We start from the raw sequence: 111,002 nt of genomic DNA, 5'->3' as shown, positions 1-111,002 counted from the left end.
GCGTCCTCGCGCCCGGCGCGCCCGAGAACCCGCTCAGCCTGATCGACGCCCGCGACTTCGCCGCGTTCGGCCTCGACCTCGCCGAACGGCGCGCGACCGGACGGTTCGTCACCACCGCGTCCGTCCGCTCGGCGACCATGGGCGAGTTCCTCGACGCGTGCCGCGCCGCGACCGGCTCCGACGCCGAGTTCGTCTGGACCTCCGACGAGACCCTGCTCGCCGCCGAGGTCGCCCCGTGGGTCGAACTGCCGCTCTGGGCCCCGGTCGCCGACGGCTGGCACGGCACCTGGAACGCCGACCCCGCGACCGCGCTCGCCGCCGGCCTGCACATCCGCCCCCTCGCCGAGACCGTCTCCGACACCTGGGCCTGGCTCGAGTCCGGCGGCCGCGAGGAGGTCGCCTACCGGCAGCTCGACACCCCGCTGGGCATCGACCCGGAGAAGGAGAAGGCCCTGCTGAACGGGTGACCGGGCCGGGGCGGCTCCGTCAGTGGTTCCGCCGGGTGACCAGTTCCGCCAGCGCGAGCAGCTCGTCGGTGCGCTCCGGGTCGGGAACGGCCACCGCCAGGTGGCTGATCGCGGTGGCCATCCGCTCGCAGCTCTCGCCCTGCGCCCAGGCGCGGCCGCCCGCGCGGTCGACGGCGTCGGCGGCGGCGGCCAGCTCCGCGGGGCTGAGCGGGCGGCCGGAGGCGTACAGCGCGGCGAGTTCCGCCCCGGCCGCGCCGCCGGCGGTGAGCGCGCGGACCACCGGGAGGGACTTCTTGCGGGCGGCGAGGTCCGCGCCGACCGGCTTGCCGGTGATCGCGGGGTCGCCCCAGATGCCGATCAGGTCGTCGATCAGCTGGAAGGCGAGCCCGATCTCGCGGCCGAAGGCGTCCATCGCGTCGGCGGTGGCGGCGTCCGCGCCGGCGTACAGCGCACCGAGCGCGCACGCGCAGCCGAGCAGGGCGCCGGTCTTGCTCCCGGCCATGGCGAGGCATTCGGCGAGGGTGACCTCGTCGCGCTGCTCGAAGGAGCAGTCGGCCTGCTGTCCGGCGCAGAGCTCGACCACGCAGTCGGCGAGGCGTCGGACGGCGGCCGGGGCGGCGGGGTGCGGGTCCTCGGCGAGCACCCGGAGGGCGAGCGAGTGCATGGCGTCGCCGGCCAGGATGGCGCCGGTGGTGCCGAACACCCGCCAGGCGGTGGGCCGGTGGCGGCGGGTGTGGTCGCGGTCGAGGACGTCGTCGTGCAGCAGGGTGAAGTTGTGGACGAGTTCGACCGCGGCGGCGGCGCGGACGGCGTCCTGCGGGCGGCCGCCGACGGCCTGGGTGGCGGCGAACACCAGGGCGGGGCGGATCGCCTTGCCGGAGCCGGCGGCGCTGGGGGCGCCGTCGGCCTCCAGCCAGCCGAGGTGGTAGCCGGCGATCTGCCGCATCGAGTCCGGCAGGGAGTCCACGGCGGCCCGCAGCGCGGGGTCGACCACGGCGCGGGCCCGGCCGAGCAGGGCGAGGGCCTCCGCGGTGTCGCGGGCGCCCTCGACGACGACGGTGTCCTCGTCGTGGTGCTCGCGTTCGGACACGGTGATGGCCATGGTGAGTCCTCCCCCTCTGGCCCGCCCCCGGTGCGGGGCGGGGGTGATCTCCGCGCGGGCCGAGTGCCGGCGCGGCGGACGGGCGGGCCCGGGACGGCGGGCCCGCCCGGCGGTCAGTCGTGCCAGTTCGCGACGTCCACGTTCTCCAGCACGCCGATGGCGTCCGGGACGAGGATCGCGGCCGAGTAGTACGCGCTGACCAGGTAGGAGATGACCGCCTTCTCGTCGATGCCCATGAAGCGGACGTTCAGCCCGGGCTCGACCTCGTCGGGCAGCTTGCCGGGCCGCAGGCCGATCACGCCCTGGTTGTCCTCGCCGACGCGCATCGCCAGGATCGAGGTGGAGCCGTTCACCACCGGGATCTTGTTGCAGGTGAAGATCGGGACGCCGCGCCAGCTCTGCACCGTCTTCCCGTCGACCTGCACGGTCTCCGGGTACAGGCCGCGGCGGTTGCACTCGCGGCCGAACGCGGCGATCGCCTGCGGGTGGGCGAGGTAGAACTTGGTGCTGCGGCGGCGGCAGAGCAGCTCGTCCATGTCGTCGGGGGTGGGCGGCCCGGAGTGGGTCTGGATCCGCTGGCCGTACTCGGCGTTGGTCAGCAGACCGAACTCCGGGTTGTTGACCAGCTCGTGCTCCTGGCGCTCGCGCAGCGCCTCCACGGTCAGCCGCAGCTGGTGCTCGGTCTGGTCCATCGGCTTGTTGTAGAGGTCGGCGACCCGGCTGTGCACCCGCAGGACGGTCTGCGCGACGCTCAATTCGTATTCGCGGGGCTTGAGTTCGTAGTCGACGAAAGCGCCGGGCAGTTCGTGTTCGCCCTCGTGGCCGGCCGACATTCCGATCTCCGCCTCGCCCTTGCGGTTCTGCGGCAGCCGGGAGCCCGCGATGTGGGCGAGGATCTGGTCGCGCAGTGCCTCGGAGCGGTCGGCGAGCTCCTGGAAGGCCGGCCAGGACAGCACCATGACCGTGCCGGCGGTGGCGGCCTTGACGCTGTAGGGCCAACGGCGGTCCGCGACGGTGAGCGCCTCGTCGCCGATGTGGTCGCCGTCGGCGAAGGTGCCGAGCACGGTCGCGTCGCCGTACCGGCCGGTGCCGATCTTGTCGACCTTGCCGTGCGCGACCAAGTAGACCTCGTCGATCTCGCGGCCCTGCTCGATCAGCAACTCGCCTGCCGCGAAGTCCCGTTGGACGAAGCGGCCGGCGAGTTCGGTGAGCAGCTCGTCGTCCTCGAAGCCGCGCAGCACCGGCACCTCGCGCAGCGTGGGCGGCACCACGGCCACCTCGCGCCCGGTCTGCACGAAGGCCACCCGGCCGCGGCCGACGGCGTACGACAGCCGCCGGTTGACCCGGTAGGTGCCGCCGGAGACCTCCACCCAGGGCAGGGCGCGCAGCAGCCAGCGGTTGCTGATCTCCTGCATCTGCGGGGCGGACTTGGTGGTCGACGCGAGGTTCTTGGCGGCCGCCACCGAGAGGCTGCTCTGCGGCCTCGACTGGGGAATTCCGGCGGTGGTTTCGGTCGTCATTTCCGAGGGACCTCGTGATCACGTCGACGGCGGTGGGCGGCAACCATGCTGACGGTCGGTCAGGTACCGCGGCAATCACTCGTGCGGGTGATTCAGGTGTGCGAGCTGAATAGTGCGACCAGTGCGCTGGATCGATCATCGTTCGAACCCCGAGGGGCTCCCGACACCCTTCCGCACGCCCCCGCGAACGCCCCCCGAACGCCCCGTCCGGCCCCGGTTCGAGGGGTCCGCGCAGTTCACCGGCCCGTTGTTCGAATCGCCTCGGAACAGCGCTAAGGTGGCCCCCTCACCGCGTGGTGACCGCCGCCACAGCGCAGGCGAACCGGTCGGTGACCTCCCATCGGCACGCCCTTCTCCAGGGAGACCTTCCGTGACCGCGCCCGTCCGCGTCTGGCTCAACCGCACCTACGCCGAGAACGTCTTCTTCATCGAGCTGCTGCGGGCCGCGCCGCGCCCGGTGCACGTCCTGGCGACCCACGTCGACGCCGACTCGCCGGTGCTCGCCGCCGCCGACCTCGGGCTGCTGGAACCGGACCGGCTCTCCGCCGAGAGCTACGTCGAGTTCGCGCTGGAGTTCTGCGCCCGCCACGACGTGGACGTGTTCCTGCCCCGCCTGCACCAGCTGGCGATCTCGCTGCGCCGCCGCGACTTCGAGGCCCTCGGCACCGCGCTGATCTGCCCGCCGGCGGCCGCGACGGCGCTGTTCGACAGCAAGGCCGAGGGCTACCGCGCCCTCGACGCGGCCGGCCTGCCCACCCCGCTGTGGCGGCACGCCGACACCGCCGCCCAACTGCTGGCCGCCGTCGAGGAGATCGAGGCCACCGGCGCGCAGGCATGCCTGAAGCCCGCGAGCGGCGCCGGCGGCGAGGGCTTCCGGATCCTCACCCGCGAGCCGTTCAGCCTCCGTCGGCTCGCCGGGTACGTCGACGCCCGGGTCCAACTCGACCAGGTGCTGGCCGCGTTGCGCACCTCCACCGCCCCCGCCGACCTGCTGGTGATGCCGTACCTGAACGGCCCCGAGGTGTCCGTGGACTGCCTCGCCGACCAGGACGGGCAGCTGCTGGCCGCCGTCGGCCGCACCAAGCAGGGGCGCCGCCGCAGCTTCACCGTCGACCCCCGCTACCTGGAGCCGGCCCGCCGCCTGGTCGAGCAGTTCGGCGTCGGCCACCTCTCCAACGTCCAGTTCCGGCACGAGCCGGACGGCCGCCCCGTGGTCCTCGACATCAACACCCGCCCGTCCGGCGGCCTGCACCAGCTCCGGCTCTGCGGGCTCAACCTGCCCGCCGCCGCGCTCGAACTCGCGCTCGGCGGGCGGCCGTCGCTGCCCGCCGTGGACGAACTCGCGCTCGGCGAGTACACCTTGGTGTCCGGCATCCAGGCGGTCCTGCCGCGACAGGCCGCGGCGCCGGCGCTGGAGCGGACCGGCGGCCTGCTCCCGCCCGCCCTCGCCCGGTAGCGACCGCCCGCCCGCTCAGTCCGCCGGCCCGGACCAGTCCAGGGTCGGCGGCAGCACCCCCTCCAGGGTGAGCAGCCAGCGCTTCACCTCCACCCCGTGCCACGACCCGCCGAACCCGCCCAGGCCGTCCGCGGCCACCACCCGGTGGCACGGCACCAGCAGCGGCAGCGGGTTGGCCCCCATCATCTGCCCGACCGTCCGGGCCGGCACCCCCGGCTCGTTCACACCCTCGAACACCCCGCTGCGGGCGGCGAGTTCGCCGTAGGTCACGGTGCGTCCGTAGCCCACCTCCGCCCACAGGCAGCGCAGCACGGTCAGCTGCGGCCCGGACGCGAACCGCCAGTCGATCGGCAGCTCCAACTCCCGCCGCCGCCCGGCGAAGTACTCCCCCACCCGGGCTTCCACCAGCGCCCGCTTCCGCTCGTCGCGGCACTCCGGCACCCCCACCGGCCGCCCCGCGAACACCTCCCCGGCGTACGTCACCGCCGCCACCCCGTCCGCCGTCACCCCGAACCGCATCGGCCCACTCGGCAACGGCGTCCGCACGGTCACCCACGACAGCTCCATCCCCCCAACCTATCCGCGCGCCCCGGTCCGCCGCAGGCCCCCGGACACGCCTCGCGCCGCGGGCGGCCGCCCGTCGGCGGCGGCGTTCGCGGCGCGGGGCGTGAGCGGGTCAGAGGTGGTCGCGCAGGTAGGCGGCGAGCTGGCGGGACCAGGTGGCGAGTTCGGCGCGGTCCGGGGCGTCGCCGCCGGAGAGGGTGGCGAGTTCGGTGGCGGGGAGCCGGCCGGTGGCGGCGAGGTCGGAGAGGCCGGACAGCACGGCGGTGAGCCGCTCGGCGTCGTCGTGGCTGAGCATCACGAGCGCGTCGGTGTGGCCGATGGTCATGGAACCGGGCATCGCGTTCTCCTCGGATCGGGCCCCCCGGTGTCCCCCTCCGTCCACCGTACGACCGGCGGGCCGGGCCCGCGCGGGTGCGCCGCTCGCCCGTTCGGCGCGCCCGGATGGCCCGGCCCGGCGGGGCGGCGGACGGTCGGAGCAGGTGTGTCCGGGCGAGGCAGGGAGCGCAGATGGCAGAGCAGGCCGCCGGCCCGTCGGGGACGCCCGGGATCCGGGCGCTGCTGCGCAGCCCGGGGTACGGGCGGCTGCTGCTGGTCTCGGCGCTGGTGGGTGTGCCGGTCTCGCTGGCGGCGTTCGGTTTCGTCGGCCTGGAGCACGAGTTGCAGCACTGGGTGTGGCAGTCGGCGCCGGAGGCACTGGGGTACGGGCGGGCGCCGTGGTGGTGGGCGCTGCCCGCGCTGGCGTTGGCGGGTCTGCTGCTGGCGCCGATCGTCACCCGGCTGCCGGGCCGGGGCGGGCACACGCCGGTGCACGGCCTGGGCGGGCCGCCGACGCTGCCGGTGGAGGTGCCGTCGGTGGTGCTGGCGGCGCTGGCGGCGCTGCCGCTGGGCGTGGTGCTGGGTCCGGAGGCGCCGTTGATGGCGCTGGGCAGCGGTCTGGCGCTGCTGGCGGTGGGGCGGGCGCGGCCGACGGCGAGCCCGCTGCTGGCGCCGATGCTGGGCGCGGCGGGGTCGACGGCGGCGATCTCGACGATCTTCGGGAGTCCGCTGGTGGCGGCGGTGCTGATGCTGGAGGCGGCGAGTCTGGGCGGGGCCCAGCTGACCTTGCTGCTGCTGCCGTGCCTGCTGGCGTCGGGGGTCGGAGCGCTGGTGTTCACCGGGTTCGGCCACTGGACGGGCCTGACGATCGGGGCGTTGAGCCTTCCGACGGTGCCGAAGGCGTCGCTGCCGGACGCGGGGGACTTCCTGTGGGGCGTGCCGCTGGCGGTGGCGGTCGCGGTGGTGGTGGTCGCCGGCCAGACGGTGGGCCACCGGTTCGCGGAGTTCACGGCGCAGCGCACGGGGGTGCGGACGGTGATCTGCGCGGTGCTGGTGGGCCTGTGCGTGACGGGGTACGCGGTGGCGACGGGCCGGTCGCCGGAGGAGGCGGCGCTGTCGGGGCAGGCGACGCTGGCGCAGGTGGCGGCGGATCCGCGGGCGTGGCCGGTGGGGGCGCTGCTGGCGCTGGTGGTGTTCAAGGGGCTGGGCTGGGGGGTGGCGCTGGGGTCGATGCGGGGCGGTCCGATCTTTCCGGCGCTGCTGCTGGGTGCGGCGCTGGGGGTGGCGGCGGGGGGTCTGCCGGGGCTGGGCGTGGAGGCGGGCCTGGCGGCGGGGATGGCGGCCAGCGGTGCGGCGGCGACCCGGCTGCCGGTGACGAGTTCGGTGCTGGCGGCGCTGCTGCTGGGCGATCAGGCGGCGGATTCGCTGCCGCTGCTGATCGTGAGCGCGGTGGTGGCGTTCCTCACCGCGACGCTGGTGCACCGGGCGGCGGGGGACCAGGCGCAGGGCCGGCCGGCCCCGGCCGGCACGGCGGACTGAGCCGGCACGGCGGACTGAGCCGGCCGGCCGCGGTCGGGCGGCAGAGTTTGCGTCAAAACCGTGAACGTCGGCCGAACCGGTCGTGGACTCCTGTCGCACGGGCCCCACGACTGCTGCCCCGCCGCCCGGGACCAGTAGCGTTCATCGTTTTCACTGCTGAAACCTGGGGGGCTCCGGCCCGACCCGAAATGGACACGGTGCGCACCCGCCCGACCCGCCCGGCACACCGTCCGTCGGGGCCCGAACCGCAGGTCGGGCGGGCCGCGGGAGCCGGCGGCGGGCATATGCCGACAGGTTGGCCAGGACGGCACTCACCACATCGTGGGAAGCCGGGAAAAAGTTGGCCTCGGCGCCGACAGCGGACCCTCGTCCGCGGCCGGCGACGGTCGGGACGCCGTTCCGGCCGGACCGACGAGCCCTCAGGAGGGGAAAATGCGCACCGAGATCCTCGTGCAGCAGGACACCGACCTCGACCTCGACCTCCGCATCGCGGAGGTCTCGGAGCAGACCCAGGAGTTCGGCCAGGGCACCTACACCTCGCCGAGCAGCTACGCCATCGGCACCCGCTGCCCGGTCTGCTGCTGACGACACGTCGGTAGACCACGTGCGCGGGGCGGGCTGCGGCCCGCCCCGCGTTCTTCGTTCTCCCCACCGTCTGCGACCCCGAGGGACACCACGAACGTGCGAGCAGAGCAGGACCTGTTCGAGGTCCGCGAGCCGGTGCTGGTGCGGATGGCCAGCACGCCCCGGACCGGCGCCGAGGCCCGGATCGACCCCGACGACCCCGTGCCGGGGGTGCGCCGGCTGGCCGCCGACCCGCTGCTGCGGCAGGCCGTCGAGGTCGCCAGCGGCAGCCTCTCGCTCAGCCTGCAGCGCCTGGGCGAGCCGGACGGCGCGGCCGCGCTGGGCCGCAAGCGGACCGTCAGCGCGGCCCGCACACTGACCCGTTACGCCCGCCGCTCCGGCGGCCGGCCCACCCCGTTCGGACTGTTCGCGGGCGTCGGGCGGGCCCGCTTCGGGGCGGCCGCGAAGTCCTCGCCGGCCGGGCCCGGCCAGGTGCGGGTGCGGCTGGACGGCGGCTGGCTGCACCGCCGCGTGCTGGACTGGCTGGCCGTGCCGGAGGTCCGCCGCCGGATCGAGGTGGTACTGGACGACCTGTCGGTGCTGCGCGACGGCCGGCTGCTGCGGCACACCGGCGAGCGCGAGGTCTCGGTGCGCGACAACGCACTGGTCGCCCGGGTGCGCGAACTGGCGGCCCGACCGGTCGGCTACGCCGCGCTGCTGGCCGACCTGGCGGAGCGCTTCCCGCAGCTGCCGGCCGAGCGGATCGACGCCGTGCTGGCCGGACTCGTCCAGCACGGCTTCCTGCTGACCTCGCTGACCCCGCACCGGATCGACGACGCGCTGCTGGCACGGATCGAGTCCGCCGTCGACGGGGCGGTGCCCGGCGCCGCCGAGGGGCTGCGGGCCGTCCGGGCCGCGGCGGCCGTCCACGAGCGCGACCGGCCCGGCGAGGGGCTGGCGTCCTGGCGGGCGCTGCTCGACGAAGTGCGGGCGCTGGACCCGGCCGACCGGGCCGGCGAGCGGCCGCCCGTCCAGGTCGACCTGCGGATGCCCGCGGACCTGGTGCTGCCGGAGGCGATCGGCGAGGAGGTGCGCCGGTACGCCGCCGCGATCTGGGCGATCACGCCCGAGTGGACCACGCTGGAGCACCTGCGGGACTACCGGGAGCGGTTCGTCGAGCGCTACGGCACGGCCAGCGCCGTCCCGCTGGGCGACCTGGCGGACCCGCACCGCGGCCTCGGCCTGCCGCCCGAGTACGGCGGCGCGCTGCCCGCGCACTCTCGCTCCGGGCCCGGCGACGACGCCGACCGGCCGCGCCGCAACGCCGTCGCCGAACTCGTCCAGCAGGCCGTGCTGTCGGGCCGGGACGTGGTGCTGGACGACGCCGACGTCGCCCGCCTCGCGGACGCCGCCGGCCACCGGCCGGGCAGCACCCGCCCGCCGCGCACCCTGGAGCTCTGCTTCCAGGTGCTCGCCGACTCCACCGCCGCGCTCGACCGCGGCGAGTTCCTGCTGCTCGGCAGCCCGCACATCGGCTCCTGGACGGCCGGCGCCACCGCCGGCCGGTTCGCCGACCTGGCCGGCCTGACCGACGGCCTCGCCGCCCTGGCCGCCGGACCCGCCGACGACGAGGTGCTGCCCGTCCAGGTCGAGCTGGCCCCGCGCGACCCGCGGTCGCTGAACATCGTCCAGGTGCCGCCGCTGCTGCCGCACCGCCTGCCGATCGGAGTGGCCGCCGACCGCGACGACCCGCACTGCCTGGACTGGCGCACCCTGCTGGTCGCCGCCGGCGAGGACGGGCTGCGCCTGCTGCACCCGGCGACCGGCCGTCAGGTCGTCCCGGTGTTCCCGCACATGCTCGCCCTGGACGCGCAGGCCCCGCCGGTCGCCCGGTTCCTGTCCGACCTGGCCGCGGCCCGCCCCCGGGTGTGGTCCGGCTGGGACTGGGCGGGCCTGGACACCCTGCCGTACCTGCCCGCCGTCCGCTACGGCCGGGTCCTGACCACGCCGCGCCGCTGGCTGCCCGGCCGCCGCCTGCGCGACGCCGCCCGCACCGCCGGTCCGGCCGCCTGGGCGCAGGGCCTGCGCGAGTGGCGCGAGCGCTACCGGGTGCCCGACCGGCTGCAGATCGCCAGCAACGACCGGATGTTCCCGATCGACCTGCGGGAGAGCTGGGACGCCGAACTGCTGCGCGCCGAACTCACCGCCCCCGAACCGCGGTTCCAGCTCTTCCAGGACCTCACCGCGGACGGCGCCGGCCTCGGCTGGAACCACGGGCACAGCACCGAGATCGTCGTCCCGCTGTTCCGCGCCCCGGCGCCGAAGGCCGCCGACGACCGCCCGCCGCTCGCCAGGTCCGCGCTGCGCGTCGCCCCGACCGCCGTCCACCTGCCGGGCGAGGACTGGCTGTTCGCCAAGCTGTACGCCGACCCGTCGACCCACGAGACGCTGCTCGCCGAGCACCTGCCCGCCCTGCTCGGCGACCTCGGGGACGACATCGACCGCTGGTTCTTCCTGCGCTACCGCGACCCCGAACCGCACCTGCGGCTGCGCCTGCACGGCTCCCCGGACGTCCTGGCCGGCCGCGTCCTGCCCGCCCTGTCCCGGCACGTCCGCACCCTGATCGAGCGCGGCGCGCTGCGCACCATGGCGCTGGACGTGTACCGGCCGGAGACCGACCGGTACCTCGGACCGGGCGCCCAGCAGGCCGCCGAGGAGCTGTTCCTGACGGACAGTCAGTCCGCGGTGGTGCAGCTGCAGGCCCGCCGGGCCGGGGCCGCCGCGGTGCCGGACGAGGTGCTGGCCGCCGTCGGCCACGCCGTGCTGCTGGACTCGCTCGGCGACTGGGACTGGTGCGGCTGGGCCGACCACCTGTTCGACAAGAGCCCCGACCACCAGGTCTACCAGCGCCACCGCGCCCTCACCGACCGGCTGATCCGCCCCGGCGACGCCGCCCGGCACGCCGCCGGCCTGCTCGGCGTCCCCGCGCTGGCCACGCTCTGGACGGACTCCCCCGCCCCGCGCGAGTTCGGCCGGCTGCTGCTGGCCGCACCGGAGGCCGACCGCGACGAGGCCCTGATGTCGCTGCTGCACATGCGCCACAACCGCCTGTTCGGCATCGACCCGGCCGCCGAGGCCCGCGGCTACGCCGTCCTGCGCGGCGCCGCCCGCGCCCTGCTGGGCCGCCGCGCCCACACCGGGAACGGTTCATGACGGACCGTCGCACCCCCGCCCCCTCGACCCCGGAGCAGCCGATGACCGTCACCGAACCGACCGCGACGGCCTCCCACCGGGCCGGGCTGCGCGAGGCGGCCGGAACGGTGTCCGACCGGATCCTCGACCGGCTCGCCGACCCGGCCGCCACCATCGCCGCCACCCGGATCCCGGCGGAGGCCGCCGACGACGGCCTGCCCGAAGGGGTCTGGGCCGAACTGACGCTCGGCAGCGGCAGCCCCGGCCTGTCCCTGGCGTTCAGCGGCGGCGCCCGCCCGGGCACCGACCGGGCGGCCCGGGCCCACGGCTGGCTCGCGGTCGCCACCCGGGCCGCCGCCGACGGCGACACCACGCCCAGCGGGATCTTCAAGGGCCCCGGGGCGCTGGCCTTCGCCGTCCTGGCCGCCAACCGGGCCACCGGCGGCTACACCACCGCCCTGCACCGGCTCGACGCCTACCAGCGGCAGCTCGTGCGCACCGCGCTGCCCGCCGTCCCGGACGGCCCGCTGACCACCATCGGCCACTACGAGGTGGTGCGCGGCATGACCGGCGTCGGCCGGTACCTGCTGGCCCGCGCCGAGACCTGCGGGGAGGAACTGGAACGCGTCCTCGGCTACCTGATCGAACTGGCCCGCGGCGACACCGCCCACCGCGGCGTGCGGGTGCCCCGCTGGTGGTCGCTGGACGCGCCCCGCACCGGCTCCGAGCACCTGCTCCCCGACGGCCACCTCAACCTCGGCCTGTCGCACGGCGTCGCGGGCCCGCTCATGCTGCTCGCCCTGGCCTGGCGCGACGGCGTCCGGCTGCCCGGCCACCAGGAGGCGCTGGAGAGCGCCGCCGGACTGCTCACCCACTGGGCGGTCCGCGACGAGCACGGCCCCTACTGGCCGGGCTACCTCGACCTCACCGAGTACCTGGCCGGCCCGGACGCCTACGACAAGCCCCCGAGCTGGCCGTCCTGGTGCTACGGGGCACCGGGCGTCTCCCGCGCCCTGCAGGTCGCCGGGACGGTCCTCGACCGCCCGGACTGGACGGCGACGGCCCGCGCCTCGGTGGAACGGCTGCTGACCGTCCCGCTCGACGACTGGGGCATCACCGACCACGCCCTGTGCCACGGCTGGGCCGGCGCCCTGCACCAACTGGGCCGCCTGAACGAGCACTTCGCCGATCCCCGGATCGAGCGGCGGCGGGACCTGATCGCCGCCCGGCTGGTCGACGCGTTCGACCCGGACGCGCCGTTCGGCCTGCGCTTCACCATGACCGCCAAGCCGTTCGCCTCGGACGTCTCCGGCTACCTGGACGGCGCCGCCGGCGCCGCGCTCGCCCTGGACTCGTACGCGGCCGGCGGCACCCCGCACGACTGGGACATGCCGCTGCTGCTGTCCTGACCGCGCAGACGCGTCGGAGCGGCACCCGTCCCCCCACGGGTGCCGCTCCGAGGGCGCTCGGCACGGCGCTGTCCCCCCGCCGCCGCACCGACGCTTCGCCGCCCCGGGCCGTGCGCGGAGCAGCGCGGGCACAGCCGGGGCCGACGGGTCGCGGGCCGGCCGCCGGCGAGTGACCGGCCCACGGAACCGGGCCGCCGCCGGTGTCCCACTTCCGGTCGCGTCCCGATGAACACAGCCTGGGGTGGGCCGATAACCGGCAGCTAACATCTCCCTCACGTGCACCGGCGGGAGTCGGAGGGGACCTGCACGCGTCACGGAGGGACACCGGTGAGGTTCGGCCTGCTCGGCAGTCTGCTGGCGCACGACGGCGAGAAGGACTGCCCGGTGCGCGGCCCCAAGGCCCGTGCCCTGCTCGCCGTCCTGCTGCTGCACGCCAACCGGCCGGTCTCGCTCGACCGCCTGACCGACACCCTGTGGGGCGCCCGCGGCCCCGCCACGGCGGAGGCCTCGCTGCGCAACCTGGTCGCCCGGCTGCGCCGCGCCCTCGGCGACGAATCCGGACACCGCCTGCGGGCCGTCCCCGGCGGCTACCGGCTGGACGTCGCCGACGACGAACTGGACACCCTCCGGTTCGACCGGGCCGTGCGCCGGGCCCGCGCCGCCCACCAGGCCGGAGACCTCCCGCAGGTGCTCGCCGAGACCACCGCCGCCCTGGAGCTGTGGCGCGGCGAACCGCTCGCCGACGTCCCGGAACCGGCCGCCGAGCACGCCGCCCAGCTCGAACAGTGGCGGGAGAACCGGCTGCAGGCCCTGGAATGGCGCTTCGACGCCGAACTGCGCCAGGACCGCCCGCACGGAGTGATCGCCGAACTCACCGCCCTGACCGGAGAGTTCCCGCTGCACGAGGGCTTCCACGGCCAGCTGATGCAGGCCCTCGACCGGACCGGGCAGCGGGCCCGCGCCCTCGACGCGTACCAGCGGCTGCGCCGCACCCTGGTCGACGAACTGGGCATCGAACCCGGCCCGGCCGTCCGGGAGGTGCACCGGCGGATCCTCGCCGACCCGGCCCCCGCCGACCCGCCCGCCCCCGCCGCCTCGCCCGCCTCGCCCGCCGAACCCCGCGCCGCCCGCCCCGCGCCCGCCCAACTCCCCTCCCCGCCCGCACACTTCCTCGGCCGCCGGGAGCAGCTCGCCACCCTGCGCGCCGCCCTGCTGGCCCGCACCGACCGGCCCGCCGTGGCCGTGGTCAGCGGCATGGCCGGCGTCGGCAAGTCCGCCCTCGCGCTGGCCTGCGCCCACGCGCTGCGCACCGAGTTCCCGGACGGCCAGCTCTTCCTCAACCTCCGCGGCGCCACCCCCGGCCTGACCCCGCTGGGCGCACTGCCCGCCCTCACCACCCTGCTGCGCGGCCTCGGCATCGAACCGTCCGGGCTGCCCGACGACCCCGACACCGCCGCCGCACTGCTGCGCACCACCCTGACCGGCACCCGCACCCTGCTGCTGCTCGACGACGCCGCCGACCTCGCCCAGGTCCGGCCGCTGCTGCCGGCCGGCCCGGGCTGCGCCGTGCTGATCACCGGCCGCACCCCGATGCTCGCCCTGGACGGCGCACTCCACCTGCGACTGGACACCCTCTCCGAACGCGAGAGCATCGCCCTGGTCGAACGCACCGCGGGCCGCGCCACCGCCGACCGCGCCGTGGTCGCCTTCGAACAGGCCGACCTGGCCCGCCTGGCCGAGCTGTGCGGACGCCTCCCGCTCGCCCTGCGGATCGTCGGCGCCCGGCTCGCCGCCCGCCGCACCCTCCCGGTCCGCGGCCTGGTCGGCCGGCTGGAGGACCGCGAGGACCGCCTCGACGAACTCGAACTCGACGACCTGAGCATCCGTCAGTCACTCGCCCTGACGTACGACTCGCTGCGCGCCTCCGCCCGGCGGCCCGACCGGCGGGCCGCCGACGCCCTGCTCGCCGTCGGCGCCCTCGACCTGCCCGAGTACAGCGCCCCGCTGCTGGCCGGCGTCCTCGGCCTCACCCCCGCCCAGGCCGGCACCGCCCTCGACCGGCTCACCGAGGTCGCGCTCCTCGACGAGCCGCGCCTCGACCGGTACGTGCCGCACGACCTGGTCCGCGACTTCGCCCGCGAACTCACCGCCGACCCCGAGCAGCGCCTGCGGCTCACCCGCGCCGCGCTGGACTGGTACCGGGCCACCGCATCCGCCGCCGCCCTGGCCCTCGAACCGGACAAGCACCCCGACCGCCGACTCCCGGCCGTCCCCCCGGACCGGGAACTCGACCAGCCCGCCGCCCTGGCCTTCGGCGACACCGAGTACGGCAACCTGCTGGTCCTCGCCGACCGCCTCGCCGAGCAGCCGTGGGCCGCCGAACCCCTGCTCCTGACCGTCCGGGCGCTCTTCCCCTACCTCCGCAACCGCGGCCGCACCCAGGAACTCGCCCAGCTCAACCACGCCGCCCTGCGCGCGGCCCGGCAGGCGGGCGACGCCTTCGCCGAGGCGTACGCCCTCAGCGACCTCGCCTGCGCGCACTTCGACGTCGGCCGCTACCTGTCCGCCCTCGAACTCGTCGAACGGGGCGAGGCGCTGTGGCACGGACTCGGCGAGACGCACCACGAACGGATCGCGGCCACCAACCGCGGCGTGCTGCTGCACTCGCTCGACCGCGACGAAGAAGCCCTGGCCGTCCTCGAAACCGCCGCCGAACTCGCCCGCCGGCACGGCAACATCTCCAACGAGGCCACCATCTACGGCAACCTCGGCAACATCGCCGAGGCCACCGACCCGCACCTCGCCATCAGCTACCACCGGCGCAGCATCGAACTCGGCCGCCGGGTCGGCATGACCGCCGCCGAGGTCGCCGGCCTCCTCAACATCGGCTTCGCCTACCTCCGCCTCGGCGCCCACGACGACGCCATCCGCCACTTCGACGCGTCCCTCGCCTTCCCGCCCGGCAGCGCCCCCTGGGACTTCCGCGTCGAAGCGCAGAAGGGCCGCATCGACGCCCTCCGCCAACAGGGCCGCCTCACCGAGGCCCTGACCGCCAGCCAGGACCTCCTCACCCACGCCTCCGCCCTCCCCGAGGGCTACGCCACCGGCCTCGTCGAACACGTCCGCGGCCTCGTCCTCCGCGACCTCGGCCGCCCCACCGAAGCCCTCGCCGCCTGGCGCAACGCCCTGACCCGCCTCGCCAACGCCGACGTCCGCGAAGTCGCCGAAATCCGCCACCTCATCGCCACCACCGAAACCGCCTGACGTGACCGCAGAAGCATCGACCGCATGATGCACCCATTTGATATGACGATGCGTCAATTGAGGCATATGGGCTAACGTTGGCCCCGCGTCGCATCCCCTTCCTGGCGGTCAGCCACACTCCCGAGCGCGACGCAGAAGGGGCAGAGCCATGCCCAGCAAGAAGTACTCGTACGAACTGCGGGAACACGTGGTCGAGCACGGTGTCCCGATCCCCGTCGACGAGCTCAAGATCGACGAGAAGGCCCAGCGGACTCTCAACGAGCCGCGCGCGATGGGCATAGCCAACAACCTGGTCCCCGAGGCACTCGGCACGATCGTGGTCTCCCAGCGAGCCAACGGCGATCGCTACATCGTCGACGGAATGCACCGCTGGCACGTGTGCAAGCTTCGCAGCATTCCCACGCTGATGGCCGAGGTGCACCATGGTCTCGACCAGCAGGAAGAGGCCGTACTGTTCTTGATCAAGAACAGGGAGTCGAGCAAGCCCACGCCCCTCGACGAATACAAGATCGGCCTCACTGCCGGCCTCCCGCTGTTCGTCGACACCGATGCCGCGCTGCGCAAGCGCAACCTCGCGATGGGCTCGACCGGAACCAACACCGTCGGCGCGGTCTCCGGCGTGCTCCGGATCACCGACCTCTACGGGCCGGAAACCCTGGAGCGGACGCTCAAGGTAGCCGAGGATGCCTGGGGACGGACGAAGGAGACCTGGGACGGCATGCTCCTCGGGGGCATCGGCATGTTCCTGGGCCGCCACGGCGACGACATCGACGACAAGGCCCTCGCCGAGAAGATCGGCAAGAAGGATCCCGCCTTCCGGTGGCGCGCCAACATCACGGCGCTCGCCTCCGCCGGCGGTACGCGCCACAGCGGAACGGGATCGAGGGTGAGCACCTGCTACCAGCTCATCGTCGGCGAGTGGAACAAGGGCAGGCGCGAGGGCAACCGCATCAACATCTGACCATCCGTCGCACAACGCCAAGGGCCCGGTCCGCCGGGCCCTTGGCGCATCCCCCACCCGCCCGCCAGACGCCCCAACGCCAAAGGGCCGGCCCGGGATCCCTCCCGACGACCGGCCCTCCGTCAGCCCTCGTACACGGAGCCCCCTGTCGGGTTCGAACCGACGACCCCCGCTTTACAAGAGCGGTGCTCTGGCCAGCTGAGCTAAGGAGGCGTGGTGGCCGGGCGGGTGATCCGCGGTGGCACCAGAGGGCAGTGTACCGGGCGGGGGCGTGGGGATGCGGGTGGTTGTGGGCGGGGTGTGGGCAGGGTGTGGGGGCGGGCGGCCGGGGTCGTGACCGGATTGATGCGGAAGTCTGGGGCGACCGACTGCTGACAAAAGGATGAACTGCCAGGTAGCGTCACGGGGAGTCGCGCCGGAGAGCCTGTGGTCCAGACCACTCGGGGCGGCCGAGACAACCCAACCTTTACTCGGATCGTCCGGCACGTTCCTGCCGGTGAAGGAGCGAAGCAGCATGGCTTCTGTGACGTACGACAAGGCCACCCGTGTCTACCCGGGTGCCGACAAGCCGTCGGTCGACGCGCTCGACCTGGAGATCGGCGACGGCGAGTTCCTCGTCCTGGTCGGCCCCTCCGGCTGTGGCAAGTCCACCTCCCTGCGCATGCTGGCCGGCCTGGAGGACGTGAACGACGGCGCCATCCGGATCGGCGACCGCGACGTGACCCACCTGCCGCCGAAGGACCGGGACATCGCGATGGTGTTCCAGAACTACGCGCTCTACCCGCACATGACCGTCGCCGAGAACATGGGCTTCGCCCTGAAGATCGCCGGCGTGAACAAGGCGGACATCCGCACCAAGGTCGAAGAGGCCGCCAAGATCCTCGACCTGACCGAGTACCTGGACCGCAAGCCGAAGGCGCTCTCCGGCGGTCAGCGCCAGCGTGTCGCGATGGGCCGCGCGATCGTCCGCCAGCCGCAGGTCTTCCTCATGGACGAGCCGCTGTCGAACCTGGACGCCAAGCTCCGCGTCTCGACCCGTACCCAGATCGCCTCGCTGCAGCGCCGCCTGGGCATCACCACGGTCTACGTCACCCACGACCAGACCGAGGCCATGACCATGGGCGACCGCGTCGCGGTGCTCGACAAGGGCGTGCTCCAGCAGGTCGACGCCCCGCGCGCGATGTACGACAAGCCCGCCAACCTGTTCGTGGCCGGCTTCATCGGCTCCCCCGCGATGAACCTCGTCGAGGTCCCGCTGGTCGACGGCGGCGTCAAGTTCGGCGGCTCGGTCATCAACATCGACCGCGCGGACCTGGCCAAGGCCGGCGACGCCAAGAACGTCGTGGTGGGCATCCGCCCCGAGCACTTCCAGGTGGTCCCGGCCGGCGGCCTGGAGGGCGTCGCGGTCACCGTCAACGTGGTCGAGGAGCTCGGCGCCGACGGCTTCGTGTACGGCACCACCCAGGTGTCGGGCCAGGACAAGGACATCGTGGTCCGCGTGCACAGCCGGGAGATCCCGCAGCGCGGCGAGACCATCCACGTCGTCCCGGTCGGCAACGAGACCCACGTCTTCGCCACCACCGGCGAGCGCCTCAGCCGCTGACGGCGCCCTGAGGCCGCAGACGGCCCCAGCCGCAAGACGGCCCCCAGCCGCCGACGGCCTCAGCCGCCGACGCCCCGGCCCGCGCCGGCGAACGCAACCGGAACCCCCTGCCCACGGCGGTCGGCAGGGGGTTCCGCCGTTCCCCCGTTCCGGGCCCCGCCGTCAACCCGATGGCGGCACAAACCAGGACACCCGTCACTCATTGGTGTAACGCAGCGCGCCCGACGCGCCACACACCGCTACTCTCCTGTGCGTGAAACAGCTCGTTCGCCGTATCGGCCAGACCGTTGCCCTCACCCTGCCGGTGATCCTGGTGACCACCGGCACGCTCGCCGTCACCCGTGTCCCGTGGGCCCCGCCCACCGCGCTGGACCAGCAGGTCGTCGCGGCGTCCAGCGGGGACGGCTCCATCGGCCGGACCACCGGCTCCCCCAACACCCAGGGCCTCGCCGCGCAGGACGCGCTCCGGGTCGACCTCCTGGAGGAGCTGAAGAACCACAACCCGGGTTCCGCGCTCGACCTGCTGGAGCGCACCATGCGGGAGAAGCCCTCGCTCACCCCGTACTGCAGCGCGCTCGCCGGCGAGCTCGGCCGCGCCGCGGTGAAGAAGTACCAGGGCGACGTCCAGCGCGCCCGCTCCTTCGCCCGCCCGGTCTGCGACGGCTCCTTCGCCGCGGGCGTCGTCGGCTAGCCGCTCCCGCTCCGTCGCAGAGCCCGCCCCCGGACTGACCGGAGGCGGGCTCTTCCGTTGGTGGCAGCACGGCATCGGCGGGTGGGCGCACGGGGCCACCCTCAGAAGCGCGCAGGGCAGAAGCGCGCAGGGCAGAAGCGCACGCAAGGGGACGCCCGCCGCCGGGGCCGCGACCCGAGCGATGACGTGCTCGTGGTCGCGGCCCCGCCGACGGGCGTCCCGCGCCCCTGCCGTGCGCCTCCTGTCCGGGCCCTCAGGCCCCCGCGGCCGCCGGCCGCATGCCGAGCTCCAGCAGCGGCGGCCCGCTGCCGAGCAGGCCGCCGATCACGCCGTGCGACGGCTGGGAGCGGGGGGTGCTGGGGGCGCCGGTGCCCGTGCCGCCGCCGGAGCCGCCCGTGCTGCCGCCGGAGCTGCTTCCGCTGCTGGTGCCGCCGGTGCCGTTGGCGTGCGGGGACGGCGTCGGGCTGGGCGTGGCACCGGACTTGGGCTTGCTGCTGCCGCTGCGGCTGGGCGAGGGCGACGGCGTCGTCCTGCTCGGCGCGGGCGACGGCGTGGGCGTGGGCGAGGGTGCGGCCGGGGAGGGGCCGCTGCTCGGCCACACCGGGGTGCCGTAGTCCGTCTGCGGGCGCATCGGCGCCTCGCGTCCGGTGCGGACGGCCGCGCCCAGCAGGGAGCCGGACAGCAGGGTGAGGCCGACCACGACGGCGGTGACGACGGCGCGGCGGCGGAGCATCCGTCGCCGCACCGCGCCGGGCTCGGCGGGCCCGTGCCGGCGGAAGGCCTCCAGCGCGATCCGGCCGTCCAGCGAGGCGAACGGCGCGCCGGCCATCAACAGCGGGCTCCAGGCCGCGAGGAAGATCAGGTCGGGGGTGTCGTAGACCGGCACCGCCTTCCAGCTGACCGTGAACAGCAGGGCCGCGGACAGCGCCATCGCGCTGCCGGCGGCGAGCCGCTGCCACAGGCCGAGGATGGACAGCACGCCGATCACGATCTCCGCGAAGGCGACGGCGAGGCCGGAGCCGACCGGGTGGGCCATCGCGAAGTCCAGCAGCGGCTGGGCGACCTTCCACGGGTGCAGCGAGGACAGCCAGCGCATCATCGAGCCGCGCTCGCCGCCGTCGAAGTACACCGGGTCGCACAGCTTGCTGAAGCCGGCGTAGACCGACAGCGAGCCGAGCAGCACGCGCAGCGGCAGCAGCACCAGGCCGAGGTCGACCCGGCGGCCGGGGTACCAGGCGTGCTTGGAGCCGTCGGCGAGCGAGGGCATCTCGGGCAGGTCGCCCTCGGGCTGCCAGCTGCGGCCGCCGACCCGCACCGAGTCGTCCAGCAGGTCGGGCACCCCGGCGTGCGGGGTCTCGTCGGAGTCCGAGCCGAGGCCCGAGCCCGAACCGGACCCGAAGGCGGAGCCCGAGCCGGAGCCGAGGCCCGAGCCGGCATCGGGCCCGTACTGCCGGGGCACGGCCTGGAGCTGCTGGGTGTCCTGGTCGGCGAAGGCCTGGTCGGTGAAGGACTTCGCCGGCGCGGGCACGGTGTTCAGCCGGACGGCGTCGAGCAGCCGGGTGGCGGCGGTGTCGCCGGGCGCGGCCTGGCCGCTCCAGGTGACCACCCGGGTCTTGCGGCGGGGCGCGGTGCCGGTGACCGAGGCGGCGGTGATCCCGGCGAGTGCGGGCATCGACGCCGCGGGCACCACGACCTGCGGGGTGACCAGCGGACGGGCGCCGACCGGGTGGCCGTACGGGTCGCCGAAGGCGGCCCCGGCCGGCGGATCGATCAGCGCGGTCACCGGGCCGGAGAGCCTGACCCGGAAACTGGCCTGGGTGCTGCTGAGCTTCGCCGGGTCGGACGGGACCCGGACCGTGTTGAGGCCCGGACCGTCGTCTATCGCCGCGGGGCGCTGCCCGAAACGCCGAGGTGTTCTGGTGTCCACACCCCTCTAACCGGGTGACGGGCCCTGAGGACACTCTCCCGGGTGCATTCCGGACGAGGATTTGAAGTGATCATGAGCGATCCGATCGGGCCCGACCGGACCCGACCGGTTGACTCACGAAATTGACGCACTGTCATGCGCCGTGACGGAACGTCAGCGCCTGGCGCGCAGGCGGGACGCCTCGTACAGCACGACACCGGCGGCGACGCCGGCGTTCAGCGACTCGGTCTGGCCGGGCATCGGGATCCGGACCAGCAGGTCGCAGGTCTCCGACACCAGGCGGGACAGGCCCTTGCCCTCGGAGCCGGCCACGATCACCACGGGGCCGGTGAGCGCGTCCAGGTCGCCGATCTCGGCCTCGCCGTCGGCGGCCAGGCCGACCACCATCAGACCGGCCTTCTGGTAGGCCTCCAGCGCGCGGGTCAGGTTGGTGGCGCGCGCCACGGGCAGTCGCGCCGCCGCACCGGACGAGGTCTTCCAGGCGCCCGCGGTCATGCCGGCCGCGCGGCGCTCGGGGATCACCACGCCGTGCGCGCCGAACGCGGCGGCGGAGCGGACCACGGCGCCCAGGTTGCGGGAGTCGGTGACGCCGTCCAGCGCCATGATCAGCGCGTCCTGGCCGGCGTCGGCGGCGGCGTCCAGCAGGTCCTCGGGGTGCGCGTACTCGTACGGCGGGACCTGCAGCACCAGGCCCTGGTGGTTCAGGCCGCCGGTCATCTGGTCCAGCTGCGGGCGGGGGGCCTCCATCAGCGGGATGCCGCGCTCGTTGGCGGCCTGGAAGGCCTCCCGGACGCGGTCGTCGGTGTCGATGAACTGCTGGACGTAGAGCGCGTTCGCGGGCACTCCGCCCTGCAGCGCCTCGACCACCGAGTTGCGGCCCACCACCAGCTCGGCCGCGCCCGCGCCGCCGCGGCCGCTGCGCGAGCCGGCGCCGGCCCGGCGCATGCCGGCCCGGGACTTGGCGTCGCGCTCGCGCTTGAGCGCCGCGTTGGCGGCGCGCTGCTTGGGGTGCCCCTTGCGGGCCTCGCCGGGCGGCGTCGGGCCCTTGCCCTGCAGTGCCTTCCGGCTGTGGCCGCCGGTACCGACACTCGCGCCCTTCTTCGACCCGGGGTTGCGGCGGTTCCTGCGCTGGCTGTTGCCGGCCATGGCTGTACTTCCTGTCTCTGCGTCTGCTTCGTGCGTGGGGGCCGCACCCATACAAAGGTACGGCCCCCACGCGCCCCGAGGGGCTACTGGTTGATCGTCCAGCGCGGGCCGGACGGGGTGTCCTCGATCGCCAGCCCGGCCTGGCCGAGCTGGTCGCGGATGGCGTCCGCGGTGGCGAAGTCCTTGCGGGCGCGGGCCGCCTGGCGCTGTTCCAGCACCAGTTTGACCAGCGAGTCGACCACGCCGGTGAGCTCCTCGCCCTGGGTGGCGCCGCCGGCCCACATCTCGTCCAGCGGGTCCAGGCCGAGGACGCCGAGCATCGCCCGGACCTCGGCGAGGCGGGCCGCGGTGGACTCCTTGTCGTCCGCGCCGAGCGCGCTGTTGCCCTGCCGGACGGCGGTGTGCACGACGGCGAGGGCCTGCGGGACGCCCAGGTCGTCGTCCATCGCCTCGGCGAACGCCAGCGGGACCTCGGGCGCGGGGTCGACGGTGCCGCAGCGCTCGACGGCGCGCTCGATGAAGCCCTCGATCCGGGCGAACGCGGTCTCGGCGTCGCGCAGCGACTCCTCGCTGTACTCGATCATCGAGCGGTAGTGCGGGCCGGCCAGGTAGTAGCGCAGCACGATCGGCCGCCAGCGCTGCACCATCTCGGAGACCAGCACCGAGTTGCCCAGCGACTTGGACATCTTCTCGCCGCTCATGGTGACCCAGGCGTTGTGCACCCAGAAGTTGGCGAACTCGTCGCCGTACGCCCTGGACTGGGCGATCTCGTTCTCGTGGTGCGGGAAGATCAGGTCCAGCCCGCCGCCGTGGATGTCGAAGGAGCTGCCGAGGTACTTGTGCACCATCGCGGAGCACTCCAGGTGCCAGCCGGGACGGCCGCGGCCCCACGGGGTGTCCCAGCTCGGCTCGCCCGGCTTGGCGGCCTTCCACATGGCGAAGTCGCGCTGGTCGCGCTTGCCGGTCTCGCCCTCCCCGGCGGGCTGCCGGAGGTTCTCCAACTCCTGGTTGGAGAGCGCCAGGTAGTCCGGGTAGGTGGTGACCGCGAAGTACACGTTGCCGTCGGCCTCGTACGCGTGGCCGCGCTCGATCAGGCCCTGCATCATCTCGATCATCTCCGGCACGTGGCCGGTGGCGCGCGGCTCCGCACTGGGCGGCAGGCAGCCGAGGGCGTCGTAACCCTCGTTGAAGGCGCGCTCGTTGGCGTGCGCGATCTTCCACCACTCGGTGGACTGCTCGCGCCCCTTGGCGATCACCTTGTCGTCGATGTCGGTGACGTTGCGGACGAAGGTGACCTCGTAGCCGCGGTAGCGGAACCACCGCTGCATCACGTCGAAGTTGAGTCCCGACCGGATGTGCCCGATGTGCGGGGGCGCCTGGACGGTGGCGCCGCACAGGTAGATCGAGACACAGCCCGGCACCAGCGGGACGAAGTCGCGTACCTGGCGGGTCATGGTGTCGTACAGGCGAAGGCTCACAGCGTCCAGGGTAGTGGGCGGCGGGGGGTGCCCCGCCACCTTCCGCCCACTCGGCCGGATTCGGTGTCAGACGTGGTTGACGACCTTGCGCGGGCTGAGCCGCACCACCACCCGCACCGCGTCCGGCTCGTCCCACGCGTAGTCCTGGCCGCGGTACTTGTTCGACAGTTCGTCGATCAGCTCGCGGCCGCCCTCGGTGGTCAGGGTGACCTCGCCGCGGGCCTCGAAGTACTGGTAGGGGCTGTCGGCCGGGTTGACCAGCAGACTCACCCGCGGGTCGCGCACCAGGTTGAGGTGCTTGCGGCGGCCCTGCACGGTGGAGAACAGGATGTCGTCGCCGTCCCGCTTCACCCACACCACCGAGGACTGCGGGCTGCCGTCCGGCTGGATCGTCGAGACCACCGCGAAGCTCTTCGCGTCCAGCAGCGCCTTCACGTTGTCGGCGAGCACCTCACCCATGGGTTCCTCCTGTGACCTGATGACGACGGATCGTCAGGCCAGGCTAGAGGGAGGGGCGTTGGTAGACCAGCGCCGTGGCGATCGCGGCGAGTCCCTCGGCCCGGCCGGTCAGGCCCAGGCCGTCGGTGGTGGTCCCGGAGACCGACACCGGGGCGCCGACCGCGGCGGACAGCGCCGCCTGCGCCTCGTCGCGGCGCTTGCCGATCTTGGGGCGGACGCCGATCACCTGGATCGCCACGTTGCCGATCTCGAACCCGGCCTCCCGCACCAGCCGGGCGGCCTCGCCGAGCAGCGCCACGCCGGCCGCGCCGGCCCACTCGGGGCGGTCGGTGCCGAAGTGCGCGCCGAGGTCGCCGATCCCGGCGGCGGAGAACAGCGCGTCGCAGGCGGCGTGCGCGGCCACGTCGGCGTCCGAGTGCCCGGCCAGGCCGGTCTCGCCCGGCCAGTCCAGTCCGGCCACCCGCAGCGGCCGGCCGGCCTCGAAGGCGTGCACGTCGGTGCCGACGCCGATCCGCGGCAGGACCGGCACGGCGGGGTTCTCAGTAGGCATCGGTGGCCCTCCGGCGGGCGAGTACGGCCTCGGCGAGCACGAGGTCCAGCGGGCGGGTGACCTTGAAGGCCTCCTCGTGGCCGGGCACCACGACGACCCGGCCGCCGAACCGCTCGATCAGCCCGGCGTCGTCGGTGACCTCGACGCCCTCGGCGGCGGCCTTCTCGTGCGCGGCGACCAGGCCGGCCAGGTCGAAGCCCTGCGGGGTCTGGACGGCGCGCAGCGTGGAGCGGTCGGGGGTGTCCAGCACCGGCTCCGGGCCGGCCGGCTGCGGCTCGACCCGCTTGACGGTGTCGGCCAGCGGCACCGCGGGCACCACCGCGTCGGCGCCGGCCCGGACGGCGGCGGCCACCGCGTCCACCACCTCGACGGGCACCAGCGGGCGGGCCGCGTCGTGCACCAGCACCACCGGGGTGCCGGCCGGGACGGCGGCCAGGCCGAGCCGCACCGACTCCTGCCGGCTGGCGCCGCCGGGCACCACCCGGACGTCCTTGCCGTCCAGGCCGTGGCTGTCCAGCAGCGCGACGACCTCCGCCACGCCGTCCGGCGGGGCGCACACCACCACCAGGCCGACCGCCCGGCTGCGGGCCAGCGCCCGGACCGCGTGCACCAGCAGCGGGACGCCGCCGAGTTCGCGCAGCGCCTTGGGGGCGCCGGGGCCGAGTCGCTCGCCGCGCCCGGCGGCCGGAACGACCGCTGCCGCGAGCTGTGCTGAGGCGTTCAGGTTTGGCTCCTTGGTCGCGATGGGTATGGCCGTGCCGAACGCGGATTCGCGAGCGGGCAGGCCCCCTTCCTGACTGCACGTTAGTGGAACTGCGCCGACCCGTTCGCCACCGTTTCGCCGTGCCGTCCCCTTCCGGGTACGACGAAGCGCCCGAGGCGCCCTTTCGGGCACCGTCGGGCGCGTCGGTCGTCAGGGCTCGGAGCTGTGCTCAGGGCCTGCGTCGGCCTGCGCTCAGGAGGCGAGAACCTCGTCGAGCAGCGTCTCGGCCTTGTCCTCGTTGGTGTTCTCGGCGAGTGCGAGCTCGCTCACCAGGATCTGGCGTGCCTTGGCGAGCATCCGCTTCTCGCCGGCCGACAGGCCCCGCTCGCGCTCGCGGCGCCACAGGTCGCGGACCACCTCGGCGACCTTGATCACGTCGCCGGACGCGAGCTTCTCCAGGTTCGCCTTGTAGCGGCGCGACCAGTTGGTGGGTTCTTCGGTGTAGGGCGCGCGAAGCACCTCGAAAACGCGGTCCAGGCCTTCCTGGCCCACCACGTCGCGGACACCGACGAACTCGGCGTTCTCCGCGGGGACGCGGAGCGTCAGATCTCCCTGCTGCACCTTCAGCACCAGGTAGGTCTTGTCCACACCCTTGATCTGGCGAGTTTCGATGGCCTCGATCAGCGCAGCCCCGTGATGGGGGTAGACCACCGTGTCGCCAACCTTGAACGTCATGTGACAGGACCCCTTCCGTGGCTTTCCAGAATAACACGCTTTTCGGCTGACCCGAAGGGCGTTTTCGCAGGTCAGGGCCGGTACCAGGGCTTGACAACCACCCCCGTCGCATGCTGCGACCGGTGTTCGAGGAGGGCTTCTCGCAGGTCGGAGGCGGTCTGACCTGGGCAACGAAACCTCTGGTCACACTCCCGAAACCATGGTTGGATCTTGAGTTTTTACCTCCGACTCGCCGAGCGCCCGGGATCGTGATCGGACCGCGACACGGGGCCACCCCGTGATAGCCGGATATGTGTGGTCGGTAGTGTGGCCCTCGACCACCGACCGTGATCCCGCTTCCGTGGATCGTCCCCTCCAAGGAGAAGTCGCCGCCGTGAGCCGGAGCCTTCGACGCGGCGCTGCCGCCGCCCTCGTCCTCGCCGCGATCGTGCCGCTGTCCGCCTGTGCGGCTGGCAACGATGCCGACACGCTGCAGATCAAGCCGGACAACGCGGCGACGTCGATCGGCAACGAGGTCAAGCTCAACAACATCGTCGTGGTCGCCCCCGCGGGGTCGGCCGGCGAGTACTCGGGTCCGGTGGCCGTCACCGCGAACATCGCCAACACCGCGCCGAAGGACGACCTGGTGCTGACCTCGGTCAAGGTCGGCGGCACCGCCGCCACGCTGACCGACGAGCACGGCGCGCAGGTCTCCCAGATCACCATCAAGGCCGGCCAGTCGGTGCTGCTGGGCGGCAAGGACGGCGCGGCCGGCGCCCAGGTGTCCGGCGCGAAGCTGTCGGTCGGCGGCTACGCCGACACCACCTTCACCTTCAAGACCGCCGGCGAGGTCTCCGCCCCCGCCAACGTGCAGCCGGCCTCCGGCCTGTACCAGGGCTTCGGCCCGCAGGGGAAGTCCACCTCCTCGCCGAGCGCCGGCGCCACCTCCTCGCCGTCGCCGGGCGCGACCGCGAGCGGCTCGCCGAGCGCCCCGGCCACCGGCAGCCCGTCGGCCTCCGCCCACTGACCTCGGTCGGACACGCGAAGGGGCCCCGCCGCGGCGGGGCCCCTTCGCGGTGTTCCGCGGGTCGCGGTGCGGCCTACGGCTCGAACTTGTAGCCCAGGCCGCGGACGGTGACCAGGTAGCGCGGCGCGCCCGGGTCCGGCTCGATCTTCGCCCGCAGGCGCTTGACGTGGACGTCCAGGGTCTTGGTGTCGCCGACGTAGTCGGCGCCCCACACCCGGTCGATCAGCTGCATCCGGGTGAGCACCCGGCCGGCGTTGCGCAGCAGCATCTCCAGCAGGTCGAACTCCTTGAGCGGCAGGTCGACCTTGGCGCCGTCCACCGTCACCACGTGCCGGTCGACGTCCATCCGGACCGGGCCGGCCTCCAGCGCGCCGGGGGCGGCGGCGCCGTCGCCGTTCGCGTCCTCGCCGCGGCGGCGGAGCACCGCGCGGATCCGGGCGACCAGCTCGCGGGTGGAGTACGGCTTGGTGACGTAGTCGTCGGCTCCTATCTCCAGCCCGACGACCTTGTCGATCTCGCTGTCCTTCGCGGTGACCATGATCACCGGGACGTTGGAGCGGACTCGCAGCTGGCGGCAGACCTCGGTGCCGGGCAGGCCGGGCAGCATCAGGTCGAGCAGGACGAGGTCGGCTCCGTTGCGCTCGAACTGCTCCAGCGCGTCGGGCCCGGTGGCGGCGACGGCCACCTCGAAGCCCTCCTTGCGGAGCATGTACGACAGGGCGTCGCTGAACGACTCCTCGTCCTCGACCACCAGTACACGGGTCACGATCGGGCCTCCGGGGCAGGAAGTGTGGGTGCTGCTGAGGATGCGCGGTCCTCGACCGGGGCCTGCCCGGCGGGGAGCCGCAGTGTGAAGGTGGAGCCCTGGCCCTCGACGCTCCACACCGACACGGTGCCGCGGTGCGAGGCGGCGACGTGCTTGACGATGGACAGGCCGAGGCCGGTGCCACCGGTGAGGCGGGAGCGGGCGGGGTCCACCCGGTAGAAGCGTTCGAAGATCCGCTCGCGGTCCTTCTCCGAGATGCCGATGCCCTGGTCGGTCACCGAGATCTCGATCAGTTCGCCGTCCGCCTCGCCGAGCGCCGCGGCGCTGGAGATCCGGCGGGTGGCGATGGCCACCCTGGTGCGCGGCGGGCTGTAGTTCACCGCGTTCTCCACCAGGTTGCCGAGGGCGGCGGCCAGTTGGCCGCGGTTGCCGACCAGGTACAGGCCGGTGGTGCCGCCCGCCGCGATGACGATCTGCTTGGCGGCGGCGGTCTGCCGGCAGCGGTCGATCGCCTCGGCGATCAGCTCGTCCACCGCGACCGGCTCCGGATCGACCTTCAACTGGTCGTCCTGGACCCGGGAGAGGTCGATGATCTCCTGGACCAGGCTGGCCAGCCGGGTGGCCTCGACCTGCATCCGGCCGGCGAAGCGCTGCACCGCCTCCGGGTCGTCGGAGGCGTCGGCGACCGCCTCGGACAGCAGCGAGAGCGCGCCGACCGGGGTCTTCAGCTCGTGCGAGACGTTGGCCACGAAGTCGCGGCGGATCGCCTCGATCCGGCGGCGCTCGGTGCGGTCCTCGACCAGGACCAGCACCAGCCGGGAGCCGAGCGGGGCGACCCGGACCGAGACCGCCAGCGGTTCGGCGGCCCGGGCGGACGCCCCGGGGCGGGTGAGCTCCAGTTCGATCTGCCGGATCTCGCCGTCCCGCCGGGTGGAGCGGGCCAGCGCGAGCATCTGGTCCACGGCCACCTTGCCGCCGCGGACCAGGCCCATCGCGTAGGCGGCGGAGGAGGCCTTGACCACCTCGTCGCCGTCGCCGAGCACGATCGCGCAGGAGCGCAGCACCGAGAGCACGGTGTCCACGCCGGGCGGCAGGGCCGGCTCCTGAAGGGGCTCCGGTCCGGGGTTCCTGCCGCTGTTGCCGTTCGCCCGGCCCTGCTCGCGCTCGCTCCAGCGGAAGGCGATGGAGGCGGTGAGGCCGACGCCGAGCCCGGCTATGGCGCAGGCAGCGGCGGCGGCCACGTTCACGTCCATGTCTGCCAGCGTAAATGGTGGGCGGGCGCGCTCCGTAAGGGTGCGATCAAGGCATCGGCCGGGCGTTGCCGAGAATTCACCTCCACGATGCTGCCGATTCACCGCTGAGGCCGCGGGGGGTCGCCCGAACGGCTCAGTCTGGGCCGTGCAAGCCCGTGTGGGCGGTGGCGCGGCTACCATTCGCGCCACCAGCAGCGGCCGTCCGTACGGTCGGCCCCGCGTCGGGCCGCCCGGTGCGGGGCGTCCGGTCGGCACCGCCACCGACACCGGTACTGGAGGAGAAGAGCGCAATGCGCGACGCGTACCACGAGGAACTCGACTCGATCAGCGACGGCCTGGTCGAGATGGCCCGCCTGGTCGGCTCGGCGATGGGACGGGCCACCACCGCACTGCTGGACGCGGACCTGGAGCTGGCGGAGAGCGTGATCGCCGCCGACGAGAAGATCAACAACCTGCACCACGACCTGGAGAACCGGGCCATCGACCTGCTGGCCCGCCAGCAGCCGGTCGCCACCGACCTGCGGATCGTGGTCACCTCGCTGCGGATGAGCGCCGACCTGGAGCGCTGCGGCGACCTGGCCCGGCACGTCGCCAAGGTGGCGCGGCTGCGCTACCCGGAGACCGCCGTCCCGGGCGACCTGCACGCGATCGTGCTGGAGATGGGGCAGCTCGCGCAGCGCCTGGTGGCCAAGGCCGGCCTGGTGATCGCCACCAAGGACGTGGACAAGGCGCTGGAGCTGGAGGCGGACGACGACGCGATCGACGCGCTGCACCGCGAGCTGTTCTCGCACCTGCTGGACGACCGCTGGCACCACGGCATCGAGACCGCGGTGGACGTCACCCTGGTCGGCCGCTACTACGAGCGCTTCGCGGACCACGCCGTCTCGGTCGCCAAGCGCGTGGTGTTCCTGGTCACCGGCGAGCACGTGGACGAGTTCATCGCCACGGCGGAGCCGGCCGAGTAGTCGGGCGGCCGACGGCCGACGGGGGCGCATTCGGCGCGAACCGACCGCCCCCGCGCGCCCGTTGACGCCTCGTCGCAACCGGGCTTCACTCGAAGGGACGGGCGTCCACCGGGCTGTCCGGCTCCGCCCGGACGAGGAGGCTGCAGCGCGATGAAGACCACGACCGGCACGTCCACCACTCCCCCGCCGAGCCCGTGGGCTCCGGCAGCGGCGAAGCTGCTGCCGGTCCTCGCCGCGGGCTGCGGCTGCGGTCCGGGCTGCGGCTGCGGCTGCCAGTCGGGAGCGCCCTGCCAGTGCGGCGGCGCGACCGGCTCCTGCTGCGGCGGCCACTGACGGTACGGCGAGGGGCCGGGCACCCTGCGGGGTGCCCGGCCCCTGTCGTGCGGTGCGTCAGAAGGTGACGTCCATGCACTGGTAGAACGCGTTGCCGGTGTCGGCGATGTCCCAGACCGCCAGGATCACCTGGTGGCCGGTCCGGCCGGAGGGCAGCGTCGCGGTGTGGCTGAGCGTGGCCGGGGGCTGCTTGCCGCCCATCGGCACGGTCAGGAACGGGGTCGGGTCGAGGTTGGCCCTGGTGATCTTGGTGGTGGCGTCGTAGCCGGGCTTGGTGATGAAGTACCGGAACGACGTGGTGGCGTGCCGCGCCTCGATGCTCCAGGTGAGCGTGAGCTGCTGACCGGCCGTCACCTTGGTGGTCGGCCAGCCGCCGGCGCGGGGGTCGTCCAGCGGGGCCCAGCGGGCGTCGCCGCCCGCGCACAGGGTGCCGTCGGCCGGGCCCTGGGCCGGGAAGCCCTTCGGGCCCTCGACGCTCTGCGGCTCCCACTGGATCTGGCCGCACTTCTTCACCACGCCCGCGCCGCACAGGCCGGCCCGGCTCGGCGGGGTGGTGATGTATCCGTGCGAACTGGCCGGGATCGCCGTCGCCAGGATCGCCGCGGCGGCCGTGACGCCGACCGCCAGGATGTTGCGCTTGCGCATGGTGCTCCTCCGTGGGGGTGGATGGAGTACATGCGCGGGCACGCGCGGGACCGCGTGGGGGCGGCCTTCAGTGTCATGCCCGCGCCGACATTGCCCTCACGCTAGAAGCCCCCCGGCGACCCCGTCAATGGTCTGAACCATTCTTCGTGGTCTGAACCAGTCCACCGCGCCCGGACGTTGACGCCGCGTCACCCGGGAACGGAACAGCCCCCTGGGCCGGGGCGCCATTGCGCCGGACAGGGGGCTGAGGGGTCGTGGAGCGCGCGCGGCGTTACTTCTTGCCCTGGTTCTTGACCGCCTCGATGGCGGCGGCGGCGGCCTCCGGGTCGAGGTAGCGGCCACCGGGGTTGACCGGCTTGAAGTCGGCGTCGAGCTCGTAGACGAGCGGGATGCCGGTGGGGATGTTGAGGCCGGCGATGGCCTCGTCGGAGATGCCGTCGAGGTGCTTGACCAGGGCGCGCAGGCTGTTGCCGTGGGCGGTGACCAGGACGGTCCGGCCGTCCGCGAGGTCCGGGACGATCGCGTCGTACCAGTACGGGAGCATCCGCTCGACGACGTCCTTGAGGCACTCGGTGCGCGGGCGCAGCTCGGACGGGATCTCGGCGTAGCGGGCGTCGTCGGCCTGCGAGTACTCGGCGTCGTCGGCGAGGGCCGGCGGCGGGGTGTCGTAGGAGCGGCGCCAGAGCTGGAACTGCTCCTCGCCGAACTCGGCCAGGGTCTGCGCCTTGTCCTTGCCCTGCAGGGCGCCGTAGTGGCGCTCGTTCAGGCGCCAGCTGCGGCGGACCGGGATCCAGTGGCGGTCGGCCTTGTCCAGGGCGATCTGCGAGGTGCGGATGGCGCGGCGCAGCAGCGAGGTGTGCAGCACGTCCGGCAGCAGGCCCTCGGCGAGCAGCAGTTCGCCGCCGCGGGCGGCCTCCTTCTCGCCCTTCTCGTTGAGGTCGACGTCGACCCATCCGGTGAAGAGGTTCTTCTGGTTCCACTGGCTCTCGCCGTGGCGGAGCAGGATCAAGCGGTAGGTCGTGTCAGCCATGGGGCCAGCTTAGTGGAGGGGGAAATTCGATGGCCGGGCCGTCCACGCCGGATGTAATGTTCGCAAAGCGAGTTTGCCCATTACTTGTCCGCTGTCCCCGGGGAGCCCTCATGCCCGTGTCCGCCCGTCTGGTGAACGAAGCGCGCAGGGCGGCGGGCGGGCTGCCACGCCAGTTCTGGTGGCTGTGGACGTCGACCCTGGTGAACCGCCTCGGTGGCTTCGTCGTCACGTTCCTGGCGCTGTACCTGACAGTCGATCGAGGGTACTCCGCGTCCTACGGCGGTCTGGTGGCGGGTCTGTTCGGGCTCGGCTCGGCGATCGCGGCGGTGGGCGGAGGGGTGCTGACCGACCGGCTCGGGCGGCGGCCCACGCTGCTGGTGGCCCAGTTGTCGACGGCGGCGTTCACGGCGGTGCTGGGCTTCGCGGACGGACAGGTGGCGATCGCGGCGGTCGCGTTCCTGGTGGGCCTGGCGAGCAACGCGTCCCGTCCGGCGGTGTCCGCGATGATCGCCGACCTGGTGCCGGCCGCGGACCGGGTGCGCGCCTATTCGCTGAACTACTGGGCGGTCAACATCGGCTTCGGCGCCTCCGCCGCGGTGGCCGGACTGATCGCCACGCACGGCTATCTGACGCTGTTCCTGCTGGACGCGCTGACCACCCTGCTCTGCGCGGTGCTGGTGTTCGTGAAGGTCCCCGAGACGATGGCGAAGGCCGAGGCGGAGGCGGCCGAGGAGCCGGCGGAGGCCGCCGTCGGTCTGGGCGCGGTGTTCCGGGACGGCGCGTTCATGGCGGTGGTCGGCGTGAACCTGCTGCTCGCCCTGGTCTTCCAGCAGGGCCCCACCACGCTGGCGATGGACATGGGCCGGCACGGCATCTCGACCGCCGAGTACGGCCTGGTGGCCAGCCTGAACGGGGTGCTGATCGTGCTGCTCCAACTGCCGCTGACCCGGCTGATGGAGGGCCGCAACCGCACCGCACTGCTGGTGGCGAGCGCGCTGCTGATCGGCTGGGGCTTCGGCCTGACGGCGGTGGCGGGCACGTCCGCCGCCCTGTACGCCCTGTCGGTGGCGGTCTGGACGGTCGGCGAGATCATCAGTGCGCCGACCATGATGGGGCTGGTCGCCGAGCTCTCCCCGGCCCGGGCCCGCGGCCGCTACCAGGGCGTGTACTCGCTGTCCTGGTCGCTGGCGGCCTTCCTCGGCCCGGCGGCCGGCGGCCTGCTGCTGCAGTACGCGGGCAGCTGGGCGCTCTGGGGCAGCTGCGCCGCCGGCGGGACGCTGGCGGCCGGCGCGTTCGTGGCGATCGGCCGCCGCCGGCCCGCCCCGGACGCGGCACCGGACGCCGACCGGGCCGCAGAGCCGGCCGCCGCGACGGCCTGACGCCGGGTCAGCCCGCCGCGCCGCCGCCCTCGCTCTGCCGCAGCCGCACCCAGGAGTCGTGGTCGTCCTCCAGGATCCGCTGGTACTCGTCGACCAGCGCCGCCACCCGGTCCGGCTCCGGGACGGCGTCGCCGTGCTCGGCCTTCAGCAGGGTGACGCGGCGGCGCAGCGAGGTCAGCCGGTGCACGGTGTCGGCGCGCTGGATCCACAGCGTCCGGTAGCCGAAGAACGCCGCCCAGGCGGCCAGGACGGTGACCAGTGCGCCGCACACCAGCGCGGCGTCGGCCAGCCGGTCGGCCATCGGCCCGCCGACCTTGAGGCCCAGCAGCACGGTGACCAGGGCGGACAGGCTGACGGTGGCCAGTTGGAGGGTCAGGGCGCGCCGCCGGTCCCAGTCCCGGCGGCGGCGGCGTTCCACCAGCTCGTCGCCGAGCTCGGCCTCCAACCAGGCCAACTTCCGTTGTGCAGCGGCACGTTCGTCGTCCATCGGTATCCTCCCCGGGCGGGAGGATACCGGGCTCAGTGCTCGGCCGGAGGGTTCTCGCTCGCCAGGTGGGCGAAGGCGGTGAGGTTGCGGGTGGACTCGCCGCGCTTGGTGCGCCACTCCCATTCGCGGCGGATCGCGGTGGCGAAGCCCAGCTCCAGCAGGGTGTTGAACGGCTCGTCGGCGTTCTCCAGCACGGTGCCCAGCAGCCGGTCCACGGACTCGGCGGTGAGCGCCTCCAGCGGCAGCCGCCCCACCAGGTACACGTCGCCGAGCCGGTCGATCGCGTACGCCACCCCGTACAGCCGGGTGTTGCGCTCCAGCAGCCAGCGGTAGACGCCCTCGTGGTTCTCGTCGGGGCGGCGGATCACGAAGGCGTTCACCGACAGCGTGTGGTCGCCGACCCGCAGCGCGCACGCGGTGGACAGCTTGCGGGTGCCGGGCAGCGAGGCGACCAGCGTGTACGGGTCGGCGGCGGCGGGCTCCCAGGCCACACCGGCCTCGTCGAGCGCGGCGCGGAGCAGGGGCAGTGCGTCGTCCTTGGCGGCCATGCCCCCACGCTAACCGGCCGACGGGCCGGGCGGGGTGTCGCCCCGGTCACCCCGCGCGGCGGGGTGACCCGCCGTCAGGGGACCCGCACCGCACGGGAGCCGGCCATCGCGTCCGCGTACACCTCGGCGGTGGCGCCGGCCGCCGTCAGCCAGCCGAACGCCGCCGCGTGCCGGGCGGCCGCCGCGCCGCGGGCCGGGGCGAGCGCCGGGTCGGTGGCGTACGGCAGCAGGGCCTGCGCCCAGGCGTCCGGATCGTGACCGGGGACGAGGGTGCCCGTCACGCCGTCGCTGACCGCGACCGGGAGGCCGCCGACGGCGGCCGCCACCACGGGGGTGCCGCAGGCCTGCGCCTCCAGGGCGACCAGGCCGAAGGACTCGCTGTGCGAGGGCATCACCAGCGCGGTCGCCGCGCGGTACCAGTCGGCGAGCTGCTGCTGGCCGACCGGCGGGCGGAACCGGACCACGTCGTTGATGCCGAGCTGCGCGGCCAGTTTGTGCAGGCTCTCGGGGCGGGCGAGGCCGGTGCCGGACGGGCCGCCGACCACCGGGACGACCAGCCGCTCGCGCAGTTCGGGGCGGCGCTCCAGCAGCCGGGCGACCGCCTTGAGCAGTACGTCCGGCGCCTTCAGCGGCTGTATTCGGCCGGCGAACAGCAGGACCGCGGCGTCCTGCGGCAGGCCGAGCCGGTGGCGGGCGGCGGCGCGGTCGCCGGGCCGGAACACGTCCAGGTTCACGCCGGGGTGGACCACGGCGAGCTGCTCCGGGCGCGCCGCGTAGTGGTGGGCCAGCTCGGCGGCCTCCTCCGCGGTGTTGGCGATCAGCCGGTCGGCCGCGCCGACCACCTGGGTCTCGCCGATCACCCGGGCGACCGGCTCCGGGGTGTCGCCCTCCGCGAGCGCCGCGTTCTTGACCTTCGCCATGGTGTGCATGGTGTGCACCAGCGGCACGCCCCAGCGCTCCGCCGCCAGCCAGCCGACCTGGCCGGACAGCCAGTAGTGCGAGTGCACCAGGTCGTAGTAGCCGGGGCGGTGGCCGGCCTCGGTGCGCAGCACGCCGTGGGTGAAGGCGCACAGCTGGGCCGGCAGGTCCTCCTTGAGCAGGCCCTCGAACGGGCCGGCCGTGACGTGCCGCACCAGCACGCCGGGGGCGAGCTGCACGGTCGGCGCGTCGTCCGAGCTGATCGCCCGGGTGAACACCTCGACCTCGATGCCGAGGTCGGCGAGGCGCTTGGCCAGCTCCACGATGTACACGTTCATGCCGCCGGCGTCGCCGGTGCCGGGCTGGTGCAGCGGCGAGGTGTGGACGCTGAGCATCGCGATCCGGCGGGGGCGGCGGGGGCGCGCGGGGGCCGCGGCGGACCGCGACTCCCCGCGGGGCATGCGGACGAGGTGGTGGGTCACCTGCGTGAAGCCTCCCTGGGCGCTGCCCGTCGCTGCGTCTGTGGTCGTGCCGACTGCGTCACTGCGTGTTGTGCCTGCTCACGCGCCGCCGCCCGCGGCCGGGAGCTGCGGGCGGTGGGACGTCGAGCATGCCAACCGCGGCGTCGCGTCCGCGTATTCCCGGCGGCGGGCGAACTGCCGGGACGGGCCGGCCGGGACGCGGAAGGCGCTGCGTAGGCTTGGTGACCATGGCCGCAAGCGACATGCCGTCGTCCCGGGGCCGGTCCAGCCGGCCGGTCGGGACGATCACTCGGGGGACGACGAACACCAACCGGCTGCGGCGGATGGACCGCTGGATCGCCCACACGGCCGGCCGGGCGCTGCGCGCGGCGGTGCAGCCGCCGGTGGCGGTGGACCTGGGGTACGGCGCGGCGCCGTGGACGGCGGTGGAGCTGGCGGCGCGGCTGCGGGCGGTGCGGGCGGACGTCCGGGTGGTGGGCATCGAGATCGACCCGGCGCGGGTGGCGGCGGCGCTGCCGATGGCCGAGCCGCCGCTGCTGGACTTCCGCCGGGGCGGCTTCGAGGTGCCGCTGCCGGGCGGGGCGCGGGCCCAGCTGATCCGGGCGGCGAACGTGCTGCGGCAGTACGACGAGGACCGGGTCGCCGAGGTGTGGGCGCGGCTGTGCGGGCGGCTGGCGCCGGACGGGCTGCTGGTGGAGGGCACCTGCGACGAGATCGGGCGGCGGCACGTGTGGGTGGCGCTGGGCCCGGAGGGGCCGCGGACGGTGACCTTCGCGGCCCGGCTGGGGAGCCTGGAGCGGCCGTCGGACCTGGCCGAGCGGCTGCCGAAGGCGCTGATCCACCACAACGTGCCGGGGCGGCCGGTGCACGCGTTCCTGCGGGACTTCGACCGGGCGTGGGCGGCGGCCGCGCCGCTGGGCGCGTTCGGGGCCCGGCAGCGCTGGGTCGCGGCGTGCGCGGCGCTGGCCGCGGACTGGCCGCTGCGGGACGGGCCGGCCCGACGGCGGCAGGGCGAGCTGACGGTGGACTGGGCGGCGCTGGCGCCGCGCTGACCGGGTACGGGCGGGCAGCCGTTCGACCGGTTCACTCGAACGAGTTATCGATTCCCTCTGGCGCATTGACGCCCTGCCGCGCCACCATGGGAGCACCCGAATGCGCCGTCGCGCGCCCCCGAGCGCCCGTCAGCGCCCCTGCTCTCCCGGCCCCGCCGTCAGCTCCTCCCGCACGCGTTCGAACACCTCGTACGACTCGGCACCGAACAGCACGAAACGCACCTCGTCCAGGTCGGGCTCCTCCTCGGCCACCGTCGTCAGGGCGATCCGGGCGGCATCGTCCAGCGGCCAGCCGAAGATCCCGGCGGAGATCGCCGGGAAGGCCACCGTCCGCGCCCCCAGCTCCGCCGCGACCCGAAGGGATTCCCGATAGCACGAGGCCAGCAGCTCGGCCCGCTGCGGGCGGTCCTCCGCCCGGAACACCGGCCCCACCGTGTGCACCACCCAGCGCGCCGGGAGCCGGCCGGCGGTGGTCGCCACGGCCCGGCCGGTCGGCAGGCCCTTCCCGTAGTGCGAGGCGCGCAGCTTCCGGCACTCCGCGAGGATCTCCGGCCCGCCCCGGCGGTGGATCGCCCCGTCCACCCCGCCGCCGCCCAGCAGTGAACCGTTGGCGGCGTTCACCACCGCGTCCACCCGCTGATCCGTGATGTCACCCTGCACCAGCGTGATCCGGGTCACCGGTCCTCATCTCCCGTCAACTGCGGCCCAGCGGTGGCGGAAACCGTACCGAACGACGCCACCGGAAGCGTGGCAATAACCACATCGCCGCCGCTCAGTCGAAGAAATCCTCGGAGATCACGTTATGGTCGCGGGAAGCTCCCCGATGCCCGGTGCCATGCGGGCACCGCGGACGGACACCAGCCGTTGGCCTGTCGGGGAAAGGAAGGACCGACCGATGCCCGCTACGGGAGACGGGCGGGCACCCGACGCGACCGACGACGTTGGGGCCGCCGAACGCAGTCAGAGCCGGCGCGACGCGCAGCGCCGGAGCCGGCCCACGGGCTCCGCGCCGATACCGCATCCGCGCAGCACCCCGGGCGGCAGCGAGCCGGTCCGGGCACCGGCCGCCGACTTCCGGGTGCTGGTGATCGAGGGCGCCGGACCCGAGCACCGGCTGTTCGAGTCGCTCGCCGAGGAGCTCGGCGAGCACGCCGAACTGCACCGGGTGAACGGCGTCCGCGAGGCCGCGGCCCTGCTGCCCCCGCCGCCCGGCACCGGCCGGCGCGGCGTGCGGCACACCGACTTCCAGTGCGTCCTGGTCGACCTCGGCGCGCCCGGCGAACTCCCGCCCGGCAGCGACGGCCTCGACGAGCTGCGCGAACTGCTGCAGCGCGCCCCGCACACCGCCGTGGTGGTGCTCACCGACACCGCCGGCGCCGAACTCGGCGCGGCCGCGGTCGCCGCCGGCGCCCAGGACTTCCTGGTCCGGCAGGACACCGCCGGCCCGCTGCTGGCCCGCGCCCTGCGCTATGCGGTGGAGCGCAAGCGCGCCGACGAGTCGCAGCGCCGCCTGGTGGAGGCGGAGATCCGCGGCCAGGAGAACGCCCGCCTGCAGCGCCACCTGCTGCCCACCCCGCTACTCGACGGCGCCGGCCTGGCCTTCACCCGCCGCTACCGGCCGGGCCGCCGCCGCGCCCTGCTCGGCGGCGACTTCTACGACGCCGTCCGCACCCCGGACGGCCGGGTGCACGTGGTGATCGGCGACGTCTGCGGCCACGGCCCGGACGAGGCCGCGCTCGGCGTCGCGCTGCGGATAGCGTGGCGCACCCTGGTGTTCGCCGGCCTGACCGGCCAGCAGCTGCTGACCACCCTCCAGCACGTGCTGGAGCACGAGCGCCGCAGCGACGAGATCTTCGCGACGCTCTGCATGCTGGTGCTGGACGCGCCAGGCGGCGACGGCGAGGCGGAGTCCGCGGAGCTGTTCCTCGCCGGGCACCCCGCACCGCTGCTGCTCGGGCCGGACGCCCCTCCGGTGCTGCTGCCGTCCGACCAGGCCGGGCCGGCCCTGGGCCTGCTGCCGTGCGACGCCACCCAGTCCACCTGGCCGGCGCTGCGGCTGGAGCTCCCCCCGGGCTGGCGGCTGCTGCTGTACACCGACGGCCTCGTCGAGGGGAAGGTCGGGGCGGGATCGCCGCGACTGGGCCAGGAGGGCCTGATCGACCTGATCGCCGACCACCAGGCCGCCGGGCTGACCCGGGGCCGGCTGGTGGACTCGGCGATCGCCGAGGTGGAGGAGTTGAACGGCGGGGCGCTGACCGACGACGTCGCGGTGCTGCTGCTGGAGCGCAACCCGGTTCCGGTGATCATGGGCTGACGGCCTGTCGGGGCCCTGGCGCCCGCGGACACGGAGAAGGGGCGGCCCCGTGCGGGGCCGCCCCTTCTCGTCGCCGTGCGGGCGGGCTCACCAGGGGCCGTACGCCCCCGAGCCTCCGCCGCGGCCGTCGGTGACCAGCTTGATCGCGGGGCGGACGTCCACCACGTAGACGATCGCGGCGACCAGGCCGGCCAGCGTCAGCAGACCGGTGACCGGGTTGGCGCCGAACAGCAGGTCCGCGCCCAGCGCCAGGCCGAGCACGACCAGCCAGAACCCCTTGGTCTTCTTGTCGGCGGCCCGGTACGCGTCGTCGCGGCGGACCGCCGCGTCCACGAACGCGAACACCTTGTAGCAGATGATCGCCGTGGCCAGCCACCAGAACGGGTTCAGGAGATCGACGTACAGGATCTGCACCTGGGACTCCTCATCTCTCTCTTCCATCCTGGCACGGGCACTGCCCGGATCAACGACGTTCCGCGGTGTGCCGTTCCCCGCAGCCCCCGGGGCCGGGAGGTGCCCCCCGATGCACCGTCACTCGGAGTCGGCGGCCTTGCGGGCCCGGGCCGGCTTCTTCGCGGCGGGCTTCGGCGCGGCCGGCTCCGCCTCGACGGCCGGCTCGTCCACCACGACCTCGGCGAGCACGACCTCCTCCACGACGGGCTCGGACCCGACGGCCGGCTCGGCGTCCTGCGGGCGGGTGTTCGCCGCGTCCACCACGGTGCGGCCGCGGACCGCGAGCTCGTCGTAGACCTCCTTGGCCTTCACCGCGAACTCCAGCGCCCGACCGACCTGCTGCATCGCGAACTCCTGCGCCTTGGCCTGGAGTTCCTTCACGTCGGTGGGCAGCGCGGTGACCGCGCCGGTGACCTTCGCCTGGGCCTCGGCCAGCTTGCTGCCGGCGTCCTGCAGGGCGGCGGCCGCCTTGTCCTGGGCGCCCTTGGGGTCGGCGGCGAGCGCCTCCAGCTGGCCGGGCACCTCGCGGAGCTTCTCGTAGGCCAGGTCGCCGGCACCGGCCAGGGCGTACAGCGGGGTGGGGTCGGTGAGGGTCTTCTTCAGTTCGTCGCTGATCGGCATGTCGGGTCCTCCGGTCGGGGTGCGCCCGTGCGTTCGGGTCACGCGGGGTCGGTCGGGTGAGCGGCGGCGGCCGGGCGGGCGGCCTGGTTCTCCTTCAGGAAGGCCTCGTAGACCGCCAGCAGGGCCTGCTTCTGCCGCTCGCTGATCAGCGGATCGGCGAGGATCGCGGCCCGCAGGCCCGGCCCCTCCCCGTCCCGCTCCTCCAGAATCCCGGCCTGCACGTACAGCGTCTCCGCCGAGATCCGCAACGCCTTGGCGATCTGCTGAAGGATCTCCGCGCTCGGCTTGCGCAGCCCGCGCTCGATCTGGCTCAGGTACGGATTCGACACCCCGGCGGCCTCGGCCAACTGCCGCAGCGAATACTGCGCGTTCCGCCGCTGCTCCCGGATGTACTCGCCCAGCGAGCCCACGTTCAGTGACGCCATACCGGCAGTCTGCCCCGCCCTGCTTGCAATTGCAAGCACACTGCTAACCCCCGCGCGCACCCGCGACGGGCGGAGGCCGACTGGCTGGTCCACGGGACGCGGCAGAGACTGACGTCACCGGCGGCGCAGCGCCGGGGGCGTGACCGTGACGCGCGCCGCGATCGGCAGCCGGGTCGTCGCCCCGACCCTATGGACTGATTTGGATTCAGGGAGGACACCATGAGCCGTCCCACCGTCGCGATGGTCGTGCTGGCCTGTGGCGGAGCGCTCGCCCTCGCCGGCTGCGGAGGAAAGTCGGTCGAAACGACGCCCGCGTCCGGCGGAACCCACACGGTCGCCACGTCGACCGTCACGGTGACTGCCAGCCGAACGGCCTCGCCGTCACCGAGCGGCTCGCCGAGCGCGCCGGCCACGGCGAAGGTCGGCTCCACGATCAGCCTCGCGGGCACCAATACCGGTGAGTCCGCCGACGTGACCGTCACGAAGGTCGTCGACCCCGCTTCCCCCACCGACAGCTTCAGCACCCCTTCGGCGGGAAAGCGATTCGTCGCCGTACAGTTCGTGATCAAAAACACCGGCAGCACGACCTACAGTGACTCGCCGTCCAACGGCGCCAAGGTGATCGACTCGACCGACCAGTCGTTCAACGCGAGCTACCAGGAGACCGCGGCCGGGCCGGGCTTCGCCGGAAGCGTCGACCTCCCACCCGGACAGAGCGGGCGGGGATACATCACGTTCGAAGTACCGACGACCTCCCAGCTGATCCTGGTCCAGTTCGCACTCGACAGCGGCTTCGCCAACCAGGTCGGCCAATGGAGCCTGAAATAGCCTCAGGGAGGTGACTTCCGAGGCCGGAGACGAGGGGTGGCGCGGTGGTGGGGCGGCGGGTCGGGGCGGTGTTGTGCGATCTGGACGGGGTGGTGCGGGTCTGGGGGGATCTGGGCGAGGTGGATGCGGTGCACGGGTTGCCGGCGGGGACGGTGGCGGGGGCGGCGTTCCGGGAGGAGCGGTTGGCGCCGGCGGTGACGGGGCGGGTGACGGACGAGGAGTGGCGGGCCGCCGTCGCGGACGATCTGGCGGCGGTGTGCGGCTCGGCCGCGCGGGCGCGGGCGGTGGTGGCCGACTGGGGTCGGCAGCCGTCCCGGGTGGACGCGGAGGTGCTGGCGCTGCTCGGCGCGGCCCGCCGGCGGGCGCCGGTGCTGCTGGTCTCCAACGGCACCACCCGGCTGGAGGCGGACCTGGCCGCGCTCGGCCTGGACACCGCCGTCGACGGGGTGCTCAACACCGCCCGGCTGGGCGTGGCCAAGCCCGACGCCCGGGTCTACCTGGCGGCCGCGGAGCTGGCCGACGTCCCGCCCGGGCAGTGCCTGTTCGTGGACGACAGCGCCGGCAACGTGGCCGCCGCCGAGGCGCTCGGGATGCTCGGCCACCACCACCGGGGCGCCGCCGGCCTGCGCCGGGCCCTCGCGGCGGGCGGGCTGCTCTGACCGCTCCGCGGAACACGGCGGCGCGCCCGCCGGCCGCGTGCCAGCATCGTCCGCATGACGACCTTCTCCGCACCCGACGGCACCACCCTGCACTACGAGCAACTCGGCGACGGCGCACCGCTGGTGGCGATTCCCGGCGGCCCCGGCGCGGACGCCCGCTACCTGGGGAACCTCGGCGGCCTGGACGCCGACCGGCGGCTGATCCGGTTCGAGCCGCGCGGCACCGGCCGCTCCGCCGAGCCGGCCGACCGGGCGAGCTGCGCCTTCGCCTCCCAGGCGCAGGACGTGGAGGCGCTCCGCGAGCACCTCGGGCTGGACTCCTTCGACCTGCTCGCGCACTCCGCGGGCGCCCTCACCGCGCAGCGCTACGCCGCCGAATTCCCGCACCGGGTGCGGTCCTTGGTACTGGTGACGCCGGTCGGCCGGGGCGCCCGGGAGGCCGACGAGGCGGAGTTGGCGGAGATCCGGGCCGGCCGCGCCGATCAGCCCTGGTACCCGGACGCGGCGCGGGCGGCGGCGCAGCTGGCCGCGGGGCAGGGCGATCCGGCCGAGCTGCTCGCGCGCATCACCCCGTTCTTCTGGGGCAGTTGGGACGACCGGGCGCGCGCCGCGTCCTTCGATCCGGAGCTGGTTCCGGGCGCGCCGTGGATGCGGGAGGCGTTCTACGCGAGTGCGGGCACGGCGGCGCCGGTGGCCGTGCCGGTGCTGGTGGTGGCGGGCGAGCTGGACGGGATGATCGGCACAGCGCCGTCCCGGCTGGTCGCGGCCCTGCACCCGGCGTCCCGGCTGGAGGTGGTGGCGGGTGCGGGGCACCGGATCTGGGTCGAGAAGCCGGCCGAATTCACGGCGCTGGTGCGGGAGTTCCTGAGCTAGTCGGCCTCGACCAGGCGGCGGTAGTCGGGGGCCAGCAGGTCGGCGAGGTCGCGGCCACGGGCCGGGATGCCGCTGGGGCCGAGGTGGTCGAGGGCGGGGTCCGGCCGTTCGGCGGGTGCGTCGGGTGGGCGGAGGGCGAATTCGCCCTGCCAGAAGGCGTCCAGGCACTGGTCGAGCGGGCGGTCGGAGGCGGTCGGGCGGGTGGTCATGGCGTCACTCCCCCACGGCGTCGGCGGACAGGGCGAGCAGGTCGCGCAGTTGCTCGGCGGGCAGTTCGGTGAGCCACTGTTCGCCGGCGCCGATCACTGCGTCGGCCAATTCTCGTTTGGCCTGGAGGAGTTCGGCGATCCGCTCTTCGACGGTGCCGACGCAGACCAGGCGGCGGACCTGGACCTCGCGGCGCTGGCCGATCCGGTGGGCGCGGTCGGTGGCCTGGTCCTCGGCGGCGGGGTTCCACCAGCGGTCGAGGTGGATCACCTGGTTGGCGGCGGTGAGGTTGAGGCCGGTCCCGCCGGCCTTCAGCGAGAGCAGGAACACCCTTGGCCCGTCCGGGGATTGGAAGCGGTCGACGAGTTCCTGGCGGCGCGGCGCGGACAGGCCGCCGTGCAGGTACAGCACCTGGGCGCCGAGCCGGTGGCGCAGGTGCGGCTGGAGGAGCGCGCCGAACTCGGCGTACTGGGTGAACACCAGCACCCGGTCACCCTCCGCCAGGGCCTCCCGGAGCAGCGCGACGAGGCGCTCGACCTTGCCGGAGCGGCCGCCCAACGGCGAGCCGTCGCGCAGCAGTTGGGCCGGGTGGTTGCAGACCTGCTTGAGCCGGCCGAGGGCCGCCAGGACCGCGCCCTTGCGTTCCACTCCGCGTACCCCGTCGAGCCGGCGCAGCAGTTCGGCGACCACCGCCCGGTAGAGCCCGGCCTGTTCCGGCGTCAGGTTGCAGCGGACGGTGAACTCCTGCTTGGCGGGCAGCTGTTCGCCGATCTCGGGGTCGCTCTTGAGGCGGCGCAGCAGGAACGGCCCGGTGAGCCGCTGCAGGCGGGCGGCGACTTCCCGGTTGCCGGACTGCTCGACCGGCACGGCCCAGTGCTCCTTGAACGATTCGGCGGTGCCGAACAGTCCGGGGTTGGCGAAGTCCAGGACGGCGTGCAGTTCGGCGAGGCGGTTCTCCACGGGGGTGCCGGTGAGCGCGATCCGGGGGCCGGAGCGCAGCGAGCGGATCGCGCGGGACTGCCGGGCGGAGCGGTTCTTGATGTGCTGGGCCTCGTCCGCGACGATCCGCCGCCAGTCGATCGCACGCAGCGCGGCGGTGTCCCGCTGGAGCACCCCGTAGGTGGTGATCACCAGGTCGGCGGCCGGGTCGGGGGCGGTGCGTCCGGGGCCGTGGTGGAGCTGGACGCGCAGGCCGGGGGCGAACCGGGACGCCTCGCGCTGCCAGTTGCCGACCAGTGAGGTGGGGCAGACCAGCAGGACGGAGCCGCGGGCGCCGCGGGCGTGTTCCAGGGCGAGCAGGGCGAGGGTCTGCACGGTCTTGCCGAGGCCCATGTCGTCGGCCAGCACCGCGCCGAGGCCGAGCCGGCCGAGCGCGTCCAGCCAGGCCAGTCCCCGTTCCTGGTAGGGGCGGAGGGATCCGGTGAAGCCGGGCGGGGGCGGGGTGCGGTGGGCGCCGGGGAGGCGGCCGAGCCGGCCGGCGAGCAGGTCGCCGAGCGGGCCGTCGGCGTGCACGACGGTGACCGGCAGGCCGTCGACGACCGCGCCGTCGTCGAGGGCGAGCCGCAGCAGGGCGGCGGCGTCCAGGTGCGGTTCGTCCCGGCGGGCGGCGAGGAAGCGCAGGGCGGCGGCGAGTTGGGCCGCGTCCACTTCCACCCACTGGCCGCGGAGCCGGACCAGGCCCTGCTGGGCGGCCGCGAGTTCGTCCAACTCCTGCTGGGTGAGGGGCTGTTCGCCGACGGCGAGCTGCCAGCGGAAGTCCACCACGGCGTCCCGGTCGGCCTGCGCGGTGCGCTTGACCGACCCGGGTGCGGGCCGGCTGTGCGCGGTGGCGGCCAGGCCGAGCCGCGGGCGGCGGCGCCACCAGGCGGGCAGCAGGACGCCGTACCCGGCGGCGGTCAGCAGCGGAGCGGTGTCGCGCAGGAACGCGAGCGCCCCGGCCCGGTCGAGGTCGACGCCGGTGGGCCGGGTGCGGTGCAGGGCGCCGCGCAGCTCGGGGCAGATCCGGGCGGCGCGGTCGAGTTCGGTGAGGTACGCCTCCACGGGGTCGCCGAGGCTCTGCGCGAGGGCGGCGAACGCCGGTCCGTCGGTCCAGAGTTCGGCGGCCGGGAGCAGCAAGGAGGGCCGGTCCACCGGTCCGGCCAGCACGTCGAGTCGCCAGTTCTCGTCGGTGACGGCGGCGTCCGGGTCGCCGGGGGCCGTCCCCAGCGGCTCCGACAGGCGGAACGCGAGCCGGACTTCGCCGGTCGGCTCCGGGCCGGCGCTCCAGGCGGCGAACCGCGCCGCCTGCTCGGGGTCGGGGGGTGCGGACAGGCGGGGGTCGGCGCCGTGCAGGGCGTCGATCCAGCCACCGGCTTCGGTCCCCGGTGCGGCAGCCGGCCGGACGCTGCCTCCGAGGGCGGTACGGGTCTCGTGGTCGGTGAGGGCGTCCAGGACGGTGCCGAACAGGGCGGTGCCGGTGCGTTCGGCGCCGTCCTCGGCGCGGGCGATCGGCGGGCAGCCGGCGGCGAGGGCGGCCGCCTCCCGGCGGGCCGGGCCGTCGGGCGCGGGTCGCCAGCGCGCCGCCCACCCGTCCGGCTCCTCGACCAGCGCGGGCAGGACCCGTCCCCGGCCGACCAGCCGCCACGCCAGGTCGTGCACCGCCGTCAGCCAGCGCAGCGACGCCCCGTAGGCCAGCTCCGCCGGGCGGCCTCCGGGCAGTTCGACGGTGGTCCCCGGCCAGTACGGGTCGAACAGCTCGCCCAGCAGTTGGGCGGCCTCCGCCCGCTCGAACAGCAGCGCCGGCACCCGCCACGCCTGCAGCGCCCGGCCCTTCGCCGTGGACCCGACCGGCAGGTCGGGGGACGGCGTGGGCCGGGATCCCAGCGTCGGCAGCCGCAGGCTCACCCACCGCTCGGCGCCGCGCTCGGCCAGCCAGGCCGGCCCTGGGCCGACGGCGGCCAGCAGCCGTGCGACCTCCTCGGCCGAGGACGCGTACGGGTGCCGCGCCCCCTCCACCGCCCGTCCGGTGAACGCCCCCGCGTCCTCCGCCCACAGCCCGAGCCGGCCGTCGGCCCGCCAGAGCGCGTGCAGGACGTACATGGGAGCGGGGCCTCCGGGGACGAGGGGCGGGCAGGGCCTTCCACGATAAGCAGGCGGATGCGGAACCCGGGCCCGCGAGGGGCCCGGCCGGCGTTCACGCCACGTGGAACACGGGCCCTCGCGGCGTGAACGGCAGTGTCGCGCCCCGCGGGATCAGGTACGCGTGCTCCCGCCGGGGCACGCGCAGCACGTCGCACTCGGCGTCCGTGATGATCAGCACCGGTGCGGTGGCGGGGAAGTCCGGCGCCCGGGTCAGCAGGTCGATGCCGGGCTGGAGGACCGTTCCGCCGCGGCCGTGGATGCGGACCCGGGAGGCGAGTTCGGCGACCGGCAGGTAGCCCGCGTCGTGGGGGGCGGCGTCGCAGTGGATCAGCCGGGCGGCGGGGACGTCGCGGGCGGCCGCGTAGGAGGCGATCGCGCCGAGCGCCTTTCCGAGCAGGACGCGGCCCATCGACCCGGAGGTGTCGAGGACGACGCCGAAGGTGCAGCGCGGGGTCTCCTCGGGCGGGTGGTGGCGCCCGGCCCGCGGGATGTCGGGGCTGGCGGACTGCCGCCGGGACGGCCGCGCGTAGGACCGCAGGGGTTCCGGCCGGGGGACGAACTCGTCGAACCAGCGGGCGAGTTGCGCGTCCCAGGGCAGCGGCGGGTGGGCCAGGGCGCGGATCTCCTCGACCAGTCCGGCGGGGAGGGTGCCGCGTTCGCGGGTGTGCAGGTCGAAGCCCTGGAGGAGGCCGCGGCGGTAGAACTCGTCCAGGTCGACGTAGCCGCTGCCGCGGTCCCGGGCCAGGGGTTCGCCGAGGATGTCGCCGAGTCCCTTGCCGCGCAGGGTGGCGAGGCGTCGCAGGCGGCGCTGGTCGCGGGCGATCCGGTCGTAGACCTCCTCGGCCGAGAGGCCCTTCAGTTCGGGGTCGTGGAGCAGCCCTTCGGGCATTTCGCCGACGCCCATCTCGATCAGCCACCCGTTGATGACGTAGTCGGCGGCGACGTTGAACAGGTAGGGGTCGCGGCCGCCGGTCCGGTCGCCGTGGCGGAGGGCGGCGTGCAGCATCTCGTGGGCGAGGATGAAGCGCCATTCCTCGTCGGTGTGGCGGCGCAGGGGGTTGAGGTAGATCTCGCCGGCTTCGGCGTTGACGGCGGCGACGGTGATGCCGTGGGCGCGGGCGAGTTCGGCGTCGGCGACCAGGGTGAGGCCGGCGGCGAGGCCGCCGAGCAGGGGGTAGCTGGAGACGAACCAGCCGAGGGCGCGTTCCCAGGGGCGTTGCGGGAGGCGGGGGCCGTCGAGGTGTTCGCGGCGGCCGGCGGCCAGGTCCATCGCGGCGGAGACGGTGCGGGTGAGGGCGTGGGCGAAGGCGAGGGTCCAGTCCTCGGGGTCGTCGGTGCCCCACCAGGTGTGCAGGAGCTGGTCGGGCTGGTCTCCGGCGGTGCCGCAGGCCCGGTAGTCGGCGGGGATGCCGTCGCGGCGCCAGCGGGCGGCGAGGGTCTCCTCGTCGCCGCCGGGCCAGGCGGCGGGGAGGTCGTCGGGGGCGCGGCCGACGTGGAAGGTGGCGAGGAAGCGGTTGACGACGGCGCAGCGGGCGGCGAGGTCGGCGGCGTCGGGCTGGGTGCGGCGGCCGCGGGCGGCGGGGAGGTGGCCGAAGCCGAGGTGGAGCAGGGCGTGGGCGAGGGCCCAGGCCCATTCCTCGGGCTCGGCGCGGCGGGTGCGGTGGGCGTGCAGGGCGCCGTCGGAGGTGACGACGACCCAGCCGTCGGCGGGGTGCAGGGAGCAGCGCTCCGGGCCGGTGGTGCACAGGGTGGCGGGGACGGCGGCGAGTGCGGGGTTGGCCCGGGCCTTGGCGAGTCCGGCGGCGAATGCGGCCTTGGCCGGGTCCTGTTCGGGCTTCTCTGCGGGGCGGCGGGTGCTCACCGGCGGGCCTCGACGAGCCGGGGCAGGTCGCGGGCGGCTTCGATGAGGAACCAGGACGGCAGGACGGGGTTGCCGTCGGGGCCGTCGGCGATCACGGTCTGGGCGACTTCGACGGAGATCTCGGCGAGTTGGACCAGCAGCGACTTGGAGCGGTAGGCGTGCTGGCGGACCGTCGGCGAGGCGTGTTCCTTGCGGGCGGGCAGTTCCTTGACCAGTCGGCCGCGGAAGGAGTCGGCGAGGTAGTAGAGCAGGTCGCGGTCCTCGATCCGGTGCGGCCAGGAGGCGTCGCCCTTGAGGATGGCCTCCAGGCCGTACGCGTTGCGGACGATCTTGGCGTAGCCGCAGAAGGCGACGGCGTGCGCGGGGGTGAGCAGGCCGTGGGCGAGGACCTTGAGGGTGTCCTCGTCGAGGCCGGTGCCGAAGGAGTGCAGCGCGTCGGAGAGCATGTGCCAGGCGCGCGGGGTGGAGAACGGCTCCTCGGTCTTCGGCGGGCTGGACCACAGGTGGTCGGGCCGGTCGGTGAGGTGGTCGGTGATCCAGGGGTGGATGCCGTGGCCGGCGGCCCAGCCGAGCCAGTCGTCGGCGCTGGCCCGCAGGTGGACGTGGACCAGCCGGTTGAGCAGCGCGGACGGCATCGGGCGGGCGAGGGCTCCGTCGGTGGCGCGGTTGCCGGCGCCGATCACGATGGAGCCGGCCGGGAGTTCGTAGTTGCCGATCCGGCGGTCGAGGATCAGCGAGTAGAAGGCCTTCTGGACGTCCGGGGTGGCGGCGTTGAGCTCGTCCAGGAACAGGCAGTAGGGCTGGTCGCGGGCGATGCTCTCGGGCGGGCAGAACCGGGAGCGGCCCTCGGGGGTGATCTGCGGGACGCCGATCAGGTCCTCGGGGGCGAGCTGGGTGCCGAGCAGGGAGACGCATTCCAGGCCCAGCGAGTCGGCGAACTGGTTGACCAGCGAGGACTTGCCGATGCCGGGCGCTCCCCACAGGAACACCGGTCGCACGGTGGCGAGTCCGAGCAGCAGCTCGGGCACCTGGGACGGCGACACGGTGACGGCTGACTGCACAGGTCTCCTCTGGGAGGGGCGGGGTGGGGTTCGGCGGTCAGTGTGAACCGCCGGGGCGGCCCGGCGCACCCGGTTTTCCGCCGTCGCGGCGGGCTGTCCACAGGCTGGGGACAACCGGGACGGCACCCGCATAGGACAACTTTCAACTTCATGGTTGAAACTTGAACCAGGTGGGCGTACAGTCGAGCCATCAACAAGTTGAAGCCTCAACAAACGGCTTCGACCCCCAGAAGGAGAGAAGCCATGGGCATCTTCAACCGCAGCAAGAACACCGTCGCCGCCGCCCCGGCCGCCGTCCAGGGCCCGGACCTGGCCCACCTGACCGGCGACTACACCATCGACAACACCCACTCGAAGATCGGCTTCGCGGTCCGCCACGCGATGGTCACCAACGTCCGCGGCGAGTTCACCGAGTACGAGGGCAAGCTGCACCTGGACGGTGCCAACCCGGCCGCCTCCACCGCCGAGCTGGTGATCAAGGTCGCCTCGATCCACACCAACCAGGCCCAGCGCGACGAGCACCTGCGCACCGGCGACTTCTTCGACGCCGCCACCTACCCGGAGATCACCTTCAAGTCGACCACCGCCGAGCAGGTCGACGGCGACACCTACCGCCTGCACGGCGACCTGACCATCAAGGGCACCACCCGCCAGGTCGTCCTCGACCTGGAGTTCACCGGCGCGGCCACCGACGTGTACGGCGCCAACCGGGTCGGCTTCGAGGGCGGCACCACCGTGGACCGCACCTCCTGGGGCCTGACCTACAACGCCGCGCTGGAGACCGGCGGCGTGCTGATCGGCGAGAAGGTCAAGCTGACCCTGGACATCTCCGCCGTGCGAGCCTCCTGAGACCGCCTGCCCCGGCCGCTGCGCGGCCCCCGGTACCGCCCCCGCCGTCCCCCTCGGCGGGGGCGCCGCCGTTTCTACCGGCGCAGCAGGGCGGCGTCCTCGGCCGGCAGCCAGCTGCCCGGCGGGCGCTCCAACCAGCCTTCCGCAGCGGCGAGTTCGGCCGCAGCTTCGCGCAGCGCGGCCAGCCCGGGGTGGCGCAGGTCGGGCCGGTGCACCAGTCCGACCAGGCTGAGCGGCACCGGATCGACGAGCGGGCGCGCCACCGCGCCCGGGATGTCCGGCCCGCCCGTGGTGGTGAGGACCGGGCTGCCGTGCCGGACCAGGTAGCGGGCGAACTCCGCGGCGCCGACCGGCGGGGTGCGCGCGGGCGCGGCGGCCAGGCCGTGTTCGGCGAGCAGCCGCAGGCCGAGGTCGGTCCACTCGGCGGTGTCCGGCTGCCCCGCGAACACGTCCACCGGGTGCCCGTCCAGCGCGGCCAGCGGCACGGCCGCCAGCCCGGCCAGCGGGTGCCCGAGCGGCAGGAACACCGCGACCGGCTCCAACCGCACCGGCGTGTGCGCCAGCCGGGACCGGACAACCGCCGGCAGGCCCGCGTACCGCCCGAACGAGACGTCCAGCCGGTGCGCCGCCAACTCCTGTGCCGCCGCCGTGAGTCCGCCCTGGTAGCGGGCCAGCAGCTCGGTCTCCGGGCAGCGCAGGCGGGCGGCGGACAGCACCCGCTCGGCGGTGAGCTCGCGGTCGCCGCCCGGGCTGTTGACGTCCACCAGCAGCGCCCGGGTGTCGCCGAGCGCGGTGATCTCGGCCTGGAGTGCGAGCAGCTGACGGGCCTTCGGCAGCAGCGCCGCGCCCGCCTCGGTCAACTCGACGCTGCGGGTGGAACGGTGGAACAGCGGGCAGCCGAGGTCGCGCTCCAGCGCCCGGACGTCCCGGCTGACGGCCTGCTGGGCCAGGTGCAGCCGGGCGGCGGCGCGGCCGAAGTGGAGGGTCTCGGCGACGGCGGTGAAGCTGCGCAGCAGGCGGGGGTGGAGGTCACGGGGCACACGGGAGATTAACAACAGCATCCGGTCAATCGCACGGAATCAGGTGTTGGACGGCGCCCGGGCCGCGGCCCGAGGGTGGAGCCCTCCCCCCTTCCTCTCCCCCGGAGTTGTGCGTTGTCCCTGCCGTTCGCCCGCTACCGCCCCGTCTTCGCCGCACCGGGCAGCCTCACCTTCACCCTGGCCGCCCTGCTCGGCCGGCTCGCCCTGGCGATGTACGGCGTCTCCGTCGTGGTGCTGATCGCCGACCGGCGCGGCTCGTACGCCCTGGCCGGCGCGGTCTCGGCGGCCGGCGTGCTGGCCGGAGCCGTCGCGATGCCGCTGCTCGGACGGCTGGTCGACCGGCTCGGCCAGGCCCGGGTCGCCGTCCCCGCCGTCCTCGCCACCGCCCTGCCGACGGGCGCGCTGCTGCTGTGCGTCCGCGACGGCGCGCCCGACTGGACGCTGTTCCTGTGCTGGGCGCTGTCCGGCACCAGCCCCGACCTGGGCAGCATGGCCCGGGCCCGCTGGGCGCACCTGCACCGCGCCGACGCCGCCCTCCTGCACCGCGCCAACTCGCTCGAACAGGCGCTGGACGAGCTGTGCTTCATGGCCGGACCGGTCCTCGGCATGGCGCTGTGCACCACGCTCGCCCCCGAGGCCGGACTGATCGCCGCCTGGGCGGTCGGCACCGCCGGAACCCTGCTGTTCGCCGCCCAGCGCGGTACCGAACCCCCGCTCGCCGCACCCGCCCCGGTGCCCTCCGCCGCCGCCAGCGGACTGTTCCGCACCCGGGGCTTCCCCGCACTGCTCGCCGGGTTCCTCGCGGCCGGCGTGCTGTTCGGCTCCCTGGAGGTCACCACCCTCGCCTACACCGACTCGCTCGGCCGGCAGTCGGCAGGCGGCACGCTGCTCGCCCTGGTCGCGGCCGGGTCCTGCGCGTCCGGGCTGGCGTTCGGCGCGATCCGGCTGCGCCGCCCGGCCGCGGTGCGGCTCGCCCTCGGCGCGGGCGCGATGGCCGTCCTGATGCTGCTCCCGCTGGCCGCCGGGCAGTCCGGGGCCGGGGTGGTGGTCCTCGGCGCGGCCCTGCTGGCCGCCGGTTCGGGCACCGCGCCGACGATGATCAGCGGCATGACGCTGGTCCAGGAACTCCTCCCCGCCCACCGCCTGAACGAGGCCATGGCCCTGGCCGTCTCCGCGATCCTGGTCGGCATCTCCACCGGTGCCACCCTCGGCGGGTCCGTCGCCCAGCACACCGCCCCGGGCACCGGCTACTTCCTCCCCGTCGCCGCCGCGGCCCTCGCCGCCCTCGCGGCCCTCCCGGCCGCCCGCCGAGCCACCCGCAAGCGCTGACGGCCGGCGCCGGCCACGCGGCGAACCGCCGACGGCGGAGCGCGTCGGCAGGCCGTTGACGGCCCGTCAGCCCGCGGGCCCCGCACGGCGGCTAGCGCCAGCCGTACTCGTACTCCGGCAGTGCCGTCCCGTCCGGGAAGTGGGCGGTGCCGTGGGCGAGGCGGCGGGCGCCGTGGCGTTCGTAGAAGGCGATGGCGCGCCGGTTGGCGGCGAGGACGTCGAGGCGGACGGGCCGGTCCGGGTGGCGGGCGAGGGCGGCGTGCAGCAGGCGGGTGCCGAGGCCGGTGCCGGTGCGGCCGGGGCGGACGTGCAGGTGTTCGAGGCGGACGACGGGGCCGTCCGGGACCAGGTGGGCGAAGGCGGCGAGGGTGCCGTCGGGGTCGTCGGCGAGCAGCAGGGTCGGGGTGTCGGCGGGCGGGCCGTAGTCCGCGGCCAGTCGGAGTTCCCACAGCAGCGGCTGCTCGCTGTCGGCGGCGAGCGCCGCGTCCGGGACGAGTCCGGCGTAGGCGCTGCGGCGGCTGGCGGTGAGCAGGGCGGCGACGGCGGCGGCGTCGGCCGGGCCGCCCTCGCGCAGGGTGGCGGGCATGCCGCCAGCCTTGCACACCGGGGGGTTGAACGCGTTCAACCGGTGCCCTACAGTCGTCCCGAGCAGTTTTGAACGCGTTCGAAATTGTTCGGCCCCGGCCGAGGAGGGGGTCCGTCCGCCTGCCCGGGCGACGGGCGGACGGCCGGGGCGGGTGGACGGCGCGCCCGGTGCCGGGGGGCACCGGGGCCGCCGGGGGAGGCCGGTCCGCCGGGAGGCCGTTTCGCCCTCCCGGTCCGGAGTTGTCCCGGTCCCGGGCTAGGCTCGGTTCCACAGGTGACCGGGGCGAAGCGAACGGCAAGGCGGGGCGAAGGTGCCAGCAGACGACGGGGATCGGAGCCGACGGGGCCCGGTAGTGTCGGACGGCGTGGAGAGCGCGAGCGACCGGAACGAACCGGAGAGCGGCGGCCCCGCCCCCGAACTTGCGGGCGGCCGTGCCCAGCCGAAGACGGACAAGAGCGAGGCGACCCGGGCGCTGATCCTGGAGACCGCCATGCGGCTGTTCCAGGAGCGCGGCTACGAGAAGACCACGATGCGGGCGATCGCCGCCGAGGCGGGCGTCTCGGTCGGCAACGCCTACTACTACTTCTCCGCGAAGGAATTCCTGATCCAGGGGTTCTACGACCGGATGACGTACGACCACGCCGCCGACGCCCGGCAGCGGATGGCCGGCACCAAGGACTTCGCCGAGCGGCTGGAGATCGCGCTGACCTCCTGGCTGGACACGGCCGCGCCGTACCACGAGTTCGCCGCCCAGTTCTTCCGCACCGCCGCCGACCCGACCAGCTCGCTCAGCCCGTTCTCCAACGAGTCGCACCCGGCCCGGGCCACCGCCGTGGAGCTGTTCCGCGAGGTGCTGCAGGGCTCCGAGCTGGCCCCGAAGCTGGACGCCGAACTGGTCGAACTGCTGCCCGACGTCCTGTGGTTGCACCTGATGGTCGTGGTGCTCTACTGGGTCTTCGACCGGACCGACGACACCGAGCGCACCCGGGAGTTCGTCCGCCGCTCCACGCCGATGGCCGCCCGGGTGATCAACCTGTCCCGGTACCGGATATTCCGCCCGATCGTGCGCGACGCCAAGGGCCTGATCCAGGACTTCATCCTCCCGACCATAGGGAAGACCGCCGTCAAGTGACGGCGGCCCTCCCCGCCGGCCCGGCCGCCGGGTGACGACCCGTCAGAAGACGTCGGGGTTCCAGGGGGCGCGGTCGGTGCGCAGCAGGCTGTCGACGCGGGCGGCGGCGCCCGGGGCGAGCTCGGTGACCAGGTCGGCGTCGGCCAGCCGGGTGGCGGTGTCGGCGCCGAGGTGGAGGGTGCCCAGCTCGGCGACGCCGAGGGCGAGGTCGGCGTCGTCCTGGGTGCGGGTGATCCGGGCGGTGCCGTCGGCGGCGGCCTCCAGGGCCCAGCGGCCGGCCGTCCAGCCTTCGCGGTCGGAGACGTCCAGGACCACCCGGCCGGGGGCCGCGCACCGGCGGGCGGCGAACGCGGCGGGCAGGTCGAGCAGGCGCAGCCACAGGAAGTCGGCGTCGTCCTCGTGCGGGCGGGCGGCGCGCGGCTCGTTCAGCAGCAGCGGCAGCGGGTCGTCGGGCCGCAGGTTGGGGACGACCACGTGGCGCACCCAGTCGACGGAGAACGCGAACGCCCACAGCGCGTTGGCGGTCCGCCGGTCCACCGCCAGGAAGTCCCGGACGTTCAGCGGGCAGTCGGGGTAGGAGCCGTCGAACTTCTCGTCGACGGTGTAGGTGATCAGGCCGGTGACGGTGCCGTCGGCGGTGCGGTGGAGGGCGGTGAAGCCCTCCTTCCAGTCGAAGCCGGGCAGGTCGATGCCGCCGGTGCGCAGCTGCCACCAACTGGCGGGGCGGCCGATCGCGCCGGGCTGGGTGCGCCGCCAGCGCTCGTGCAGCTCGGGGCCGAACCGGCGCACCTCGTCGAGGGTGGCGAAGCCGATCCGGTGCCCTTCGTGGACCGGCAGCCCGGCGCGCAGGCCGCCGGAGCGCAGCACGTCGACGCGCTGCCCGCCGCTGCGGGTGGCGGGGCCGAAGCCGAACCGGCCGTAGATGTTGTACTCGGCGGCGATCAGGATCGCGGCGGCCGCGCCGCGCTCGCGGGCGGCGGCCAGGTCGTGGCGCATCATGCCGCTGAGCAGGCCGCGGCGGCGGTGGGTGGCGTTGACGGTGACGGCGCTGATCGCGTCCACCGGCAGCACCGCGCCGCCGGGGACGGTCAGTTCGGTGTCGAAGCTGCGGAAGGTGGCGACGCAGCGCGGCCCCTCCGGCGTCGGGTCGGTGTGGTCGAACGCCGCCTGCATCCGCCCGGGCTCGAACAGCAGCTCGCGCCACTCCCGTGCCGGGGCGACGTGCGGCCGCATGAAGCCGCGGGCGATCGCCCGGTCCCAGACGGCCAGTTCCTCGCGGACGATCGGCCGGATCTCGATGCCCTGGTCAGTGCCCTGCTGCGCGTCGTTGCCCATCCGGCCACCGTACGGCGGCGTCCGGAAAGCAGTCATCCGGTTTTCCCGGCGCGCCGCCGGCCGAGGGCACCGCTCCCGACGGCGCGTCAGGAGCTGTCGGCGGCAGCCGGAACAATGCCGGTCATGACCCTGCTTCCCGTCACCGTTCCCGCCTCGCTGGTCCGCCGCCACGGCCTCGACCCGGAGGCGCACGACTGGGGCCTGAAGGCGGAGCACGCGGTGGCGACCCCGGCCGGGGACACCTACGTCCTCAGCATCCTGTGGCGGCACGAGCGGTACCCCAGGGACCCGGCGCTGCCCCGCTTCAGCGAGCGGACGATCACCCGCTACGCCCCCGACGGGACGCCCGTCGCCGCCGCCGTCCTCGGCAAGGAGGCGCACGGCCGGGTGGCGACCGTCGCCTGGGGCAGCGACGCCAACCTCGCGGTGCTCCCGGACGGCTCACTGGTGGTCAGCACCCGGCCCGGCAGCACCCACCTGCTCTCCCCCGACCTGGACGAGGTGCGGGCCGGCTGGTCGATGTTCGACGCCGACCGGCGGGCGGGCGGGCCGGCCGGCGACCCGTTCGCCGCGTCGGTCGCGGTGACGCCGGGCGGGCGGCTGCTGTGCACGGCCGCCGAGCACAAGGTGAACAACTGGGCCGGCGCGATGCTCAACCTGGTCGCCGTCACCGAACCCGGCGACCTCCTGGCCCCCGGCCACAAGCCGCAGCTGCGCGCCATCGCCACGCTCGACCCGACGACGCCCCGGCAGACCGAGGCCGACGGCTACCCGCACATCCGGTACGGGGACGCCCCGGTGGCGGGCGCCAACCGACCGTCGCCGTCGCTCGGCGAGGCCCTCACCGAGCTCACCGGCACCCACCGCAGCCTGTACGGCTACGACCGGTCGTTCATGAGCCGGCCGTCCGCGCTCGGCGACGACCTGTTCGTCGTCCCGGTGTTCGGCCACACCTTCCGCTCCGGCAGCCGCGGCCAGGAGTTCAGCTTCACCCTGCTCGACGACCGCGGCACGGTCCGCGGCCGCCTCGGCGGCCTGGACCTCTACCGCGACAGCCCGTTCACCGGCTTCGACTTCACCGTCGCCGCCGACCCGCACCGGGCCCGCGCCTTCCACCTCAACCGCTACGGCCTGTACGCCTGGACCGCCGACGGCGCCCTCCGGGCCCGGCTCCCCACCGCCGACAAGCCGTTCAAGCCCCTCGTCCACTTCACCCTGCTCGACTGCACCCCCGCCGGCGAGCTCCTCCTCACCCACCGCAAGCAGCACACCCTCCTGCGCGTCCCCGTCCCCGCCGACCTCGCCGACCTCCCCACCGCCGTGGAAACCGCCCTCGCCGGCCTGGCCCGCGCCCGCAACGCCCTCAAGAAGCAGTACGGCCCCACCGACTGGCTCTGGCCGGACGAGACTTCCCCCGTCCACCGCCTGTGAGCCGACGACCCGTCAGGGGCGGGCGTAGAAGTCCGGGCGGCCCATGATCCAGAGGCTGGCCTGTTTGATGGCGGTGCCGGGGCGGGGGGCTTCGATCATCTGGTCGTCGCCGAGGTAGATGGCGACGTGGTAGATGTCGGCGGCCCGGCCGGTCCTGGTCCAGAAGACCAGGTCGCCGGGGCGGAGTTGGGCGTAGCCGACGGGCGTGGACGCGGCGTACTGGTCGGCGGCGAAGTGCGGGAGGTTCTTGCCGCCGCGGCGCCAGGCCATCATGGTCAGGCCGGAGCAGTCGTAGCCCTGCGGGCCTTCGCCGCCCCAGATGTAGGGCAGGCCGAGGACGGAGCGGGCGAAGGCGAGGGCGGCTTCGGCGCCCTCGGCGGACCAGGGGCGTTCGCGGGGCGGGGCGGGGCGGAGCCGGGCGGCCTCGGCCGCCGCCGCGGCGGCGCGTTCGGCTTCCGCCCGGCGGGCGGCCTCCTCGGCCTCGCGGCGGGCGATCTCGGCGAGGGCGTCCTGCCGTTGGCGTTCGAGGTCGACGCTGGTGTCCCGGGCGGCGGCGAGTTCGGCGAGCAGGGTGTCCTGCCGGTGGCCGATCTCGGCGACCTGGCGCTGCTGGTCGGCGAGCCGCCGCTGGGCGGTGTCCTTGGCGGTGCGGACGGTGTCGGCGGCGGCGCGGGCGTCGGTCTCGGCGGTGCGGGCGTCGGCGGCGGCGCGGGCGGCGGCCCTCGCGGTGGCGGTGGCGTCGTCGAGGATCTGCCGGGTCTGGGCGCCGGCGGTGCCGATCGCGCTGGCCTGGGCGGACAGCGAGCCGGTGCCGCGGGCGCCCAGCAGGGCGTCCAGGGCGGAGAGTTGCGGGGAGGCGCCCTGCCGGTAGATCTCGGCGAGCAGTCCGGCGGCCCGGTCGGCGGCCGCGGCACGGCTCTGCTCGGCGGCGGCGGACCGGTCGGCCGCGGCCCTGGCCGCCTGCTGGGCCCTGCCGAGTCGGACGAGCGCGCCGTTGTACGCCTCGACGGCCTGTTCGGCGTTCTGTCCGGCCCGGTCGAGTTCGGTGCGGGCGGCGGCGAGCCGGGCCTCGACGGCGGCCGCGGCACCGGCCTTGGCGTCGGCGTCGGCCTTGGCCCGGGCGACGTCCTCGGCGGACGGGTACGCCTCGCCGCCGGGCTGCGGCTCGTCGGCGGCGCGGACGGCGGGCCGGGCGGCCGCGGCGGCGGGGGCGTTCGCGGCGGGCAGCAGGGCGAGCAGCGCGGCGGAGGCGAGGAGGAGGGCGGGGAGGAGCCTGCGCGGCATGTCGGGTCCTCTCTCGGACTTTCCCATGACGTGACATTTCGGTCACGCACCGCCAGATTCTCAGACCTGACGGAGCGTCAGCGCCATCGCCATGCGGCCGGCCGGGTGAGATGTCTGATTGTCGGAGCGGACGCTCCCCGGTGTCCCGGTCCGGTGGACCGCCCTGTCAGCGCGCCCGCTGCGGCGGCTTGCCGGTGGCCGTGGTGCGCGGCCGCCCGGCCCGGACGGTGCGGCGGCGGCGCTGGGCGCGGGCCCGCCGGGCCGGGTCGGTGGCGGGCGCGGCGGCGGTCCGCCGGCCGCCGGCCGGGAGCGCGGGCCGGCGGTGGGCGAGCGCCCTCGCGGCCATCCGCTCGGCGACCGCGTGCGCCTTGGGGTGGCCGGCCGGGACCTTGTCGGGCGCCCCGGCGATCAGGTCGAACAGCCAGGTGCGGGCCCGGTCGGTGCGGGCGTGCAGGCGCCGTTCGCGGCGGATCGCGCGGGCCATCCGCCGGGGCCGGCCGGCGTACCGCCAGCGCGCCCAGGGGCTGGACGGCCGGGCCAGCCGGATCGCGCCGATCCAGGACAGGCCGGGCACCATGATGCCGAGCAGCCCCGTCCAGACCTTGCCCTTGAGCAGGGCCGTCAGGCAGACCAGCGCGTTGCCGGTGATCACCGCGACCAGCCCCCACCGGGTGTCCTGCCCGGGCACGACGCCGAGCGGCACGTACCCGGTGAGCAGCAGCGCGGTGAGCAGGATGCCGAGGATCACCGCGTCCACGGACTTGCGGCCCTGCTCGCTCCAGTACACGTCGTCCAGGTGCAGGATCAGCGCGAACTCGTCGAGCACCAGGCCGCAGCCGATGCCGAAGGACAGGCCGAACCAGTCGATCCACGGCCGGCCGCCGCCGGTGGCGAACACGCCGATGCCGCCGAGCAGCAGGAAGCCGAGGCCGAACACCATGTGGTGGATGTGCAGGCCGCCGGGGGTGATGTTGCCGGGCCACCAGCGGACCTGGGCGCGGATCATGCGGGTGCTGAAGCGGATGCAGACGAAGGAGGCGATGAACCCGACGAGCAGCAGGAACAGCGGCTGCTTGTGGGCGTCCACGATGTGGTGGTGGTAGCCGTCGAGCAGTGCACTGAGCATCGGGTGGTGCCTTCGGTTCGGTTCGGCCGCCGGGTCCGGCGGCGGGTCAGAAGCCTCGGGTGCGTTTCGCGGCCCGGCGCGGGATGAGCAGGTGCGGGGCGTCGCGGTCGCTGGCGCCGGGGTTCTTCAGGAACAGCCGGGCCACCTCGCCGCCGAGGTTGACGCCGATGGCCAGGGCCAGCGCGAGCGCGACGGCGCGGCTGGCGGACACCAGCCCGTTGGAGGCGTGGCCCTGGGCGAACGCCAGCATGCCCAGGTACAGCGCCGAACCGGGCATCAGCGGCCCCATCGCGGCGGTGACGTACGGCAGCGCGGAGGCCGCCCGGTAGCGGGCGAGCAGCTGGCCGAACAGGCCGACCAGTCCGGCGGCGAGGCCGGTGGCGACGATCGGCGAGATCGACGCGTTCTGCACCAGCACGCCGTACGTGGACCAGCCGATGCCGGCGTTCAGCACGACCATCGGCAGCGAGCGCCGGTCGGTCTGCAGCAGCATGGCGAAGGCCAGCGCCAGCACCATCGCGGCGAGCAGCTGGAGCGGCGGGTTGGTGGTGCCGCCGAGGCTCTCGTCGGGCCGCAGCCGGGCGTTGTAGTTGACGCCGATGTACAGCACCAGCATCACGCCGATGACGATGCCCGCGATCAGGTACATCACTTCGAGCAGCCGGGCGGCGGCGGTGATGTAGAAGCCGGTCAGGCCGTCCTGGACGGCGGCGACCATGGCCCGGCCGGGGAGCAGCGCGAACAGCCCACCGGTGATCACCACGGAGCCGCGCAGGTGCAGTTCGTTGAAGGAGAGCAGGATGCCGCAGAACGCGGCGGGCATCGCGGCGACCACGAACTGGTAGAACTCGGGCAGTCCGCGGCGGGCGATGAAGGAGGCCAGCCGGTCGCCGACCACGGCGGTGACGAACGCGACGCCGAACACCAGCCAGGCCTTGCCGTCGGCCTGCCCGCCGACCAGGAACGAGGCCGCGCCGGCCAGCAGTCCGGTGGCCAGCGCCAGCAGCCACGCCGGGTACGGGTGGCGGTTGCGGCGGATCTCGGCGAGGCGCCGGTAGGCGTCGTTGACGGTGACCTTCTCCGCGGTGATGTCCGCGACCAGCTCGTACACGGCGGCGAGCCGGGTGTAGTCGGAGGTGCGGCGGCGCACCACCCGGTCCGCGGTGACCGGCGGGTCGATCAACGACGGCTGGTGGGAGATCGAGATCAGGGTGAAGGTGACCTGCGGCTCGCAGTGGTCGAGCCGGTAGGCGTGGGCGATGCCGAGCATCGCGGCCTCCACGTCCTCGGCGGCCTCGCCGCTGGCGAGCAGGAGTTCGCCGATGCGCAGCGACAGGTCGAGGATCCGGGGGACGTTGCGCTGGGTCTGCGCCCCCGCGGACGGGTGCAGTTCGCGCGGGGTCCGTTCGAAGGCGGGGCGCTCGGCCATGGGCGTGCGCAGCAGGGTGCGCATCCGGTCCGGCCAGGGGGCTTCGCCGGGGGCGCCCTTGTGGAGCTCGGTGAGGTCGAGGCCGTGCGCGGGGGTGTAGCCGGCGGCGTTCCACTCCTCGGGGGTGAGGGTGTCCTGGTGGAGCGGGTTGCGGGCCCGGACGGCCTCGGCGGCGTCGGGGACGGTGTGGCCGAGCAGGCCCTCGGTCTGGGCGGGCGCGGGCGCGTGCGGAACGCTGACGGGCCGTTCGATCGGTGGTGCGTCCGGCCCGAGCAGCCCTTCGGTGGGCGGCGCCTCCTGCGCCGGTGCGCCCTCCGGCTTGCGATCGGACACGGTTGCCTTCCTCCGCCTCCCCGGCAGCCGCCCGACCGGGCTGCCTACTGGCTCCCACCTTGCCCGATCGTCGGCGGCGGTGCGAACAAGGGGTGGCCGCGGCCGGGCCCGCCCACCCGTCGGCGTCCGATATGTCATCAGTTGCGACGTGCTGACCGGCTATGGGCCGGGGCGGCCGCCCGCATCGTGGGACGGTGCGGGCGGCCGGGGCGGGCGTCTACAGGTCGTAGTCGTCGACGATCTTCCGGTGCCGGGCCAGGTCGGCGCCGGCGGCCTCGGCGAGGGCGGGCCAGGCGAGCGGGTGCGGCCAGTGCGCGGTGAGCTCGGCGAGCAGGGCGTCGGCCTCCTTCGCGGAGGAGGTCGGCGGGACGCCGAGCGCGGCGTAGATGCCGGGCAGGGTCTCGCCGTCGTGGTGCGGGTCGGTGATCCGGTAGTGGTCGCCGCTGTAGGCCCACACCGCGTACCCGGCCTCCTGGAGGGCGCCGCGCAGGGCGTACCAGGTGTCGTCGTCGGGGCAGCAGCCGTCGATCCAGTAGGTGGTGTAGCCGGCCGGGTCGAGCAGGGTGAGGAACTCGAAGACCGGGTGCCAGTCGTCCTCCTCTCCGGGCTCGGGGCGGTCGTTGAGCACGGCGGGGGCGAACACCACCACGTCGCCGTGGTTGAGGTCGTGGTCGTCGCCGAGCACCGGCAGCACCCGGGCGGTGGCCGGGCCGGTGCGCAGCGCGGGCAGGTCGACGGTGGTGCCGTTGTGGCGGGGGGCGCGCACCTCGATCAGCTGCCACTCCTCGTCGACGGGGCCGCTGTCGGCGTCGAACTCGATGCCGATCCGGGCGCCGGCGGCGCGGACGGCCGGCCAGTCGCGGTTGGCGGTGGCGGCGGTGATCAGGTGCCACAGGTCGGAGTTCTGGACGGTGCGGTGCTCCTCGTCCTCGCCGGCCTCGGCGGCGTCGAGGGCGTGCTCCAGCAGTTCCTGGTAGAGCCGCTGGGCCTCGGCGTGGTCGCCGCGGCGGGTGGCGGCGCTGGCGGCGAGCCGGCGGGTGTTGAGGGCGTCGGGCTCGTGCGCGAGGACGGCCGCGCACTGTTCGCCGACCTCGGCCCACCGGCCCTGGGCGGCGGCCCAGCGGGCGCGCAGCCAGTGCGCGTCGGCGGGGGCGTCGGACAGCCGGGCGGCGAGCCGGTCGACGCCGTCGCCGTCCTCGGCGTCGATCAGCAGCTGGCCGAGCATGCCGGTCAGGTAGTCGCTGCCGGGATCGACGTCCAGTTGGGCCCAGAGCAGTTCGGTGACGGCCCGGGTGTGGCCGAGGGCGCCGAGGGCGCCGGCCAGGTTGAGCACCAGGACGGACTCGGGCTCCGGGCTCTCCGCGAGGGCGGCGGCGAGCAGGTCGGCGCCGGTCTCCGGGTCGGGGCGGTGGTCGGCCAGCCACTGCGGCAGGTCGCCGGCGGGAACGGGCAGTTCGGGCCGGGGCAGGGCTTCGGCGGCGGCCCGGAGGGCGGCGACCTGCTCGGTGACGCCGTCGGTGCGGCGCAGTTGGCCGAGCTTGCGTTCGCCGGTGCGGGCGAGGGTGAGCGCGACTTCGCGGGCGCCGCGGGCGAGGGCGAGCCGGCCGGCGGTCAGCACCAGGTTCAGGCAGGGGCGGTGGGAGCCGGCGGCGTCGAGTTCGCCGGCCCAGCCGGCCAGCCGGGCGCCGAGGGCGGCGTCGTTGGGGAACGCGCCGGCGGCGGCGAGCAGTTCGACGGCGGCGGTCCAGCGGTGCCGGATGTCGGCGTACCGGTCGGCCTCCTCGGCGTCGGGCAGCAGGTCGAGGGCGGTTCCGGTACGGCCGAGGGCGGCGTGCTGGAGGGCGCGGCCGACGGCGAGCTTGCGGCGGTCGTCGTCGTCGAGGCGGTGTCCGGCGGCGACGTAGGCGTGTTCGGCGGTGTCGTACGCCTCCAGGGCCTCCTGGTGGCGGCCGAGCCGGTGCAGGGCGGAGACCCGGCTGTGCGCGAAGGACAGCGAGACCTGTTCGCCGGCGGCCCGGATCCGGGTCTGGGCGCGGTCGAGGTGGGCGAGGGCGTCGGCGGGGCGGCCGTCGTCCTCCAGGGTGTCGGCGTACTCGCGGGACAGGCAGTCGAAGCAGGCCCGGGCGGGCTCGACCCGTTCCAGGGTCTCCTCCAGCACGGCGAGCCGTTCGGGCACGTAGCCGGGGCCGTCGATGTTGGCGTGGCAGATGGTGAAGTCCTGGACGGCGCACACGGACTGCGGGCAGGACGCGGTCTCCTCGCGGTGCGCGAACTCCAGCAGCGACACCGCCTCGGCCATCGCGGCCTCGCCCTGGTGGCGCTTGTTCAGCAGGTTCTGCAGCCGCCAGTGCCGCAGGAAGACCTCGACCCAGGGCAGGCCGAGCGCCCGGGCGGAGGCGAGTGCCTCGGGGTACATCGCGTCGAGCTGCTCGTTGCGGCCCTCGACGGCGTGTCCGGCGATCTCGGCGAGCGCGTCGGCCAGCCGGTGCTGCCCGGACTCGGCGAGCTGCCGGTGGGTGTCGTGCACCCAGGACCAGATGTCGGTGGTCATCGTTCCTCGTCCCCCTGCGGAGTGTCTGCGGAGATGGTGTCGGGCACCACCGACAGGCCGTCGGCGGGGACGGCGGCGGTGAGCGCGGCGACCGCGGTGGAGATCCCGCCGAGGGCGGCGGTGAGGTCGCCGCCGGCCGAGCCGGAGGCCGCCGCCATGATCACCTTCAGCGAGCGCAGCAGCGACGCGGCGGTGGCCGCCCCGGTGTGCCCGGCGCGGTAGGCGGCCAGCAGGTCGTGCACGGCGGGCGAGGCCAGGTTGAGGTACAGCCGGGCCTTGACGGTGCCGTCGGTGCGGGCGGTGAACGCGCGGGCCAGCCGCAGCGCGGCGGACGGGATCCGGGCGTCGGCCTTGTCGTCCTCGATGCGGGCCTTGAGTTCGGCCTCGCGGTCGGGAACCAGCACCAGCGGCAGCCCGGGCGGGTCGAACCGGGCCGGGACGAGCTGTTCGCCGTCGTCGGTGAGGGCGGCGCTCAGCCAGGCGTGCTGTTCGGCGGGCAGCGGCAGGTCGGGGGCGCGGAACAGTTCGCGGTTGCCGCTCTCGCTGCCGAGTTCGACGATCCGGCAGTCCCGCAGCTGGGCGTAGCGGCGCAGGAACGGCAGGACGGCGTACCGGTCGCCGCGGGCGATCGGCACCTGCATGGCGCGGTAGAGCATCTCCTCGAAGCCGCCGCCGCTGCCGAGGGCGACGTGCACGGCGCCGGAGCCGGCGGCTCGCAGGGCGCCGGCGGTCAGTTCGCCCTGCGAGGTGGGCACCGGGACGTCGTCGGCGAGCAGGGTGAACAGCCGGTCGTCGCAGAGGGCCGCGCCGAGCAGTTCCTGCCCGTGCCGGGCGAGGATGCGCCGCCAGGCGGCGGGGTGGAGCCGGGCGGTCTCGTAGAGGCCGTCCACGATGGCGTCGGCGAGGGCCTGCTGGAGGGCGCGGTAGTGCTCGTCGCGCTGCAGGTCCTCACGGCTGGCGGTGGGGGTGAGCCGGGTGGACTCGACCACGCCGCCGATGAATCCGGCCCAGCTGGGCAGCAGGTCGCGGGCGTCGTCGGCGAGCAGCATGCCGCGCAGGTAGACGGCGAGGTCGCGGTTGTCGGTGGAGCCGTAGGTGCCGCCGTCCTGGACCCAGAGCAGGCCGACGGCGTCGGTGCGGTCGTCGGCGGGGTGGACCGGGAACGCGGTGAGGGGTTCGAAGCTGCGGGCGAAGGCCGTGGCGAAGCGCATCCGGTGCAGGTAGGGCGAGCCGGGCAGGTCCTGCCGCCAGGGCACGGCGACGGTGTTGACGGCCTGTTCGTCGTCGCCGACGTACACCTCGATGGGCAGCAGCACGCAGTAGCGGGCCAGGACCTCGCGCAGCGCCTCCTCGTCGGCGAGGTGGGCGTGCTCCGGCTTGAGCCGCAGCGTCACCACGGTGCCCGGCGCGGGGCGGGGCGGGGCGGGCTCGACGCTGTACTGCTCGCCGCCGCGGCTGCGGTAGGTGTGCGCGGCGTGCGGTTCGCGGTGCGAGGCGGTGGTGACGGTCACCTCGTCGGCGACCGAGAACGCCGACAGGAATCCCAGGCCGAAGGCACCGATGAGTTCCTGGTTGCCCGTCAGGTCGCGGAGCATGCGGGTGTAGCCGGTGCCGACGGTGGCCAGGTAGGCGTGGATCTCCGGTTCGGTGAGGCCGGCCCCGTTGTCCTCGATCGCCACCGTCCGCGCCGCCGGGTCGCCGGTGACCCGGATCAGCGGCCGGTAGGCGCTCTCCGGGTCCTCCAGCTTGCGCCGGGTGTGCGAGTCGTGGGCGTTCTGCACCAGTTCGCGCAGCGCCACCAGCGGCGTCGAGTAGAGGTGCGTGGCGAGCACGCCCACCAGGCCGCCGAGGTCGACCTCGGTGGTGCGGAGATTCTCCGGCTTCTCGGACGCGGGGAATTCGGCGCCACTTCCGTCGGCGCCGGAAGCGGGGGGAAGGCCATCAGACATGAGGCCCCAGTGTGCCAGTACGACTATCTGGCGACCACCGTTTTCGAATTCCCCCTTCCTGTCGATACTCGGTCAACTTCCGCCCGGCGCACGGCCGATCGACCACGATCGCCCCAACCCGCCGGAATACCAGGGCAATTACCTCCGACGAGGAAACGGGGGGCCGACCTCGCGGGCGACTTTCGGACCAGTTTGCAGGAAGACCACCCGCCCCGAATTCACTTCCGGCGCGCCCGCACGAAGGCCACCGGCGGGTTGCCCTCGCCGTGGTTGCGCTTGAGCACCTCGAACCGGCTGTTCGCCTCCAGCAGCGGCATCAGCTTGGCGAACCCGTAGGTGCGCGGGTCGAAGTCCGGCTTCCGCTTGCGGATCTGGTTGCCGACCTCGCCGAGGTGCGCCCAGCCGTCGTCCCCGGACGCGGCCTCCAGCACGCTGTGCAGCAGGCCCATCATCGCGTCGTCCAGCTGCCCGGCCGCCGCCGGCTCCAGGGGCTGACGGCGTGCACCGGCACGGTCAGGTTCTCGGTGTGGATGAACTTGTCGCAGGCGGCCACGAACGCCCGCGGCGTCTTGCGCTCCCCGAACCCGTACACCGTCAGCCCCGACTCGCGGATCCGGGACGCCAGCCGGGTGAAGTCGCTGTCGCTGGAGACCAGGCAGAACCCGTCGAACCGGCCGGTGTACAGCAGGTCCATCGCGTCGATCACCATCGCGGCGTCGGTCGCGTTCTTGCCGGTGGTGTACGCGAACTGCTGCATCGGCTGGATCGAGTGCTCCAGCAGCTGCGCCTTCCAGCCCTTGAGCACGGTGCCCGTCCAGTCGCCGTAGGCCCGCTTGGCGTGCGCCGTCCCGTACTTGGCGACCTCCGCCAGCAGGTGTTCGACGATCGACGCCTGCGCGTTGTCGGCGTCGATCAGCACCGCCGGCCTGGCGGCGTTCTCGTTGTTCATGCGGCTCCCGTCCCGGTCGGCCGGGGCACCCGCGGCCCCGGGGCCCATCCCAGCAGACCGGACCGACGGCCCACCACCGCCCCGCCGACGGATCACCTGACCTCGGCGGATGGGCGTCCCGACCGGAGGCCGCCCACCCTGGACACCGCAAGCTACCGGCGATTAACTTGACCGCGACGAGCCGCCGCCGAAGGGAGCGCACCGTGCGCCGCACCGTGTACAACGAGGACCACGAGGCGTTCCGGGAGACCATCCGGGACTTCATCGCCAACGAGGTCGTCCCGGTCTACGAGAGCTGGGAGGAGGCCGGCCACCCGCCGCGGGACTTCTACCGCAAGCTGGGCGAGCTCGGCGTCTACGGCATCGAGGTCCCGGAGGAGTACGGCGGCGCGGGCGAGACCGGCTTCAAGTACCAGGCCGTGATCTACGAGGAGACCGCCCGCGCGGGCGTCACCTTCGGCTCCTCCGGCGTGCACACCGGCCTGGTGCTGCCGTACCTGATGGAGTACGCCACCGAGGAGCAGAAGCAGCGCTGGCTGCCGGGCTTCGTCACCGGCGACATCATGACCGCGATCGCGATGACCGAGCCGGGCGCGGGCTCCGACCTGGCGGGCATCGCCACCACCGCGAAGCTGTCCGCGGACGGCACCCACTACGTGCTCAACGGCGCCAAGACCTTCATCACCGGCGGCGTGCTCGCCGACCTGGTCCTGGTGGTCTGCCGCACCGCCCCGTACGACCCGGCGGACCGCCGGGCCGGCCTGTCCATCCTGTGCGTGGACACCGCCTCCGAGGGCTACGCGGTCGGCCGCAAGCTGCAGAAGATCGGCCTGCGCACCTCGGACACCGCCGAGCTGTCCTTCACCGACGTCAAGGTCCCGGTGGAGAACCTGCTCGGCGAGGAGGGCAAGGCGTTCTCCTACCTGACCCACAACCTGGTGCAGGAGCGCCTGGCGATCGCCGTCGGCGCGTACGCCTCGGCCGCGGCCGCGGTGCAGTTCGCGGTGAAGTACGTGAAGGAGCGCAAGGTCTTCGGCAAGGCCGTCGCCGAGTTCCAGAACACCAAGTTCTCGCTGGCCGACTGCCAGGCCCAGGTGCTCGCCCAGCAGGCGATGGTCGACCAGGCCCTGGAGCTGTACCAGAACGGCGAGCTGACGGTGGCGGACGCCGCCGCGGCCAAGCTGTTCTGCACCGAGTCGGCCTCCGAGGTGATCGACAAGTGCCTCCAGCTGCACGGCGGCTACGGCTACATCCTGGAGTACCCGATCGCCCGCCTCTACACCGACAACCGGGTGTTCCGGATCTACGGCGGCACCAGCGAGGTCATGCGCACCATCATCGCCAAGTCGCTCGGCCTGTAGCGGCCGCGGACGTCGCGGAGGCGGGCGCCCGGTGGCCGGGTGCCCGCCTCCGTCGCGTCCGCGTTCAGGTGCCGTTGGCGCGCCAGGCCTCCAGTCCGGCCGCCGACGCGGCCTTCGCCCGGTGCAGGGTGTGGTGCGCCAGTTCCGCGGGCTGGGTCTCCAGCCGGTGGATCCAGCCCCGGCCCGCGTTCGCCAGTGCGACGCAGACCAGGGTCGCGCCGGTCGCCGCGACGACGGCGCCGATCCCGGTGAGGGCGGCGCCGGTGGTGAGCATGCCTCGGTTCACCCGGAATCCTCCGATGAGCTTCTGATGGGTCGTCATGCCACCACCATCGGCCCGCCGGCCGGGCACCGCACGCCGAACACCGCCCGGGTGGCCCCCTGCGCGTGGCCCGGCGGCCCGGCGCGTGCCGGTCCGACGGGATCCGCGGGCGAGGGCCTAGGGTCGGCGGCGGGGACTCGGTGGGCGAGCCCCCGGGCCCGGGGGGCCGAAGGAGGAGAACGCGATGACCGAGCAGCCGACCCGGATCGACCTGAACGCGCTGGCCGAGGAGCACGCCGCCAAGGCCGCCGCCAGCCCGCACGGCCGCAGCGCCCACCTGCTGCTGCACGACGGCGTGCTGCGGCAGACCGTGATCGCCCTGCGCGCCGGGGCGGTGCTGGACGAGCACAACGCCCCGGTCGCCGCCAGCCTCCAGGTGCTGCGCGGCCGGGTCGCGCTGACGGTCGCCGGCCGGCAGCAGGACGCGTCGGCGGGGGAACTGCACTCGATCCCGCAGGAGCGGCACGGCCTGCTCGCGCACTCCGACGCGGTGGTGCTGCTGACCGCCGTCACCGCCTGACGCCCGCTCAGCCGGTGACCCGCCGCCGCCCGACAGCCGCTCAGCCGGCGGGTACGCCCAGCACGTCGCCGGCCACCAGCGACATCGCCCGCAGGTAGTCCTCGCCGCCGGGCACCCCGGCCGGGTCGATCAGCCAGTGCGCGGCCTGGCCGAGCAGCAGCGACTGGTAGAACACGCCCTTGGCCAGCTCCTCCGGGGTGTCCTCGTGCTCGGCCTTCCCCTGGAACAGCGCGGCCAGGCCGAGCCGGCCCAGCTTCTGCGCGTCGGCCAGCTGCTCGCGCAGCTTCGGCATGGCGTCGAGCCGCCCGAGGATCTCGAACTGCACCGTCCACAGCCCGCGGTGCGTCGCGAAGCTGTCCCGCATGGCGTCCCAGGAGCGGACGAACCGCTCCTTCGGGTCGTCGATGTCCGCCGAGGAGGCGAGCGCCGCGCCGACCGCGGTGCCCCACTCCCCCATCGCCTCCACCAGCGCCTGGATCAGCAGCGCGTCCTTGGAGCCGTAGTGGTAGCCGATCGCGGCCAGGCTGACGCCCGCGCCGTTGGCGATGTCGCGGGCGGTGGTGCGCCCGTAGCCCTTCTCGTACAGGCAGTGCTTGGCGCTGGCCAGCAGGTCCTCGCGATTTCCCATGCGCCGATGCTACGGCAGTCCAAGACGCTTGTCTTGCGCGAACGTCTGGAACGATCGATTGAGACGTTTGTACTAGACAGTCGTGCAAGACATCCGTACAGTCCTCGTCATGACCACCGACCACGGCCGTGCCGGCCGACGCGAATGGCTTGGCCTCGCCCTCCTGCTGCTGCCGACCCTCGTCCTCGCCACGGACATGGGCGTGCTGTTCTTCGCCGTCCCGTTCATCTCCACCGACCTGCGCCCGAGCGGCACCCAGCAGCTGTGGATCATGGACATGTACTCGTTCCTGCTGGCCGGGCTGCTGATCCCGATGGGCGCCCTGGGCGACCGGATCGGCCGCCGCCGGCTGCTGATCGGCGGCACCGCCGCGTTCGCCGCCGCCTCGCTGGTCGCCGCCTGGGCGGACGGCGCGAACCAGCTGATCGCCGCCCGGGCCCTGCTGGGCGTCGCCGGAGCGGTCTTCGGGCCCTCCACCCTGGCCCTGGTGCGCAACATGTTCCCCGACCCCAAGCAGCGGCAGGCCGCGATCGGCGCCTGGAGCGGCGTCATGATGGCCGGCGCCACCCTCGGACCGGTGATCGGCGGCGTCCTGCTGGAGCACTTCTGGTGGGGCTCGGCGTTCCTGATCGCCGTCCCCGTGATGCTGCTGGTGATGGCCGCCGCGCCGTTCCTGCTCCCCGAGTACCGCGCCCCGCAGCAGGGCCGCTTCGACCTGGCCGGCGCCGTCCTGTCGATCGCCACCGTGCTGCCCGTCGTCTACGGCATCAAGACCCTGGCGGTGGACGGCTGGTCGCCGCGCCCCGCCCTGGTGCTCGCCGCCGGCCTGCTGGTCGGCGCCGGCCTGGCCGTCCGGCTGCGCACCGCCGCCGCCCCGCTGATCGACCTCTCGCTGTTCCGGATCCGCACCTACAGCGGCGCGATCACCGTCAACACCATCGCGATGTTCGCGATGATGGGCTTCACCCTCTTCACCTCGCAGTACCTGCAGCTGGTCAAGGGCTACGGGCCGCTCGCCGCCTCGCTCTGGGCGCTGCTGCCCAGCGTCGGCGTCGGCGCGGCGGTCGGCGGGTTCGGAGCGCTGGCCGGCAGGGTGCGGCCCGCGATCCTGCTCACCGGCGGCTTCCTGGCCAGCGCCGCCGGCTTCGCCGCGATGGCCTTCGTCGTCCCCGACTCCTCGCTGGTGCTGCCGCTCACCGCGGCCGGGGTGATCGCCGCCGGCGCGGTCGGCACCGTCAGCATCACCGGCGAGATGGTGCTCGCCGCCGCCCCCGCCGAGCGGGCCGGCGCCGCCGGCGCCACCTCGGAGACCGCGCAGGAGCTCGGCAGCTCGCTCGGCATCGCGGTGCTCGGCGCGGCCGGCGCCGCGATCTACCGGGCCCGGATGGACGGCTCCGCCCCCGACGCGGCCCGCGACACCCTCGGCGGGGCCGTCACCACCGCCGCCCACCTGCCGTCCGACACCGCCGGGCACCTGCTCACCGCCGCCCGCGACGCCTTCACCGCCGGCATGCACCTGGCCGCGGTGGTCGGTGTCCTGGTGATGCTCGGCGCGGCGCTCGCCGCCCACCTCCTGATGCGGCACCTGCGCCCCGCGTAAGCGGGTGCAGGATGGCGGAAGGGACGCGCAGGTGGTTCAGACCACATGTCTCGGATCACCTGCATTTCGGCCGCTGTTTGCCGGCGGGTGTATACGTTCGCCGACAAGGCCAGGCATACTGGCCGAGTCGGGCGAACCGCCCGGCCCAGACGTCACAGCGAGAACTTCCACGAAAGGACCGGTGGTCAGGGATGTTCCGTAACGGTCTTGAGCCCTGGCACATCGCCATCATGGTGGTGGTGCTGGTCCTGCTGTTCGGCTCGAAGAAGCTGCCCGAGATGGCCCGTGGCCTCGGCAAGTCGATGCGCATCCTGAAGGCCGAGACCAAGGCCCTGCGCGAGGACGACGCCCCCGCCGAGGCGCAGAACGGCACCGCCGCCTCGCAGGCCGAGCAGCCCCGCCAGGCCGTCGAGCCGACCGTGGTGACCAAGGCCACCGAGACGCCCAAGTCGACCACGGCCTGACGCCCCGTCGGCCCCGGCCGGCGCACGAACCTCCCGGAGCCCCGGACCGCCCCTCGGCGGTCCGGGGCTCCGTCGTCGCACCCGAGTGGCAGTCCGCCCCGTCCTGGTATCTGCTGGTGGCCATCTGACGGACGATCAACTCCTGGCGGTGGCGATGACCGACGAGACCCCGAACGAGCGCGAACTCGCCGCGCTGCGCGCCCGGGTCGCCACCCTGGAGACGCAGCGGCCGCCCCGCCGCCGGCACCTGGTCCGGTCGTTCTTCGCCGTGGTGCTGATCGTGCTGGCCGCGGTGCTCACCCCGCTGGCCGTGGTCGCCTCGTGGAGCCGGTCGCAGGTCACCGACACCGACCGGTTCGTGTCGACGCTGGCCCCGCTGGGCTCCGACCCGGCCGTGCAGGGGGCGGTCGCCAACCGGGTGACCGCCGCGGTGATGAAGCAGCTGCCGATCTCCGACCTGCTGAACGAGGTGGCCCCCGCCGACCGGCCGGTCCTGGACGCCGCCCTGGGGAAGATCGGGCCGGCCCTGACCGACGGGCTGACCGGCTTCGTCCACGACCAGACGCTCCGCCTCGTCCAGTCGGACGCGTTCGCCGGCATCTGGGAGACCGTCCTGCGCGACGCGCACGCCGCGTTCACCAAGGTGCTGACCGGGCAGGGCGGCGGCGCGGTGCAGGTCAAGAACGACACCGTCACCCTCGACCTGGCCCCGGTGATCGCCCGGGTGAAGGACCGGCTGGTGGCGAACGGGCTGGGGCTGGCGGCGAAGATCCCCGACGTGCACACCGACTTCGTCCTGGTGCAGTCCGACGCGGTGAAGAAGGCCCAGACCGGGCTGCGGCTGCTCGACCTGGCCGGCTTCTGGGTACCGGTGCTGGCCGTGGCGTGCGCGGTCGGCGGCATCCTGCTGGCGGTCCGCCACCGCCGGGCCACCGTCTGGGCGGCGCTCGGCATGGCCCTCGGGGCCGGGCTGCTGGGCATCGGGCTGAGCGTGTTCCGGGCGCTCTACCTGGACAAGCTGCCCGCCGACGTGGACCAGGCCGCCGCGATGGCGGTCTACGACACCCTGGTGCGGTACCTGCGGGCGGCCGTCCGGATGCTGCTGGCGCTGGGCATCGTGATCGCGCTGGCCGCCTGGCTGACCGGCCCCGGCCGGCGGGCCGGCTGGGTGCGGCAGCTCTGGCAGGCGGGCCTGGGCGCGGTCCGGCGGGCCGCCGAGGGGATCGGGATGCGACTCGGCCCGGTCGGCCGGTTCGTGCACCGCTGGAAGGCGTGGCTGGGCTGGGGCGCGGTCGCCGTGGCCGCGGTCGTCCTGCTCACCTGGGGCTACCCGACCGCGCCGGTGGTGCTCTGGATCGCGGTGGTGCTGCTGGCCGCCCTCGCGGTGCTGGAGTTCCTCGACACCCCGGCCGACGAACGCCCGGCCGGCCGGCCGCCGACCGGCGGACCCCCGGCCGGCGGGCCCCCGGCCGGCGGCGACGGGAAGGCCGCACCGGCGTGAAGGAGCTGGTCCGGATCTACCTCGCCATGCTCGGCGGGCCGGTCCTGCTGCTGACCGCCTACTTCACGGTGCCGGTGGGCTGGTTCGGGCCGGAGCACCCGACAGCCAGCTGGCTGCTGTTCGCCGCCGTGCTGTCCGTCCTGGGGGCCGGTCTGCTGCGCGAGGTGCGGCGCCAGGTGCTCGGCCTGCCGGGGCGGCCCGCTCTGGTGATCGTGCTGCTGCTGTGCGGGGCGCTGGTGGTGTTCGCCACCGCGTACCTGGCGATGTCGAAACAGCCCGGCGAACTGGTCGGACTGAACACCAAGGTCGACGCGCTCTACTTCACGGTGATCACCATGGCGACCGTCGGCTACGGCGACATCCACCCGGCCGGCCAGGCGGCCCGGATCGTGGTGATGCTCCAACTCCTCTACACCGTGGTCTTCCTGACCACCGGCGTGACGGCGCTGACCCGCCAGGTGCGCAGCCGGGCGATCCGCCGGGCCCGCGGCGGTGACTAGGACCGGCTAGTCCTCCTTCTGCGCCTGCGCGTGCACCGCGGCGAGCAGCGCGGTGAGGCGGGCCTGCCAGCTGGCCATGGTGGCGGCGTCGGCGGCCTTGTGCTTCTGGAGGTCGCGGAGCAGGCGCTGGGCGTCCTTGAGGGCGCCCTCGGCGTCGTCGGCGCGGTGGTCGTTGACGTCCTGGGCGGCCTGGTCGAGGAGCCTGGTGAGGTCGTCCTGGCGGTCGCGGTCGCGGGCGAAGGCGGCCTGCGCGATGTCGGCGCGCAGCTGGGCGAGCTGGGCGGGCAGGGTGGCCCTGGGGCTCGCGGACGGCTTGGCGGAGGTGCTGGGGCGCGCCGAGGCGCTCGCGGACGGGGGAGCGACGGGGGCGCTGCTCGCGGCGGACGGGGTGGCGGCGACCGGCTGGGCCTTGGAGGCGGGGTCGCCGCCGCTGAACGAGAACGCGGCGACGCCGGCCACGCAGGCGATCGCGGCGGCTCCGAGGCCCGCGTACATCAGCGGGTTGCGGCCGCGCCGGGGCGGGGGCTCCTCGTCCTCGTAGCGGGCGGACGGCAGCAGCGGGGCCTGTGCCATCACCGGCGGGAGCACCGAGGTGCGCTGCGGCTCGGCCCAGGGCTGGTGCGCGGGCGGCGGCGGGACGGTCGCGGGGACGGGCGGCAGCACCTGGGTGGCGGCACCGCCGCCGAGCAGGGCGGCGGTGCGGTCGGCGGGGGCGGCCGGGACGGCGGCGAGCAGTTCGGCGGCGGCCGCGTTCGCGTCGGCGGGCCGTTCGGCGGGCTGCTTGGCGAGCAGCCGCAGGATCGCCGCGTCCAGCGCGGGCGGCACGTCGGGGCGCTGCGCGGTGACCGGCGCCGGGTACTCGGTGACGTGCTTGAAGGCGATCGCGACGGGGGTGTCGGCGGTGAACGGCGGTGCGCCGGTGAGCATTTCGACCAGCACGCAGCCGACGGCGTACAGGTCGGCGCGGGCGTCGACCGGGCCGGCGGTGGCCTGTTCCGGGGAGAGGTAGGCGGCGGTGCCGATCACCGAGGCGGTCTGGGTGAGCTGCTGGCCGGAGGAGGAGCCGGCCCGGGCGATGCCGAAGTCCACCACCTTCACCCCGCCGTCGTGGGTGATCATGATGTTGCCGGGCTTGATGTCGCGGTGCACCAGGTCCTGGGCGTGCGCGGCGGCGAGCGCGTCCAGCACGGCGGCCGCGATGCCGACGGCGCGTTCGACCGGGAGGACGCCCTGTTCGGCGATCAGCCGGCCCAGGGTGTCGCCGTGGACCAGTTCCATCACCAGGTAGGGGGAGCCCTGGTCGACGCCGGAGTCGAAGACGGTGACGATCCGGGGGTGCACCAGCAGGGCGGCCAGCCGGGCCTCGCGGGCGAACCGCTCGGCGAACCGGGGGTCGTCGGCGAGCCCGCCGTTGAGCACCTTCACCGCGACCGGCCGGCCGAGCTGGCGGTCGATGCCCCGGTAGACGGTGGCCATCCCGCCGACGCCGAGTATCTCGCCGAGCTCGTAACGCCCGTTCAGCGCGCGTCCGATCATCGGATACTCCCCTCACCTCGGTCGGGCACCCGTGAACCATAGCGGGCACCCGCCCGGGCCGTGCCGCGGGCGCTGTACCGGTCCTGCTACGGACGCTGCACGAGCAGTGCGGCGGTGAGCGCGGCCAGCGTGGCGGCGAGGAGGGCGCGGGGGATCCGCGGCGCCCGGTGGACGGCCAGCCGGGCCGCCCGTTCGATGCGCGGCGAGGTGCGGGGGAAGCTCATCGCGGGCTCGCCTGACGGTGCGTCGGGTCGGTCACCGGGGACTCCAGGGGTGTGCGGGCGGGACGCCGGGGTGAGCTCCGGACGGACGGTGGACCCGGGGGAGTTCAGCCGTCCGTCCGGAGCGGTTCCGGACGGCCGCGGACCCGGGGGAGTCCATGGGCCGACCGGAGCTGTCCGGACGGGCGGGGGCCCGGGGGAGCCTGTTCCGCCCGTCCGGAGTCGGTCCGGGCCGGCCGGCGGGCACAGGGGAACCCGCCGGCCGTCCGGAGTCGGGGCCGGCCGGGCGGTGGACCCGGGGGGAGTGTCCACCGCCCGACCGGAGTCGGTGTCAGTCCTGGTCGTCGCCTCCGCTCCGGGACTGCTGGTTGTCGGTCCGGCCCGGTCGGCCCGGCCCGGAGGACGACGGGGACGGGGACGGACCGGCCGAGGGACGGTTGCGGCCGTCGCCGCCCTGGTCTCCGCCGCGGGTCGCGACCGTCGCGCAGTACCCCGACACCTTCTCCGGGGTGCCGGCGGCGGCCAGCAGGTCGGCCAGCGCCGGATCGGCGGCGGCCTCCCTCGGCTTGGCGCCGGCCGAGACCCGGCCGGCGAAGCCGCGGCAGAGCGCGGCCAGGTCGGGGGCCTGCCCCGGGTCCTGGGACGCCTGGCCGGACGGCCGGCCCGACGGGCCGCCGGAGCGGCCGGCGGTGCCGGAGGGCTTCGCGGAGCGGCCCCCGCCGCTGCCCGCCGACGGCGTGCCGGGCGGGCCGGGCGTGCCCGACGAGGCCACGGGCGCGGCGCTGGTGGCCGGCGGGGCCGGGGCGGGACCGCCCAGGACCTCGGGCAGCCGGCCCGTCCCGGCGGCGAAGGCGACCCCGCCGATGGCGGTCGCGCCCAGCGCGACGGCCATGGCCTTCGCGCTGAGGGCCCGCGCGAGCGCGGTGTCCGCCATCTTTCGTCTCCGGTGCGTGCTGGGTGCGGGCTGGCGACGAGCCTCGCGGAACGCGGCCACGGCCCCCTCCTCGCCGGGCAGCGGTCCGTCGCCGGCCGTCCCGGTCGCCGCGGCTGCGGCGAGCAGGGCGGCGAGCTCGGGCCGTCCCGGCGCGGGCTGCTGCCCGGCGGAGGGGTCCTGACCGGCCTCCGGGCCGACCGTGACACCGCCGAGCAGCTGCTCGGCGGCGGCGCGATCGATCCGGCGGGATCGGTTGGTGCTCATCTCATGTCCTTCAGCGTCGGCACCTGCGCCGGTGTCACACCCTGCGCGGAGATTTTTTTCCCGGCCGCCCGACGAGGCACCCCGGCGGCCGCTCCCCCGGTCTGTTCCAGCGCCTTGGCGAGCCGCCGCAGCCCCCGGTGCGCGGCCATCCGGACGCTTCCGGCGCGCTTGCCCAGCACCTTGGCGGCGCTCTCCGCGTCCAGTCCGAGCACCACCCGCAGCAGCACCGCCTCGGCCTGGTCGGGCGGCAGCGAGGCGATCAGCGCGAGCGCGTCGGCGGTGGCGACGGTGGCCATCGCCTGGCCCGCGGTGTCCTCGGCGGCGGCCAGCTCGGCCAGGTACTCGACCGGCAGGTCGGCGACCGGTCGGCGGCGCAGCCGGCGCAGGTGGTCCATGGCCCGGTTGCGGGCGATGGTGGCGGCCCAGCCGCGGAAGCCGTCCGCGTCGCCGCGGAAGCCCGGCAGGTCGCGGGCGATCTGCAGCCACGCCTCGGACGCGATGTCCTCGGCGTCCTCGGCCCTGCCGCCGACCAGCACCCGCAGGTAGCGCAGCAGTCCGGGCTGGACGGCCCGGAACAGGACCCGGAACGCCTCCTCGTCCCCGTCCTGGGCGGCCCGGACGGCCGCGGCGAGATCGCCCCGGCGGCCCGGCGCGTCCGGACGGCCGCGCCGGTCTCCGTCGTCCGGCCCGTGATGTTCAGCACTGTGCACCCGCCACATGATGCGCCATCAGGGTGCACCGGCCCAGCCGCGGGGCACTCCCGGCCCGTGACGGAGCGGTGGCCACCGGGTGTGGGCCCGCGTGCCGTCCGGTGCGGGACCGGTGCAGGCCCGGCGGGCACCCGCTCCGGGACCAAGGCCCCGAACCGGCCCGACCTTGGTCCCGGCGGGCGCTGTCGTTCGCCCGCGGAATCCCCCCGCTCCCCCGGCATACCGTGCAAAAGAGGGACATTCCGTCCCGTTTTCGGGGCCCGGCGGCCTCCCGCCCGCCGCCGTCCCGGGCGCCACCAGCAAGGAGACCGGGAGAGCCATGAGCACCGCCCAGGAGCTGTACACGACGGGGATCCGCGAGCACTTCGCGCCCGCCCTGCGCGCCCTCGGCTTCCGGGGCTGGCGGCACTCGTTCTCGCTGCCGGACCGCGACCGGTGGGCGGTGCTGGGCGTGCACGCGGTCCGCTCCGACGGGCGGGTCCGCTACACCGTCAACCTGTCCGTCACCGACAAGGCCGCCTGGGACCGGCGGCGGATCCGCCCCGACGCCAACGACCGGACCGGCCTGGAGCGCTGGCACGCCCCGATCGGCGAGGTGATGCCGGTCGGCGGCGACGTCTGGTGGGAGGTCGCCCCGGGGCCGCGCTGGCTGGTCGCCGTCGAGGACTCGGTGGCCGCCGTCCGCGGCTACGCGCTGCCCGAGCTCCGCCGCAGGCTCCGGCCCGAGGACCGCGGGCCGTACCTGCCGCCGGCCGCCCTCGACGGCGTCAACAACGCCCTGGCGATCGCCGGCGTCGCCCGCATCCAGCGTGCCGAACTCGCTGACGGCGTCCTCGAGTTGCGCGGCGCGTGGAGCCGCCACGACCCGGCCGCCCGGCAGGTCCTGGCGGGCGCCGCCCGCGGCTTCCTGTCCGCCCGCGACCACCGCTTCGAGCGGGTCCGGGTGCTCGACACCCTGGACCGCCCGCTGTGGGAGTTCGCGGCGGGGAACCACGACGGGTCCGGCTGAGTCCCAGTCAGTGCCGGCCCGGGAGCGCGCCGGCACGGAACGCACCGGGGGGAAGCATGACGGGAACGGCCGGCACAGCCGTATCGACCACCGCCGCACGGCACGAGCAGCGGCAGCTCGACTGGGACGGCTGCCTGAACGTCCGCGACCTGGGCGGCCTGCCCACCCGCGACGGCCGGCGCACCCGCACCGGCGCGGTGGTCCGGGCGGACAACCTCGACCGGCTCACCGCCGAGGGCCAGAACTCGCTGCTCGCCCACGGCGTGCGCACCGTCGTCGACCTGCGCGACGCCGTCGAGTACCGGCCGCTGCTGCCCACCCCCGACGCCGTCGACCTGGTCCGGGTCCCGCTGGACGCGCTGGCCGGCTCCGCCTGGTGGGCGCGGTTCGGCGCCCTGGACGGCACCCCGCTGTCCTTCCGCCCCTACCTCGACCACTGCCGGGACGCCGTCGCCGAACTGGTCCACGCCGTCGCCCGCGCCCGGGACGGCGCGGTCGTGGTGCACTGCGGCGCCGGCCGCGACCGCACCGGCCTGGCCGCCCTCGTCCTGCTGGCCCTCGCCGGGGTCGAGCCCGCCGCGATCGCCGAGGACTACCTGCTGTCCGCGGCGAACCTGCGGCCGCTGTGGACCATCCTCGACCGGCCCGAGGAGGAGGCCGGCATCGCCCGCGTGCTGGCCGCCGCCGGCACCACCGCCGAGCAGGCCCTGCACCAGGTGCTCGCCGAGTTCGACGCCCCGGACTGGCTGCCCGCCGACGACGTCGCCGCCGTCCGGGCCCGGCTGCTCGCCTGACCACCGGGCCGTTAATCGTTCGCGTCCCGCTCGGGGCCCGGACGATACTGCGCCGCATGGTGGACTTCTCCCTGTTCGACACCCGCGGCTATCCGACCGTCGACGTCCGCACCGGCTACGCCGGGTGGGTCGACAGCTACGAGCGGACCGTCCAGGACGCGATGGACGTCGACGTCCTGGCCCGGCTCGCCGTCCCCGACTGGGCCGCCGCCGCGACGGCCGTCGACCTCGGCTGCGGCACCGGCCGCACCGGCGCCTGGCTGCGCGGACGCGGCGTCGGCGCGGTCGACGGCGTCGACCTCACCCCCGAGATGCTGGCCCGCGCCCGGACCCGCGGCGCCCACCGCACCCTCGTCGAGAGCGACCTCGCCGCGACCGGCCTGCCCACCGCCGGGTACGACCTGGCGGCCTGCTCGCTGGTCGACGAGCACCTCGCCGACCTCGCCCCGCTCTACCGCGAGGCCCACCGCCTGGTCCGTCCCGGCGGCCTGTTCGTCCTGGTCGGCCTGCACCCGGCCTTCATCATGGCCGCAGGCATGCCCACCCACTACGACGGCCCGGACGGCCCGGTCGCCATCACCACCCACGTCCACCTGGTCAGCGACCACCTCACCGCCGGCCTCGCCGCGGGCTGGCGGCTCGCCGAGATGCGCGAACAGGTGGTCGGCGACGAATGGATCGCCCTCAAGCCCAAGTGGTCCCGGCACCGCGGCCGACCGGTCTCGGCGGCCTACGTCTGGCAGTCGGGAGCAGACCGGGGGCGCGAGGAACCGCGCGAGGCCGAAGGCGCTCGCGGGAAGGACGACGCAAGGCAATGACCCGCGCGTGAGCGCGCCCCGGCAGGCGTGCGCTCGTTCCGCGCGTCTCAGAAGCCCGAGTTCGGCGCCGTCACCACCCGGGTCCGCCCGTCCGCCTTCGCGGCCAGGCCGGCCTCCAGGCGCAGCGCCCGCGCGGGGCCGAGCAGGGCCATCGCCTCGGGGACGGTCGCCCACCGGTACGCGTCGAGTTCGCCGGCCGGCAGGGTGATCGGGGTGTCGGCGGGGAAGACGCCGAGGTCGAAGAGGAAGTGGCAGGCGGGATGGCCGAGTTCGCCGCTGGGGTGGGTCCAGGCGACGGCCAGCAGGTCGCCCGCCTCGCGGCGCAGCCCGGTCTCCTCGTGGAGTTCGCGGGTGGCGCACTGCTGCGCGTTCTCGCCGAGGTCGACGGTGCCCCCGACGAACTGCCAGGCGTCCCGGTAGCCGGCCTTGACGATCAGGACCCGTCCGTCGGGGTCGGTGATCAGGCAGCCCGCGGCGGCGTACACGCGGTGCAGGGAGGCCAGCCAGGCCTCACGAGTGGCGAATTCGGGGGCGTCGGCCATCGGACTCCTTCGGCGGGGGCGGGGCGGCGGCGTGCGGCCCCCACTCTCCCACCCCCGTCAAGGACTTCAGTGCGCCGAGTGCCGCTCCGCGCCGCGGTGCCGGTGGCCGGGCAGTTCGGTGTGCGCGGCCGGCCCGTCGGCGGGCCCCGCCATCGCGGGCTCGCGGCGGCCGCCGTGGCTGAACGCGACGTCGCCGGGGTACCCGCCGCTGTGGGCGGCGTGCGCGGTGTCGGTGTGCAACTGCGGTGCCAGGGGCGCCGGGTCGGCGGCCATGGCACGGCTCTGCAGCACCTCCTGGCTGCCCCTGCGGAGCCTGGACATCCTGTCGGTCGATCGCTCGGTCATCGCCGACCTCCCTTCATGGGCCCGATATGCCCATTATCGACCCGTATCCGCCACGCCGGGCCGAACTCCCTTTGCCGAAAGGCCAGCTCAGGACCCCGCCGGTGTGGGACCATGCCGCGTGGCCACGGTGATACAAGCCGACGAATCCCAGGAACCGCGCACCGTACAGCCCGCCCCGCGCGGCGGGCCCGCGGACCGGGTCCGGCACCCGGCCGCCCTGCTCCGGCTGGTGTCCGGACTGTGCTGGATCACCCTGGTGCTGCTGCTGGCGGGCTACGCCCGCTCCGCCGCGCTGGGCCTGGACACCGACGTCTCGCGCGGCACCGAACTGCTGCCCTGGCCGCCCGTCCAACTCGCCGCGGCACTGTGCGGCGCCGCGCTGCTGCTGGTCCCGCTGGGCTACGCCGTCGACCGGCTGCTGCACGCCGACGGCCGCCGGGTCGCCGACGGCGTCCTCGCCGCCGTCCTCGCGTACGGCCTCTCGCTCGCGCTGGACCTGCTGGCCGGCGACCTGACCACGCTCACCCACCCGCTGCCCGGCGGCGGCCGCACCGACCCGGTGTACGGGCACCTCGCCCCGGTGGTGGCGTTCATGACCGCGATCGGCACCGCCGGGATGCGCCGCTGGCGCACCGCGCTGGCCGTCGCCCTGACGCTGTCCGGCCTGTCCGGGCTGATCACCGGGTACGCCACCCCGCTGTCCCTGGTGCTGTCGCTGCTGCTCGGCTGGACCACCGCGCACGCCACCCGGTACGCCGTCGGCGAGCCGGTCGGCACGCCCACCGAGGGCCAGATCGGCGCCGCGCTGGCCGCCTGCGGGGTGCGCACCGACGCCGTCCTCGCGGTCGGGCCGACCCGCTACCTGGTCACCCAGCACGGCGGCCGCCCCGACCTGGACGTCCACCTGCTCGACCGGCACGTGCAGGCCAGCGGGCTGCTCGGCCACCTGTGGCTGGCGCTCCGGCTGCGCACCGCGCCCCGCCCGCTGGGCCTTCGCCCGCTGCGCGCCGGACTGGAGCACCAGACCCTGCTCGGCCACGCCGCGGCCGCCGCGGGCGCGCGCACCCGGGCCCCGGTCGCCGCCGTCGAGCTGAGCCCGGACGCCGCGCTCGTCGCCTACCACCGGATCGACGCCCGGCCGTTCGCCGAGCTGTTCGGCGAGTGCGACCGCTCGGACGAAGCGCCGGGGCGGTCCGCCGAACCCGCCCCGACCGACGCGGAACTGCGCGACGCCTGGCAGCAGTTGGCGCTACTGCAGCGCCGCCGGATCGCGCACCGCTCGCTCTCCCCGCAGACCGTGCTGCTGGACGCCGAGGGCCGGGTGCACCTGGTCGGCCTGGCCCGCGGCGAGATCGCCGCGAGCGACCTGCTGCTGCGCCTGGACGTCGCGGGGATGCTCGCCGTCCTCGCCGTGCACGCCGGGCCGGAGCGGGCGGTGCGGGCCGCGATCGACGTACTGGGCCGGGGACCGGTCGGCGCGGCGCTGCCGCTGCTTCAGCCGATCGCGCTGGCCCGCGACACCCGCGCGGCGCTCGCCCGGCACAAGGAGCTGGCCGGCGAGCTGCGCGCCGAGGTGCAGCGGCAGATGCCGCAGGCCACCGCCGAACCCGTCCGGCTGGAGCGGCTCAGCCCGCGCACCCTGCTCACCGGCGCCGCCGCGATCGCGGTCGGGTACGCGCTGCTGCAGTTCCTGTTCACCACCGACGTCAACCCGGTGGTGCTGGTCGCCGGCGCCGACCCGCTGTGGCTGGCCGGTGCGGTGTTCTGGGCCGCGGTCAGCTATCCGGTGGCGACTTTCGCGTTCAGCGGCTTCGTTCCCGAGAAGCTGTCGTTCCGGGCCACGCTGGCCGCCCAGACGGCCGGCTCCTTCGTCAAGGTGGTCGCGCCCGGCGGCGTCGGCGGCCTCGCCCTGAACACCCGGTACCTGCAGTGCGCCGGCATCCCCACCGCGCAGGCGATGTCCAGCATCGGCGTCAGCCAGTTGTTCGGCCTGGTGCTGCACATGCTGCAGCTGGCCGTGTTCAGCGCGCTGGTCGGGGTGGACAGCGGCGGACCCGACGCCGAGTCCTCGCTGCCCAGCGGCTGGGTGCTGTGGCTGGCCGGTGCGGCCGCCGCCGCCGTCGCGCTGTCCGTGGCCGCGGTGCCGTCGCTGCGGCGGCGCGCCCAGACCCTGCTGCGGCCGCTGCGCGCCGAGGTGCTGCCGCGGCTGCTCGACCTGGCCCAGCAGCCCGGGCGGCTGGCCACCGGCGTGGCCGGTCAGCTGCTGGTGTCGATGTGCTTCGTGGTCTGCCTGTACTGCTGCACCCGTGCGGTCGGCGAGCACCCGGGCTTCAACGCCGTCGCGGTGAGCTTCCTGGCCGGCAACGCGGCCGGCAACGTGGTGCCGACGCCGGGCGGCATCGGCGGGGTGGAGGGCCTGACCGCGGGCATGCTGACGACGACCGCGGGCACGAGCCCCGGCACCGCGTTGGCCGCCGTACTGCTGTACCGGCTGCTGACCTTCGTCCTTCCGGTGCTTCCGGGCTGGGCCGCCTTCAGCTGGCTGAAGCGCCGCCGGGCGATCTGACCGCCGCGGGGTCAGTCCCCGCGGTGGTCCTCGTCGTCCGTCGCGACCTCCCGGACCTGCTCCACCGCGTCGCCCTCGTCGGCCGGCGCCGCGCCCAGCTCGCGCTGACGCCGCAGCACCTCCAGGTCGTCCACCTCCGGCTCCACCGCCTCCCGCTCCTCCTCGACCCCTTCCAGCGTCGGGATCGGCTCGTCGTCGTCCTCGGGATACTCCGGGTTCTCCGCATTCAGGCGCATACCGCCAGTATCCGGCGCAACCCCCCGGAATCGGAACCTTTCGAACGGCGGGTCTCGCATCCGGGCTCGTACGGTGGTGGACGGGGCCGACCGGCGGAGGGTGAGCGGGATGTTGGTGGCGGAGGTGGCCGGGGCGTCGGCGCGGCTGGCGGGAACGGCGGCCCGCACCGAGAAGGTGCGGGTGCTCGCCGAGCTGTTCGGACGGGTGTCGGCCGAGGAGGCGCCGCTGGTGGTGGCCTACCTGGCGGGGCGGCTTCCGCAGCGCAAGGTGGGCGTGGGGTGGCAGACGCTGCGCGAGCACCCCGCGGCCGCTGCCGGCGCGACGCTGGAGGTGCTGGAGCTGGACCGCCGGCTGTCCGCGCTGGCGGCCCTCGCCGGGCCCGGTTCGCAGCGCGAACGCAAGCGCCTGGTGGACGAGTTGATGGGACTGGCCACCGCGCAGGAACAGCGCTTCCTGCTCGGGCTGCTCTCCGGCGAGCTGCGGCAGGGCGCGCTCGACGCGGTCGCGGTGGAGGGCCTGGCGGCGGCCGTCGGCGCTCCGGCGGAGGCGGTCCGCCGGGCGCTCATGCTGTCGGGCGAACTCGGGCCGCTGGCCGGCCGGCTGGTCGCCGAGGGCCCGGCCGCGCTGGACGCCTGGCGGCTGACCGTCGGCCGCCCGGTGCAGCCGATGCTGGCGCAGAGCGCGAAGGACGTGGACGAGGCCCTGGACCGGCTCGGCCCGTGCGCGGTGGAGGAGAAGCTGGACGGGGTGCGGATCCAGGTGCACCGGGACGGCGACGAGGTGCGCGTCTACACCCGGACGCTCGCCGAGATCACCGCGCGACTGCCCGAAGTGGTCGCCCTGGTCAGAGAGTTGCCGCAGACCCGGCTGGTCCTGGACGGCGAGGTGCTGGCGCTCGACGAGCACGGGCTGCCGCGGCCGTTCCAGCAGACCTCCGGCCGGGTCGGCTCGCACGCCGGGTCCGACGGGCCCGGCAGGGTCCCGCTGTCCGCCGTCTTCTTCGACCTGCTGCTGACCGGCGACCGCGACCTGCTGGACGCGCCCGCCGCCGAACGGCACGCCGAACTGGCCGCCCTGGTGCCGGAGCCCGCCCGGGTCCGGCAGCTGCGGGTGGACGACCCGGCCGACCCCGAACAGCGGCGGCTGGCCCGCGAGTTCACCCGCGCGGCGACCGCCGAGCACCGGCACGAGGGGGTGGTGGTGAAGTCGCTGGCCGCCCCGTACAGCGCGGGCCGGCGCGGCTCGTCCTGGCTGAAGGTGAAGCCCGTGCACACCCTGGACCTGGTGGTGCTGGCCGCCGAGTGGGGGCACGGGCGCCGCTCCGGGCGGCTGTCCAACCTGCACCTGGGGGCCCGGCGCGCGGACGGCACGTTCGCGATGCTCGGCAAGACCTTCAAGGGCCTGACCGACAGCCTGCTGGAGTGGCAGACGGCCCGGCTGCGGGAACTCGCGGTCGGCGAGGAGCCGTGGGGCGTGGTGGTGCGGCCCGAACTGGTGGTGGAGATCGCCTTCGACGGCGTCCAGCGCTCCAGCCGCTACCCGGACGGGGTGACGCTGCGCTTCGCCCGGGTGCTGCGCTACCGGGAGGACAAGCGCGCCGACGAGGCGGACACCGTGGAGTCCGTCGCGGCACTGCTCGACTGACCCTCAACTCCTGGCAGCTGCCCGTCGGTTGGCGGCCGGGACGACCAGCGGGGTGCCGGTCTCCGGGTCCGGGATCACCCGGCAGGGCAGCCGGAACACCTGCTCGACCAGCTCGGCGGTGACCACCTCCTGCGGCGGGCCGGCGGCGACCAGCCGACCGTCCCGCAGCGCGACCAGGTGGGTGGCGTAGCGGGCGGCCTGGTTCAGGTCGTGCAGCACGGCGACCAGGGTGCGGCCCTGCTCCCGGTGCAGGCGGGCGCACAGGTCGAGGACCTCGATCTGGTGCGCGATGTCCAGGTAGGTGGTGGGCTCGTCGAGCAGCAGCAGCGGCGTCTGCTGGGCGAGCGCCATGGCGATCCACACCCGCTGCCGCTGACCGCCGGACAGCTCGTCCACCGGCCGCTCCGCCAGCTCCGCGACGCCGGTGTCGGCCATCGCCTCCGCCACCACCCGCTCGTCCTCGGCCGACCACTGCCGCAGCACGCCCTGGTGCGGGTAGCGGCCGCGGGAGACCAGTTCGGCGACGGTGATGCCGTCCGGCGCGATCGACGACTGCGGCAGCAGCCCGAGCGTCCGGGCCACCTGCTTGGCGGGCAGTGTGGCGATCGACTGCCCGTCCAGCAGCACCTGACCGGCCGTCGGCCTGAGCGTCCGCGCCAGCGCCCGCAGCAGGGTGGACTTGCCGCAGGCGTTCGGCCCGACCACCACGGTGAACGAGTGGTCGGGGATGTCGACGCTCAGGCCTTCGGCGATGACGCGCTTCTCGTACCCGAGGGTCAGCTCACGACCGGCCAGGCGGGGCTCGGACTGGGCCATGGGAAGGCTCCGTTCAGGACGGGGACGGACGGACGGCGGCACCGGGAAAGCGCGTTCTCACAGGTGCCCGGCGCGGCGCCGGGCGGCGAGCAGCCAGAGCAGGTGGCCGCCGCCGAGCACGCCGGTGACCACGCCGACCGGCAACTGGTGGCCGGCGACGAGGTGCTGCGCGGCGAAGTCGGCCGTGACCAGCAGGGCGGCGCCGGTGCACGCGGAGGCCGCCAGGTTGGGGCCGGGCGCGCCGGTGACCCGGCGGGCCAGCTGAGGGGCCGTCAGGGCGACGAAGTTGACCGGTCCGGCGGCGGCCGCGGCGAGTGCGGCGAGCAGCACGGCCGCGCCGAGCAGTGCGAGCCGCAGCCGCTCGGGGCGCACCCCGAGGCCGGCCGCCGCGTCGTCGCCGAGCTCCAGGGCGCGCAGCGCGGGGCCGCAGCCGAGCACCACCAGCGGGAGGAGCACGGCGAGCGCGACGGCGAGCGGCCACACCTGCTCCCAGCCGCGGCCGTCGAGGCTGCCGGTGAGCCAGAGCACCGCGCGGGCGGCGTCCATGAGTTGGGTGCGGGTCAGCAGGTAGCCGTTGACGCCGGTGAGGATCGCCGCGGTGCCGATGCCGACCAGGACCAGTCGCGCCCCCTGGAGGCCGCCGCGCCGGGCCAGCGCGTGGATCGCCGCGCCGGTGAGCAGTCCGCCGGCCACCGCGCCGCCGGCCAGCGCCCGGCTGCTGCCGCCGGCCACCACGACGAGCAGCGCGCCGGTGGACGCGCCCTGGGTGAAACCGAGGACGTCGGGGCTGCCGAGCGGGTTGCGCACCAGGGTCTGGAACAGCGCCCCGGCGAGCGCCAGGGCCGCGCCGACCAGCAGCGCGGTGGCGACCCGCGGCAGCCGCAGCCGGTTGACGACGAAGTCCTCGGCGGGGCTGCCGCCGCCGGCCAGGGCGCGCATCACGTCGGCGGGGGCGATCGGGTAGTCGCCGTGCCCGAGGGCGAGCACCGCGACCAGCAGCGCCACCAGCAGCGCCCCGCCGCAGGCGGCCAGCGCCCGGGGCCGGTAGCGCACCGAGCAGCCGGCGATCCGCAGCGTCCTCGGGGGCCTCGAACGGGAGAGTGTGCTCATGCCCGGGCCTTCCCCCGTCGCGCGAAGTACAGGAAGAACGGCCCGCCGAGGACGGCCGTGACGATGCCGACCTGGAGTTCGCCGGGGCGTCCCAGCACCCGGCCGAGCACGTCGGCGCCGAGCAGCAGCACGGGCGCGAGCACCGCGCAGTACGGGAGCAGCCGGCGCAGGTCGGGGCCGGTGAGGGCGCGGACCAGGTGAGGGACCATCAGGCCGACGAAGACGATCGGCCCGCAGGCGGCGGTGGCCGCGCCGCACAGCAGCGTGACGGCGACGATCGCCGCGGCCCGGACCGCGCCGGGCCGGGCGCCGAGCGCGCGGGCCGCGTCGTCGCCGAGGGCGAGCGCGTTCAGCGGCCGGGCGAGGCCGAGGGCGAGCCCCGCGCCGACGGCGACGAACGGCAGCATGCCGAGCACCGTGGAGGGCTGCGCGCCGGCGAGTGAACCGACCGTCCAGAAGCGCATCCGGTCGAGCGAGGCGGTGTCCAGCAGCATCACGGTGCTGACGTACGAGTACAGGGTGGCGTTGAGTGCGGCGCCGGCCAGGGCGAGCCGGGCGGGGGTGGCTCCGCGCCCGCCGCCGACGGCGTAGACCAGGACGGCGACGGCGGCCGCGCCGGCCAGGGCGCACCAGACGTAGCCGGAGAAGGAACTGACGCCGAGGAAGGCCGCGGCGGTGGCGACCGCGGCGGAGGCTCCGGCGTTGATGCCGAGCAGTCCGGGGTCGGCCAGCGGGTTGCGGGTGAGGGCCTGCATGACGCCGCCGGCGAGGCCGAGGGCGGTGCCGGCGAGCAGGCCGAGCAGGGTGCGCGGCAGGCGCATCTCGTGGACGGCGGTCCAGCCGGGGGCGTTCGGGTCGACCAGCCCGCGCCAGACCTCGGCGGGGCTCAACTCCCGTGCGCCGAGCCCGAGGCTGAGCACCAGGACGGCGAGCAGCACGAGCAGCCCGGCGGCCAGGCCGAGGGCGTGCGGGGAGCGGCGGCGGGCGGCGGAGGGGCCGGGCGGCGGGAGGGAGCGGGCGGTGCTCAAGGGTGCTCCGGATCGGTCGGGGACTGTCGGTGCCGGACCCCCTGGTGGAGCCCAACCCACAGAAACTTAGGTTAGGTTAACCTACCTAAAGCTTGCCGCTGCGGCCGGTCCCGCCCCCTGCGCGCTGCCCGGACCGCACCTAACTCCCCCGCACCGAACCGAGGTACCGCCATGCCGACTTCCTTCCGCCCGACCCGTCGCGGTCTGCTCGCCGCCGGTGGCGCCACCGCCCTCGGCGCGGTGCTCGCCGCCTGCGGCTCCTCCGGCGACCAGGCCGCCGGCAAGACGTCCGACGGCGCGAACTCCGGCACGGGCAATGGCTCCTGGAGCTACACCGACGACCGCGGCCGGACCGTCACCGCCAAGTCCGCCCCGACCCGGGTGGTGGCCTTCACCGGCGCGGCCGCCGCCCTCGCCGACTTCGGCCTGGACAAGCAGCTGGTCGGCGTCTTCGGCGAGACCAGGGCCGCCGACGGCAAGCCCGACCCGCAGGCCGGCAGCCTGGACGTCGACCGGGTCGAGGTCATCGGCAACGCCTGGGGCGAGTTCTCCATCGAGAAGTACGCGGCACTGCGCCCCGACCTGCTGGTGACCCACATGTACGACCCGGACGCGTACTGGTACGTGCCGGACGAGTCCAAGGACAAGATCCTGCAGCTGGCCCCGGCGGTGCTGACCTCCACCGGCCGGGTGTCGATCCGTCAGCCGATCGAGCACTACGCCAAGCTCGCCGAGGCGCTCGGCGCGGACCTGAAGGCGCCGAAGGTCGTCGACGCCAGGACCCGCTTCGAGCAGGCCTCCGAGGCGCTGCGGCAGGCCGTCAGGGCTGCCGGCGGAATCAAGGTGATGGCCTGCTCGGGCAGCACCGACCTGTTCTACGTCTCCAACCCGAAGGTCTCCTGCGACCTGATCTGGTTCGCCGAGCTGGGCGTGGACTTCGTGCAGCCGGAGAAGACCGACGGCGGCGACTACTACGAGGGCCTGAGCTGGGAGAACGCCGGCAAGTACCACGCGGACGTCCTGCTGCTCGACCAGCGCTCCACCGCCCTCCAGCCCAAGGACCTGGCCGCCAAGCCCGCCTGGGGCCGGCTGCCCGCGGTGCAGGCCGGGCAGATCACCCCGTGGGACGCGGTGCCGCGGTTCTCCTACGCCGGGTTCGCCCCGCTGCTGGAGCGCCTGACCGCGGCCGTCCAGAAGTCCCGCAAGCTGAGCTGAGAGGCAGTCGGATGGCCGACCGGGCCCAGGAGTACGCATTCTTCCCCGCGCAGGTGGTGCACACCCGCCGGCTCGGCCCGACCATGCTGCGGGTCACCTTCGGCGGCGCCGGCCTGGCGGGCTTCGCGAGCGGCGGGCGCGACCAGTCGTTCTCGCTGTTCCTGCCGCACCCGGGCCAGACCGAACCGCTGCTCCCGTACCGGGAGGGCGAGGGCTGGTTCGCGGCCTGGCGGGCGCTGCCCGCGGCCGAGCGGGCCGTGATGCGCTCGTACACCGTTCGCGCGCAGCGCACCGAACCGCCGCAGGTGGACGTGGACTTCGCGCTGCACGGCACCGACCCGGCCGACCCGGCCCCGGCCGGCCCGGCGGCCCGCTGGGCGGCGGACGCGGCACCCGGCGACCGGGTGGTGCTGCTCGGCCCGGCCGTCGCCGACAACCGTTCGGTGGGCTTCCGCCCGCCGGAGGGCACCGGCACCGTGCTGCTGCTGGCCGACGAGACGGCCCTGCCGGCGGTCGGCGGCATCCTGGAGTGGCTGCCGGCCGGCGCCCGGGCGCTGGTGTGGATCGAGGTCCCGGCCGCGGCCGACATCCAGGACCTGGCCAGTGCCGGCGAGGTGGACGTGACCTGGCTGGTGCGCGAACCGGGCCGACCGTCCGGCCTGCCGGCGGCCCTCCGGGAGGCGGAGCTTCCGGACGGCGCCGCCTACGCCTGGATCGCCGGCGAGGCCGGCACCGTCAAGGAGCTGCGCCGCCACCTGGTCCGCGAACGGGGGCTGGACCGGCGCGCGGTGTGCTTCTCCGGCTACTGGCGGCGCGGCGCGTCCGAGGACCGGCTGCGCGAGGAGGCGTACGACGGCGGGTGACTCGGGCGGCGCGCCCTGACGGCCCGTGACATGCGGCGACACCGCCCCTTAATGCCCCCTCAGTGTTCTTGCAAAAGAGTTGCAATAGGGTGGCTCTCGCAACGGATCATCCGTCGACCGAGAGGGGCTGCTCACCCATGGGTGCCTACACGCTGCCTGACCTGCCCTACGACTACTCCGCCCTGGAGCGGGCGATGTCCGCCGAAATCCTGGAACTCCACCACTCCAAGCACCACCAGGCGTACGTCAACGGCGCCAACCTGACGCTGGAACAGCTCGCCGAGGCCCGCGACAAGGAGCAGTTCGGCTCGCTGGTCGGCCTGCAGAAGACCCTCGCCTTCAACCTGTCCGGCCACGTCCTGCACTCGCTGTTCTGGCAGAACCTCTCCCCCGAGGGCGGCGACCGCCCGGACGGCGCGCTCGCCGACGCCATCACCGAGCACTTCGGCAGCTTCGAGGCGTTCAAGCAGCAACTCACCACCGCCACCGTCGGCGTCCAGGGCTCCGGCTGGGGCATCCTCTCCTGGGAGCCGCTCGGCAAGCGCCTGATCGTCGAGCAGGTCTACGACCACCACGGCAACGTCGGCCAGGGCACCGTCCCGCTGCTGGCCTTCGACGCCTGGGAGCACGCCTACTACCTGCAGTACAAGAACGTCCGCCCCGACTACGTCACCCGGCTCTGGGACGTCGTCAACTGGCAGGACGTCACCACCCGCTTCACCACCGCCACTTCCGCCTGACGGCACCCGGCCGCCGGGGCCCCGCCGCACCGGCGGGCCCCGGCGGCCGCCCGCACGGGGACCGATACCGTTGGCCCCATGGACGCGGCGCAGGAGTTCGAGACCCACCGGCGGCGACTGTTCTCCCTGGCGTACCGGATGCTCGGCTCCGCCGCCGAGGCCGAGGACGCCGTCCAGGACGCCTACCTGCGCTGGCACGGGGCGCAGCCGGGGCAGATCGCGGCCCCTGCGGCGTGGCTGAACAAGGTGCTCACCAACCTGTGCCTCAACCGCCTCACCTCCGCCCGGGCCCGCCGCGAGGAGTACCCGGGCACCTGGCTGCCCGAACCGGTCGCCACCGGCGACGGCGCCCTCGGACCGATGGAGCACGCCGAACAGCGCGAGGCGGTGTCCTTCGCGGTCCTCACCCTGATGGAGCGGCTCACCCCGCCCGAGCGGGCAGCGGTCGTGCTGCGCGACGCGTTCGGCTACAGCCACCGCGAGATCGCCGGCGTCCTGGACTGCACCGAGGCCGCCGCCCGCCAGCTCTACCACCGCGGCCACCGGCACCTGAGCGACGACACCCCGCAGCCCGCCCCCGACCCGGCCCAGAACGCGGCGCTGCTGGAACGCTTCCTGTCCGCCGCGGCCGACGGCGCCCTCGACCGGCTCGAACAGCTCCTCGCCGAACAGGTCGTGGTGTGGGCGGACGGCGGCGGCAAGGTCCGCGCCGCGCTGCGGCCGGTGATCGGCCGCGACAACGCCACCCGCTTCCTCGCCGGACTGTTCGCCCGCTTCACCGGCGGCGTCCGGTTCTCCGTCGCCGAGGCCAACGGGCTGCCGGCGGTGCTCGGCTGGGAGGGCGAGCGGCTCACCTCGCTGGGCGCGATCGACACCGGCCCGGACGGCGTCACCACCGTCCGGATCCTGCGCAACCCCGACAAGCTCGCCCACTACGCGGCCCGCCACCGGCCGCCTGCGCCGCCGCTGCCCGATCCCCGGCCCTCCCCCCTGCCCCTGTCACAGAACGGCTGACCGCCCGGTTCCTTCCTGTGCAGACCCTGCTCAGGCGCTCTCCGGAAGGAATCCCATGAACGACCGCACCCTGCTGGTGACCGGCGCGACCGGCGTACTCGGCCGCGAAGTCCTGCGCCGGGCGCACGAAACCGGCTGCACCGTCCGCGCCCTGACCCGCCGCACCACCCCGCCCGACGTCCCCGGCGCGGCCGGCACCGACTGGCGCACCGGCGACCTGGCCGCCAACACCGGCCTGGACGCCGCCGTGATCGGCGTCGACACCGTGATCCACTGCGCCAGCGACCCCAAGCGGCCCAAGAACGACCCGCCGGCCCTCCGCCACCTACTGGCCGCGGCCCGCCGGGCCGGCGTCCGACACGTCGTCAACATCTCCATCGTCGGGGTCGACCAGGTCCCGCTGCGCTACTACCGGACCAAGCTGGAGTGCGAGGAAACGCTCGCCGCGTCCGGCCTCGGCTGGACCAACCTCCGGGCCACCCAGTTCCCCCAACTGCTCGACGGCATGCTCACCGCCCTCGCCCGCCTGCCCGTCGTCCCGATGCTCGCCGGCACCCCCGTCCAGCCCGTCCACCCCACCGAGGTCGCCGACCGCCTGGTCACCCTCGCCCTCGGTCAACCCGCCGGCCACGCACCGGACTTCGGCGGCCCGGAGATCCACCCGGCCACCCACCTCGCCACCACCTGGCTCCGCACCACCCACCGCCGGCCCCGCCGCGTCCTCCCCCTCCACCTCCCCGGCCGCCTCGGCACCGCCCTCCGCCACGGCCACCTCACCACCCCCGCCCACCCCGACGGCACCACCACCTGGGCCGCCTACCTCGCCGACCGCACCGCCTGACCCCCAAAACCCGAAAGGGCCCGGATCGGAAACTCTCCGATCCAGGCCCTCTCCCTACTGAGCCGCCTGCGGGATTCGAACCCGCGACCTACGCATTACGAGCCCGAGAGTGATCATGATGGCTACTGCCAGCATCGATCACCTGGTGACGTTTCCGCAGGTCAGAACGTTGCGCCGTGATCCACGATCCCGCCCGAACCGGCACGTGCTGCCCCGTCCGCTCACGCATCGCTCACGCGCAGGCCTGTTAGCGGCCAAGATCATCTCCCCGTGGACGGCCAGCTCCTCCCCACTGGCGGCCCCTGCTGGCGGCCACTTACGCTCCCCACCAGCGGACCGCCGACTACGGCCCGTGACCCGCTCGACCGACGCCGTTTCGTCTGAGCGGGCCGCTGCCGAGTGATCGTGTGCTCCAGGGCCGACCGCGAGAACGGAGGCGAGACATGGCGGAGGAAGCCGGGGCAGACCCCTGGCCGCTCGTGGTCCGGGTGGCCGGCGGGCGGGTCAACCATCTGGCCCGTCGGCGGCTGTCCCGGGCAGGGCAGCCTACTCAGTGGCTCGACCTGGCCTGCGGTGGCAGCTGCCTGGCCGGCGCGATGGACAACAGCCTGCGGGAGGCCAAGTGCGCACGGTGCGCTGACCGTGCGGGGAGGGACCGTGATCCCGAGAGGTGGCGATCTGCTGCTGCCAATCGCCGTACTCAGCTGGCGGTAGACCGCGGCCAGCACCCGCTGCCGTTCCCGGTGTGACTACGAGGCGGACACCTGGACGGCCGGACCCCGGGGCCGACCTGAGTAGCCCCGAGTCCCTCCATGAGCACCAAGAGGCACACGCCGGTATTCATCACTGAATGTAGCGGCCGGCGCGGCCAGATGACTCCCCGTCAAGTGGCCGTCCTCGGGGGAATCCAACTGGCCGCTGACACAGGCCCAGGTCCAGGCCGGTCGCTCTCTCTGAAGGTGGCGCGCCAAACCTCGCGCCATCCGAGCGTGCCCACTACCTTGGGCCGCTCCCTCCGAAACCGACCGCCCCAGCATCAAGCGGTCTAGGTCAGCGGGAAACCTCCACCAACCGGGTGGTTACTGACTTCGGCTCGTCAGGGTGAGGGTGGGGTGTCGAGGGTCAGGCCGGTGCCGGCTATGAAGCCGTCGAGGGTGTCAGGGCGGTACTGCAGGCGTTTGAGTCGGTTGCGGACAAGGGCTTCGAGTCGGTCGAGGGCCATGACGGCCAGGTTGGCGAGGCTGTGCTTGACGTGTGCCCAGACCCACTCGACGGGGTTGAGGTCGGGTGAGTAGGCGGGCAGCAGGAACACCGTCAGCCAGGCGCGCTGGTCGACCAACTCGCGCATGGCGCGGGAGACATGGGTGTTCAGGCGGTCCCAGACCAGCACGATCGGCGCCTTGACGAGTTGGTGGACGCCGTCGACCAAGGCGATGAAGTCGCGTTCGCCCATGCTGCGGCGCGTGCCCTTGCCCGCGTGGTGGGTGACCGGGTGGTGGCACAGCCGGGTGCGGGAGCCGGGTCGCACCGCGATCAGCCCGGCCACCGACAAACGTCCCGAGCGGCGCCCGCTGACGGTCACGACTGGAGTGCGGCCCCGTCGGCCCCAGGTGCGTCCCCTGGGCGGTCGGCGGGTGAAGCCTGCCTCGTCCTCGAAGCAGATGTATCCCCCGCAGGCCGCCCGGACTCTTTTACCTCCGCCCAGGTCACCTCCTTCCACGCGGCGACGGCCAGCTCGTCGCGCTCGGCCACCCGGCGCGCGGGGACCTGCGGGCTGAAGCCGAGCCGGTGCATCAGCCGCGTCGCCCCGGACACGCTGTAGGTGACGTGGAACTTCCGCCCGATCAGCGTGACCACCCGCGAGGCCGTCCACACCTGGTCCTCCACCCAGCCGTGCGCGGCCGGACCCTCGTCCAGATACGCGGCGAGCTTGGCCAGACAGCGCGGCGACAGGCGGCACCGCGACCCGGCCGGGCCGCGCGATGCCAGCGCCTCGATCCCACCATCACGCCACAACTGGTGCCACTGGTAGGCCGACTTCGAACTCACCCGCAGGCGCCGGGCCACCTCCGCCGGCTTGACCTCCTGTTCGAACAACTCGGCCGCCTGCACCCGCACCGACTCCCGACGCAGCCGTCCCGCGGCGGTCAGCCCGCCCCCATCCGCATATCTCACACACCACCGGTACAGCCACCGCTTCAGACCCGTCAGGCGCTTCACACACATTCACCCTGACGCGCCGAAGTCAGTAGCGCTTCGACGGCCCCGCCAAGAGGCTTCTGAGGGCAGTGCAACCGCGTATCGGCCGACACGAGGCTCGCGGATCAGTCCGCCACCTACCCAGCGGTTCAGCGGCGAGCCAGCGGGAACGGGCCGCCGCCGGGATGGGCCTGGATCTGGGCGGCGAGCTTTGTGACGCAAGAGGGAGCAGCCATAGGCCAATCATGATTCCAGGCACCGACAGGCCAAGGGGAATCGAAAAATTCACCTCTTACTACTGCCGCCATAATTTACAAAGCCACTCCGAGGCGCTGGAAATAATGCGCCCGAATGAGCGGTCCATTGAATTTTTCTGGACCGCCAGGGAGCATGAGGCACCGGGCCCCGAGACGCGCCGATGTCGATGTTCAGTCAAACTGCGCGGCGTCCGACATGCCGGCTACCCAGCCCAAGCCGCGCTTAGCGCGCTGGAGTTCACCGCCGTACGGCCAACTTAGCGAGCCGTCCGCCCTCAGTCAACGAGTCCGGCATAGCGGTCAATGATGAACAAGGTACGCCTAGCAGATAAACTAGCCCTAAAGGATCAATATGAGAGAAATCGGCTTTCCGCTTGCATCATTTCGACTTGCGCCCCTAGCTTTCTCATGGCGCGGCCCGGATGGCAGAAGGGCCGCCGCCACCAGGCTCTAGGGCTTCTATTCTCGACCTCGTTGGGAGGCGTCCTCGGTAATGGATGAAGTGATCGAGGACTTCGTTGAGGCGCTGTTGGAAGACAGCGAGCGCCTCGGGCAGCTTGAACGAGAGCACGTCGTGCAAGTGGCGAGCCGACGAGGCATCACCCCGAAACAGCTAGATCACGCCTTTGCGGTTCTACGCGATCACGGGGTGCTCAATGACGGGTCCGCCGTACGGGTAGAGGTTGCCCATGACGTGGTCAACTCGGAGCCAGCAGGCTCCAGGACACCTCACTCAGGGGCGTCCGCGAACCAGATCGGTCGCCACCGCATCCTGAGCGCCGAGGAGGAGGTACGGCTCGGGCGGACGATTCAGATGGGCCAGCGCGCGGCCCTGTCTCTAGCTGCCGGCGAAAAGCTGGGCGATGCCGCTGAGCTAGTACAGGACGGCGAGGCCGCTCGCAACACCCTGGTTCGTCACAACGTGCGCCTGGCGATCGACATCGCAAAGCGGTTTCTCCCAGGCGCGGGCGACCTGGAGCTGGACGACTTGATCCAGGAAGGTGTCCTGGGGCTGAACCGCGCTGCGGAGAAGTTCGACCCGACACTGGGGTACAAGTTTTCAACGTATGCGACCTGGTGGGTTCGACAGTCCATCAGTCGCGCCATCGCGAACACGGGCTCAGTGGTGCGCTTGCCAGTGCATGTGCGCGAGGATCTCCGCCGTGTCGATCGATACGCGCGTGGCTTCGAGGAGCGCAACGGCCGGAAGCCCTCGCTGGCGGAGCTGGCCGAAGGGCTCGGGGAGAAGCCAGCGGAGATTCGCGCGCTGCTGGACTACTCCGCGCCCGTCATCCACCTGGACGTGCCGGTCGATGAGGAGGGCGGCGCGACTCTGGGGGATCTCGTACTCGCGTCCAAGGTCGAGCTTCCGGAGGAGGAGTCCATGCGGCATCTCCTGTGGGAACAGATCTTCGACACAATCAACACCCTGCTAGCTGGCACAGATCCGCGGCTCGCCCGCTTGCTCGAGGGCCGCTTCGGCCTCGACGGCGAGGAGCCGATGACTTTGGACGCGCTGGGCAAGGAGTTCGGCATCACTCGCGAGCGCGTGCGCCAGTTGGAGAAGAAGTTGCTCGAGCGACTGAAGACGAACGAAGGACTCAAGACGCTGACGGCGGAGTACTTGGGACGGGAGGCAGCGGCATGACGCAAGATGTGATTGAGGCCCAGAGCCGCTTCGTGGCCTGGCTTGACCGGCAGGTCACGGCCGAAGGGCGAGGCGATGGCGACGATGTGCTGGACGCTGATCCGTCTGGGGTGTACTGGCTGGGACGGCTCGCGCCTGAAAGCGATGCCGCGGCGGTGGGCCGGGAGCGACGCATGGATCCCTGTGCCATTGGGATGCGTCTGCGTCCTGCGCAGTCGGGCCCTTGGTCCTTCGCGGTCCGAGTGCGGGCACTGGCCTGGAACCGAGTGAGGGACGCGCAGGAGCGGAACGAAAAGTGGGAGAAGACCGGGTGCATCGATGAGCTCGTGCACATCGAAGCCCCGGCGGGCGCGGTGGGACAGAGGTTCGGGGCGCAACAGATTGCCGTCGCCCTGGAACGCGTCGGAGCCAGCGGCTCCAGTGCCGAAGTGCGAATCACTGACGAGTCATGGCGCGGGGCGCCCGAGCTTGTGGTGGAACTTGTCAACACGACCGCTGAGGGGCCGCGCCAGCGCGGCGAGCGCCACCTCTTCGAGGTAGAGCTCAGAGTGCAGGAACTCCCGACTCTGCCGTTCCTGCTGGAGTCGTTGCCCGATAGCTTCCGCTACGACCGGCGTATTCCAGCGATCGGAATGAACTGCGGCGTGGACGTCGTGAGCCCCCGCGAGCTGACCACCACCGACCAGGTGGTTGTTGAGCGGCGTCGGCCCGAATACACCTTCGAGCGCACCGATCCGGCGGTCCTGTCGCTGACTTTCGAGCGGCTGTCGGAGGACCCGATTGCCACGCTGACGCAGTTGGTCGACGCTTACGCGTCGTGGGGGGACGATCACTGGTCACCGGACAGTCTGAAACGTCGAGCCGCGGAGGGGCAGTGGCAGCCTGAGATGCTCGACCAGGCCCGGGATGCGGCCGCTGAACACGTCGTCGAGCTGGAACGACTGCGCGCTGGAGTCACGGCGCTTGAGATGGACGACAATCTTCGCCAGGCGTTTAGGCTGATGAATCGGGCGATGCACCGCGCGGCTCGGGGCAGGTACGAAGGATGGCGCCCGTTCCAGATCGGCTTCGTGCTCTCGGTATTGCCGTCGCTCGTTCGCCAGGGCACTGACTGGCAGACGGTGGACACCGTCTGGTTCGCCACTGGTGGCGGCAAGACGGAGACCTACCTGGGGCTGCTCGTACTCGCTGCCTTCTACGACCGTCTCCGGGGGAAGCTGGCGGGCATCACCGCCTGGAGCAGGTTTCCGTTGCGCATGCTGTCTCTGCAGCAGACCCAGCGCTTCGCGGACGCGCTGGCTGCGGCCGAACTGGTCCGCCGCGAGTACGATGTGGTCGGCTCGCCGATCTCGCTTGGTTACTTCATCGGCTCCAGCGCCACACCCAACGAGATCCCTACGGCACCCACCGAGTTCAACCCGATCGATGTTGACGAGCCCGGAATGGCCAATCGGTACCAGGTGCTCAACGCCTGCCCATTCTGCGGATCGGAACAGATCCGCATGAAATTCCACCGGGGCGACTGGACCTTGCGTCATGTCTGTCCGGCGCCCCAATGTCCCTCGGGAGGCCAACCGCTCCCTGTCTACGTTGTCGATCAGGAGATCTATCGCTTCCTGCCCACCGTGGTCATCGGCACCCTGGACAAGGCCGCCTTGATCGCTATGCAAGCAGGCATGCGCGCCTTCGTTGAAGGCCCGGCGGGCGAGTGCTCACGCCCCGGCCACGGCTTCACCTACGCCAAGCGTTCCAAGCGCCCGAGCGGCTGCCTGGTTCCCGATTGCGAGGGGAGCGTGGTTCCGCTGAGCCCTGCGACGCGCGTGCGCTTCGCTCCGTCATTCCGACTGCAGGACGAACTGCACCTCTTGCGCGACTCCCTGGGCGCGGTGGACTCCCACTACGAGTCACTGTTGGACGCGCTGCAGCTGGAACTTACCGGCCACACGCCGAAGATCATCGCCTCATCCGCAACTCTGACAGGGTTCGATCGGCAGGTACAGGTCCTGTACAACCGCTCCGGCCGGGTCTTCCCCGTCCCCGGACCATCGGCTCGCGAATCCTTCTGGACTCGTGAGACGGACAATCCGCTGCGCAGATTCGTCGCGGTGTGGCCTCGCGGAGTCACCCTTGAGTGGGTCTCCGACCGCACTACGACCATCGTGCAGCAGTCAGTGCGCCGGCTTCTCGAAGACGCTGACGTTGTTTGTGCTCAGGCCGGCATCGACACGATCCATGTACCGATGCTCCTCGATCTTTACGGTACGCACGTCGTGTACGGGAACACCGTGCGCGATGTGGAGGCAGCCAGGCGCTCTCTGGGGACACAGGTGCCTGTCAGTCCGCTGAACACCGCTCAGTTGACTGGTCAGACACCGTTTGACGAGGTCCGCGAGACTTTGCGGCGGCTGCTTCGGCCGGAGGAGGATTTCCATGACCGTCTTCACGTGATCACAGCCTCGTCGATGATCTCTCACGGGGTGGACGTCGACCGTCTGAACATCATGACCGTACTTGGCGTGCCGCTCACCACCGCCGAGTTCATTCAGGCCACCGCGCGTGTTGGGCGAGCCCACCCAGGCTTGGTCTACGTCATTCACAAGATCGGGCGCGAACGCGACGCCGCTGTCTTCTCGCACTTCATTCCCTTCATTGAGCAGGGTGACCGGTTCGTGGAACCCATCCCCGTCACCCGGTCGAGCCGCCGTGTCCTTGAGCTGACAACCAGCGCTGCCATTGAGGCGCGCCGCCTTTTCGTTCACGAGCCGCGGTCCGCTGGCGGCCGACTGACCACAGTGGATCTACTTCGCAAGTACGCGAGCCAAACGGGCCTGGCGGCCGGCGAGGAAGCCCGAGCCTGCGCCGTAGCCCTCGGTTTGGAAAGCCAGCACCACCTGGCGGTCGGAGATGTCGCTCGCCAGCTGGAGACGTACTTCATGCGGTTGGAGAACCCCGGCGACGGTGCCCGATGGCCACAGCAACTGCTCTCACGCGCTCCTATGCGCTCGCTGCGCGACGTCGAGGCGCAGATCCCTGTCAGCGACGACTGACCGAACTCGGAGAAGCACACATGAAGGACCAGCGCAGCGGCTCACAGATCCTGTACGGCTTCCTGCCCCAGCAGACCGCCGATCTCAAGGGCGGAATCTGGCGCACCACCGAGTGGAAGGATCCGCGCGTCGTTGATGTCGACGACGCGATCATCCGGGGACGCCTCATCGCTGAACTGCAGGGTTGGGTTGAGCATGGCATGGACCCTAGCGCCGTAAGCTTCCTGCGCTCCGGGGGGCCGATCGAGGTGGTGGCAGTCAACCCCGAACGCGGCGTGCGCGTGGAGCGTTTCCCGCTCGTCTGGGTTTGCCGGGTCTGTCGCCGGGTGGAGACTGGCAACCCCAAGAGCTGCCCATGCGGCAACAACCGCTGGGAGCAATTGCACTTCGTCGGGTTCCACGACTGCGGGCTACTTGAGCAGCCTGTCATTCCAAGATGCCGCGAGCATCACCAGGTGCGCATGCCGCACCAGTCCAGCATGGATGCCGCACGCGTTCGCTTCGACTGCCCGGTATGCCACCGGGAGCTCCAGAAGGGCTTCGGGTTCCGCAAGTGTCCGTGCGGGCGGCGCTACTCGGAAGGGAAGGCCGCCGAATTCATCCGCTACAACGTGCACCGCTCAGCCAGTGTCTATACCCCTCAGACCTTCACTCAGGTAAACCCTGCCAGCCGTGCCGCGATGCGCCGCGTCACCGAGTCCGGTGGTCCGCGACGAGCACTAACCTGGGCGCTGGGCGGGTTCGAGGACGCAGAGCCTGGGGCAGGCCGCCAGACCCAGACCTCCCTGGTCGACCAGCTGGTGGCGTCAGGCCTGACGCGGGCAGTGGCCGAGCAAATGGCGACTGTGGCCAGTCAGGCAGGAGAACTTGGCGTCGAAGAGGACCTTGGAGCGCTGGCAAGTGCGCCTGCCTCGCAGATCGAAGCGGCCGAGCGTGAGGCTGTCGATGTCGCGCTCGCTGCCACCGAGAAGGATTCGCGTCGACGCATCGGCGACCTCGTCACGCCTACGACGCCCGCTGATGCGCTCCACCGCTACGAGGTGGAGTACCCCGCCGCACTGCGCCGGGCTGGACTGGCCGGGGTCGATCTGTTCACCGACTTCCCCGTCCTCAAAGCCGTCTACGGCTACACCCGAGGAAGCGGCGAGCCAGGGGCGTCTCGCTTGAGCCTGTTCACAGGTAGAAGTGGCCGTCGCGTCTACGCTGACCTGCGCGCAACGGAAGCACTCTTCTTCCGCCTCGACCCCCTGCTGGTCCACGCCGCCCTGAGCCAGCGGGGCCACTCCCTGCCGGCCGCCCAGGACGCGCGCACTGCTCGGAGTGTCCTTGCCGCTCAGGTGGCCCCGCCTTCGCGGTTCAGCGACCCAGTGGACGCCGCACCCGTGGGCCGGGACCTGCTGACGCTCATCCACTCCTACGCCCACCGCGCCATCCGTCAACTCGCTGTCTTCGCCGGCGTTGACCGTGAAGGTCTCGGCGAGTACCTCGTCCCGAGGCACAACGGATTCTTCGTCTTCGCTGCCAGCCGCGGGGACTTCGTGCTGGGCGGGCTGCAGGCCGTCTTCGAGAATGACCTCCACCTCCTCCTGGCAACCATCGCTGGTGCGGAATCGAGGTGCGCCATGGATCCCGCGTGTGAGCGCAACGGCGGCGCCTGTTATGCGTGCCTGCATCTCGGGGAACCCGCCTGCGACTACTTCAACCGCTACCTGAACCGGACTTCCCTCTTCGGTCCGACCGGCTTCTTGGCTACCGCAGCCCGCAGAGTGAACTGATCTGATGAGTTGCAGGCGGCGGCAGCCAACGAGCCGCCGTCTGCGACGACGCGATCCCAATCGGCGAGGCGGCTTCAGCCCACGTAGTCCGGATTTACGATCATGGTCTGGTGCAGATGAGCCAGGTCGATGCCGCAGTGCGCCGCGATGTCGCGCTGCCGCTGACAGACCCCGTCTTCGGACAACCAGGCCGAGCGCCATTGCCGGCGGGAGCTCGGAACCGGTGACGGCACTTCAACCGCCAACCACTGTTGGCTTCCCGGAAGGCACCGAGCTCCGCAGCTGTCGGAGCCATTGGTCGACCCGTTCCGCTGCCGCGGCTGGGTCCTCGTGCTCCCAGACTCGGATGACCGTCCAGCCAGCCGCACTCAGCTTCTCCGTGGTCTCGGCGTCCCGGGCCCGATTGCCCTCGATCTTCTCTCGCCAGAAGTCCGCGTTCCTGGTCGCCGGCCGGTAGTGCTCGGGGCAGCCATGCCAGAAGCACCCGTCTACGAAGACCGCGACCTTGTCGCGCGGGAACACCAGGTCCGCGCTGCGTCGAATTTCAGCCAGCGGCCTGGCGTTGACCCTGTAACGCAGGCCGCGATTGTAGAGCAGGCTGCGCAGCGCCAGTTCCGGTCCGGTGTCCTTGCCTCGGTTGGCTCGCATAGATGCGCGCACCTCCTGCGAGGAGGCCGTCGACTCGGGCGGCAGCGGCTCCTCCGTCACCAACCCCTTTTCCCGTGCGTGTCGCCATGCCTCGGCCAAGTTCTCCTTGCGGGAGTCTCGCTCGACCTCGCAGACGTACCTCTCCTGGGTTTCACCGTCCTGCGACCAGCGCAGGTACGCGCGAATGCGTCGCGTACGCCGGTACAGCCGAAGGGTGATCGAGGCACGCGCGTAGCGCCCGTCTCCGAGAGCGACGCTGCGATGGTTGCGGCCTCCAGCGGCGCGGTCCTGCTCCAGCGCTGGCGCGATGGAGCCAGCGCGTCGCTTGTACGCGCGCTCCGGGGGGAGCCGCTCTTTCCAGTGCCCCCCGTCCCCTATCTGCGGCATGTGATCAGTGCCCCGCTGCCGTCAGGGCGTCGGCGACGGCGTTGGCGAAGAACTCGCCGAGCACAACCGGAACCGCGTTGCCCAGCTGCCGCATCTGCTCGCCACGGGGGCCGGAGCCAAGCCACTCGTCGGGAAACGTCATGACGCGGGCGGTCTCCCGCACGGTCATGTAGCGGTGCTGGTAGGTCTCGCCGTCGAACGACGAGGAACCACGGACAAGCTTGTCGGTAAGCATTACCGACTCTCCTCCGGGAACGCCGTGAACGCCGGCCTTGACGGTCTTGGCTGGCCGGTCGAGCTCGTTCGGCGTGTGGCCCTTGTAGATCCGGGCACCTGGCCAGCCGATGTGATCGACGACGCCGATCTCCTTGCCGAAGTCGAACTTCTCGTACAGTCGGTTCAGGTCCACCGCCGGCAGCGCGGGAAGCCTTGCGTCCGTGCCGTAGCCCTGGATGGCGTCGCGGAGCGTGCGCCATGGCTGACAGTCGTCTTCCTTGATTACCTTGGGCAGGCGGGCCCGAACCCGGTCACGCACGTGACCTGGCACATCCGGGTGGCGCTGCCAATAGGGGCCGTCCTCGTCACGCATGGAGCGCTGCAGAGCGGGCTCCGAAAACCGCTGCGTCTTGACGTACTTCGTGAAGGCCTCGATGTCGACGCCCAGGTCGGCCCGGAAGGCCACGATGACCACACGATTCCGTATCTGCGGGACGCCATAGTCGGCGGCGTTGACTGGGACCATCACCACCTTGTAGTGGTCGGGGTCGCCGTCGTCATCGGAGAGTCCTCCGAGGATGCGTGTCAGCTGCGCGTTGTGGTCCTGCCACCTCACCTCGTCATCGCGCTTCTCGAACGGGAGGCTGAGCTCGTTCTGGATGTACTGGAAGTACTCCGCGAACGACGGCCGCAGCAGGCCCCGGACGTTCTCGCAGATGACGGCCTTCGGCCGGATCTCCCGCACAGCCTTGAACATGGCGGGGAACATGTTGCGCTTGTCCTCGTCGCCCTTGGCGACTCCGCCGGCGCTGAACGGTTGGCACGGGGGCCCGCCGGCAAGGACGTCGACCTTCCCCTCGAGCGCGCTCATGTCGAGATCGCGGACGTCCCCCGGATAGAGCGGGGCCGCCTCGCCGGGCTTCGGAGGAATGGGCTTCCGCTCCTCGGTACGCAGCAGGCCGTCGACACCAAGAGTCTTCCGCGCGCTGGCCACGAGGGTCTCGCAGGCCCTGTTGTTGAACTCGTTGAACAGTAGCGGGCGGAAGCCCGCCTGGTGGACCGCCATGGCAAGGCCGCCCCCGCCCGCGAACAGCTCAACACTAGTGCGCGGCTTCTTCATGTCTTGTGGCTGGTCAACCATGCGAGAACCATACCGCGGAGATGGCGATCTTGGCAGGATTTCACCCGAACGTGTCCCCCGATAGTGAGCAAGAACATAGGGTTGCCTTGATCAACGTCGGACTATGAGCGGGGCGACATGACGCAGGCGGCCAGGCGGAACGGTCGGGGCACCTACCACGACGACTTCCGGCTGAGCATCACCAAGGCCCTTGGTGATCAGCTGGCCGATGCGCTGTCCCATTTGGGGCGCGCGCCCCTGGCCGACGAGAACCTCGCGCAACTCGACGACCGGCCCGGCGTGTACCAGCTCTACCTCGATGGCGACTTCGTCTACGTCGGTAAGGCCGACAAGACCCTGCCCGGGCGGCTGAGGAACCACTTGCGCAAGCTCTCGGGGCGCCGCAACATCGACCTCGCCGACGTCGCCTTCTCCTGCCTGTACGTCGCGGAGGACTTCTCCGCCCTCGCGCCGGAGCAGCTGCTCATCAGCCACCACAAGGAGATGGGCAACATCCCCTGGAACAACAACGGTTTCGGCAACAAGGACCCGGGGCGCCAGCGTGACAGCACGATTCTGAAGAACAACCACTTCGACGTCGTGTTCCCGATCGACCTGGATCGACCAGTCGAAGGGCTTGTCCCGGGTGATACCTCTCTCCACGCCTTCTTGAAGGCACTCAAGGGTGGGCTGCCCTACAACTTCCGATACGCGGAGCCACCGCGCTCGAAGTCCTCGTTCGTGACTGTGCCGCACGGTGGGCTGTCGGCCAACGACGCATTCCGCATGCTCTCCGAGGCGCTGCCGGAAGCATGGCAGGTTGCGGCTCTCATGGGGTACGTGATCATGTACGGGGACTCGCCGAACGAGTACAAGAGCGCGTGGCGATACTTCCGGTCCGGGACGGTGCTCGACGCTGAGCCCGAGGCCTCACCCGAGGAGATGGGCCAGGACGACATCTTCGACGAGGATTGATCTCGCAAGCCCACCAGCCAATGAGCCCGATCCCAGCCTGGCCGCGCCCGTCGGCCCAGGCTGGACCTGGCTCTGAATGAGCAGAGAAGACATGGCCCCCGAGTACACGCCGAACTCGTTCGATCCCCTGTCGACCGAGCAGATCGCGAACACCATCTGCGAGACCTTCGAACGACAGCCGCTGGTCTCCATGACCCACGAGATCCCTCGATTCGAGGGTTCCGGGCTGTACGCGCTCTATTACCGGGGCACGAGCGTGGACTTGTACTCGCCCCTCGCTCACCTGCAGATCCCCGTGTACGCGGGCCAGGCGCTCTCCAGTAACAGTGCCACCGGGGAGAAGGTCCGGGAGAAGTTCCCCCTTCACAGTCGCCTCAAGCAGCACCGGCTTTCGATCATCGAGGGTGGCCTGCCCATCGCCGAGTTCCGCTTCCGGGCTCTCCTGCTCCCCGATGTGCACGCCGATCTGGGCGAAAATGGTCTGCGCGTCGGCTACCAGCCGATCTGGAACAGCAGGCTCAAGGGCTTCGGCAGCAAGGAGCAGGGAGCCACCACCCGCAAGAGTAAGAAGAGCATGTGGGACACCGTGCACGACGGTCGTCGGCGCACCCACGGCGGGGTGGTCTACGATCCCGAATCGCTGATCGCCATTGCAAAGGCGCATATCGAGCAGCAGGTCAGCGGCTACGACTCACTCGCATGGCCCCATCCAGCCGCCGACATGTTCCTCGACCTCGGCACTCCCTGAGCCCGAGGCGCAAACGTCGGAGCGGCTTGTCAGGTACCGGCGGCAGCGGCTGGCGCTGTCCTGCAGCCAGCCATCACGTTGGCCAGCGCCTGCTTTTTCGTCACCCATTCCGTGTCCCCAGCAGAGACCGATTGCCGAACCGCTTCGAGCACGGCTTCGTCGGCTGCGGCAGGCTTGGCCAGGTATGCGCGCATGTACTGCTTGAAGAGCGCGCGCAACTGGTCCGGCCGAGTTCCGGTCTTGGCTCTCAGTGAGAAGACCGGGAGGAACCACGCTTCGAAGTCATCCCTGATCACCTGGGTGGCTCGGTAAGCGTCGTGCAGCGGCTGCAGGCTGGCCATGTGGTCGTACGGGAGGTGGCCGTGCAGGGCGTACTGGAGCCGGGTGCCGTCGTGTTCGCGGAAGTACTGGCCGTGGGCGGCAATGTGGTTGGCGGCGTTCTCGGTGATGGTCATGACGGCAATGTCCGCTTCGCGCCTTCGGGCTGCGGCGAGGACGGTGGCGTGGATGCCGACGCGCGGGTCGAGGACGAGACGGTTGAGGCCGAGGGGCGAGAGGTCGATGCCGTGGTCGCGGGTTCGGGAGAGGATCAGGCGCTCGGCTACATTGCCGGCGGTGTGCTGGAGGTGCTTGGGCTGCTGGCGGTGGCTGGCGTGGATGTCCGAGCGGTCGAGGACGGGGCGGTCCTTCGCGAGTTCGGCGACGAGGTGGAGGCCCGTGCAGTCTTCGGTTTCGGTGCTGCCACAGGCGTTGCAGTGGTGGCTGCCGGTGCCGGTCATGTGACCGCAGGACCGGCAAGTGGGGACGGTCTCGCGGCTGATGGTGAGGGTGCCGGCGCGGAGGTTGTTCTCGATCATCTCCAGCGCGAGGTTGGCGACCTCCGCGTCGGTGTCGGTCATGATGCCGCCCACCGGGAACTGTCCGGGCGGGTACTTGTCGGTTATCAGGTCGGCCTCGAACCGCTGGCGGGGGATCTTCGGGCCCTCGGCCTGGCGGTGGCGGAGGTCTCCGGCGAGGGTGACGGTGTTCCACAGGTGTGGTGCGGACGGTAAGCCCAGGATGGCGTTGAGGGCGGCGGCGAGGCGGATGCCCACGGCCTTGCCGGGGCGGGTGTCGAAGGTGAAGGGGCCGTTCTGGACGGGCCCGTTGAGGAACAGGTGTCGCACGGGCTCCTCCTAGATCGGCGGGGTGGTGGTTCCCGTCCGGGTGAACCGGCCGTCTCGCAGTTCGTAGTGGAGGATCGCGGCGTTGGGCATCTTGCCCTTCCGCTCCTCGGCGAGGATCTCGGGCAAGGTGCAGGTTTCGAGCAGGGATCGCAGCGCCACCGCGGCAGTCTGGTGGGTGAAGGCGACGACGGTGCGCGCTCCCTGGAGTTCGGCCTGGGCGAGGGCGGCGAACTCGGCGGCCCGGCTGAGCACGCCCTCGGCGAGCGACTCACCGCCGCCCGGCGCGGTCCAGACGTGCTTGCGCAGACGGCGGTCCTCGGCGAGTGCGGGGTAGCTGTCGTAGAGCTCGCGCTTGGTCATGTAGGTGGCGTCGCCGTAGTGCTGCTCGTCCAGGAGCGCGGTCTGCCGGGGCCAGCCATCGGGAAGGGCCGGCAGGGCGATCGCGGCGGTGTCGATCGCCCTGCGGTAGGTCGAGGTGTAGACGTGCAGCAGCTCGGAGCCCGCGAGCTGCGGGAGGACCTCGGCGAGCCACTGGGCCTGCCGGAAGCCGCGCGGGGTCAGGCCGACGATGGTACGGGAGATGGCATGGGCGGCGGCTCCGCTGTAGGGGCGGGGGTCCTGGTAGAAGCCGTTGTACTTGTCGGCGTTCTCGACGGACTCGGCGTGTCGGATGACGAGCAGGGGCAAGACGAGGCTCCTATCCGGCGAGATTGGCGACGTAGGAGCCGCTGACGGTCCAGGGGGTGAGTTCGATGCCGAAGCCGCTGTGTTCGCCGTCCTGGGTGTGGACGAGCTTGCCGGACAGGTGCACGGTGTCGCCGGACCGGAAGGCACCGGTGTAAGCGCCAAGGTACGAGCGCATGTGGGTGATCCGGCGGGCGAAGGAGTCGGCCTGGTCGATGGTCGAGCTGAGAATGGTCTTGACCTTGATCCCGTAGACGGCCGGGGTGGTGAGGCCCTCGGCGTGGTCGGTGATCTTGGCGAGGAGGGAGATCTCGCCGATCTCCTTGGAGGAGATCCGGGCGAAGGTCTTGTCGCGGTCGGAGCGGATGGGTTCGCAGTTGATGTGCGCGCCGGCGTTGGCGGTGAGTCCTTGGAGCTTGCGGCGTTCCTGCTTGATGAGGGCGTCGAACGAGCTGCCCTCCATGTACTTGGCCCGGCGGATGTACAGCCGGGTGAGGTCCTCTCCGTCGTACGGCCGGATCAGCTCGGTCTGCTGGAAGAGCTCCTGTGCGGCCTGGTAGCCCTCGGGTCCGTAGCAGACGAGGTCGATGTCGGAGCGCTCGTTGAAGCAGCCAACGAGGAAGGAGCCGGTGACGCCGATCAGGCCCTGGGCGCCGTTCGCGGTGATCCACTCGGTGATCGCCAGGAGGTCCTTGCCTGCCGGGTTGTCGGCGACCGCGCCAGGCTCCTCGTGGATGGCGGCGAGGGCCTGGCGGCAGGAGTAGTGGACGGCCACGTCCTCGCGCGGGATGCCGGTGATGACGCAGCCGAGGGTGTCGGAGTAGACGTAGCACTCCGGCCTGCCGGCAAGGATGCCGAAGGACTTCGACACGACGCTGTTCTGCCGGTAGGTCCGGTCGAAAAGCCTCCGGTCGCCCTTCTCGTCAGGGTGGTACTTGACGTAGCCGAGGTAGTGGCTGCCGGGGTGGCTGTCGCCGATGACCTTGAAGACGACGCCGTGGTGGTCCATCAGGTAGTCGCGGTCGCGAACGGTGGGAACCGGCCTACCGGTGTTCAGCGGTGAACCGTTCCAGAGTGGGGAAGGTGCCGGTGTCGATCGTGTCGGACGACTCATACTGATCAAGTCCCATCGTGAAGAGGGCGCGGCGGTACTGCCACTTGATGTGCTTGTCGTGCCGCGTGGGGTCGGTGGGCCGCATGAGGGCGAGGAAGAAGAAGCACTTGACGAGCAGGAAGTCGCCCAGATGCTCGCTCACCCGCTGCCCGATCAGGGACGCGGTGGTCTCGTCGAGGGCGGAGGTGTAGGCGGCGCGCTGTTCCGGGGTAATGCTGTAGCCCTTGCCGCCGCCCTTGAAGGCCACGATGTCGAGCGCGGGGTAGACGTCGTAGCCGAGCGGGACCGGCCCGTGGTGCTGCCAGTCGATGACCCCGGCCTGGAGGACGTTGGGCAGGCCGTAGTCCAGGTGCCCGTGCACCATCGGGAGCCGGGCCAGCCGGTCGAGGGCGTGCTTGACCGCCTCGTGGACGCGTGGGATGTCGAAGTCCGGATTCTCCTCGAAGACCTCGGCCGCAAAGGCCGCCTTCTCGAACCACGGCGTGGCGGGGAGGGGGTGCCTCGCCTGGGCCTGCAGGAGCTTCGACGCGACGGCAGCCGCCGTACTAATGACCTGGTAGCTGACCTGACCGTCCCGCCTGGCGTCGGCCAGCGCCTCCTCGTGCAGCGAGGTGTCGCCGATGGCGCGCTCGACGACGAAGTAGCGCCCGTCCTCCGAGCCGCTGTCGACGATCTCCGGCACCGGGTAGCCGAGGCCGACGGCCAGCTGCTGGAACTCGGTCTCCGCCCGCAGGTCCTCGCCACCGGTCCGCTTGTAGAGCAGGCCATCGGCCGACCTCCACACCGCGCCTTGGGTGGCGGTTCTGTCCTTCACGAACTCCCAGTCGCTCATCCATCCATCCTTCCGTAGCGCCAAATTGGCGTGGAGCAGGTACGGCTGTGTCGGGCAGGCCACCTGGGGTTGGGCCGGCCGCCCTCGGGGGAGAGGGCGACCGGCCCCGTCACCGCCCGGCCGGTGTGCCTGTATCGGTACGGGCGGAGTTGTTGGGCACGCGGCGAGCGGTGCTGCGAGAACCACCTGTACGCGCGGGCGCTTGGCCAGGCGGGCGTGTGGGGACGGGGCCTGGGACGGCCGGTGCGGACGAGGCTGGCGATGAGTGCCGCCCTGCGGGCTGAGCGAGGGTGCTCGGGTACCGCGACAGCGGGCACCGCCAGTTCGGCCCAGACCTTCTTGCCATGGGTTGTCGGCTCCGCGCCCCAGGTCTCTGACAGGCCCTCGATCAGCAACATGCCTCGACCGGTGGTCAGTTCGTCGTTGCCGAAGTTCGCGGCCCCGGTGGGCATCCGGCGCGACGGGTCGTAGACCTCGATCACCACCCGGTCGCCGTCCGGGGAGAGGTAGATGCCGACCAGCAGTCTTCCTGGCGCGTGAATGACCGCGTTGGCGAGCAGCTCGTCGGCGACCAGCGCGATGTCGCCCAACGAAGTCGGGTCGATCCCCCACGAGCGGGCGACTCGGACGACGGCGTCCCGGGCCGGCGGGACGTGGTCGCGCCTGATCCCGATGAACGAGATACGTCGGGCGTGAGTGGAGGCGATCACTGGTCACCATCGCAGGCTTGGACCGCGTCGACAACGCTGTTGCACGGCCAGGGGCCGCAGCCGTCGCTGCATCGGCCGTCCTCGAACTGGTGGCGGTCGAGGACCTCTCGGGCGTGGGTGCTGGCGGTGGCGAGGCGCTCGCGACGCTCAGTGGCGCGATCTGAGGCGCTCACGGTTGTGTTCGACGCCCGGCCGTCCTCCAAAACGAGAGGAACGACCACCGCGTCCGCGCGTCCTGCTGGTGCGTGGTACCGCCTCTCTGTGCGTCCGAGCGGAGGGTCATCGGCGCTTCTCCTTAGCCACTGGGTAGAGCCGCGCATGCGAGAGACCGCAGATGGGCCTCGGTCATGCGGGAGCGGGGAACCGCAAGCTGCGACGGTGGTCGAGCTGCTGACGACCAGACAACTCCATCTCGATGCACCACGGTTAGGGCATCGGCTCCGCGTGCATGATCCATGCAGATCATGCATGACGGGTTGTCCTGGTGCGGCTACGCTCGGCTCGCCAGGGCAGGATCAGCATTGGCAGGAGAAGCCATGTCGCGGACGGCCAAAGGACACTCCGCTGCGGGTGGGATCGGAGAGGTGATCCGCCGCGCACGAGTGTTGAGCGGCCGGTCGCAGGCGGACGTGGCCACCGAACTGGGCTACCACCAGTCGAAGATCAGCCGGTTGGAGAGCGGTAAGGGGACGCAGGACATCGGCGTCCTGCGAGCAGTCGCAGCCGTGCTCGACATCCCACTGGGAAGCCTCGGCCTGTCCTCCCATACCAGTGCGGACAGCAGGACGGACGACATGCACCGTCGCAACTTCCTGGCCGCGAGCGTCGCCGCGCTCGCGACCCCGACGCCCCGTCCCCGTGTGGGGATAGAGCTGGTCCAGGCGCTGCTGCCTGGACCTGTTCCAGCCGAGCACGCGCCACAACCCCAGGCCGCACTTGCGGCCCGGCTCTCCCAGGCCCGGAGGCTCTTCTACACCTGCCGGTACGCCGAACTCGAAGGCGCGCTGCCGTCGCTGATCTCCGACCTTCGCCAGGCCCAGGACGCCTCCCGCGGCGGCGATCAGGTCCTGTCCAGCCTC

General features: G+C 73.4%; 103 protein-coding genes and 1 tRNA gene (2 of these 104 cut by a window edge). 46 read left to right on the top strand and 58 right to left on the bottom strand.

The window, feature by feature from the left end:
- Nucleotides 1-467, top strand: partial view of an NAD-dependent epimerase/dehydratase family protein gene (locus tag ACFV1L_RS07270; protein ID WP_380363693.1) — the end only. Its footprint begins 529 nt before the window's first position; the window shows 467 of its 996 coding nt (coding positions 530-996); its start codon lies beyond the left edge, outside the window; the stop codon is at nt 465-467.
- A gap of 19 nt (nt 468-486) precedes the next feature.
- On the opposite strand, the gene ACFV1L_RS07265 is transcribed toward ACFV1L_RS07270, so the two are convergent.
- On the bottom strand, nt 487-1,569 hold the full coding sequence (locus tag ACFV1L_RS07265) for a family 2 encapsulin nanocompartment cargo protein polyprenyl transferase (protein ID WP_380363691.1): 1,083 nt from the start codon (nt 1,567-1,569) through the stop codon (nt 487-489).
- Nucleotides 1,570-1,682: 113 nt separating this feature from the next.
- Entirely contained in the window at nt 1,683-3,089 is a 1,407-nt protein-coding gene (locus tag ACFV1L_RS07260; RefSeq protein ID WP_380363689.1) for a family 2B encapsulin nanocompartment shell protein, read from the bottom strand.
- Between the two features lie 370 nt (nt 3,090-3,459).
- Between ACFV1L_RS07260 and ACFV1L_RS07255 the strand changes: the two genes are divergently transcribed.
- Nucleotides 3,460-4,545: an ATP-grasp domain-containing protein gene (locus tag ACFV1L_RS07255; protein ID WP_380363687.1), complete on the top strand. Its 1,086-nt coding sequence runs from the start codon at nt 3,460-3,462 to the stop codon at nt 4,543-4,545.
- 15 nt (nt 4,546-4,560) lie between these two features.
- Here ACFV1L_RS07255 and ACFV1L_RS07250 read toward each other — a convergent pair whose 3' ends face one another.
- Nucleotides 4,561-5,112, bottom strand: coding sequence for a methylated-DNA--[protein]-cysteine S-methyltransferase (locus tag ACFV1L_RS07250; protein ID WP_380363686.1), 552 nt, complete (start codon nt 5,110-5,112; stop codon nt 4,561-4,563).
- 109 nt (nt 5,113-5,221) lie between these two features.
- Nucleotides 5,222-5,446, bottom strand: a complete 225-nt coding sequence (locus ACFV1L_RS07245) for a hypothetical protein (protein ID WP_380363684.1) — start codon at nt 5,444-5,446, stop codon at nt 5,222-5,224.
- Between the two features lie 170 nt (nt 5,447-5,616).
- On the opposite strand from ACFV1L_RS07245, the gene ACFV1L_RS07240 reads away from it, so the two are divergent.
- The 6 genes from ACFV1L_RS07240 to ACFV1L_RS07215 all read left to right on the top strand — a co-directional run bounded on the left by ACFV1L_RS07240 (nt 5,617) and on the right by ACFV1L_RS07215 (nt 16,353).
- Nucleotides 5,617-6,963, top strand: coding sequence for a chloride channel protein (locus ACFV1L_RS07240; protein ID WP_380363682.1), 1,347 nt, complete (start codon nt 5,617-5,619; stop codon nt 6,961-6,963).
- A 432-nt stretch (nt 6,964-7,395) separates the two neighbouring features.
- On the top strand, nt 7,396-7,548 hold the full coding sequence (gene lanA / locus ACFV1L_RS07235; protein WP_380363680.1) for an SCO0268 family class II lanthipeptide: 153 nt from the start codon (nt 7,396-7,398) through the stop codon (nt 7,546-7,548).
- Nucleotides 7,549-7,695: 147 nt separating this feature from the next.
- A complete protein-coding gene (locus ACFV1L_RS07230; protein WP_380363745.1) occupies nt 7,696-10,740 on the top strand; it encodes a lantibiotic dehydratase in 3,045 nt (1,014 codons plus the stop codon).
- On the top strand, nt 10,737-12,128 hold the full coding sequence (locus ACFV1L_RS07225) for a lanthionine synthetase C family protein (RefSeq protein ID WP_380363678.1): 1,392 nt from the start codon (nt 10,737-10,739) through the stop codon (nt 12,126-12,128). Before ACFV1L_RS07230 ends, ACFV1L_RS07225 begins: the two co-directional genes overlap by 4 nt.
- A 327-nt stretch (nt 12,129-12,455) precedes the next feature.
- Entirely contained in the window at nt 12,456-15,392 is a 2,937-nt protein-coding gene (locus ACFV1L_RS07220) for a BTAD domain-containing putative transcriptional regulator (protein ID WP_380363676.1), read from the top strand.
- Between the two features lie 148 nt (nt 15,393-15,540).
- Nucleotides 15,541-16,353 carry a DUF6551 family protein gene (locus tag ACFV1L_RS07215; RefSeq protein ID WP_380363674.1) on the top strand — a complete coding sequence of 271 codons (813 nt, stop codon included), beginning with the start codon at nt 15,541-15,543 and terminating at the stop codon, nt 16,351-16,353.
- 139 nt (nt 16,354-16,492) lie between these two features.
- Here ACFV1L_RS07215 and ACFV1L_RS07210 read toward each other — a convergent pair.
- Nucleotides 16,493-16,566 (bottom strand) — tRNA-Thr (locus ACFV1L_RS07210).
- Between the two features lie 301 nt (nt 16,567-16,867).
- Here ACFV1L_RS07210 and ACFV1L_RS07205 point away from each other — a divergent pair.
- The gene (locus ACFV1L_RS07205; protein WP_380363672.1) at nt 16,868-17,956 is read left to right on the top strand and encodes an ABC transporter ATP-binding protein; all 1,089 of its coding nucleotides are present in this window, start codon (nt 16,868-16,870) and stop codon (nt 17,954-17,956) included.
- Between the two features lie 253 nt (nt 17,957-18,209).
- Entirely contained in the window at nt 18,210-18,647 is a 438-nt protein-coding gene (locus ACFV1L_RS07200; protein WP_380363671.1) for a hypothetical protein, read from the top strand.
- A 253-nt stretch (nt 18,648-18,900) separates the two neighbouring features.
- Here ACFV1L_RS07200 and ACFV1L_RS07195 read toward each other — a convergent pair whose 3' ends face one another.
- The 7 genes from ACFV1L_RS07195 to ACFV1L_RS07165 form a co-directional block, all read right to left on the bottom strand.
- Complete coding sequence (locus ACFV1L_RS07195; RefSeq protein ID WP_380363669.1) at nt 18,901-20,574, bottom strand: DoxX family protein; 1,674 nt, start codon at nt 20,572-20,574, stop codon at nt 18,901-18,903.
- Nucleotides 20,575-20,727: 153 nt separating this feature from the next.
- Nucleotides 20,728-21,720 (bottom strand): 23S rRNA (guanosine(2251)-2'-O)-methyltransferase RlmB, encoded by a 993-nt coding sequence (gene rlmB / locus ACFV1L_RS07190; RefSeq protein ID WP_380363667.1) that lies wholly within the window; start codon nt 21,718-21,720, stop codon nt 20,728-20,730.
- Between the two features lie 83 nt (nt 21,721-21,803).
- Nucleotides 21,804-23,198 carry a cysteine--tRNA ligase gene (gene cysS / locus ACFV1L_RS07185; protein ID WP_380363665.1) on the bottom strand — a complete coding sequence of 465 codons (1,395 nt, stop codon included), beginning with the start codon at nt 23,196-23,198 and terminating at the stop codon, nt 21,804-21,806.
- Between the two features lie 66 nt (nt 23,199-23,264).
- Entirely contained in the window at nt 23,265-23,657 is a 393-nt protein-coding gene (locus ACFV1L_RS07180; protein ID WP_380363663.1) for a PPOX class F420-dependent oxidoreductase, read from the bottom strand.
- A 43-nt stretch (nt 23,658-23,700) separates the two neighbouring features.
- Nucleotides 23,701-24,207, bottom strand: a complete 507-nt coding sequence (ispF, locus tag ACFV1L_RS07175) for a 2-C-methyl-D-erythritol 2,4-cyclodiphosphate synthase (protein WP_380363661.1) — start codon at nt 24,205-24,207, stop codon at nt 23,701-23,703.
- Nucleotides 24,197-24,952: a 2-C-methyl-D-erythritol 4-phosphate cytidylyltransferase gene (ispD, locus tag ACFV1L_RS07170; protein WP_380363743.1), complete on the bottom strand. Its 756-nt coding sequence runs from the start codon at nt 24,950-24,952 to the stop codon at nt 24,197-24,199. Before ispD ends, ispF begins: the two co-directional genes overlap by 11 nt.
- A gap of 210 nt (nt 24,953-25,162) precedes the next feature.
- Nucleotides 25,163-25,645, bottom strand: coding sequence for a CarD family transcriptional regulator (locus ACFV1L_RS07165; RefSeq protein WP_014136563.1), 483 nt, complete (start codon nt 25,643-25,645; stop codon nt 25,163-25,165).
- Nucleotides 25,646-26,018: 373 nt separating this feature from the next.
- Between ACFV1L_RS07165 and ACFV1L_RS07160 the strand changes: the two genes are divergently transcribed.
- Nucleotides 26,019-26,651 (top strand): DUF461 domain-containing protein, encoded by a 633-nt coding sequence (locus ACFV1L_RS07160; protein ID WP_380363659.1) that lies wholly within the window; start codon nt 26,019-26,021, stop codon nt 26,649-26,651.
- Between the two features lie 73 nt (nt 26,652-26,724).
- Here ACFV1L_RS07160 and ACFV1L_RS07155 read toward each other — a convergent pair whose 3' ends face one another.
- On the bottom strand, nt 26,725-27,417 hold the full coding sequence (locus tag ACFV1L_RS07155; protein ID WP_380363657.1) for a response regulator: 693 nt from the start codon (nt 27,415-27,417) through the stop codon (nt 26,725-26,727).
- Nucleotides 27,414-28,670, bottom strand: coding sequence for a sensor histidine kinase (locus tag ACFV1L_RS07150; protein WP_380363655.1), 1,257 nt, complete (start codon nt 28,668-28,670; stop codon nt 27,414-27,416). Before ACFV1L_RS07150 ends, ACFV1L_RS07155 begins: the two co-directional genes overlap by 4 nt.
- A 290-nt stretch (nt 28,671-28,960) precedes the next feature.
- On the opposite strand from ACFV1L_RS07150, the gene phoU reads away from it, so the two are divergent.
- Complete coding sequence (gene phoU, locus ACFV1L_RS07145; protein WP_380363653.1) at nt 28,961-29,635, top strand: phosphate signaling complex protein PhoU; 675 nt, start codon at nt 28,961-28,963, stop codon at nt 29,633-29,635.
- A 150-nt stretch (nt 29,636-29,785) separates the two neighbouring features.
- On the top strand, nt 29,786-29,968 hold the full coding sequence (locus ACFV1L_RS07140) for a hypothetical protein (protein WP_380363651.1): 183 nt from the start codon (nt 29,786-29,788) through the stop codon (nt 29,966-29,968).
- A 57-nt stretch (nt 29,969-30,025) separates the two neighbouring features.
- On the opposite strand, the gene ACFV1L_RS07135 is transcribed toward ACFV1L_RS07140, so the two are convergent.
- Together ACFV1L_RS07135 and ACFV1L_RS07130 are read right to left on the bottom strand one after the other, a co-directional pair.
- The gene (locus tag ACFV1L_RS07135; protein ID WP_380363649.1) at nt 30,026-30,613 is read right to left on the bottom strand and encodes a lytic polysaccharide monooxygenase; all 588 of its coding nucleotides are present in this window, start codon (nt 30,611-30,613) and stop codon (nt 30,026-30,028) included.
- Nucleotides 30,614-30,884: 271 nt separating this feature from the next.
- Nucleotides 30,885-31,643: a phosphoglyceromutase gene (locus ACFV1L_RS07130; protein WP_380363647.1), complete on the bottom strand. Its 759-nt coding sequence runs from the start codon at nt 31,641-31,643 to the stop codon at nt 30,885-30,887.
- 110 nt (nt 31,644-31,753) lie between these two features.
- Here ACFV1L_RS07130 and ACFV1L_RS07125 point away from each other — a divergent pair, with 110 nt between their 5' ends.
- Entirely contained in the window at nt 31,754-33,022 is a 1,269-nt protein-coding gene (locus tag ACFV1L_RS07125) for an MDR family MFS transporter (protein ID WP_380363646.1), read from the top strand.
- 7 nt (nt 33,023-33,029) lie between these two features.
- On the opposite strand, the gene ACFV1L_RS07120 is transcribed toward ACFV1L_RS07125, so the two are convergent.
- From ACFV1L_RS07120 to mshA, 3 genes are all read right to left on the bottom strand, one after another.
- On the bottom strand, nt 33,030-33,509 hold the full coding sequence (locus tag ACFV1L_RS07120; RefSeq protein WP_380363645.1) for an SLATT domain-containing protein: 480 nt from the start codon (nt 33,507-33,509) through the stop codon (nt 33,030-33,032).
- A gap of 32 nt (nt 33,510-33,541) precedes the next feature.
- Nucleotides 33,542-34,057 (bottom strand): YbjN domain-containing protein, encoded by a 516-nt coding sequence (locus ACFV1L_RS07115; RefSeq protein WP_380363644.1) that lies wholly within the window; start codon nt 34,055-34,057, stop codon nt 33,542-33,544.
- A 74-nt stretch (nt 34,058-34,131) separates the two neighbouring features.
- Nucleotides 34,132-35,436, bottom strand: coding sequence for a D-inositol-3-phosphate glycosyltransferase (gene mshA, locus ACFV1L_RS07110; protein WP_380363741.1), 1,305 nt, complete (start codon nt 35,434-35,436; stop codon nt 34,132-34,134).
- Nucleotides 35,437-35,684: 248 nt separating this feature from the next.
- Here mshA and ACFV1L_RS07105 point away from each other — a divergent pair, with 248 nt between their 5' ends.
- Entirely contained in the window at nt 35,685-36,509 is an 825-nt protein-coding gene (locus ACFV1L_RS07105) for a class I SAM-dependent methyltransferase (protein WP_380363642.1), read from the top strand.
- A 129-nt stretch (nt 36,510-36,638) separates the two neighbouring features.
- Here the strand turns inward: ACFV1L_RS07105 and ACFV1L_RS07100 are convergent, their stop codons facing one another.
- On the bottom strand, nt 36,639-37,187 hold the full coding sequence (locus ACFV1L_RS07100; protein WP_380363640.1) for an O-acetyl-ADP-ribose deacetylase: 549 nt from the start codon (nt 37,185-37,187) through the stop codon (nt 36,639-36,641).
- A 217-nt stretch (nt 37,188-37,404) separates the two neighbouring features.
- Between ACFV1L_RS07100 and ACFV1L_RS07095 the strand changes: the two genes are divergently transcribed.
- Nucleotides 37,405-38,823 (top strand): PP2C family protein-serine/threonine phosphatase, encoded by a 1,419-nt coding sequence (locus tag ACFV1L_RS07095; RefSeq protein WP_380363639.1) that lies wholly within the window; start codon nt 37,405-37,407, stop codon nt 38,821-38,823.
- Nucleotides 38,824-38,910: 87 nt separating this feature from the next.
- On the opposite strand, the gene ACFV1L_RS07090 is transcribed toward ACFV1L_RS07095, so the two are convergent.
- The 3 genes from ACFV1L_RS07090 to ACFV1L_RS07080 form a co-directional block, all read right to left on the bottom strand.
- Nucleotides 38,911-39,264 (bottom strand): DUF2516 family protein, encoded by a 354-nt coding sequence (locus tag ACFV1L_RS07090; protein ID WP_380363637.1) that lies wholly within the window; start codon nt 39,262-39,264, stop codon nt 38,911-38,913.
- A gap of 90 nt (nt 39,265-39,354) precedes the next feature.
- A complete protein-coding gene (locus tag ACFV1L_RS07085; RefSeq protein WP_380363636.1) occupies nt 39,355-39,897 on the bottom strand; it encodes a hypothetical protein in 543 nt (180 codons plus the stop codon).
- Between the two features lie 38 nt (nt 39,898-39,935).
- Nucleotides 39,936-40,322, bottom strand: a complete 387-nt coding sequence (locus ACFV1L_RS07080; RefSeq protein WP_380363634.1) for a helix-turn-helix domain-containing protein — start codon at nt 40,320-40,322, stop codon at nt 39,936-39,938.
- Nucleotides 40,323-40,541: 219 nt separating this feature from the next.
- On the opposite strand from ACFV1L_RS07080, the gene ACFV1L_RS07075 reads away from it, so the two are divergent.
- The 3 genes from ACFV1L_RS07075 to ACFV1L_RS07065 are packed head-to-tail and all read left to right on the top strand — an operon-like array spanning nt 40,542 to nt 42,682.
- Nucleotides 40,542-41,150, top strand: a complete 609-nt coding sequence (locus tag ACFV1L_RS07075) for a DUF4352 domain-containing protein (RefSeq protein WP_380363632.1) — start codon at nt 40,542-40,544, stop codon at nt 41,148-41,150.
- Nucleotides 41,151-41,194: 44 nt separating this feature from the next.
- Nucleotides 41,195-41,809 (top strand): HAD-IA family hydrolase, encoded by a 615-nt coding sequence (locus ACFV1L_RS07070; RefSeq protein WP_380363631.1) that lies wholly within the window; start codon nt 41,195-41,197, stop codon nt 41,807-41,809.
- Between the two features lie 54 nt (nt 41,810-41,863).
- Nucleotides 41,864-42,682: an alpha/beta fold hydrolase gene (locus ACFV1L_RS07065; RefSeq protein ID WP_380363629.1), complete on the top strand. Its 819-nt coding sequence runs from the start codon at nt 41,864-41,866 to the stop codon at nt 42,680-42,682.
- Here the strand turns inward: ACFV1L_RS07065 and ACFV1L_RS07060 are convergent.
- From ACFV1L_RS07060 to ACFV1L_RS07045, 4 genes are all read right to left on the bottom strand, one after another.
- Nucleotides 42,679-42,891: a hypothetical protein gene (locus ACFV1L_RS07060; protein WP_380363627.1), complete on the bottom strand. Its 213-nt coding sequence runs from the start codon at nt 42,889-42,891 to the stop codon at nt 42,679-42,681. The genes ACFV1L_RS07065 and ACFV1L_RS07060 overlap by 4 nt on opposite strands.
- A 4-nt stretch (nt 42,892-42,895) precedes the next feature.
- A complete protein-coding gene (locus ACFV1L_RS07055; protein WP_380363625.1) occupies nt 42,896-45,967 on the bottom strand; it encodes a DEAD/DEAH box helicase in 3,072 nt (1,023 codons plus the stop codon).
- Between the two features lie 94 nt (nt 45,968-46,061).
- Nucleotides 46,062-47,870 carry a hypothetical protein gene (locus ACFV1L_RS07050; RefSeq protein ID WP_380363623.1) on the bottom strand — a complete coding sequence of 603 codons (1,809 nt, stop codon included), beginning with the start codon at nt 47,868-47,870 and terminating at the stop codon, nt 46,062-46,064.
- Nucleotides 47,867-48,931 carry an ATP-binding protein gene (locus ACFV1L_RS07045; RefSeq protein WP_380363621.1) on the bottom strand — a complete coding sequence of 355 codons (1,065 nt, stop codon included), beginning with the start codon at nt 48,929-48,931 and terminating at the stop codon, nt 47,867-47,869. The genes ACFV1L_RS07050 and ACFV1L_RS07045 overlap by 4 nt, the downstream gene beginning before the upstream one ends.
- Nucleotides 48,932-49,174: 243 nt before the next feature.
- Here ACFV1L_RS07045 and ACFV1L_RS07040 point away from each other — a divergent pair, with 243 nt between their 5' ends.
- The gene (locus ACFV1L_RS07040) at nt 49,175-49,780 is read left to right on the top strand and encodes a YceI family protein (RefSeq protein ID WP_380363619.1); all 606 of its coding nucleotides are present in this window, start codon (nt 49,175-49,177) and stop codon (nt 49,778-49,780) included.
- A 74-nt stretch (nt 49,781-49,854) separates the two neighbouring features.
- Here ACFV1L_RS07040 and ACFV1L_RS07035 read toward each other — a convergent pair whose 3' ends face one another.
- Complete coding sequence (locus ACFV1L_RS07035; protein WP_380363617.1) at nt 49,855-50,841, bottom strand: LysR family transcriptional regulator; 987 nt, start codon at nt 50,839-50,841, stop codon at nt 49,855-49,857.
- A gap of 93 nt (nt 50,842-50,934) precedes the next feature.
- Here ACFV1L_RS07035 and ACFV1L_RS07030 point away from each other — a divergent pair, with 93 nt between their 5' ends.
- Complete coding sequence (locus ACFV1L_RS07030; RefSeq protein ID WP_380363615.1) at nt 50,935-52,149, top strand: MFS transporter; 1,215 nt, start codon at nt 50,935-50,937, stop codon at nt 52,147-52,149.
- Between the two features lie 91 nt (nt 52,150-52,240).
- Here ACFV1L_RS07030 and ACFV1L_RS07025 read toward each other — a convergent pair whose 3' ends face one another.
- Nucleotides 52,241-52,735, bottom strand: coding sequence for a GNAT family N-acetyltransferase (locus tag ACFV1L_RS07025; RefSeq protein WP_380363613.1), 495 nt, complete (start codon nt 52,733-52,735; stop codon nt 52,241-52,243).
- Between the two features lie 364 nt (nt 52,736-53,099).
- Between ACFV1L_RS07025 and ACFV1L_RS07020 the strand changes: the two genes are divergently transcribed.
- Nucleotides 53,100-53,867: a TetR family transcriptional regulator gene (locus ACFV1L_RS07020; RefSeq protein WP_380363612.1), complete on the top strand. Its 768-nt coding sequence runs from the start codon at nt 53,100-53,102 to the stop codon at nt 53,865-53,867.
- A gap of 42 nt (nt 53,868-53,909) precedes the next feature.
- On the opposite strand, the gene ACFV1L_RS07015 is transcribed toward ACFV1L_RS07020, so the two are convergent.
- Complete coding sequence (locus ACFV1L_RS07015; protein ID WP_380363610.1) at nt 53,910-55,202, bottom strand: GNAT family N-acetyltransferase; 1,293 nt, start codon at nt 55,200-55,202, stop codon at nt 53,910-53,912.
- Nucleotides 55,203-55,325: 123 nt separating this feature from the next.
- Between ACFV1L_RS07015 and ACFV1L_RS07010 the strand changes: the two genes are divergently transcribed.
- Nucleotides 55,326-56,633, top strand: coding sequence for a hypothetical protein (locus ACFV1L_RS07010; protein WP_380363609.1), 1,308 nt, complete (start codon nt 55,326-55,328; stop codon nt 56,631-56,633).
- A 12-nt stretch (nt 56,634-56,645) separates the two neighbouring features.
- Here ACFV1L_RS07010 and ACFV1L_RS07005 read toward each other — a convergent pair whose 3' ends face one another.
- The 7 genes from ACFV1L_RS07005 to ACFV1L_RS06975 form a co-directional block, all read right to left on the bottom strand.
- Complete coding sequence (locus ACFV1L_RS07005) at nt 56,646-57,917, bottom strand: C40 family peptidase (RefSeq protein ID WP_380363607.1); 1,272 nt, start codon at nt 57,915-57,917, stop codon at nt 56,646-56,648.
- Nucleotides 57,918-58,083: 166 nt separating this feature from the next.
- The gene (locus tag ACFV1L_RS07000; protein WP_380363606.1) at nt 58,084-59,043 is read right to left on the bottom strand and encodes a hypothetical protein; all 960 of its coding nucleotides are present in this window, start codon (nt 59,041-59,043) and stop codon (nt 58,084-58,086) included.
- A gap of 46 nt (nt 59,044-59,089) precedes the next feature.
- Complete coding sequence (locus ACFV1L_RS06995) at nt 59,090-60,805, bottom strand: threonine/serine exporter ThrE family protein (protein WP_380363605.1); 1,716 nt, start codon at nt 60,803-60,805, stop codon at nt 59,090-59,092.
- 217 nt (nt 60,806-61,022) lie between these two features.
- Entirely contained in the window at nt 61,023-63,356 is a 2,334-nt protein-coding gene (locus tag ACFV1L_RS06990; RefSeq protein WP_380363603.1) for a tetratricopeptide repeat protein, read from the bottom strand.
- Nucleotides 63,353-65,305 carry an ATP-binding protein gene (locus tag ACFV1L_RS06985; protein ID WP_380363601.1) on the bottom strand — a complete coding sequence of 651 codons (1,953 nt, stop codon included), beginning with the start codon at nt 65,303-65,305 and terminating at the stop codon, nt 63,353-63,355. Before ACFV1L_RS06985 ends, ACFV1L_RS06990 begins: the two co-directional genes overlap by 4 nt.
- A gap of 218 nt (nt 65,306-65,523) precedes the next feature.
- On the bottom strand, nt 65,524-65,757 hold the full coding sequence (locus tag ACFV1L_RS06980) for an OST-HTH/LOTUS domain-containing protein (protein WP_380363600.1): 234 nt from the start codon (nt 65,755-65,757) through the stop codon (nt 65,524-65,526).
- Nucleotides 65,754-66,254 (bottom strand): NYN domain-containing protein, encoded by a 501-nt coding sequence (locus tag ACFV1L_RS06975; protein WP_380363598.1) that lies wholly within the window; start codon nt 66,252-66,254, stop codon nt 65,754-65,756. Before ACFV1L_RS06975 ends, ACFV1L_RS06980 begins: the two co-directional genes overlap by 4 nt.
- 203 nt (nt 66,255-66,457) lie before the next feature.
- On the opposite strand from ACFV1L_RS06975, the gene ACFV1L_RS06970 reads away from it, so the two are divergent.
- Nucleotides 66,458-67,615: an acyl-CoA dehydrogenase family protein gene (locus ACFV1L_RS06970; RefSeq protein ID WP_380363597.1), complete on the top strand. Its 1,158-nt coding sequence runs from the start codon at nt 66,458-66,460 to the stop codon at nt 67,613-67,615.
- A 64-nt stretch (nt 67,616-67,679) separates the two neighbouring features.
- Here the strand turns inward: ACFV1L_RS06970 and ACFV1L_RS06965 are convergent, their stop codons facing one another.
- On the bottom strand, nt 67,680-67,937 hold the full coding sequence (locus ACFV1L_RS06965) for a hypothetical protein (RefSeq protein WP_380363595.1): 258 nt from the start codon (nt 67,935-67,937) through the stop codon (nt 67,680-67,682).
- A gap of 184 nt (nt 67,938-68,121) precedes the next feature.
- Between ACFV1L_RS06965 and ACFV1L_RS06960 the strand changes: the two genes are divergently transcribed.
- Nucleotides 68,122-68,457 (top strand): cupin, encoded by a 336-nt coding sequence (locus tag ACFV1L_RS06960; RefSeq protein WP_380363593.1) that lies wholly within the window; start codon nt 68,122-68,124, stop codon nt 68,455-68,457.
- A 40-nt stretch (nt 68,458-68,497) separates the two neighbouring features.
- On the opposite strand, the gene ACFV1L_RS06955 is transcribed toward ACFV1L_RS06960, so the two are convergent.
- A complete protein-coding gene (locus tag ACFV1L_RS06955) occupies nt 68,498-69,085 on the bottom strand; it encodes a TetR/AcrR family transcriptional regulator (RefSeq protein WP_380363591.1) in 588 nt (195 codons plus the stop codon).
- Between the two features lie 109 nt (nt 69,086-69,194).
- On the opposite strand from ACFV1L_RS06955, the gene ACFV1L_RS06950 reads away from it, so the two are divergent.
- The 4 genes from ACFV1L_RS06950 (at nt 69,195) to ACFV1L_RS06935 (ending at nt 73,150) form a co-directional block, all read left to right on the top strand.
- The gene (locus ACFV1L_RS06950) at nt 69,195-70,685 is read left to right on the top strand and encodes an MFS transporter (protein ID WP_380363589.1); all 1,491 of its coding nucleotides are present in this window, start codon (nt 69,195-69,197) and stop codon (nt 70,683-70,685) included.
- A 191-nt stretch (nt 70,686-70,876) separates the two neighbouring features.
- Nucleotides 70,877-71,149, top strand: a complete 273-nt coding sequence (tatA, locus tag ACFV1L_RS06945; RefSeq protein WP_035863910.1) for a Sec-independent protein translocase subunit TatA — start codon at nt 70,877-70,879, stop codon at nt 71,147-71,149.
- 154 nt (nt 71,150-71,303) lie between these two features.
- A complete protein-coding gene (locus ACFV1L_RS06940) occupies nt 71,304-72,650 on the top strand; it encodes a hypothetical protein (RefSeq protein WP_380363587.1) in 1,347 nt (448 codons plus the stop codon).
- Complete coding sequence (locus ACFV1L_RS06935) at nt 72,647-73,150, top strand: potassium channel family protein (protein WP_380363585.1); 504 nt, start codon at nt 72,647-72,649, stop codon at nt 73,148-73,150. The genes ACFV1L_RS06940 and ACFV1L_RS06935 overlap by 4 nt, the downstream gene beginning before the upstream one ends.
- Nucleotides 73,151-73,156: 6 nt before the next feature.
- Here the strand turns inward: ACFV1L_RS06935 and ACFV1L_RS06930 are convergent, their stop codons facing one another.
- From ACFV1L_RS06930 to ACFV1L_RS06915, 4 genes are all read right to left on the bottom strand, one after another.
- A complete protein-coding gene (locus ACFV1L_RS06930) occupies nt 73,157-74,686 on the bottom strand; it encodes a protein kinase (RefSeq protein ID WP_380363583.1) in 1,530 nt (509 codons plus the stop codon).
- 86 nt (nt 74,687-74,772) lie between these two features.
- Nucleotides 74,773-74,910 (bottom strand): hypothetical protein, encoded by a 138-nt coding sequence (locus tag ACFV1L_RS06925; protein ID WP_380363581.1) that lies wholly within the window; start codon nt 74,908-74,910, stop codon nt 74,773-74,775.
- Nucleotides 74,911-75,238: 328 nt separating this feature from the next.
- Nucleotides 75,239-76,105, bottom strand: coding sequence for a hypothetical protein (locus tag ACFV1L_RS06920; protein ID WP_380363579.1), 867 nt, complete (start codon nt 76,103-76,105; stop codon nt 75,239-75,241).
- A complete protein-coding gene (locus tag ACFV1L_RS06915) occupies nt 76,102-76,824 on the bottom strand; it encodes an RNA polymerase sigma factor (RefSeq protein ID WP_380363577.1) in 723 nt (240 codons plus the stop codon). The genes ACFV1L_RS06920 and ACFV1L_RS06915 overlap by 4 nt, the downstream gene beginning before the upstream one ends.
- Before the next feature lie 310 nt (nt 76,825-77,134).
- Here ACFV1L_RS06915 and ACFV1L_RS06910 point away from each other — a divergent pair, with 310 nt between their 5' ends.
- From ACFV1L_RS06910 to ACFV1L_RS06900, 3 genes are read left to right on the top strand one after another with little or no spacing between them, the layout of a single operon-like run.
- The gene (locus ACFV1L_RS06910) at nt 77,135-77,824 is read left to right on the top strand and encodes a DUF4304 domain-containing protein (RefSeq protein WP_380363575.1); all 690 of its coding nucleotides are present in this window, start codon (nt 77,135-77,137) and stop codon (nt 77,822-77,824) included.
- A 56-nt stretch (nt 77,825-77,880) separates the two neighbouring features.
- Nucleotides 77,881-78,618: a tyrosine-protein phosphatase gene (locus ACFV1L_RS06905; RefSeq protein ID WP_380363573.1), complete on the top strand. Its 738-nt coding sequence runs from the start codon at nt 77,881-77,883 to the stop codon at nt 78,616-78,618.
- 56 nt (nt 78,619-78,674) lie between these two features.
- Nucleotides 78,675-79,436: a class I SAM-dependent DNA methyltransferase gene (locus ACFV1L_RS06900; RefSeq protein WP_380363571.1), complete on the top strand. Its 762-nt coding sequence runs from the start codon at nt 78,675-78,677 to the stop codon at nt 79,434-79,436.
- Between the two features lie 47 nt (nt 79,437-79,483).
- On the opposite strand, the gene ACFV1L_RS06895 is transcribed toward ACFV1L_RS06900, so the two are convergent.
- Together ACFV1L_RS06895 and ACFV1L_RS06890 are read right to left on the bottom strand one after the other, a co-directional pair.
- Nucleotides 79,484-79,978 (bottom strand): NUDIX domain-containing protein, encoded by a 495-nt coding sequence (locus ACFV1L_RS06895; protein WP_380363569.1) that lies wholly within the window; start codon nt 79,976-79,978, stop codon nt 79,484-79,486.
- Between the two features lie 66 nt (nt 79,979-80,044).
- Entirely contained in the window at nt 80,045-80,323 is a 279-nt protein-coding gene (locus ACFV1L_RS06890; RefSeq protein ID WP_380363567.1) for a hypothetical protein, read from the bottom strand.
- A 118-nt stretch (nt 80,324-80,441) separates the two neighbouring features.
- Between ACFV1L_RS06890 and ACFV1L_RS06885 the strand changes: the two genes are divergently transcribed.
- Nucleotides 80,442-82,889, top strand: a complete 2,448-nt coding sequence (locus ACFV1L_RS06885) for a YbhN family protein (RefSeq protein ID WP_380363565.1) — start codon at nt 80,442-80,444, stop codon at nt 82,887-82,889.
- Between the two features lie 11 nt (nt 82,890-82,900).
- On the opposite strand, the gene ACFV1L_RS06880 is transcribed toward ACFV1L_RS06885, so the two are convergent.
- Nucleotides 82,901-83,125: a hypothetical protein gene (locus ACFV1L_RS06880; RefSeq protein ID WP_380363563.1), complete on the bottom strand. Its 225-nt coding sequence runs from the start codon at nt 83,123-83,125 to the stop codon at nt 82,901-82,903.
- 109 nt (nt 83,126-83,234) lie between these two features.
- Here ACFV1L_RS06880 and ACFV1L_RS06875 point away from each other — a divergent pair, with 109 nt between their 5' ends.
- The gene (locus tag ACFV1L_RS06875) at nt 83,235-84,770 is read left to right on the top strand and encodes an ATP-dependent DNA ligase (protein ID WP_380363562.1); all 1,536 of its coding nucleotides are present in this window, start codon (nt 83,235-83,237) and stop codon (nt 84,768-84,770) included.
- Between the two features lie 3 nt (nt 84,771-84,773).
- Here ACFV1L_RS06875 and ACFV1L_RS06870 read toward each other — a convergent pair whose 3' ends face one another.
- Genes ACFV1L_RS06870 through ACFV1L_RS06860 form a run of 3 tightly spaced genes read right to left on the bottom strand, consistent with a single transcriptional unit; the run spans nt 84,774 to nt 87,724 of the window.
- Nucleotides 84,774-85,586, bottom strand: coding sequence for an ABC transporter ATP-binding protein (locus ACFV1L_RS06870; protein WP_380363560.1), 813 nt, complete (start codon nt 85,584-85,586; stop codon nt 84,774-84,776).
- Between the two features lie 57 nt (nt 85,587-85,643).
- The gene (locus tag ACFV1L_RS06865; protein ID WP_380363559.1) at nt 85,644-86,696 is read right to left on the bottom strand and encodes a FecCD family ABC transporter permease; all 1,053 of its coding nucleotides are present in this window, start codon (nt 86,694-86,696) and stop codon (nt 85,644-85,646) included.
- Nucleotides 86,693-87,724, bottom strand: coding sequence for a FecCD family ABC transporter permease (locus ACFV1L_RS06860; RefSeq protein WP_380363557.1), 1,032 nt, complete (start codon nt 87,722-87,724; stop codon nt 86,693-86,695). Before ACFV1L_RS06860 ends, ACFV1L_RS06865 begins: the two co-directional genes overlap by 4 nt.
- Before the next feature lie 171 nt (nt 87,725-87,895).
- Here ACFV1L_RS06860 and ACFV1L_RS06855 point away from each other — a divergent pair, with 171 nt between their 5' ends.
- The 5 genes from ACFV1L_RS06855 to ACFV1L_RS06835 all read left to right on the top strand — a co-directional run bounded on the left by ACFV1L_RS06855 (nt 87,896) and on the right by ACFV1L_RS06835 (nt 92,397).
- The gene (locus ACFV1L_RS06855) at nt 87,896-88,939 is read left to right on the top strand and encodes an ABC transporter substrate-binding protein (protein WP_380363555.1); all 1,044 of its coding nucleotides are present in this window, start codon (nt 87,896-87,898) and stop codon (nt 88,937-88,939) included.
- Between the two features lie 11 nt (nt 88,940-88,950).
- Nucleotides 88,951-89,802 carry a siderophore-interacting protein gene (locus ACFV1L_RS06850; protein ID WP_380363554.1) on the top strand — a complete coding sequence of 284 codons (852 nt, stop codon included), beginning with the start codon at nt 88,951-88,953 and terminating at the stop codon, nt 89,800-89,802.
- A 137-nt stretch (nt 89,803-89,939) separates the two neighbouring features.
- Nucleotides 89,940-90,542, top strand: coding sequence for a superoxide dismutase (locus ACFV1L_RS06845; RefSeq protein WP_380363552.1), 603 nt, complete (start codon nt 89,940-89,942; stop codon nt 90,540-90,542).
- 78 nt (nt 90,543-90,620) lie between these two features.
- Nucleotides 90,621-91,556 (top strand): RNA polymerase sigma factor SigJ, encoded by a 936-nt coding sequence (gene sigJ / locus ACFV1L_RS06840; protein WP_380363550.1) that lies wholly within the window; start codon nt 90,621-90,623, stop codon nt 91,554-91,556.
- Between the two features lie 55 nt (nt 91,557-91,611).
- Nucleotides 91,612-92,397, top strand: coding sequence for an SDR family oxidoreductase (locus tag ACFV1L_RS06835; RefSeq protein ID WP_380363548.1), 786 nt, complete (start codon nt 91,612-91,614; stop codon nt 92,395-92,397).
- A 1,096-nt stretch (nt 92,398-93,493) separates the two neighbouring features.
- Here the strand turns inward: ACFV1L_RS06835 and ACFV1L_RS06830 are convergent.
- Both ACFV1L_RS06830 and ACFV1L_RS06825 read right to left on the bottom strand, forming a co-directional pair.
- Nucleotides 93,494-94,060 carry an IS630 family transposase gene (locus ACFV1L_RS06830; RefSeq protein ID WP_380363739.1) on the bottom strand — a complete coding sequence of 189 codons (567 nt, stop codon included), beginning with the start codon at nt 94,058-94,060 and terminating at the stop codon, nt 93,494-93,496.
- Nucleotides 93,976-94,515, bottom strand: a complete 540-nt coding sequence (locus tag ACFV1L_RS06825) for a winged helix-turn-helix domain-containing protein (RefSeq protein ID WP_380363738.1) — start codon at nt 94,513-94,515, stop codon at nt 93,976-93,978. Before ACFV1L_RS06825 ends, ACFV1L_RS06830 begins: the two co-directional genes overlap by 85 nt.
- A gap of 831 nt (nt 94,516-95,346) precedes the next feature.
- Here ACFV1L_RS06825 and ACFV1L_RS06820 point away from each other — a divergent pair.
- The 3 genes from ACFV1L_RS06820 to ACFV1L_RS06810 are packed head-to-tail and all read left to right on the top strand — an operon-like array spanning nt 95,347 to nt 101,323.
- The gene (locus ACFV1L_RS06820) at nt 95,347-96,501 is read left to right on the top strand and encodes a sigma-70 family RNA polymerase sigma factor (protein WP_380314310.1); all 1,155 of its coding nucleotides are present in this window, start codon (nt 95,347-95,349) and stop codon (nt 96,499-96,501) included.
- Complete coding sequence (locus ACFV1L_RS06815) at nt 96,498-99,548, top strand: helicase C-terminal domain-containing protein (RefSeq protein WP_380363546.1); 3,051 nt, start codon at nt 96,498-96,500, stop codon at nt 99,546-99,548. Before ACFV1L_RS06820 ends, ACFV1L_RS06815 begins: the two co-directional genes overlap by 4 nt.
- A 20-nt stretch (nt 99,549-99,568) precedes the next feature.
- Nucleotides 99,569-101,323, top strand: coding sequence for a hypothetical protein (locus ACFV1L_RS06810; protein ID WP_380314308.1), 1,755 nt, complete (start codon nt 99,569-99,571; stop codon nt 101,321-101,323).
- Nucleotides 101,324-101,557: 234 nt separating this feature from the next.
- On the opposite strand, the gene ACFV1L_RS06805 is transcribed toward ACFV1L_RS06810, so the two are convergent.
- Nucleotides 101,558-102,358 (bottom strand): very short patch repair endonuclease, encoded by an 801-nt coding sequence (locus ACFV1L_RS06805; RefSeq protein ID WP_380314307.1) that lies wholly within the window; start codon nt 102,356-102,358, stop codon nt 101,558-101,560.
- A gap of 4 nt (nt 102,359-102,362) precedes the next feature.
- Nucleotides 102,363-103,715, bottom strand: coding sequence for a DNA cytosine methyltransferase (locus ACFV1L_RS06800; RefSeq protein ID WP_380314306.1), 1,353 nt, complete (start codon nt 103,713-103,715; stop codon nt 102,363-102,365).
- Between the two features lie 117 nt (nt 103,716-103,832).
- Between ACFV1L_RS06800 and ACFV1L_RS06795 the strand changes: the two genes are divergently transcribed.
- The gene (locus ACFV1L_RS06795) at nt 103,833-104,669 is read left to right on the top strand and encodes an Eco29kI family restriction endonuclease (protein WP_380314305.1); all 837 of its coding nucleotides are present in this window, start codon (nt 103,833-103,835) and stop codon (nt 104,667-104,669) included.
- A 91-nt stretch (nt 104,670-104,760) separates the two neighbouring features.
- Nucleotides 104,761-105,417: an Eco29kI family restriction endonuclease gene (locus ACFV1L_RS06790; protein WP_380314304.1), complete on the top strand. Its 657-nt coding sequence runs from the start codon at nt 104,761-104,763 to the stop codon at nt 105,415-105,417.
- A 29-nt stretch (nt 105,418-105,446) separates the two neighbouring features.
- On the opposite strand, the gene ACFV1L_RS06785 is transcribed toward ACFV1L_RS06790, so the two are convergent.
- From ACFV1L_RS06785 to ACFV1L_RS06765, 5 genes are read right to left on the bottom strand one after another with little or no spacing between them, the layout of a single operon-like run.
- A complete protein-coding gene (locus ACFV1L_RS06785; RefSeq protein WP_380314303.1) occupies nt 105,447-106,583 on the bottom strand; it encodes a hypothetical protein in 1,137 nt (378 codons plus the stop codon).
- Nucleotides 106,584-106,592: 9 nt separating this feature from the next.
- Entirely contained in the window at nt 106,593-107,270 is a 678-nt protein-coding gene (locus tag ACFV1L_RS06780; RefSeq protein ID WP_380363544.1) for a histidine phosphatase family protein, read from the bottom strand.
- A 10-nt stretch (nt 107,271-107,280) separates the two neighbouring features.
- Complete coding sequence (locus ACFV1L_RS06775; RefSeq protein ID WP_380363543.1) at nt 107,281-108,276, bottom strand: nucleotidyltransferase domain-containing protein; 996 nt, start codon at nt 108,274-108,276, stop codon at nt 107,281-107,283.
- Nucleotides 108,277-108,310: 34 nt separating this feature from the next.
- Nucleotides 108,311-109,213: a phosphotransferase gene (locus tag ACFV1L_RS06770; RefSeq protein WP_380363542.1), complete on the bottom strand. Its 903-nt coding sequence runs from the start codon at nt 109,211-109,213 to the stop codon at nt 108,311-108,313.
- Entirely contained in the window at nt 109,210-109,923 is a 714-nt protein-coding gene (locus ACFV1L_RS06765) for an ATP-binding protein (RefSeq protein WP_380363541.1), read from the bottom strand. Before ACFV1L_RS06765 ends, ACFV1L_RS06770 begins: the two co-directional genes overlap by 4 nt.
- Nucleotides 109,924-109,940: 17 nt before the next feature.
- Here ACFV1L_RS06765 and ACFV1L_RS06760 point away from each other — a divergent pair, with 17 nt between their 5' ends.
- Nucleotides 109,941-110,087 carry a hypothetical protein gene (locus tag ACFV1L_RS06760; protein ID WP_380363540.1) on the top strand — a complete coding sequence of 49 codons (147 nt, stop codon included), beginning with the start codon at nt 109,941-109,943 and terminating at the stop codon, nt 110,085-110,087.
- Between the two features lie 372 nt (nt 110,088-110,459).
- Nucleotides 110,460-111,002, top strand: partial view of a helix-turn-helix domain-containing protein gene (locus tag ACFV1L_RS06755; protein ID WP_380363737.1) — the beginning only. 732 nt of this gene lie beyond the right edge of the window; 543 of the gene's 1,275 nt are visible here — the first part of the coding sequence; its start codon is at nt 110,460-110,462; its stop codon lies off the right edge, out of view.

Source organism: Kitasatospora sp. NPDC059646 (assembly GCF_042734615.1).
In the GTDB taxonomy this organism is placed as follows: Bacteria; Actinomycetota; Actinomycetes; order Streptomycetales; family Streptomycetaceae; genus Kitasatospora.
The sequence above is the reverse complement of the archived record's forward strand: the minus strand, read 5'-3'. Positions and strand labels throughout refer to the sequence as shown.

What these genes read in the sequence shown, in the direction of transcription:
- ACFV1L_RS07265 (WP_380363691.1), bottom strand. Translation starts at nt 1,569, where the DNA reads ATGGCCATCACCGTGTCCGAACGCGAGCACCACGACGAGGACACCGTC.
- ACFV1L_RS07260 (WP_380363689.1), bottom strand. Translation starts at nt 3,089, where the DNA reads ATGACGACCGAAACCACCGCCGGAATTCCCCAGTCGAGGCCGCAGAGC.
- ACFV1L_RS07250 (WP_380363686.1), bottom strand. Translation starts at nt 5,112, where the DNA reads ATGGAGCTGTCGTGGGTGACCGTGCGGACGCCGTTGCCGAGTGGGCCG.
- ACFV1L_RS07245 (WP_380363684.1), bottom strand. Translation starts at nt 5,446, where the DNA reads ATGCCCGGTTCCATGACCATCGGCCACACCGACGCGCTCGTGATGCTC.
- ACFV1L_RS07240 (WP_380363682.1), top strand. Translation starts at nt 5,617, where the DNA reads ATGGCAGAGCAGGCCGCCGGCCCGTCGGGGACGCCCGGGATCCGGGCG.
- lanA (WP_380363680.1), top strand. Translation starts at nt 7,396, where the DNA reads ATGCGCACCGAGATCCTCGTGCAGCAGGACACCGACCTCGACCTCGAC.
- ACFV1L_RS07230 (WP_380363745.1), top strand. Translation starts at nt 7,696, where the DNA reads ATGGCCAGCACGCCCCGGACCGGCGCCGAGGCCCGGATCGACCCCGAC.
- ACFV1L_RS07225 (WP_380363678.1), top strand. Translation starts at nt 10,737, where the DNA reads ATGACGGACCGTCGCACCCCCGCCCCCTCGACCCCGGAGCAGCCGATG.
- ACFV1L_RS07215 (WP_380363674.1), top strand. Translation starts at nt 15,541, where the DNA reads ATGCCCAGCAAGAAGTACTCGTACGAACTGCGGGAACACGTGGTCGAG.
- ACFV1L_RS07205 (WP_380363672.1), top strand. Translation starts at nt 16,868, where the DNA reads ATGGCTTCTGTGACGTACGACAAGGCCACCCGTGTCTACCCGGGTGCC.
- rlmB (WP_380363667.1), bottom strand. Translation starts at nt 21,720, where the DNA reads ATGGCCGGCAACAGCCAGCGCAGGAACCGCCGCAACCCCGGGTCGAAG.
- ACFV1L_RS07180 (WP_380363663.1), bottom strand. Translation starts at nt 23,657, where the DNA reads ATGGGTGAGGTGCTCGCCGACAACGTGAAGGCGCTGCTGGACGCGAAG.
- ispF (WP_380363661.1), bottom strand. Translation starts at nt 24,207, where the DNA reads ATGCCTACTGAGAACCCCGCCGTGCCGGTCCTGCCGCGGATCGGCGTC.
- ACFV1L_RS07165 (WP_014136563.1), bottom strand. Translation starts at nt 25,645, where the DNA reads ATGACGTTCAAGGTTGGCGACACGGTGGTCTACCCCCATCACGGGGCT.
- ACFV1L_RS07150 (WP_380363655.1), bottom strand. Translation starts at nt 28,670, where the DNA reads ATGGACGTGAACGTGGCCGCCGCCGCTGCCTGCGCCATAGCCGGGCTC.
- phoU (WP_380363653.1), top strand. Translation starts at nt 28,961, where the DNA reads ATGCGCGACGCGTACCACGAGGAACTCGACTCGATCAGCGACGGCCTG.
- ACFV1L_RS07140 (WP_380363651.1), top strand. Translation starts at nt 29,786, where the DNA reads ATGAAGACCACGACCGGCACGTCCACCACTCCCCCGCCGAGCCCGTGG.
- ACFV1L_RS07135 (WP_380363649.1), bottom strand. Translation starts at nt 30,613, where the DNA reads ATGCGCAAGCGCAACATCCTGGCGGTCGGCGTCACGGCCGCCGCGGCG.
- ACFV1L_RS07130 (WP_380363647.1), bottom strand. Translation starts at nt 31,643, where the DNA reads ATGGCTGACACGACCTACCGCTTGATCCTGCTCCGCCACGGCGAGAGC.
- ACFV1L_RS07125 (WP_380363646.1), top strand. Translation starts at nt 31,754, where the DNA reads ATGCCCGTGTCCGCCCGTCTGGTGAACGAAGCGCGCAGGGCGGCGGGC.
- ACFV1L_RS07120 (WP_380363645.1), bottom strand. Translation starts at nt 33,509, where the DNA reads ATGGACGACGAACGTGCCGCTGCACAACGGAAGTTGGCCTGGTTGGAG.
- ACFV1L_RS07115 (WP_380363644.1), bottom strand. Translation starts at nt 34,057, where the DNA reads ATGGCCGCCAAGGACGACGCACTGCCCCTGCTCCGCGCCGCGCTCGAC.
- mshA (WP_380363741.1), bottom strand. Translation starts at nt 35,436, where the DNA reads ATGCCCCGCGGGGAGTCGCGGTCCGCCGCGGCCCCCGCGCGCCCCCGC.
- ACFV1L_RS07105 (WP_380363642.1), top strand. Translation starts at nt 35,685, where the DNA reads ATGGCCGCAAGCGACATGCCGTCGTCCCGGGGCCGGTCCAGCCGGCCG.
- ACFV1L_RS07095 (WP_380363639.1), top strand. Translation starts at nt 37,405, where the DNA reads ATGCCCGCTACGGGAGACGGGCGGGCACCCGACGCGACCGACGACGTT.
- ACFV1L_RS07090 (WP_380363637.1), bottom strand. Translation starts at nt 39,264, where the DNA reads ATGGAAGAGAGAGATGAGGAGTCCCAGGTGCAGATCCTGTACGTCGAT.
- ACFV1L_RS07085 (WP_380363636.1), bottom strand. Translation starts at nt 39,897, where the DNA reads ATGCCGATCAGCGACGAACTGAAGAAGACCCTCACCGACCCCACCCCG.
- ACFV1L_RS07080 (WP_380363634.1), bottom strand. Translation starts at nt 40,322, where the DNA reads ATGGCGTCACTGAACGTGGGCTCGCTGGGCGAGTACATCCGGGAGCAG.
- ACFV1L_RS07075 (WP_380363632.1), top strand. Translation starts at nt 40,542, where the DNA reads ATGAGCCGTCCCACCGTCGCGATGGTCGTGCTGGCCTGTGGCGGAGCG.
- ACFV1L_RS07065 (WP_380363629.1), top strand. Translation starts at nt 41,864, where the DNA reads ATGACGACCTTCTCCGCACCCGACGGCACCACCCTGCACTACGAGCAA.
- ACFV1L_RS07060 (WP_380363627.1), bottom strand. Translation starts at nt 42,891, where the DNA reads ATGACCACCCGCCCGACCGCCTCCGACCGCCCGCTCGACCAGTGCCTG.
- ACFV1L_RS07055 (WP_380363625.1), bottom strand. Translation starts at nt 45,967, where the DNA reads ATGTACGTCCTGCACGCGCTCTGGCGGGCCGACGGCCGGCTCGGGCTG.
- ACFV1L_RS07040 (WP_380363619.1), top strand. Translation starts at nt 49,175, where the DNA reads ATGGGCATCTTCAACCGCAGCAAGAACACCGTCGCCGCCGCCCCGGCC.
- ACFV1L_RS07035 (WP_380363617.1), bottom strand. Translation starts at nt 50,841, where the DNA reads ATGCTGTTGTTAATCTCCCGTGTGCCCCGTGACCTCCACCCCCGCCTG.
- ACFV1L_RS07025 (WP_380363613.1), bottom strand. Translation starts at nt 52,735, where the DNA reads ATGCCCGCCACCCTGCGCGAGGGCGGCCCGGCCGACGCCGCCGCCGTC.
- ACFV1L_RS07015 (WP_380363610.1), bottom strand. Translation starts at nt 55,202, where the DNA reads ATGGGCAACGACGCGCAGCAGGGCACTGACCAGGGCATCGAGATCCGG.
- ACFV1L_RS07010 (WP_380363609.1), top strand. Translation starts at nt 55,326, where the DNA reads ATGACCCTGCTTCCCGTCACCGTTCCCGCCTCGCTGGTCCGCCGCCAC.
- ACFV1L_RS07005 (WP_380363607.1), bottom strand. Translation starts at nt 57,917, where the DNA reads ATGCCGCGCAGGCTCCTCCCCGCCCTCCTCCTCGCCTCCGCCGCGCTG.
- ACFV1L_RS07000 (WP_380363606.1), bottom strand. Translation starts at nt 59,043, where the DNA reads ATGCTCAGTGCACTGCTCGACGGCTACCACCACCACATCGTGGACGCC.
- ACFV1L_RS06990 (WP_380363603.1), bottom strand. Translation starts at nt 63,356, where the DNA reads ATGACCACCGACATCTGGTCCTGGGTGCACGACACCCACCGGCAGCTC.
- ACFV1L_RS06985 (WP_380363601.1), bottom strand. Translation starts at nt 65,305, where the DNA reads ATGTCTGATGGCCTTCCCCCCGCTTCCGGCGCCGACGGAAGTGGCGCC.
- ACFV1L_RS06980 (WP_380363600.1), bottom strand. Translation starts at nt 65,757, where the DNA reads ATGATGGGCCTGCTGCACAGCGTGCTGGAGGCCGCGTCCGGGGACGAC.
- ACFV1L_RS06975 (WP_380363598.1), bottom strand. Translation starts at nt 66,254, where the DNA reads ATGAACAACGAGAACGCCGCCAGGCCGGCGGTGCTGATCGACGCCGAC.
- ACFV1L_RS06965 (WP_380363595.1), bottom strand. Translation starts at nt 67,937, where the DNA reads ATGACGACCCATCAGAAGCTCATCGGAGGATTCCGGGTGAACCGAGGC.
- ACFV1L_RS06960 (WP_380363593.1), top strand. Translation starts at nt 68,122, where the DNA reads ATGACCGAGCAGCCGACCCGGATCGACCTGAACGCGCTGGCCGAGGAG.
- ACFV1L_RS06955 (WP_380363591.1), bottom strand. Translation starts at nt 69,085, where the DNA reads ATGGGAAATCGCGAGGACCTGCTGGCCAGCGCCAAGCACTGCCTGTAC.
- ACFV1L_RS06950 (WP_380363589.1), top strand. Translation starts at nt 69,195, where the DNA reads ATGACCACCGACCACGGCCGTGCCGGCCGACGCGAATGGCTTGGCCTC.
- tatA (WP_035863910.1), top strand. Translation starts at nt 70,877, where the DNA reads ATGTTCCGTAACGGTCTTGAGCCCTGGCACATCGCCATCATGGTGGTG.
- ACFV1L_RS06940 (WP_380363587.1), top strand. Translation starts at nt 71,304, where the DNA reads ATGACCGACGAGACCCCGAACGAGCGCGAACTCGCCGCGCTGCGCGCC.
- ACFV1L_RS06930 (WP_380363583.1), bottom strand. Translation starts at nt 74,686, where the DNA reads ATGATCGGACGCGCGCTGAACGGGCGTTACGAGCTCGGCGAGATACTC.
- ACFV1L_RS06925 (WP_380363581.1), bottom strand. Translation starts at nt 74,910, where the DNA reads ATGAGCTTCCCCCGCACCTCGCCGCGCATCGAACGGGCGGCCCGGCTG.
- ACFV1L_RS06920 (WP_380363579.1), bottom strand. Translation starts at nt 76,105, where the DNA reads ATGAGCACCAACCGATCCCGCCGGATCGATCGCGCCGCCGCCGAGCAG.
- ACFV1L_RS06915 (WP_380363577.1), bottom strand. Translation starts at nt 76,824, where the DNA reads ATGTGGCGGGTGCACAGTGCTGAACATCACGGGCCGGACGACGGAGAC.
- ACFV1L_RS06910 (WP_380363575.1), top strand. Translation starts at nt 77,135, where the DNA reads ATGAGCACCGCCCAGGAGCTGTACACGACGGGGATCCGCGAGCACTTC.
- ACFV1L_RS06905 (WP_380363573.1), top strand. Translation starts at nt 77,881, where the DNA reads ATGACGGGAACGGCCGGCACAGCCGTATCGACCACCGCCGCACGGCAC.
- ACFV1L_RS06900 (WP_380363571.1), top strand. Translation starts at nt 78,675, where the DNA reads ATGGTGGACTTCTCCCTGTTCGACACCCGCGGCTATCCGACCGTCGAC.
- ACFV1L_RS06895 (WP_380363569.1), bottom strand. Translation starts at nt 79,978, where the DNA reads ATGGCCGACGCCCCCGAATTCGCCACTCGTGAGGCCTGGCTGGCCTCC.
- ACFV1L_RS06890 (WP_380363567.1), bottom strand. Translation starts at nt 80,323, where the DNA reads ATGACCGAGCGATCGACCGACAGGATGTCCAGGCTCCGCAGGGGCAGC.
- ACFV1L_RS06880 (WP_380363563.1), bottom strand. Translation starts at nt 83,125, where the DNA reads ATGCGCCTGAATGCGGAGAACCCGGAGTATCCCGAGGACGACGACGAG.
- ACFV1L_RS06875 (WP_380363562.1), top strand. Translation starts at nt 83,235, where the DNA reads ATGTTGGTGGCGGAGGTGGCCGGGGCGTCGGCGCGGCTGGCGGGAACG.
- ACFV1L_RS06870 (WP_380363560.1), bottom strand. Translation starts at nt 85,586, where the DNA reads ATGGCCCAGTCCGAGCCCCGCCTGGCCGGTCGTGAGCTGACCCTCGGG.
- ACFV1L_RS06865 (WP_380363559.1), bottom strand. Translation starts at nt 86,696, where the DNA reads ATGAGCACACTCTCCCGTTCGAGGCCCCCGAGGACGCTGCGGATCGCC.
- ACFV1L_RS06855 (WP_380363555.1), top strand. Translation starts at nt 87,896, where the DNA reads ATGCCGACTTCCTTCCGCCCGACCCGTCGCGGTCTGCTCGCCGCCGGT.
- ACFV1L_RS06850 (WP_380363554.1), top strand. Translation starts at nt 88,951, where the DNA reads ATGGCCGACCGGGCCCAGGAGTACGCATTCTTCCCCGCGCAGGTGGTG.
- ACFV1L_RS06845 (WP_380363552.1), top strand. Translation starts at nt 89,940, where the DNA reads ATGGGTGCCTACACGCTGCCTGACCTGCCCTACGACTACTCCGCCCTG.
- sigJ (WP_380363550.1), top strand. Translation starts at nt 90,621, where the DNA reads ATGGACGCGGCGCAGGAGTTCGAGACCCACCGGCGGCGACTGTTCTCC.
- ACFV1L_RS06835 (WP_380363548.1), top strand. Translation starts at nt 91,612, where the DNA reads ATGAACGACCGCACCCTGCTGGTGACCGGCGCGACCGGCGTACTCGGC.
- ACFV1L_RS06820 (WP_380314310.1), top strand. Translation starts at nt 95,347, where the DNA reads ATGGATGAAGTGATCGAGGACTTCGTTGAGGCGCTGTTGGAAGACAGC.
- ACFV1L_RS06815 (WP_380363546.1), top strand. Translation starts at nt 96,498, where the DNA reads ATGACGCAAGATGTGATTGAGGCCCAGAGCCGCTTCGTGGCCTGGCTT.
- ACFV1L_RS06810 (WP_380314308.1), top strand. Translation starts at nt 99,569, where the DNA reads ATGAAGGACCAGCGCAGCGGCTCACAGATCCTGTACGGCTTCCTGCCC.
- ACFV1L_RS06805 (WP_380314307.1), bottom strand. Translation starts at nt 102,358, where the DNA reads ATGCCGCAGATAGGGGACGGGGGGCACTGGAAAGAGCGGCTCCCCCCG.
- ACFV1L_RS06800 (WP_380314306.1), bottom strand. Translation starts at nt 103,715, where the DNA reads ATGGTTGACCAGCCACAAGACATGAAGAAGCCGCGCACTAGTGTTGAG.
- ACFV1L_RS06795 (WP_380314305.1), top strand. Translation starts at nt 103,833, where the DNA reads ATGACGCAGGCGGCCAGGCGGAACGGTCGGGGCACCTACCACGACGAC.
- ACFV1L_RS06790 (WP_380314304.1), top strand. Translation starts at nt 104,761, where the DNA reads ATGGCCCCCGAGTACACGCCGAACTCGTTCGATCCCCTGTCGACCGAG.
- ACFV1L_RS06775 (WP_380363543.1), bottom strand. Translation starts at nt 108,276, where the DNA reads ATGGACCACCACGGCGTCGTCTTCAAGGTCATCGGCGACAGCCACCCC.
- ACFV1L_RS06770 (WP_380363542.1), bottom strand. Translation starts at nt 109,213, where the DNA reads ATGAGCGACTGGGAGTTCGTGAAGGACAGAACCGCCACCCAAGGCGCG.